The 90484-nt window shown below is 73.3% G+C and carries 74 protein-coding genes and 1 pseudogene; 21 read left to right on the top strand and 54 right to left on the bottom strand.

The features are described from left to right. Positions 1-265: 265 nt before the first annotated feature. The 3 genes from ACWCYY_RS28285 to ACWCYY_RS28275 are packed head-to-tail and all read right to left on the bottom strand — an operon-like array spanning position 266 to position 2226. The gene (locus ACWCYY_RS28285) at positions 266-1063 is read right to left on the bottom strand and encodes a DUF3710 domain-containing protein (RefSeq protein WP_449797626.1); all 798 of its coding nucleotides are present in this window, start codon (positions 1061-1063) and stop codon (positions 266-268) included. 57 nt (positions 1064-1120) lie between these two features. After that, positions 1121-1609: a dUTP diphosphatase gene (gene dut / locus ACWCYY_RS28280; protein WP_345288520.1), complete on the bottom strand. Its 489-nt coding sequence runs from the start codon at positions 1607-1609 to the stop codon at positions 1121-1123. Next, a complete protein-coding gene (locus ACWCYY_RS28275) occupies positions 1606-2226 on the bottom strand; it encodes a PaaI family thioesterase (protein WP_449797625.1) in 621 nt (206 codons plus the stop codon). The genes dut and ACWCYY_RS28275 overlap by 4 nt, the downstream gene beginning before the upstream one ends. Positions 2227-2366: 140 nt before the next feature. Here ACWCYY_RS28275 and ACWCYY_RS28270 point away from each other — a divergent pair, with 140 nt between their 5' ends. Beyond that, the gene (locus ACWCYY_RS28270; protein ID WP_345288516.1) at positions 2367-2819 is read left to right on the top strand and encodes a DUF3093 domain-containing protein; all 453 of its coding nucleotides are present in this window, start codon (positions 2367-2369) and stop codon (positions 2817-2819) included. 251 nt (positions 2820-3070) lie between these two features. Here the strand turns inward: ACWCYY_RS28270 and ACWCYY_RS28265 are convergent, their stop codons facing one another. From ACWCYY_RS28265 to ACWCYY_RS28250, 4 genes are all read right to left on the bottom strand, one after another. Then, complete coding sequence (locus ACWCYY_RS28265) at positions 3071-3370, bottom strand: DUF4193 domain-containing protein (RefSeq protein ID WP_345288514.1); 300 nt, start codon at positions 3368-3370, stop codon at positions 3071-3073. A 449-nt stretch (positions 3371-3819) separates the two neighbouring features. Further along, entirely contained in the window at positions 3820-4821 is a 1002-nt protein-coding gene (locus ACWCYY_RS28260) for an acyl-ACP desaturase (RefSeq protein WP_380149864.1), read from the bottom strand. 289 nt (positions 4822-5110) lie between these two features. Further along, complete coding sequence (locus ACWCYY_RS28255; RefSeq protein WP_449797624.1) at positions 5111-6409, bottom strand: sensor histidine kinase; 1299 nt, start codon at positions 6407-6409, stop codon at positions 5111-5113. Positions 6410-6508: 99 nt separating this feature from the next. After that, complete coding sequence (locus ACWCYY_RS28250) at positions 6509-7162, bottom strand: response regulator transcription factor (protein ID WP_345288510.1); 654 nt, start codon at positions 7160-7162, stop codon at positions 6509-6511. A 654-nt stretch (positions 7163-7816) separates the two neighbouring features. Between ACWCYY_RS28250 and ACWCYY_RS28245 the strand changes: the two genes are divergently transcribed. Then, positions 7817-8002 carry a hypothetical protein gene (locus tag ACWCYY_RS28245; RefSeq protein WP_345288508.1) on the top strand — a complete coding sequence of 62 codons (186 nt, stop codon included), beginning with the start codon at positions 7817-7819 and terminating at the stop codon, positions 8000-8002. Positions 8003-8137: 135 nt separating this feature from the next. On the opposite strand, the gene ACWCYY_RS28240 is transcribed toward ACWCYY_RS28245, so the two are convergent. Next, positions 8138-8932 (bottom strand): inositol monophosphatase family protein, encoded by a 795-nt coding sequence (locus ACWCYY_RS28240; RefSeq protein ID WP_345288506.1) that lies wholly within the window; start codon positions 8930-8932, stop codon positions 8138-8140. A gap of 72 nt (positions 8933-9004) precedes the next feature. Beyond that, positions 9005-10150, bottom strand: coding sequence for a ferrochelatase (locus ACWCYY_RS28235; RefSeq protein ID WP_449797623.1), 1146 nt, complete (start codon positions 10148-10150; stop codon positions 9005-9007). A gap of 126 nt (positions 10151-10276) precedes the next feature. Between ACWCYY_RS28235 and ACWCYY_RS28230 the strand changes: the two genes are divergently transcribed. After that, positions 10277-11515 carry an MFS transporter gene (locus tag ACWCYY_RS28230; RefSeq protein WP_380149862.1) on the top strand — a complete coding sequence of 413 codons (1239 nt, stop codon included), beginning with the start codon at positions 10277-10279 and terminating at the stop codon, positions 11513-11515. Positions 11516-11638: 123 nt separating this feature from the next. Continuing rightward, positions 11639-12943, top strand: a complete 1305-nt coding sequence (locus ACWCYY_RS28225; RefSeq protein WP_345283252.1) for a D-arabinono-1,4-lactone oxidase — start codon at positions 11639-11641, stop codon at positions 12941-12943. Between the two features lie 7 nt (positions 12944-12950). Here the strand turns inward: ACWCYY_RS28225 and ACWCYY_RS28220 are convergent, their stop codons facing one another. Beyond that, positions 12951-13739, bottom strand: coding sequence for a hypothetical protein (locus ACWCYY_RS28220; protein WP_449797622.1), 789 nt, complete (start codon positions 13737-13739; stop codon positions 12951-12953). Between the two features lie 438 nt (positions 13740-14177). Between ACWCYY_RS28220 and sepH the strand changes: the two genes are divergently transcribed. Beyond that, positions 14178-15245: a septation protein SepH gene (gene sepH / locus ACWCYY_RS28215; protein WP_345283248.1), complete on the top strand. Its 1068-nt coding sequence runs from the start codon at positions 14178-14180 to the stop codon at positions 15243-15245. 103 nt (positions 15246-15348) lie between these two features. Here sepH and ACWCYY_RS28210 read toward each other — a convergent pair whose 3' ends face one another. Further along, positions 15349-16188, bottom strand: coding sequence for a sulfurtransferase (locus ACWCYY_RS28210; RefSeq protein ID WP_449797621.1), 840 nt, complete (start codon positions 16186-16188; stop codon positions 15349-15351). A 132-nt stretch (positions 16189-16320) separates the two neighbouring features. Here ACWCYY_RS28210 and ACWCYY_RS28205 point away from each other — a divergent pair, with 132 nt between their 5' ends. Next, complete coding sequence (locus ACWCYY_RS28205) at positions 16321-17028, top strand: VOC family protein (RefSeq protein WP_449797620.1); 708 nt, start codon at positions 16321-16323, stop codon at positions 17026-17028. Positions 17029-17051: 23 nt separating this feature from the next. On the opposite strand, the gene ACWCYY_RS28200 is transcribed toward ACWCYY_RS28205, so the two are convergent. The 4 genes from ACWCYY_RS28200 to ACWCYY_RS28185 all read right to left on the bottom strand — a co-directional run bounded on the left by ACWCYY_RS28200 (position 17052) and on the right by ACWCYY_RS28185 (position 22394). Continuing rightward, the gene (locus ACWCYY_RS28200; RefSeq protein ID WP_345283242.1) at positions 17052-17717 is read right to left on the bottom strand and encodes a thymidine kinase; all 666 of its coding nucleotides are present in this window, start codon (positions 17715-17717) and stop codon (positions 17052-17054) included. A 41-nt stretch (positions 17718-17758) separates the two neighbouring features. Beyond that, a complete protein-coding gene (locus ACWCYY_RS28195) occupies positions 17759-18928 on the bottom strand; it encodes an alkaline phosphatase family protein (protein ID WP_345283240.1) in 1170 nt (389 codons plus the stop codon). Between the two features lie 9 nt (positions 18929-18937). Beyond that, complete coding sequence (locus ACWCYY_RS28190) at positions 18938-19525, bottom strand: DUF5998 family protein (RefSeq protein WP_345283238.1); 588 nt, start codon at positions 19523-19525, stop codon at positions 18938-18940. Positions 19526-19619: 94 nt separating this feature from the next. Then, positions 19620-22394: a bifunctional acetate--CoA ligase family protein/GNAT family N-acetyltransferase gene (locus ACWCYY_RS28185; protein WP_449797619.1), complete on the bottom strand. Its 2775-nt coding sequence runs from the start codon at positions 22392-22394 to the stop codon at positions 19620-19622. Positions 22395-22689: 295 nt separating this feature from the next. On the opposite strand from ACWCYY_RS28185, the gene ACWCYY_RS28180 reads away from it, so the two are divergent. Beyond that, positions 22690-22968, top strand: coding sequence for an HPr family phosphocarrier protein (locus ACWCYY_RS28180; RefSeq protein WP_380149860.1), 279 nt, complete (start codon positions 22690-22692; stop codon positions 22966-22968). Between the two features lie 64 nt (positions 22969-23032). Here the strand turns inward: ACWCYY_RS28180 and ACWCYY_RS28175 are convergent, their stop codons facing one another. Then, a complete protein-coding gene (locus tag ACWCYY_RS28175) occupies positions 23033-23953 on the bottom strand; it encodes a glutaminase (RefSeq protein WP_380149859.1) in 921 nt (306 codons plus the stop codon). 79 nt (positions 23954-24032) lie between these two features. Between ACWCYY_RS28175 and ACWCYY_RS28170 the strand changes: the two genes are divergently transcribed. From ACWCYY_RS28170 to ACWCYY_RS28160, 3 genes are all read left to right on the top strand, one after another. Further along, complete coding sequence (locus ACWCYY_RS28170) at positions 24033-24755, top strand: AzlC family ABC transporter permease (protein ID WP_449797618.1); 723 nt, start codon at positions 24033-24035, stop codon at positions 24753-24755. Further along, positions 24745-25059 carry a branched-chain amino acid transporter permease gene (locus ACWCYY_RS28165; RefSeq protein ID WP_345283234.1) on the top strand — a complete coding sequence of 105 codons (315 nt, stop codon included), beginning with the start codon at positions 24745-24747 and terminating at the stop codon, positions 25057-25059. Before ACWCYY_RS28170 ends, ACWCYY_RS28165 begins: the two co-directional genes overlap by 11 nt. Positions 25060-25151: 92 nt before the next feature. Beyond that, a complete protein-coding gene (locus ACWCYY_RS28160) occupies positions 25152-25970 on the top strand; it encodes a hypothetical protein (RefSeq protein ID WP_449797617.1) in 819 nt (272 codons plus the stop codon). Positions 25971-25974: 4 nt separating this feature from the next. Here ACWCYY_RS28160 and ACWCYY_RS28155 read toward each other — a convergent pair whose 3' ends face one another. From ACWCYY_RS28155 to ACWCYY_RS28145, 3 genes are all read right to left on the bottom strand, one after another. Beyond that, positions 25975-27168: an RtcB family protein gene (locus ACWCYY_RS28155; RefSeq protein WP_345284489.1), complete on the bottom strand. Its 1194-nt coding sequence runs from the start codon at positions 27166-27168 to the stop codon at positions 25975-25977. Between the two features lie 299 nt (positions 27169-27467). After that, on the bottom strand, positions 27468-28853 hold the full coding sequence (locus tag ACWCYY_RS28150) for a M16 family metallopeptidase (protein WP_345284487.1): 1386 nt from the start codon (positions 28851-28853) through the stop codon (positions 27468-27470). Beyond that, positions 28850-30184: a M16 family metallopeptidase gene (locus ACWCYY_RS28145; RefSeq protein ID WP_449797616.1), complete on the bottom strand. Its 1335-nt coding sequence runs from the start codon at positions 30182-30184 to the stop codon at positions 28850-28852. The genes ACWCYY_RS28150 and ACWCYY_RS28145 overlap by 4 nt, the downstream gene beginning before the upstream one ends. Positions 30185-30450: 266 nt before the next feature. On the opposite strand from ACWCYY_RS28145, the gene ACWCYY_RS28140 reads away from it, so the two are divergent. Both ACWCYY_RS28140 and ACWCYY_RS28135 read left to right on the top strand, forming a co-directional pair. Further along, entirely contained in the window at positions 30451-32904 is a 2454-nt protein-coding gene (locus ACWCYY_RS28140; RefSeq protein WP_345284483.1) for a DNA gyrase/topoisomerase IV subunit A, read from the top strand. Between the two features lie 162 nt (positions 32905-33066). Beyond that, positions 33067-33978 carry a sucrase ferredoxin gene (locus tag ACWCYY_RS28135; protein ID WP_449797615.1) on the top strand — a complete coding sequence of 304 codons (912 nt, stop codon included), beginning with the start codon at positions 33067-33069 and terminating at the stop codon, positions 33976-33978. Between the two features lie 24 nt (positions 33979-34002). On the opposite strand, the gene ACWCYY_RS28130 is transcribed toward ACWCYY_RS28135, so the two are convergent. From ACWCYY_RS28130 to ACWCYY_RS28120, 3 genes are read right to left on the bottom strand one after another with little or no spacing between them, the layout of a single operon-like run. Continuing rightward, complete coding sequence (locus ACWCYY_RS28130; protein WP_449797614.1) at positions 34003-35043, bottom strand: ABC transporter substrate-binding protein; 1041 nt, start codon at positions 35041-35043, stop codon at positions 34003-34005. A 35-nt stretch (positions 35044-35078) separates the two neighbouring features. Continuing rightward, complete coding sequence (locus ACWCYY_RS28125; protein WP_449797613.1) at positions 35079-35948, bottom strand: ABC transporter permease; 870 nt, start codon at positions 35946-35948, stop codon at positions 35079-35081. Beyond that, positions 35938-36762 (bottom strand): ABC transporter ATP-binding protein, encoded by an 825-nt coding sequence (locus ACWCYY_RS28120; RefSeq protein WP_345284476.1) that lies wholly within the window; start codon positions 36760-36762, stop codon positions 35938-35940. The genes ACWCYY_RS28125 and ACWCYY_RS28120 overlap by 11 nt, the downstream gene beginning before the upstream one ends. 225 nt (positions 36763-36987) lie before the next feature. Here ACWCYY_RS28120 and ACWCYY_RS28115 point away from each other — a divergent pair, with 225 nt between their 5' ends. Together ACWCYY_RS28115 and ACWCYY_RS28110 are read left to right on the top strand one after the other, a co-directional pair. Beyond that, positions 36988-38619, top strand: a complete 1632-nt coding sequence (locus ACWCYY_RS28115) for an ATP-binding protein (RefSeq protein ID WP_449797612.1) — start codon at positions 36988-36990, stop codon at positions 38617-38619. After that, the gene (locus ACWCYY_RS28110; RefSeq protein ID WP_449797611.1) at positions 38616-39311 is read left to right on the top strand and encodes a response regulator; all 696 of its coding nucleotides are present in this window, start codon (positions 38616-38618) and stop codon (positions 39309-39311) included. Before ACWCYY_RS28115 ends, ACWCYY_RS28110 begins: the two co-directional genes overlap by 4 nt. Here ACWCYY_RS28110 and ACWCYY_RS28105 read toward each other — a convergent pair. From ACWCYY_RS28105 to ACWCYY_RS28090, 4 genes are all read right to left on the bottom strand, one after another. Further along, a complete protein-coding gene (locus ACWCYY_RS28105; protein WP_449797610.1) occupies positions 39281-40447 on the bottom strand; it encodes a hypothetical protein in 1167 nt (388 codons plus the stop codon). The genes ACWCYY_RS28110 and ACWCYY_RS28105 overlap by 31 nt on opposite strands. A gap of 54 nt (positions 40448-40501) precedes the next feature. Continuing rightward, on the bottom strand, positions 40502-42106 hold the full coding sequence (locus tag ACWCYY_RS28100) for a solute symporter family protein (RefSeq protein WP_449797609.1): 1605 nt from the start codon (positions 42104-42106) through the stop codon (positions 40502-40504). Beyond that, entirely contained in the window at positions 42103-42453 is a 351-nt protein-coding gene (locus ACWCYY_RS28095; RefSeq protein WP_449797608.1) for a DUF485 domain-containing protein, read from the bottom strand. The genes ACWCYY_RS28100 and ACWCYY_RS28095 overlap by 4 nt, the downstream gene beginning before the upstream one ends. 180 nt (positions 42454-42633) lie before the next feature. After that, positions 42634-44745, bottom strand: coding sequence for a DNA gyrase/topoisomerase IV subunit B (locus ACWCYY_RS28090; RefSeq protein WP_449797607.1), 2112 nt, complete (start codon positions 44743-44745; stop codon positions 42634-42636). Between the two features lie 503 nt (positions 44746-45248). Between ACWCYY_RS28090 and ACWCYY_RS28085 the strand changes: the two genes are divergently transcribed. Continuing rightward, a complete protein-coding gene (locus tag ACWCYY_RS28085) occupies positions 45249-45479 on the top strand; it encodes a DUF7455 domain-containing protein (protein WP_345284470.1) in 231 nt (76 codons plus the stop codon). Between the two features lie 240 nt (positions 45480-45719). On the opposite strand, the gene ACWCYY_RS28080 is transcribed toward ACWCYY_RS28085, so the two are convergent. The 7 genes from ACWCYY_RS28080 to ACWCYY_RS28050 all read right to left on the bottom strand — a co-directional run bounded on the left by ACWCYY_RS28080 (position 45720) and on the right by ACWCYY_RS28050 (position 55517). After that, positions 45720-46580, bottom strand: coding sequence for a S1 family peptidase (locus tag ACWCYY_RS28080; protein WP_449797630.1), 861 nt, complete (start codon positions 46578-46580; stop codon positions 45720-45722). 275 nt (positions 46581-46855) lie between these two features. Further along, positions 46856-48490, bottom strand: coding sequence for an RNA polymerase sigma factor (locus tag ACWCYY_RS28075; protein WP_345284466.1), 1635 nt, complete (start codon positions 48488-48490; stop codon positions 46856-46858). A gap of 482 nt (positions 48491-48972) precedes the next feature. Continuing rightward, positions 48973-49842: a FadR/GntR family transcriptional regulator gene (locus ACWCYY_RS28070; protein WP_345284464.1), complete on the bottom strand. Its 870-nt coding sequence runs from the start codon at positions 49840-49842 to the stop codon at positions 48973-48975. Positions 49843-50096: 254 nt separating this feature from the next. After that, a complete protein-coding gene (locus ACWCYY_RS28065) occupies positions 50097-50897 on the bottom strand; it encodes a hypothetical protein (RefSeq protein ID WP_449797606.1) in 801 nt (266 codons plus the stop codon). 2 nt (positions 50898-50899) lie between these two features. Further along, positions 50900-52351 carry an ATP-binding cassette domain-containing protein gene (locus ACWCYY_RS28060; RefSeq protein ID WP_449797605.1) on the bottom strand — a complete coding sequence of 484 codons (1452 nt, stop codon included), beginning with the start codon at positions 52349-52351 and terminating at the stop codon, positions 50900-50902. 174 nt (positions 52352-52525) lie between these two features. Next, a complete protein-coding gene (locus ACWCYY_RS28055) occupies positions 52526-53275 on the bottom strand; it encodes an NUDIX hydrolase (protein ID WP_380149854.1) in 750 nt (249 codons plus the stop codon). Between the two features lie 178 nt (positions 53276-53453). Then, positions 53454-55517 carry a glycogen debranching N-terminal domain-containing protein gene (locus tag ACWCYY_RS28050; RefSeq protein WP_449797604.1) on the bottom strand — a complete coding sequence of 688 codons (2064 nt, stop codon included), beginning with the start codon at positions 55515-55517 and terminating at the stop codon, positions 53454-53456. A gap of 1338 nt (positions 55518-56855) precedes the next feature. Here ACWCYY_RS28050 and ACWCYY_RS28045 point away from each other — a divergent pair. Beyond that, positions 56856-58169, top strand: a complete 1314-nt coding sequence (locus ACWCYY_RS28045; RefSeq protein ID WP_345286515.1) for an alpha/beta fold hydrolase — start codon at positions 56856-56858, stop codon at positions 58167-58169. A 197-nt stretch (positions 58170-58366) separates the two neighbouring features. Here the strand turns inward: ACWCYY_RS28045 and ACWCYY_RS28040 are convergent, their stop codons facing one another. Further along, positions 58367-60229: a DUF4192 domain-containing protein gene (locus tag ACWCYY_RS28040; RefSeq protein ID WP_449797603.1), complete on the bottom strand. Its 1863-nt coding sequence runs from the start codon at positions 60227-60229 to the stop codon at positions 58367-58369. Between the two features lie 220 nt (positions 60230-60449). On the opposite strand from ACWCYY_RS28040, the gene ACWCYY_RS28035 reads away from it, so the two are divergent. Next, positions 60450-62687 (top strand): DEAD/DEAH box helicase, encoded by a 2238-nt coding sequence (locus ACWCYY_RS28035; RefSeq protein WP_345286478.1) that lies wholly within the window; start codon positions 60450-60452, stop codon positions 62685-62687. Between the two features lie 482 nt (positions 62688-63169). Continuing rightward, the gene (locus tag ACWCYY_RS28030; protein ID WP_345286476.1) at positions 63170-63733 is read left to right on the top strand and encodes a hypothetical protein; all 564 of its coding nucleotides are present in this window, start codon (positions 63170-63172) and stop codon (positions 63731-63733) included. Positions 63734-63869: 136 nt separating this feature from the next. On the opposite strand, the gene ACWCYY_RS28025 is transcribed toward ACWCYY_RS28030, so the two are convergent. The 16 genes from ACWCYY_RS28025 to ACWCYY_RS27950 form a co-directional block, all read right to left on the bottom strand. Next, positions 63870-64253: a hypothetical protein gene (locus ACWCYY_RS28025; protein ID WP_345286474.1), complete on the bottom strand. Its 384-nt coding sequence runs from the start codon at positions 64251-64253 to the stop codon at positions 63870-63872. 341 nt (positions 64254-64594) lie between these two features. After that, positions 64595-65278: a ribonuclease HII gene (locus ACWCYY_RS28020; protein WP_345286472.1), complete on the bottom strand. Its 684-nt coding sequence runs from the start codon at positions 65276-65278 to the stop codon at positions 64595-64597. Between the two features lie 300 nt (positions 65279-65578). Then, positions 65579-67018, bottom strand: a complete 1440-nt coding sequence (locus tag ACWCYY_RS28015) for a DUF4153 domain-containing protein (RefSeq protein WP_449797602.1) — start codon at positions 67016-67018, stop codon at positions 65579-65581. Between the two features lie 459 nt (positions 67019-67477). After that, entirely contained in the window at positions 67478-70594 is a 3117-nt protein-coding gene (locus ACWCYY_RS28010; RefSeq protein ID WP_380149850.1) for an Ig-like domain-containing protein, read from the bottom strand. 113 nt (positions 70595-70707) lie between these two features. Next, the gene (locus tag ACWCYY_RS28005; protein WP_345286466.1) at positions 70708-71607 is read right to left on the bottom strand and encodes a carbohydrate ABC transporter permease; all 900 of its coding nucleotides are present in this window, start codon (positions 71605-71607) and stop codon (positions 70708-70710) included. Beyond that, positions 71604-72602 carry a carbohydrate ABC transporter permease gene (locus ACWCYY_RS28000; protein WP_345286464.1) on the bottom strand — a complete coding sequence of 333 codons (999 nt, stop codon included), beginning with the start codon at positions 72600-72602 and terminating at the stop codon, positions 71604-71606. The genes ACWCYY_RS28005 and ACWCYY_RS28000 overlap by 4 nt, the downstream gene beginning before the upstream one ends. Before the next feature lie 179 nt (positions 72603-72781). Beyond that, entirely contained in the window at positions 72782-74140 is a 1359-nt protein-coding gene (locus tag ACWCYY_RS27995) for an ABC transporter substrate-binding protein (protein ID WP_345286461.1), read from the bottom strand. Positions 74141-74383: 243 nt separating this feature from the next. Continuing rightward, complete coding sequence (locus tag ACWCYY_RS27990) at positions 74384-75616, bottom strand: cytochrome P450 family protein (protein WP_449797601.1); 1233 nt, start codon at positions 75614-75616, stop codon at positions 74384-74386. A gap of 79 nt (positions 75617-75695) precedes the next feature. Further along, entirely contained in the window at positions 75696-76940 is a 1245-nt protein-coding gene (locus tag ACWCYY_RS27985; RefSeq protein WP_345286457.1) for a cytochrome P450, read from the bottom strand. Then, entirely contained in the window at positions 76937-77590 is a 654-nt protein-coding gene (locus ACWCYY_RS27980; RefSeq protein ID WP_345286455.1) for a GTP-binding protein, read from the bottom strand. The genes ACWCYY_RS27985 and ACWCYY_RS27980 overlap by 4 nt, the downstream gene beginning before the upstream one ends. Further along, positions 77571-77939, bottom strand: a complete 369-nt coding sequence (locus ACWCYY_RS27975) for a DUF742 domain-containing protein (RefSeq protein WP_345286453.1) — start codon at positions 77937-77939, stop codon at positions 77571-77573. The genes ACWCYY_RS27980 and ACWCYY_RS27975 overlap by 20 nt, the downstream gene beginning before the upstream one ends. Beyond that, complete coding sequence (locus ACWCYY_RS27970; protein WP_345286451.1) at positions 77936-78346, bottom strand: roadblock/LC7 domain-containing protein; 411 nt, start codon at positions 78344-78346, stop codon at positions 77936-77938. The genes ACWCYY_RS27975 and ACWCYY_RS27970 overlap by 4 nt, the downstream gene beginning before the upstream one ends. Then, a complete protein-coding gene (locus tag ACWCYY_RS27965; protein WP_449797600.1) occupies positions 78343-80046 on the bottom strand; it encodes an ATP-binding protein in 1704 nt (567 codons plus the stop codon). The genes ACWCYY_RS27970 and ACWCYY_RS27965 overlap by 4 nt, the downstream gene beginning before the upstream one ends. A gap of 205 nt (positions 80047-80251) precedes the next feature. Further along, positions 80252-80812, bottom strand: a complete 561-nt coding sequence (locus tag ACWCYY_RS27960) for a Clp protease N-terminal domain-containing protein (RefSeq protein WP_449797599.1) — start codon at positions 80810-80812, stop codon at positions 80252-80254. 3 nt (positions 80813-80815) lie between these two features. After that, positions 80816-81034 carry an RNA polymerase subunit sigma-70 gene (locus ACWCYY_RS27955; protein ID WP_345286444.1) on the bottom strand — a complete coding sequence of 73 codons (219 nt, stop codon included), beginning with the start codon at positions 81032-81034 and terminating at the stop codon, positions 80816-80818. Positions 81035-81066: 32 nt separating this feature from the next. Continuing rightward, entirely contained in the window at positions 81067-81687 is a 621-nt protein-coding gene (locus ACWCYY_RS27950) for a TetR/AcrR family transcriptional regulator (RefSeq protein WP_345286442.1), read from the bottom strand. Between the two features lie 94 nt (positions 81688-81781). Here ACWCYY_RS27950 and ACWCYY_RS27945 point away from each other — a divergent pair, with 94 nt between their 5' ends. After that, positions 81782-82675: an alpha/beta fold hydrolase gene (locus ACWCYY_RS27945; RefSeq protein WP_449797598.1), complete on the top strand. Its 894-nt coding sequence runs from the start codon at positions 81782-81784 to the stop codon at positions 82673-82675. Positions 82676-82685: 10 nt separating this feature from the next. Then, positions 82686-83504: a helix-turn-helix domain-containing protein gene (locus ACWCYY_RS27940; protein WP_345286438.1), complete on the top strand. Its 819-nt coding sequence runs from the start codon at positions 82686-82688 to the stop codon at positions 83502-83504. On the opposite strand, the gene ACWCYY_RS27935 is transcribed toward ACWCYY_RS27940, so the two are convergent. The 4 genes from ACWCYY_RS27935 to nrdR all read right to left on the bottom strand — a co-directional run bounded on the left by ACWCYY_RS27935 (position 83491) and on the right by nrdR (position 89100). Beyond that, positions 83491-83910 carry a hypothetical protein gene (locus ACWCYY_RS27935; RefSeq protein ID WP_345286436.1) on the bottom strand — a complete coding sequence of 140 codons (420 nt, stop codon included), beginning with the start codon at positions 83908-83910 and terminating at the stop codon, positions 83491-83493. The two genes, ACWCYY_RS27940 and ACWCYY_RS27935, sit on opposite strands and share 14 nt — an antisense overlap. Before the next feature lie 1047 nt (positions 83911-84957). Next, the gene (locus ACWCYY_RS27930) at positions 84958-85503 is read right to left on the bottom strand and encodes an FHA domain-containing protein (protein ID WP_449797597.1); all 546 of its coding nucleotides are present in this window, start codon (positions 85501-85503) and stop codon (positions 84958-84960) included. A 111-nt stretch (positions 85504-85614) separates the two neighbouring features. Next, the gene (locus ACWCYY_RS27925; protein ID WP_449797596.1) at positions 85615-88479 is read right to left on the bottom strand and encodes a vitamin B12-dependent ribonucleotide reductase; all 2865 of its coding nucleotides are present in this window, start codon (positions 88477-88479) and stop codon (positions 85615-85617) included. Between the two features lie 129 nt (positions 88480-88608). Continuing rightward, positions 88609-89100: a transcriptional regulator NrdR gene (nrdR, locus tag ACWCYY_RS27920; protein ID WP_380149847.1), complete on the bottom strand. Its 492-nt coding sequence runs from the start codon at positions 89098-89100 to the stop codon at positions 88609-88611. 431 nt (positions 89101-89531) lie between these two features. Here nrdR and lexA point away from each other — a divergent pair. Further along, a pseudogene (gene lexA, locus ACWCYY_RS27915) lies at positions 89532-90200 on the top strand (transcriptional repressor LexA); the annotation flags it as partial. Positions 90201-90484 lie beyond the last annotated feature (284 nt).

Raw genomic sequence — 90484 nt, 5'->3', positions numbered from 1 at the left:
ATCTGGCGTTGACTTTTGGCACGCTGTTGAGTTCTCAAGGAACGGTGGCTTCCTTCGGTCCGCCTTCCAGCGGGCCCTCCGGGCGCTTCGTTCGTTTTTCCCAGCTTATCAGACGTTTTCCGCTCCGTTTCACCGGAGTTTCATCCATCTGACCTGCTTTTGTTCGCTGCTCTCGCGGCGACTCCGGAACTGTACGGGGATCGGCGCCCCACAAGCAAATCGCCCCCGCCCGGCGGACCGGGCGGGGGGCGAAGCGCGCTGCGCGTCAGCGGACCTCGGTGATCTCCGGGCCGCGGGCGAAGGGGTCGAGCGAGGCGTCCGCGAAGCGGGAGCTGGCGCCCTCGACAACGCCCGCGCCGCCGTCGGCGACCATCTGGGCGTCCTCGGGGAGCTTGAGGACGATCGGGTCGCGGGGGGCCATGGGGGTCTCGCCGCGGACCACGACGGTCTGCTGGAAGACCTGCTCCAGGACGCCCGCCATCTCGGGCTGGACCGCGGCCTGGCCGGAGATGACGCCGCGGAGGAACCAGCGCGGGCCGTCGCAGCCGACGAAGCGGACCAGCTGGACACCCTGGGTGCCGTCCGGGAGCTGGACCGGGACCTGGGCGCGGAGGTGCCAGCCCAGCGGGCCCTCCTCCTCCTCGACCAGACCGCCCTGCTGGGTGATGCCGGTGGCGATCTCCTCGCGGACCTCGCCCCAGATGCCCTCGGACTTGGGGGCGGCGAAGGCCTGCAGCTGGATGGCGCTGTTGCCCAGGACCAGGGTGGCGGCCACGATCGCGTCGCCGGCCACCTCCACCCGGAGCTCCATGCCCTCGACGCCGGGGATCAGCAGACCGCCGAGGTCCACCCGGCCGTCCTGCGGGGTCTCGAGCTCGGAGACGTCCCAGGGGCCCTCCGGGCGCGGGGCCGGCGGCAGGCCGACCCGGTCGGCGGGGTCGATGCTGTTCTCGCTCTCGGAGTCGGCGGAACCTTCGACGTCATCGGCCGTCTCGTCGGCGCTGATGGCGTCGTCGGCGAGCTGCTCGACAGCGTCCTCGCTCTTCTGGCGACGACGGAACACGGTCACTGTCCTTCCCGGTCCAAGACCGATGCGAATACCTGCTCGACTACTGCTCGGCTACTGCGCTGGCGCGGGCATGGTAACCCTGTCGTGACCTCCGGTCGACCCGAACCCGCCTTCTCCCCGGGACGAACCGGGCAGTTCGGCCACCTCGTGGAAGAGGGCCTTCTCGACCTGCTGGATGACCAGCTGGGCGATCCGGTCCCCCCGGCGGAACTTCACGGGCTCGCGCGGGTCCAGATTGACGACGATCACCTTGATCTCACCACGGTACCCGGCGTCGACCGTCCCCGGGGCGTTCACCAGGGCAACGCCGCACCGGGCCGCGAGGCCGGAGCGCGGGTGCACGAAGGCCGCGTAACCGTCGGGCAGGGCGATCGCCATGCCGGTGGGGAGCACGGCCCGCTCGCCCGGGGCCAGCTCGGCGTCCTCGGTGGTGCGCAGGTCGGCGCCGGCGTCGCCGGGGTGCTCGTACGCGGGCAGCGGGATCTCCGGGTCCAGCCGGGTGATCAGGACGTCTACCGGCGGGCGGGCGGTGGTGCTCACGGGTTCACCTCAAAGGCTCGGGCGCGTTTGAACAGGTCCGGGTCGTCCATGGCCTTCTTGATGTCCTCGGGACGACCGTGCGTGGTGAAGTGTTCCAGCTTCACCTGGATGAAGAGTGCCTGGGCGCGGATCGCGACCGGTCCGTCAGGTCCGCCGATCCGGCCCTCGGCGGCGCTGTAGATCTTGCGGCCGTGCACACCGGTGATCCGGGCGTGGATGTGCAGCTCCGAGTCGACGGGCACCGGGCGGACGAAGTCGCACTCCAGGCGGCCGGTGACGGCGGGGGCGTTCAGCAGCCAGTTGAGGGTGCCGATGGTCTCGTCCATGGCGGTCATCAGGACGCCGCCGTGGGCCAGGCCGGGGCCGCCCTGGTGGCTGGGGCGGACGGTGAAGCGGGCGGTGACCTCCAGGCCCTCCCCGGCCACCGCGTCGAGCTGGAGGCCCTGGGGGTGCTGCGGGCCGCAGCCGAAGCAGTGGTCGTAGTGCGAGCCGAGGTGGGTGCCGGGCGCCGGTGCCTGGGGGTGACGGGGCGGCAGCACGGCCTCGGCGGGCGGGGTGGTGGGCGGGAGCGCCGGTGGGGCGGGCGCCGCGGTGGGGGTGTCGGTGGAGGCGTTCACGCCCGCGACCCTACCGGCGGGTAGCTTCCGGTGCACGGGGTGTCCGGCGCCCGCCCGCACGGACGCCCGAGGTGCCCGGGCGGGCCTCCGGCGGGGCCCCCGGAGGCCGTGGGCGGCGTTGGCGCACCCACAATGGAGGCATGTACGACGAACGCCTCACCGTCCCGCGCAGCTGGTGGCTGCTGCCCGTCGCGCTCGGCCTCACGCTGGGCCTGATCATGATCCGGTTCGACGCCGTCGCGGCCCTGGTCGCGCTGGTGATCGGCCTGGTCCTCGGCGCGGCCGCGCTGAGCAGCTACGGCTCCGCCCGGATCCGGGTGGTGCAGGGCTCGCTGGTGGCGGGGCAGGCCCGGATCCCCGCCGAGGCGCTGGGCACCGCGCACGTGCTGAACCCCGCCGAGACGGTCGCCTGGCGGACCAGCAAGGCCGATCCGCGCGCCTTCATGCTGCTGCGCAGCTACGTCCCGACGGCCCTCCGGGTCGAGGTGACCGACCCGGCCGACCCGACGCCGTACGTCTACCTGTCCACCCGCTCGCCGCAGAAGCTGGCCGACGCCCTGGCCGACGCCCGCCGGGTCGGGCGCACCAAGTAGGCCCGAGCGGCGCAGGTCCGCGCCGGGCGGCCCCGGACACGGAGGAGGGACGGCTCCGCGTGGTGTCACGCGGGACCGTCCCTGTGTTCCGGTACTGCTGCCGCTCGGCCGGACGGACCGGCCGTGCGGTGGTGCGGGCGCGACCGCCGGAGCGGCCGCTGCTGCTGCCTCCGGCCTTGCTGCCCAAGGCCGGGCGGGGTGGTGTGCCGGGCCGGCGGTGACCGTCGGACCCGGGCCGTTCCCGCTCCGGCTCAGGCGCCGCAGTCCACGCAGATGGGCTGGCCGTTCTTCTCGCCGGCCAGCTGGCTGCGGTGGTGCACCAGGAAGCAGCTCATGCAGGTGAACTCGTCCGCCTGGCGCGGCAGCACCCGGACGGAGAGCTCCTCGTTGGACAGGTCGGCGCCGGGGAGCTCCAGGCCCTCGTTGGCGTCGAACTCGTCGACGTCCACCGAGCTGCCGGACTTCTCGTTCCGGCGAGCCTTGAGCTCCTCGATGCTGTCTTCGTTGACGTCGTCGTCAGTCTTGCGTGGGGTGTCGTAGTCCGTTGCCATTGTTCGCTCTCCCCCTCTGGGTGTGTGCGGGTATCTCCAGCGCACGTAACGCATGGGGGGCCGGTCTTGTGCCCGACCCGAGGCCGAGATTTTGCCTTACTTCAAGCCCCGTTACTCAATCGACACCCTCAAACGGCCCCCTGGGGCACGTCCTGAGGGGCCGTCAGGGGTTCACGCAGAGCTGCCACCGCCGGTGCGACAGGGCACTCGGATGGTCACGCTGAGCGACGGCCACCGAGGGGACAATTCGCCAACTTACCTGCAACGCCATGGATTTGACGCTACGTCGACAATTGTCCCCGCCGAACGGGCCGTCACCCTGCGGAGCCGATTCACCCTGATCGGTGATCACCAAGAGAGATCATCCGAACGGGTCGAGGGCGTTTGTGTGAGATCCGTCACAGTCTGAACTTTTCGGGCAAATCCCGAAGAATCCTCCTGCCCCGCGACTACTTCCGAGCGGCCGCGGCGGCCCTGCGCGCGAGCAGGGCGGCCTGCCGCTCGTCGAACTTGGTGGCCTGCGCGTCCAGCCCGTCCAGGAAGGCGCCGAGCTCCTGCTGGGCCAGCAGGCCCTCCGGGCCCAGGCCCCCGATCTCCATCACCTTGAGGTGGCGCAGCACCGGCTGCAGCACGTCGTCGTGGTGGATCCGCAGGTTGTAGACGCCGCCGATGGCGATCTGGGCCGCCGCGCGCTCGAAGCCCGGGATGCCGTGGCCGGGCATCCGGAAGTTGATCACCACGTCGGCGACGGCCCGCATGGCCTGGTCCGGGGCGATCTCCAGGGCGGCCTTGAGCAGGTTCCGGTAGAAGATCATGTGCAGGTTCTCGTCGTTCGCGATCTTCGCCAGCAGCTGGTCGGCGAGGGGCTCGCCGGCGCACTTGCCGGTGTTGCGGTGCGAGATCCGGGTGGCCAGCTCCTGGAAGGCCACGTAGGCCACCGAGTGCAGCATGCTGTGCGCGTTGTCGGACTCGAAGCCCTCCGACATGTGCGACATCCGGGCCCGCTCCAGCTCCACCGGGTCGACCGCACGCGTGGCCAGCAGGTAGTCACGGATGGCTATCCCGTGCCGGCCCTCCTCGGCCGTCCAGCGGTGGACCCAGGTGCCCCAGGCGCCCTCGCGGCCGAACATGGTGGCGATCTCGTGGTGGTAGCTGGGGAGGTTGTCCTCGGTCAGCAGGTTGACCACCAGGGAGACCCGGCCGAGCGGCGTCACCTGCGACTGGTCCAGCGACCAGGCCTCGCCGCCCAGCACGCCGTCGAAGTCCCGGCCCTGGCTCCACGGCACGAACTCGTGCGGCATCCACTCCTTGGCCACCTTCAGGTGCCGGTTGAGCTCCGTCTCCACGACCTCCTCGAGCGCCATGATCAGCCGCGCGTCGGTCCAGCCGGTGGTCGCGAGCGGGGCGGCGGTGGGGGCGGCGACGGTGCGCTGCACGGGTGCGATGGTCACGGTGCTCCTCGGGCGGGCAGGGACGACGGCGGTCGCGGTCGGGCCTGGGTGGCTGCGATCCACCTTACGGCTGCGTAGGTTACGACACCGTAAGTTCTCCCGGCGGCAAAAGACAAGCCGCCCCCGCCAGGGCATATGTCGGCTGACTTGCCTGGCGGAGGCGGCTGTTGGGCGATCGTGGACGTAACGGAATGCTCCGGACACGGAGCGACGCGGAGGCACCGGGGCGGCCGGTGGGGGCGGCTGCGGGGGCACGGGGACGGCGGGGCGGCGCGGGGACGCCCGGAGGTCAGACTCCCGGGATCCGGACCCGGATGGTGAGCCCGCCCCCGGGGCGCGCGGTGGCCTCGATGGCGCCTCCGTGCGCCCGGACCACCGAGCGGACGATGGACAGGCCCAGGCCGACCCCCTTGTCGCTCCTGGTCCGGTCCGCGCCCTTGACCCGGCGGAACGGCTCGAAGATGTGCTCCAGCTCGTAGCCGGGCACCACCGGCCCGGTGTTGCTGACCGTCAGCTCTCCCCCACCGCCCGGGGCGGGGGCGCTGGTGATCTCCACCCAGCCGCCGGGGGTGTTGTAGCGGATGCCGTTCTGCAGCAGGTTGAGCGCGATCCGCTCCAGCAGCACGCCGTTCCCGCCGACCACGGCGGGGTGCAGCTGGGAGCGCACCTCCACCTCGCGGCCGGCCGCCTCCGGCTTGGTCACCTCCACCGCCCGCTGGGCCACCTCGGACAGTTCGACCGGGCGGCGCTCGGTCAGCTCGTTGTCGCTGCGGGCGAGCAGCAGCAGGCCCTCGACCAGCTGCTCGCTGCGCTCGTTGGTGGCCAGCAGGGTCTTGCCGAGCTGCTGGAGGTCGGGCGAGGCCCCCGGATCGGAGAGCTGGACCTCCAGCAGGGTCCGGTTGATCGCCAGCGGGGTCCGCAGCTCGTGCGAGGCGTTGGCGACGAACCTGCGCTGGGAGTCGAAGGCCCGGTCGAGCCGCTCCAGCATCTCGTCGAAGGTGTCGGCGAGCTCCTTGAGCTCGTCGTCCGGGCCGTCCATGTCGATCCGGCGGTGCAGGTCCGACCCGACCACCTCGCGGGCGGTGCGGGTGATCCGGTTGAGCGGCTGGAGCACCCGGCCGGCCAGTGCGTAGCCGAGGATGAAGGCGATCACGGCCAGGCAGACCATGACGGTCAGCGACTTGCGCAGCAGGGTGGTGAGCGAGTCCGCGGACTCCTGCTGCTGGTACTCCCGGATCAGCTGGTTGAACGTGCCCTCGGTGGCCACCTGGCCGTTCGGCAGGGCGACCTGCACGTTCGGCCCGAGCCTGATGTACGGCAGCGAGGCGTCGTGGAAGGCCTGCTGGACGAAGTAGTACATGAGCAGCAACAGCAGCACGCCGGCCATCAGGAACATCCCGCCGTACAGCAGGGTGAGCCGGATCCGGATGGTCGGGCGCAGCTGGAGCCAGCCGAACAGTCCGCCGCCGCTCGCCGGCTCGGCCGGCGACGGGGCCGCTGCCACGGCCGGGGGTTGGGTCGGCTGCGGCGGTGCCGGGGTGCCTCCGGGCGCGCCGGAGGACCCGCCGGGCGAGGGCGGGGTGGTCATGGCTGTCCTCTCGGGTGCGGTCCGGGGCCGGGGCGGTCCGGGGCCGGTGGTGGGTGGGGCCGGTCGGGCTGACGCGGCGTCAGGTCGGCTGGCCCGGACTCAGATCCGGTAGCCGGAACCGGGCACGGTGACGATGACGGCCGGGTCGCCGAGCTTGCGGCGCAGCGTCATCACGGTCACCCGGACCACGTTGGTGAACGGGTCGGTGTGCTCGTCCCAAGCCTTCTCCAGCAGCTGCTCGGCCGAGACCACGGCGCCGCCGGCCCGCATCAGGACCTCCAGCACGGCGAACTCCTTGGGGGCCAGCTGGATCGGCCGCTCGTCCCGCAGCACCTCGCGGCGGCCCGGGTCCAGCGAGATCCCGGCCCGCTCCAGCACCGGCGGCAGCGGGACGGTGGCCCGGCGGCCGAGCGCCCTGACCCGGGCCACCAGCTCACTGAAGGCGAAGGGCTTGGGCAGGTAGTCGTCGGCGCCGATCTCCAGGCCCTCGACCCGGTCGCTGATGTCGCCGGAGGCGGTCAGCATGATCACCCGGGTGGCGAGGCCCTGCTCGACGATGCTGCGGCAGACGTCGTCGCCGTGCACCAGAGGCAGGTCGCGGTCGAGCACCACCACGTCGTAGTCGTTGACCGCGATGCGCTGGAGCGCGGCCTCCCCGTCGTAGACCACGTCGACGGCCATGGCCTCCCGGCGCAGACCGGTGGCCACTGCTTCGGCGAGCAGCTGCTCGTCCTCCACGACGAGAACCCGCACGGTGGTTGTCCCTTCTACGGCTTGGCTGCGGCCCACCGTGGCGGTGCCCGGGCAGGCCGTGGTGCGGCCGGGCGCGGACACCGGCGCGGACACCCACCGGCCTTGCGGCGGCGGGGCCGGGCACAGCGGTCCGACGGTGGCTCCATCCTGCCTGGTCGGGCGGTAAAGCAGCGATAAGACCGACCGGCAGTCGGGGGGTGGAAGAAGGAGCGGCGTTGGGGTGCGTGCCTCGGCGGCGCCGACGAGGAAGTCCATGCGGAGCATCGGCGACCGAGGAGAAGCCGGCGAGGTGCGCACCCCAACGCCGCGACGCCGCCCCCCGACTGCCGGTCGGTCTCGGCCAGGGCACGTCAGGTCGAACGGTTCCGTGTTCGGACTGTGACGCGGGCAACTTTCCGTCCCCGTCAGGTTTCCCGGCGGTGGTGGCGGGGAGTAGAGCTGCACACCCACGATCGCGCCGAACGCCGATCGTGGTCACCACCCGCCGTGCGTTCATCCGCACCGGTCCGGGTTTCGGAGTCACATAGGGCGGCCGCAGGCCGTTGACGCACCAGCCGGGGGAGCAGGGAGCCCGGCTGGGGCGTTCCCGTTGTCGCCGTCATCCGGATCGGGGAACGCCGGACCGTGCCCGTCCGACACCGTAAGGGGGCCCGAATGGACGCCTTCACCGCCGGGATCATCCAGCGCATAAGGAACGCCGAGGAAGACCTGCACCGCGCTCTCGCCTCCGGGGACGAGTTCCTCGCCGAGGTCGAGCAGTCCGAGCTGGACGACCTCCGCCGGCTCGCCGCCGAACACGGCGTCGACCCGGTGCAGGAGCTGCACCGCTCCGCCGCCTGACCCAGCGCCACCCGCACCGCCGCGCCACCCGCACAGACCGAGCCCTGGCACCCCCCGTGTGCCAGGGCTTCGTGCTGCCCGGGCACAACGGGTACGGGGTGCGGGAGCCGGGGGCGCGCGTGCGGCTGCGGCCCGTCAGGCGCCGAGCTCGGCCAGCCGGGCGGTGAGGCGCTCGAAGGTGGCCGGCGGCGCGGCCACCGTGAGCCCGTCGCCGGCCGGTTCGCCGGGGCGGCCGCCGGAGACCCCGCCCGCTTCGGCGACGATCAGCAGCCCGGCGGCCCGGTCCCAGGCGTGCAGGCCGCGCTCGTAGAAGGCGTCCAGCCGGCCCGCCGCCAGGTCGCACAGGTCGACCGCCGCGGCGCCGCCCCGGCGGATGTCCCGGACCTCCGGGAGCAGGCCGAGCAGCACCCGGGCCTGCTCCTCCCGGACGGCCCGCACGTAGTTGAAGCCGGTGGAGACCAGGGCCTGGCCCCAGGGCGGGGCCGGGCGGCAGCGGATCGGGGCGCCGTCCAGGTGGGCGCCGCGGCCGAGCACGGCGTGGAAGAGCTCCCCCCGGGCCGGGACGGCGACCACCCCGACCACGGCCCGCCCGTCCAGCTCGGCGGCCACGCTGACGCCCCAGGAGGGCAGCCCGTACAGGTAGTTGACGGTGCCGTCGAGCGGGTCGACCACCCAGCGCACCCCGCTGGTGCCGGGCCGGTCGGCGCCCTCCTCGCCGAGGTAGCCGTCCTGCGGGCGGCGGGTGCCGATCAGCTCCAGGACGAGCTTCTCGGAGGCGAGGTCCATCTCGGTCACCACGTCCACCGGGCTGCTCTTGGTGGCGGCCACCCCGAGGTCGGCCGGGCGGCCGTCGTGGAGCAGGGCGCCGGCCTTGGTGGCGGCCTCCAGTGCCACGTCGAGGAGTTCGTCGAGCAGGGCGGGATCGGGCACGGGGTTTCCTTCCGACGGTCCGTCAGGGTGACGCGGCGTCAGGACGACGCCGCGTCAGTTCGGCTCGGCGGCTCAGCGTTCGGCGGCGGCCGGACGCGGGGCGCGCGGGTTGGGGCAGCAGGCGACGGCGCACACGTCGTGGCTGGGGCCGAGCGCCCCGAGCGCACACCGTTCGGGGCGCTCCCCGCGTTCGGCGGCCGCGCGCTCCAGCACCAGCTCGCGCACGGCGGCGGTGAAGCGCGGGTCGGCGCCGACCGTGGCGGCCCGGGTGACCGGCAGGTCCAGCTCGGCGGCCTTGGCGGTGGCCTCGGTGTCGAGGTCGTACTTGACCTCCATGTGGTCGGAGACGAAGCCGATCGGCACCATCACGGCGGCCGGGGCACCGGCCTCCTTCAGGCCCTCCAGGTGGTCGCAGATGTCCGGCTCCAGCCACGGGACGTGCGGCGCGCCGCTGCGGCTCTGGTAGACCAGCTGCCACGGACGGCCCGTCACGCCCGTGCGCTCGGCGACGGCCTCGGCGACCAGCCGGGCCACCTCCAGGTGCTGGGCCACGTACGCGCCGCCGGGCTCGCCCCGGGCCGGGTCGTCGGGGGCGCCGGAGCCGTCGGCCATCGCGTCCGGGATGGAGTGCGTGGTGAAGGCGAGGTGGGCACCGTCGCGGGCCGCGGCGGGCAGCCCCTCCAGGGCGGCGAGGGTGGCGTCCACCATCGGCTCGACGAAGCCGGGGTGGTTGTAGAAGTGGCGCAGCTTGTCCACGCCCAGCCCGGTGACGCCCTCCGCCTCCAGGGCGGCCAGCGCGTCGGCCAGGTTCTCCCGGTACTGGCGGCAGCCGGAGTAGCCGGCGTAGGCGCTGGTGGCCAGCACCAGCACCCGGCGGTGGCCGTCGGCGGCCAGCTCGCGCAGGGTGTCGGTCAGGTAGGGCGCCCAGTTCCGGTTGCCCCAGTAGACCGGCAGGTCCAGGCCGTGGTCGGCGAAGTCCTTGCGGAGGGCGGCCAGCAGCTCCCGGTTCTGCTCGTTGATCGGGCTGACCCCGCCGAACAGGAAGTAGTGCTTGCCGACCTCGGCCAGCCGCTCCTTCGGGATGCCCCGGCCGCGGGTGACGTTCTCCAGGAAGGGGACCACGTCCTCGGGGGCCTCCGGGCCGCCGAAGGAGAGCAGCAGCAGGGCGTCGTACGGGGCCGGGCCGGAGCCGGGCGTGAGGGTGCGCGAGTCGGGCATGGCACCGATCCTGCCACCAAAGGGCCCGTTCCCCGGCGCAGGTCCACAGAACGGAAATATCGGTTGCCCAGGCTCGTAAGCTGTGTATGCGATCCGTGTTCCTTACCCCACCAGCGGAGCTCCCCCGTGCTGTCCAGCTACCGCCAGATCTTCGCCGCCCCCGGCACCCTGGCCTTCTCGTTCTCCGGATTCATAGCCCGGATGCCGATCTCGATGACCGGCATCGGCATCATCACCATGCTGTCCCAGCTGCGCGGCTCCTACGGGCTGGCCAGCGCGGTCTCGGCCGCCATGGCCGTCTCGGCCGCGGTGCTCGGCCCACAGGTCTCCCGGCTGGTCGACCGCTACGGACAGCGGCGGATCACCCTGCCCGCGACGGCGGTCACGGTCGCCGCGGCGGTGGTCCTGCTGCTGCTGGCCCGGGCCGGGGCGCCCAGCTGGACGCTCTTCCTGCCCGCGATCGGGATGGGCGTGATGCCCAGCGCCGGCTCGATGGTCCGGGCCCGCTGGGCCAACCTGTACAGCTCGACCCCGCCCAAGCTGCACACCGCGTACTCCTTCGAGGCGGTGGTGGACGAGATCTGCTTCATCATCGGCCCGATCCTCTCCGTCACGCTGGCCACCAGCGTCTTCCCGGAGGCCGGCGTGCTGCTGGCCGGGGTCTTCCTGCTGGTCGGCGTGCTGCTCTTCACCGCCCAGCGGCGGACCGAGCCGCCGGTGCGCACCGAGGAGCACCGGGCCGGGCGGTCGGCGATCTTCTCCAAGGGTCTCCAGGTGCTGGTGGCCACCTTCGTGGCGACCGGCGCGGTCTTCGGTTCGGTCGAGGTGGTCACCCTGGCCTACGCCGAGGCCGAGGGGCACAAGAGCCTGACCGGCGTGGTGCTGGCGATCTACGCGCTCGGCTCCTGCCTGGCCGGGGTGGTGTTCGGGACGCTGAAGCTCACCGGATCGATGGCCACCCGCTTCCTGGTCGGGGTCGCGCTGATGGCGGCCAGCATGGTGCCGCTGGTGGTGGTCGGCTCGCTGGTGCACGGCACCGCCGGGCTGGTCGCGATCAGCGCCGCGCTGTTCGTGGCCGGCATCTCCATCTCGCCGACCCTGATCACCGCGATGGCGCTGGTCGAGCGGCTGGTGCCGGCCACCCAGCTGACCGAGGGGATGACCTGGACCACCACCGGCCTGGCCCTGGGCGTGGCACTCGGCTCCTCGGCCGGCGGCCTGGTGGTGGACGCGGCCGGCGCCTCGGCCGGGTACTGGGTGCCGGTGGCCTCCGCCGCCTTCGGCGCGCTGGTCGCCCTCGGCGGCATCCGGCGGCTGCGCGCGGGGCTGCCCGCCCCCGAGGCGCAGCAGCCCGTGGCGGTCTGAGACCGCTCCCCTCCGAATGATCGTCGGCGTGCCCCGGACCCCTGTTTTCCGGGGCGCGCGGCGACTACGCTCCCCCTACCCACCGGTACGGAGCGGGCCGAGGCCCGGAGCGGAGGCACCCCCATGCCCCAGGCCACCTGGCGGAACTGGGCCGGAAACCAGAGCGCCCGGCCGAGCCGGACGGCGACGCCGCGCTCGGTCGAGGAACTGTCGGCCCTGATCGGCCACGCCGCCGAGCAGGGCCGGACGGTGAAGGCGGTCGGCTCCGGCCACTCCTTCACCGCGATCGCCTCCGCCGGGGACGGCCTGCTGATCCACCCCGACGGCCTGTCCGCGCTGCGCGGCATCGACCGCGAGGCCGGCACCGTCACCGTCGAGTCCGGCTTCCCGCTCTGGAAGCTCAACCGGACCCTGGAGGCGGCCGGCCTCTCCCTGACCAACATGGGCGACATCGAGGTGCAGACCGTCGCCGGGGCCACCAGCACCGGCACCCACGGCACCGGCCGCGACTCCGGCTCGCTGGCCGCGCAGCTGCGGGCGGTGGAGATCGTGCTGGCCGACGGCTCGGTGCAGCAGTGCTCGGCGCAGCAGAACGCCGAGCTGTACCAGGGCGCCCGGCTGGGCCTCGGCGCGCTCGGCGTGGTCAGCGCGCTGACCTTCGCGGTGGAGCCGCTCTTCCTGCTCACCGCGCACGAGCGGCCGATGGGCTTCGAGGAGGTGCTCGGCTCCTTCGAGGAGCTGGCCGCCGTCAACGAGCACTTCGAGTTCTACTGGTTCCCGCACACCGACCGCTGCTCGGTGAAGCGGAACAACCGCAGCCAGGGCCCGGCCGCCCCGCTGCCGCGCTTCAAGGCCTGGCTGGACGACGAGTTCCTCTCCAACACCGTCTGGGAGGGCGCCTGCCGGGTCGGCCGCCGCTTCCCCGGCTCGATCCCCACCATCGCCCAGCTGGCCAGCCGCGCCTGGTCCGAGCGGACCTTCACCGACGTCGCGTACAAGGTGTACACCAGCCCGCGCACGGTGCGTTTCACCGAGATGGAGTACGCCGTCCCGCGCGCGGCGGCCACCACCGTGCTGCGCGAGCTCAAGGCGCTGGTCGAGCGCTCCGACTGGAAGGTCAGCTTCCCGGTCGAGGTGCGGGTGGCACCCGCCGACGACCTCTGGCTCTCCACCGCCAACGGCCGGGACAGCGTCTACATAGCCGTCCACCTCTACCGGGGCACCCACGAGCAGGGCTACTTCACCGAGGTGGAGAAGCTGATGACCGCTCACCAGGGCCGCCCGCACTGGGGGAAGCTGCACACCCGCGACGCCGAGTACCTGGCCTCGGTCTATCCGCACTTCGGCGACTTCACCGCGCTGCGCGACAAGGTCGACCCGGGCCGGCTGTTCGCCAACGACTACCTGCGCCGGGTGCTCGGGGACTGACGGCCGGTCAGGGCGAGGGGCTCCCGGACGGCGGCTGCGCCGCGGGCTCGCCGGAAGGGGTCGTGCCCTGCGTCGGGGTCGGCGACGGGGTCGGGCTGGGGGTCGGGCTCGGCGTCGGCGTCGGGCTCGGGCTGCCGGAGGGGGAGGAAGAGGGCGAGGAGGACGGACTTCCCGAGGGCGTCCCGCTCGGCGTCCCGGACGGAGTCCCGGACGGGCCTCCGCTCGGCGTGGCCCCCGGCTGCTGCTTCTCCTCCGACGAGGTGTCAGGAGACGGCGGGGACTTCTCGACCGTGCCCCCGAAGGAGGTGCCCTGGCCCTGCTCGCCCTTGACGGTGGCCGCCACCGGCTGACCGGTGATCAGCTCGAAGGACACGATCGGCACCATCGCCAGCGCGAACACCAGCCCCGAGACCGCCAGGTACGTCCTCCAGGTCCAGCGCCGCTTGGCCCGCACCGTGGTCGGGTCGTTCCACTCCTCGGACAGCTCGGACACCTCGGTGACCTCGGGCAGCGGATCCCGCTTCGACCCCTGGGTGCGGTCCACGACCTGACGGAGTTGCTCCCCACCGCGCCGGAACCAGTGCTGGAGGACCGCGCTCCCCGTGGTGGCACCGATCGAGACCACCGCGGCGCCCAGGATGGTGCCGTAGACGCCCAGCTCGGAGGCGAGCAGCGCGCCGACGATCGTGGCCAGCGCGCTCGCGGCCACCTGGGCCACGCTCAGGTCGATCCGCCGTCGGCCGCCCTCCCCCTCCTTCTCCTCGGTGGTGGTCGCTTCGGTGCGCTGCTGGGGCATCAACATCCCTCGGTCGGTACGGCTGTTCATCCGGAAAAGTCCCTCCATCTTGCACAAAGGAGGACACAACGGGCGAAAATCTGGTTCTTGGCCGCCGATATATGTGAAGATGATCACCGCGCACTGACCGACCGTCGGCTATTGGAGTGCCCGCCCTTGAGATTCCCCTGAATCCGGGGAGACTTGAGCGGCGAGCCGCCCCTCTGGATGCCACGAATGGAGTACTGTTCGTGGAGCCTGAGCCTCGGTCATCAGTGTCGGCTGTCCAGCGGACGGCGGCCGGGGCCCCCGGGCGCGACGTCGACCGGCGACGTGGCAAACAGGCAACCGTGCCACAACGGTGCGTCAGGGCGGAAGCCCGACACGCCGAGTAACTCTGCAAGGTTGTGGCCAGTCGTGAGTGGGCAGGCCACACTCAGTACGGGAGCAGCGACGCAGGTGACGTCGGCAGGCACCACCCGGGAGGTAACCGTGCCCGAACTGCGCGTCGTGGCCGTCAGCAACGACGGCACACGGCTGGTGCTCAAGGCTGCCGACAGCACGGAGTACACCCTCCCCATCGACGAGCGGCTGCGCGCCGCCATCCGTGGTGACCGCCCGCGCCTCGGCCAGATCGAGATCGAGGTCGAGAGCCACCTGCGCCCGCGGGACATCCAGGCGCGGATACGAGCCGGTGCCTCCGCCGAGGAGGTCGCCCAGGCCGCCGGCATCTCCGTGGACCGGGTGCGCCGCTTCGAGGGTCCGGTGCTGGCCGAGCGCGCGTTCATGGCCGAGCGCGCCCGCAAGACCGCGATCCGCCGGCACGGCGAGACCACCGGCCCGCAGCTCGGCGAGGCCGTCGCCGAGCGCCTCGCGCTGCGCGGGGCGGAGAAGGACACCGAACGCTGGGACTCCTGGCGGCGCGACGACGGCACCTGGGAGGTCATCCTCTCCTACCGGGCCGACGGCGAGGGCCGCAGCGCCGGCTGGACGTACGACCCGCCGCGCCGGCTGGTGCAGCCGAACGACGACGAGGCACGGGCGCTGATCGGCGAGAACGTGGAGCGGGAGGAGGACTCCGTCTTCCCGTTCATCCCGCGGATCGCCCGGCTGCCCCAGGACCGTCCGTCCCGCCCGATGATCGAGCGGCCCTCGGCCGACCGGATCATGGCCCGGGAGGTGCGCGAGGTCCGGGAGGTCACCGCGGCGGCGGCCACCGCCGAGGTCCGCGACCCGCTGACCAGCCTGCTGGACGTGGTGCCCTCCTTCGTGCCCGCCATCGAACCGGTGGTGGCGGCCGAGGCCGAGCCGGATGAGGTCGAGGAGGCCGCTCCGGCGGCCAGCGTCGGCGCCGGTTCGGCGTACGCGGACATCCTGATGCCGCGGGCGGTCGCGCCGCACCGCGAGCGGCTGGTCGGCACCACCGACCGGCAGGCCGAGGCGGACGGGGTCCGGCCCGGTCGGCGGGCCACGGTGCCGAGCTGGGACGAGATCGTCTTCGGTTCGCGCCGCAAGAAGCAGGACTGACCGGCCGTCAGGCCGTGAGCGCGGGAGGCGGGGCCCCGAGGGGCCCCGCCTCCGCCGCGTTCCGGGGCCGGGCCGGCACCCGGTCGCGGCAGGGTCGGCCGTCTCAGGCGCCGGTCGCGGCCGGGTTGGCCGGGTCGGCCGACCACTCGCTCCAGGAGCCCGGGTAGAGCGCGGCCCCGTGGTGGCCGGCCACCGCGAGGGCCAGCAGCTCGTGCGCGGCGGTGACGCCGGAGCCGCAGTAGACCGCCACCCCGGAGGCCTCCTCGACGCCGAGTGCGCGGAACCGCACGGCCAGCTCGCCGGCGGGCAGGAAGCGGCCGTCGGCGGCCAGGTTCTCGGTGGTCGGGGCGGAGACCGCGCCGGGGATGTGCCCGGCCCGCGGGTCCACCGGCTCGACCTCGCCGCGGTAGCGCTCCCCCGCACGGGCGTCCAACAGCAGCCCGGTGCGGGCGAGTTCGGCCGCACCGCCGGCGTCCACGGTGGGCAGCGCGCCCGGCTCGGGCTTGAAGTCCCCGCCGCCGCCGGCCGGGGCCTCCGTGGTCAGCGGGCCGCCCGCCGCCGTCCAGGCGGCCAGACCGCCGTCGAGCACCCGGACGTCCCGGTGGCCGGCCCAGCGCAGCAGCCACCAGGCCCGGGCGGCCGAGGTGGCCGGCCCGGCGTCGTAGACCACCACGGGCCGGTCGGCCCGCACCCCGGCGCGGCGCAGTGCGGCACCGAACACCTCCGGGTCGGGCAGCGGGTGCCGCCCGGCGGCACCCGGCGGGGCGGCCAACTCCCGGTCCAGGTCCACGTAGTGGGCGCCGGGCAGGTGGCCGGCCGCGTACTCCTCGGCGCCGGGCGGGCCGCCCAGGGCCCAGCGGACGTCCAGCAGGGCGGGGGCGTCGGCGCCGCCGAGGGCGGCGGCCAGCTCCTCGACGTCGATCAGGGGGGAAGGGGTGCTCATGCGCGCCATTCTTCCTCCGAAACTCCCTCCTTTGTACGGTCTTTGCGCGGCTCGCCGGGGCATGTACACCACGAGTCCGCCTTCGCGGTGGAACCATTCCCCTGCGACCGGAGCACTCCGAGGAGGACCGCCATGACCGCGGTGAAGGCACGGCTTGCCCAGGGCACGCCCTGCTGGGTGAGCCTGATGACCGGCGATCCGGAGGGCGCGCAGGAGTTCTACCGCGCCCTGCTGGGTTGGGAGTTCGAGCCGGGGCCGACCCCGTTCGGCGGCTACGTGCGCGCCACCCTGGGCGGGGCCCGGGTGGCCGGGCTGGGCGTCACGCCGCCCGGCTCGGGGCACGGGGTGGAGTGGACGACGTACTTCGCGGTGGACCAGGCCGACGACGTGGCGCAGCGGATCCGGGAGTGCGGCGGCACCGTGGCGGTCGGCCCGGTGCAGGCCGAGCGGGCCGGGCGCGTCGCCATCGCGGCGGACGTGACGGGCGCGGTGTTCGGCCTCTGGCAGGGCGAGGAGCACACCGGCTGGGAGCTGGTCGGCGTGCCGGGTGCCCCGGCCCGGGTGGAGCTGCTGACCCCGGACCGGGAGGGCGCCGGGTACTTCTACGACGCGGTCTTCGGGGCCGGCCCGGAGCGGACCTTCCGGAGCGGGGAGGAGCTGCGGGACGGGCCGCCGCGCTGGCGGGTCCACTTCGGCGTCACCGACCCGGACCTGACGGCCGACCTGGCCGAGCGGCTGGGCGGGCGGGTGCTGGTCTCCCCGCACGACACCGGGCACGACCGGGTGGCCCGGCTGGCCGATCCGCAGGGCGCGCGCTTCTCGGTGATCGCGGTCTCCTGACGCAGGCTCAGGAGAGCGGCAAATCAGGCCTGTTGGGCGCCCGCCTCGCCGAACGGCAGCACGTCGGGCGAGAGCACCGAGGCACGGGCGGTGGCGGCGGTCAGCCTGCGCCGGTGGTGGCGGCGGCAGAGCACCTCGTAGCCGACCTCGGCCTCGCTCTTGGCGATGTCACCGACCACCACCTGGGCGCCCTCGACCACCATCACCCCGCCGACCGTGCGGGCGTTGTGGGTGGCCCGGGCTCCGCACCAGCAGAGCGCCTCGACCTGGAGCACCTCGACCCGGTCGGCCAGCTCGATCAGGCGCTGCGAGCCGGGGAAGAGCCGGGTGCGGAAGTCGGTGGTGATGCCGAAGGTGAAGACGTCGATGGAGAGTTCGTCCACCACCCGGGCCAGCTGGTCGACCTGCTCGGCGGTGTAGAAGTTGGCCTCGTCGCAGATCAGGTAGTCGACCTTGCCGCCGGCCGACAGCAGGTGCACCACGTGGGCGTGGAAGTCGAAGCCGTCGGTCACCTCCTTGGCCTCGGCGCGCAGGCCGAGCCGGCTGGAGATGGTGGAGGCGCCGGCCCGGTCGTGCCGGGAGAAGATGATGCCCCGTCGGCCCCGGGCGGCGTGGTTGTGGTCGAGTTGGAGCGCGAGCGTCGACTTGCCGCAGTCCATCGTGCCCGAGAAGAACACCAGGTCAGCCATGGGTGGAACGGGGGCCTTTCGGTCGTGAGAGCTGGGGTCGGTCAGCTGCGGACTTCGAGCAGCGGCACGATCTGCTCCACCGCCGTCATCGACCCGTGCAGGCCGATCATCGAGGACTCGCCGGGCTCGCGGCGCGAGGCGATCACCGCGACGTCGTCGCGGGCGGCCGCCACCACGTCGCCGATCCGGTGGTACACCCGGTCCTCGACCACCGGGCCGAACCAGCCGGCCGCGATCGCCTGGTCCCGGGTGGCCACCCAGAACCTGTCGCCCAGCACCTCGCTCCAGACCGTGAAGACGTCGCCGGCCGCCCCGGGCACCGCGTACACGTGCCGGGCCCGGCCCTCGCCGCCGAGCAGGGCGACGCCCGCGCCCAGCTCCCAGTCCTCGTCGAAGTCGATCCGGTCCTCGGGGGCGACGTCGATCATGCCGTGGTCGGCGGTGACGTACATCGCCGAGCGCGGCGGCAGCTGCTCGGCCAGCCGCTTGGCCAGCCGGTCCACCGCGAACAGCGCCATCCGCCACTCGCCCGAGTCCACCCCGTACCGGTGGCCGGTGCCGTCCAGCTCGCTGACGTAGGTGTAGACCAGCGCGCGGTCGTGCTCGGCCAGCCACTGGGCGGCCAGGTCCATCCGCTCCTCGCCGGTGGTGCGGCCGAGGAAGGTGCCGCCGGAGAGCGCCACCTGGGTGAGCGGGGTCTGGGCGAACAGCGGCGAGGAGACCTGTGCGGTGGCCACGCCCGCCTGGTGCACCCGCTCGAAGACGGTGGGGTGCGGCTGCCACTCGCGCGGCGGCACCGGGGGCTGCCAGCGCAGCTGGTTCATCAGCTGGTCGCGCCCCGGCACGGCCACCGTGTACCCGGCCAGCCCGTGCGCGCCGGGCGGCAGGCCGGTGCCGACCGAGGCCAGCGAGGTGGCGGTGGTGGACGGGAAGCCGGAGGTGACGGAGCGTCCGCCCGCCGCGATCAGCGCGTTCAGGAACGGCGCGTAGTCCGGGTTCCGCTTGATCAGCTCGTAGCCCAGGCCGTCCACCAGGAAGACGCAGACCCGGTCGGCGGGCTCCAGGCCGAGGCCGTCGGCGAAGCCGGCCAGGCCGAAGCCGGCCGCCACCGCGGGCAGCAGGTCGGAGAGCGCGCCGGTGCCGTAGCGCGGCACGGGGGCGTCGGAGGGGTCGAGGATCTCGAAGTCGTCGTACCCGAGGTGCGTGGTCATGAAGGTGCGTCAGCCCCGGTTGATGGTGGCCTCGGACAGCGCCCGGGCGAAGACCAGCGACTGCGCGACCGTCTCCGGACCGTCCCCGGCCTCGCTGACCCGCAGCGACAGGTCGTCGGCGGTGGCCGAACCGGTGTAGCCGTGGTCGGCCTCGCAGTTCGGGTCCGAGCAGCCGGCCGGCTCCAGGTCGATCCGCTGGACGGCGCCCCAGCCGATGGTCAGCACCACCTCGCGCGGCAGCGTGCCGGGGGTGTACGTCTCGGGGTTGGCCACCATCCGGGAGAGCACCACGGAGTTGATCCGGTCGATCCGGACGCACTCGGTGGAGGTGGTGGCGTACGGCACCGGGTTGGACCCGTCGGCGTTCTGCTCGTCGGTGTGGCTGACCACGAACCGGCTCGGCGTCAGCACCAGGACGGTCACGTGGCGGCGCACCTCGTTGGAGTCGAAGGTGGTCTCCTGGTGGACCAGGTAGGAGACGATCGGCTCGGAGCCCACCGCCGACTCCACGGCCTCCGACACCAGGGCCGGGTAGTAGCCGCTGCGCTCGATCGCCGACCGCAGGTCCTGGGTGGTGGTGGTACCGGTCTTCGCCATAGCTCCATCCTGGCATGTCCCGCCGACGTGGCGGTCGGCGCTGCGCCGGACTTCCGGCCTCTTCGCGTCCGGTGTCGGACACAACCTAGGAAGGTTACAGGGTGCTCATGGCGCGCGGCCCCAGATCGCTGCGGACCGGCAGCGGCGCGATCCGCACCCGGGCCGCCAGCACGGCCAGCCCGCGCGGTGCCACCACCACCGGGTCCAGGTCCACCGAGGCCACCTCCGGGAGGTCGTCCACCAGCCGGGAGACCCGCAGCAGCAGCTCCTCCAGGGCCCCGGTGTCCACCGGCTCGGCGCCCCGCCAGCCGAACAGCAGCGGGGCCGCCCGCACCTCGCGGACCAGCGCCGAGACGTCCTGGTCGGTGGCCGGGACCAGCCGGTGTGCGACGTCGCCGAGCAGCTGGGACGGGGCGCCGGCCAGGCCGAAGGAGAGGATCGCGCCGACCGCCGGGTCGACGGTGGCGCCGATCACGGTGTCCACCCCGCGCGGCGCGAGCCGCTGCACCACCAGCCGGGCCCTGGCCGCTCCGCCCAGCAGCGCGTCCAGCTCCCGGAAGGCGCGCCGCAGTCCGGGCTCCCCGGTGAGGTCCAGGCGGACGCTGCCCAGGTCGGCGCGGTGGCGCAGGTGCTCGGCGGTGGCCTTGAGCGCGACGGGGTAGCCGAGCGCGGCGGCCGCCCGCAGGGCGCTCTCCTCGTCGGGCGCGGGCAGCGCGGGGTGGACGTCGATGCCGTAGTGGCCGAGCAGCTCGGCGGCCTGCTCGTCGGAGAGGACGATCCGCGCGCCGCCGGGCTGGGTCCGGGCCGCCACCGCCGTCCTGGTCTGCAGGGCGGCCTCCACCAGGGCGCGGGCCCGGTCCTCGGCGATCCGGTCCAGCTCGGGGACCCGGGCGGTCTGCTCGGCCTCGGCGGTGCGGCGGCGCCAGTCGGCGTAGCGGGCCGCCTGGGCCAGCGCGTGCACGGCCCGCTCGGGTGCCGGGTAGGCCGGGATCCGGGCCGCCTTGAGCCGCTCGGGCAGGTCGGTCAGCGCCAGGTGGGCGAGCAGCAGCGGCTTGCCCAACTCCCTTGCCCTTCCGGCCACTTCGATCAGGGCGTCGGCGAACTCCGGCTCCTGGGCGCCGCGTTCGGTCGGTGGGCGGTGGGTGGCGATCGGCGGGATGGTCACCGCGATCACCGCGTCCACCGCCGGGTCGGCCAGCGCGGTGTCCAGCGCGATCCGGAAGTTCTCGCCGGTGGCGCCGGTGGTCAGGTCCACCGGGGTGCCGGGGCGCAGGCCGGCGCTCAGGCAGGCGTCGTGGGTGAGCAGTCCGAGCGAGTCCGAGTTGCCCACCACAGCGACGCGGTCCCCGGCCGGGAGCGGCTGGAAGGCCAGCAGCTCCCCGGTGTCGAACAGCTCGGTGATGGTCTCCACCCGGACCACCCCGGCCTGCTGGAACAGCGCGTCCACGGTCTCGTCCCGCAGCCCGCTGGAGGCCGGCTGCACGGCGTGGCCGGGCGGCAGGCTGCCGGTGTGCCGGGCCCCCTTGACCACCACCACCGGCTTGCTCGCGGCTAGGCGCCGGGCGATCCGGGTGAACTTCCGCGGGTTGCCGAAGGACTCCAGGTAGAGCAGCACCACCTCGGTCGCCGGATCGTCCTCCCAGTACTGCAGCCAGTCGTTGCCGGAGACGTCGGCACGGTTGCCGACCGAGGCGAAGGAGGAGATCCCCAGGCCCCGGCGGTGCGCGGTCTCCAGCAGCGCCACCCCGATCGCCCCGGACTGGCAGAACAGGCCGAACGGGCCCCGGCCGGGCAGCGCCGGGGAGAGCGAGGCGTTCAACGGCCGCTCGGGATCGGTGTTCACCAGGCCGAAGGCGTTCGGCCCGATCACCCGCATCCCGGCCGCCCGGGCCTGGCGCACCAAGGCCCGCTGGCGGTCCCGCCCCTCCGGACCGGTCTCCGCGTAGCCGGCGGTGACCACCACCAGGCCCTGCACGCCGTGCGCCCCGCACTCGGCGACGGCCTGCGGCACGGCGGGCGCCGGGACGGCGATCACCGCCAGGTCCACCGGGCCGGGGATCTCCAGCACCGAGCGGTGGCTGGGCACGCCGTCGATCGGGGTGCCCGGCTCCGCGTTCCGGTTCACCGCGAACAGCTCGCCCGCGAAGCCGCCGCCGCGCAGGTTGCGCAGCAGCGAGCGGCCGACCGACTGCGGCTGGCGGGAGACCCCGATCACCGCGACCGAACGGGGCGTCAGCAGCCGCTGCACCGAACGCGCCTCGGCCCGGTGCTCGCGGGCCCGCATCACCGCCAGCGCGGAGTCGGTGGGCTCCAGGTCGAACTCCAGGTGCACCACGCCGTCGGCGAAGGACCGGCGCTGGACGTAGCCCGCGTCGGTGAAGACCTTCACCATCTTCCGGTTCTCCGGCAGCACCTCGGCCTGGAAGCGGCGGATGCCGCGCTCCTGGGCCACGGCCGCGATGTGCTCCAGCAGCGCCGAGGCCACGCCGCGGCCCTGGTGGGCGTCCTGCACCAGGAAGGCCACCTCGGCGTCCGTCCCGGTGATGGAGGGGCGGCCGTCCGGGTCGATCCGGTCGTAGCGGACGGTGGCGATGAAGCGGTCCCGCACCACGACGGCCAGGCCGACCCGGTTGACGTAGTCGTGGTGGGTGAAGCGGCGGACGTCCTTGTCGGAGAGCCGGGGGTACGGCGCGAAGAACCGGAAGTACTTCGACTGGTCCGAGACCTGTTCGTAGAACTCCACCAGCCGGTCGGCGTCGGCCTCGGTGATCGGGCGGATCCGGGCCGTGCCGCCGTCGCGCAGCAGGACGTCGGCCTCCCAGTGCTGGGGGTAGCTGTGCTCGTCGCCGTGCGGCGCACCGTCTTCCACAGCGTCAGGTTAGACGCTCCCGGCCTCCACCGAGCAGGCCTCTCACCCCGGCGGCCCGGCGGGCCCCGCCTGCGCTTCCGGCTCGGCCCGGGCCCCTCCCCCGCCCTCCCCCCGGCTCCGCGCAGCGGCCCCCTCACCCCTTCGCCCCGGCGAGCCTGCCCGGCACCGCGGGTGGTCCCGGGCAGGCTGGGACTTTGGCCACCAAAGAGTCCCGCACCGGCGCGACCTCGCCGTTTGCATGCGACACTGGTCTAGACAACCCAGCTCCACCAGCACCACCTGAAAGGCACGTCACATGGCTGAGCGCCGCGTCACCATCGGTTGGGCCGAGGGCCTGCACGCCCGTCCCGCCTCCGTCTTCGTCCGGGCGGCGACCGCCGTGGGCGTGCCCGTCACCATCGCCAAGGAGGGCGGCAACCCGGTCAACGCCGCCTCCATGCTGGCGCTGCTGGGCCTCGGCGCCCAGGGCGGCGACCCGGTCGTCCTGGCCTCCGACGCCGAGGGCGCGGACGAGGCGCTGGACCGCCTGGCGAAGCTGGTCCAGGAGGGCCTGGACGAGCTCCCCGCCGCCTGACGCACCATCCGAAGGGGCGCGCCACCGGTCAGCCGGCGGCGCGCCCCTTCCGTGCGCCCGGACCTCAGAACACCGACCACCCCGTGGCCGTGGTCAGCGCGTCCAGCGCCGCCACGCCCAGCACCGAGTTCCCCGCCTGGTCCAGCCCCGGGCTCCACACGCAGACCGCCCCGCGCCCCGGCAGCACCGCCAGGATCCCGCCGCCGACCCCGCTCTTGCCGGGCAGCCCGACCCGGAAGGCGAACTCCCCCGCCGCGTCGTACGTGCCGCAGGTGAGCAGCACCGCGTTCACCCGCTTCGCCTCGCTCCGGCTCAGCAGCCGCGACCCGTCCGCCCGCACCCCGTGCCGGGCCAGGAACCGCCCCACCAGCGCCAGGTCCCGGCAGCTCGCGGTCATCGCACAGTGCGCGTAGTAGTGCGCCAGCACGCTCTCCACCGGGTTGCGCAGGTTCCCGTAGCTGGCGATGAAGTGCGCCAGCGCCGCGTTCCGGTGCCCGTGCCGGGCCTCCGAGGCGGCCACCGCGTCGTCCACCTCGATCGCCTCGTTGCCCGACTCCGCCCGCAGGAAGTCCCGCACCGCGCCGACCGCGTCCCCGGTCAGCTCCAGCAGACGGTCCGTCACCACCAGGGCGCCGGCGTTGATGAACGGGTTGCGCGGGATGCCCTGCTCCGTCTCCAGCTGCACCAGCGAGTTGAACGGATTGCCGGACGGCTCCCGGCCGACCCGCCGCCACAGCGCGTCGCCGTCCTCCCCGCCCTCGGCGAGGGCCAGCGCCAGGGTGAACAGCTTGGAGACGCTCTGCACCGAGAACGGCGTCTCCCAGTCCCCCGCGCCGTACACCTCACCGTCCACCGTCGCGATGGCCATGCCGAACGCCGTCGGGTCGACCGCCGCCAGGGCCGGGATGTAGTCGGCCGGCCGGCCGCGCTCGGGCGCGCTCAGCGCGGTCGCCATCGCCTGGTGCAAGAGCTGCTGGTAGTCCACCCGGCCATTGTGCGAGCACGCGTCCCACCAGTCGAAATGCCGTTCGCATTCGGACGGCCGCACCGCCTACGGTGCCGGGATGACCGCCACCGCCCCGCCACCCGCACCACTGCCCGCACCGCCGCTCGTCCCGCCCCGCGCCGCCCTCCGGGACACCCTCGGCGTGGGCATCGGGATCTTCCCGCTCGGGCTGGCCTTCGGCGTGCTGCTCACCCAGAGCGGCTACGCCTGGTGGTGGGCCCCGCTCTTCTCGGTGCTGATCTACGCCGGCTCGGTGGAGTTCCTGGCCATCGGCCTGCTGCTCGCCGTCACCCCGCTCGCCTCGCTCGCCATGACGACCTTCCTGGTCAACTTCCGGCACGTCTTCTACGGGCTCTCCTTCCCGCTGCACCGCGTCCGGGGCCGGCTCGGCAAGGCCTACAGCGTCTACTCGCTGACCGACGAGGCCTACGCCCTCACCGCCACCAAGCCGGCCGAGACGCTCTCCTCGGGCTACGTGCTCGGCATCCAGGCCCTCTGCCAGGCCTACTGGGTGACGGGCGGTCTGCTCGGCGCCCTGCTCGGCTCCGCCCTCCCGGCCGGCCTGGAAGGACTGGAGTTCACCCTCACCGCCCTGATCGCGGTCCTCGCCGTCGAGGGCTACCGCGCCACCCGCGACGTCCCCGGCCCGGTCCTCGGGCTGCTCTCCGCGCTGACCGCCCTGCTGATCGCCCCCGACCAACTGCTGGCCGTCGCCCTCGGCCTCTACGTCGCCGCCCTCGCCGTCCGCCACACCCTCAGGAGCCGCCGCCGTGCCCAGTGACCGCTACCTCCTGACCGGCCTCCTGGTGATGCTCGCCGTCACCCTCGCCCTCCGCGCCGCCCCCTTCCTCCTGCTCGGCCGCCTCCGCGACTCCCCCTTCCTCACCTACCTCTCCACCGCCATGCCCGCCGGCGTGATGGTCATCCTCGCCGTCTACACCCTCCACGGCACCACCGCCGCCACCGCCCTCCCCGCCACCGCCGGCCTGACCACCACGGTCGGACTCCAACTCTGGCGGCGCAGCGCCCTGCTGAGCGTCCTGGCGGGCACGGCGGTCTACATGACGGCGCTCCAGCTCGGCTAAGCAGACAAATCGCCTTTAGCAAATCCATCCGATCGGATGGTCCGAGCCGATTTCAGGAACGACGCACATCATCGGCCTCCACGCTGGGCGGCATGAACGACTTCGACCTCGAACGCCCCGAGCACGCCTACATGTTCGGCTTCCTTCAGGCGGACGGGCACCTCCGCCTGGAAAGCCGCAACAGGGGCCGCCTCACTGTGGAGATCTCCGCGCGCGATGCCCCACTCCTTGAGGAGTTCCAGCGGCTCTGCCCCTACTACAGCTCGATCAGGTACCGCACCCGCAGCACCAACTTCGCCGCCGAACACACCTCGGTCGTCTGGACGGTCTGCGCCCGCGAGTTCCGCGAGACGCTCCAGGCGCTCGGCCTACCTCCCGGCCGGAAGTCCGACACCATAGCTCCGCCCACGGTGCCACACTCCGAACGCGACTACCTGCGCGGCTTGGTGGACGCTGATGGCTCACTGGGCCGTACCGGGAGGGACCTGCCGTTCATCGGTCTCACCACCAAGAGCGATGTGATCGCCGCTCACTTCGGGGCGTACGCCGAGCGGATCACCGGCCTCCGACGCATCATCAACCGCAACTCCCGTGACGACATCTACAACATCTGCATCACGCGAGAGGATGCCGTCGCGATCACCGACGACCTCTACTACCCGGGTTGCCTGGCCCTGCCGAGGAAGCTCGAGTCGGCACATCAGGTGACGAGTTGGATCCGGCCTGCCAGTGTGCGGAAGATCAGTCGTCGCTCCTGGACCGACGAGGAGACCGAACTCCTCCTCGCCACAGCGGACCCGGCGGAGGCCGCCGTCCTGCTGAACCGCACGGTCCAGAGCTGCCAGATGCGCCGCTGGCGCGTCCAAGGACCGAAAAAGGCCAGGGTGCGCTTCCCGCGCCCCCTGGCCTGATCCGTCAACCCTTCACGCAGATGAGCTGCTTGAGCTGAGCCACCACCTCGACGAGGTCGCGCTGCTGGTCCATCACCTTCTCGATGGACTTGTAGGCGCCCGGGATCTCGTCCACCACGCCGCTGTCCTTGCGGCACTCGACGCCCTTGGTCTGGTCTGCCAGGTCCTGCGCGGTGAACTTCTTCTTCGCCGCCGTCCGGCTCATCTTCCGACCCGCGCCGTGCGAGGCCGAGTTGAACGCCGCCGCGTTGCCGAGGCCGCGGACGATGTACGAACTGGTGCCCATCGAGCCCGGGATGATCCCGTACTCTCCGCCGCCGGCCCGGATCGCGCCCTTGCGGGTGACCAGCAGGTCGACGCCGTCGTACTGCTCCTCCGCCACGTAGTTGTGGTGGCAGCTGATCTCCGGCTCGAACGCGACCTTGGCCTTCGGGAGCTCCCGCCGGACGACGTCCTTGAACAGGGCCATCATCAGCGCACGGTTGTACTTGGCGTACTCCTGCGCCCAGAACAGGTCCGAACGGTAGGCCGCCATCTGCGGGGTGTCCGAGATGAAGACCGCCAGGTCACGGTCGACCAGTCCCTGGTTGTGCGGAAGTCCACGGGCGACGCCCATGTGATGCTCCGCCAGCTCCTTGCCGATGTTCCGCGACCCGGAGTGCAGCGTCAGCCAGATCGACCCCTCGGTATCGAACAGCAGTTCGAGGTAGTGATTTCCGCTGCCGAGCGTCCCCATCTGCTGCATGGCCCGCTCACGCCGCCACTTCACCTCCGGAGCGACCCCGTCGAAGCGCTGCCAGAAGTCGTCCCAGCCCGCCGTGGCGAAGCCGTGGAGCTTGCCCGGATCGATCGGATCCGAGTGCAGCCCACGCCCCACCGGGATGGCCTGCTCGATCTTCGAGCGCAGCCGCGACAGGTCGTCGGGCAGGTCCTTCTTCGTGAGCGAGGTCTTCACCGCGCTCATCCCGCACCCGATGTCGACGCCGACCGCCGCCGGGCAGACCGCGCCCTTCATGGCGATGACGGACCCGACCGTGGCGCCCTTCCCGAGGTGCACGTCCGGCATCACGGCGAGGCCGTGCAGCCACGGGAGGGAGCTGATGTTGCGGAGCTGCTGCATCGCGGCTCCCTCGACCGTCGAGGGGTTGGTCCACATCCGGATCGGGACGCGGATGCCGGGTACTTCGGTGTACGACATGGTGAACGACCTCCACGGGTCGGCTGGTTCAAGCGTAAGGAGAACGAACTGCCACGCGAAGCTTCCGGCGTGGCTCGGGGAAGACCGAGAGGGCTCAGAGAGCCGCACAGGGGAAGTACGGCCTCGGGGAGCCAGTTCGTCGCTCGACCCGCATGGTGACCGCCTCCTCTCCCGTGCTCGATGGCCGCCCGTGTGGCGACGGGAGCAATCTAGCCACAGCCACCGACAGCGGCACAACGAAATAAAAGACGGCCCGGCGGAGCCGAAAGGGCTCCACCGGGCCGCGTGCCGACGGTGCGTCAGCTCACCACGGTGACCTCGCCGATCCCCAACTCCCGTACCGCGTCCGCGAACGCGGAGGCGTCGCCGACCAGCACGGTGACCAGCCGGTCCGGCGGGAAGGCGGCGACGACGGCCGAGGTGGCGGCGTCGGTGCCGAGGGCGGCGAGCTGCCGGTAGACCTCGGCCTGGTAGTCGTCGGGCAGGTACTGCTCGACCTGGTCGGCCAGGGTGGCGGCCACCGATCCGGCCGTCTCGAACTTGAGCGGGGCGACCCCGACCAGGAACTGCACGGCCTCGTCGCGCTCGGCGTCGGTGAGGCCCTCGGCGGCGAGGGTGCGCAGGATGGTCCAGGTGTCGGCCAGGGCGGGGGCGGTGGAGGCGGTGTCCACCGAGCCGCTGATGGCGAGCAGGGAGCGGCCGGTGCCGGCCGCGTTGGAGCGCAGCGGCTGGGCGAAGGCCCGCACGCCGTAGGTGTAGCCCTTCTCCTCGCGCAGGACGCGGTCCAGGCGGGAGGTGAGGGTGCCGCCGAGGCAGTAGGTGCCGAGGATCTGGGCGGCCCAGTCGGCGGAGTGGCGGTCGGGGCCGATCCGGCCGATGAGCAGCTGGGTCTGGACCGATCCGGGCCGGTCGACGATGACGACCCGTCCGGTGTCGTCGGCGGTGACGGCGGCGTGCGCGCTGGGCTCGACGGCGGTGCCGGTCCACTGGCCGAGGGTGGCCTCCAGCAGGGCGGGGAGGTCGATGCCGGTGAGGTCGCCGACCACGACCGCGGTGGCGGTGGAGGGGCGGACGTGCGCGGCGTAGAAGGCGTGGACGGCGGCCCGGGTGATGTTCTTGACCGTGTCGGCGGTGCCGCTGCGCGGGCGGGAGAGGCGGTCGGCCTCCTCGAAGAGCTCGGCGTAGAGGGCCTTGGCGGCGCGGCGGGCCGGGTTGGCCTGCTCGTGCTGGATCTCGTCGAGGCGGTTGGCGACCAGGCGCTCGATCTCGTCCTCGGGGAGGGCGGGGGCGCGCAGGGCGTCGGCGACCAGGCTGAGGCCGCGCTCCAGGCGGGAGGCGGGGACTTCGAGGGAGACCCGGATGCCGGGGTGGTCGGCGTGGGCGTCCAGGGTGGCGCCGGCCCGCTCGAGCTCGCCGGCGAACTGCTCGGCGGTGAGGGTGTCGGTGCCCTCGCTGAGGGCGCGGGCGAGGATGTTGGCGATGCCGTCGAGGCCGTCGGGTTCGGCGGCCAGCGGGGCGTCCAACTGGATCTCCACGGCGACCAGTTGCTGGCCGGGGCGGTGGCAGTCCAGCACCGTGAGGCCGTTGCCGAGGACGGACCGCTCGGGGGCCGGGAAGGCCCACGGGCTCGGGTCGCCGGCGGTCGGCTTGGGGTGGAAGGTCATGGTGGGGGTGGGGTCGGTCATGCCGCCGCCTCCTCGTCCTCGGTGTCGGCAGCATCGTCGGTGGTGGTGGGCTCGTACACCAGGACGGCCCGGTTGTCGGGCCGCAGGCGGGCGGCGGCCACGGCCTTGACCTCCTCGGCGGTGACGTCGAGGACCTTGCCGAGCGCCTCGTTGAGCAGCTTGGGGTCGCCGAACAGGACCGCGTAGCGGCAGAGTTCGTCGGCGCGGCCGGCCACGGTGGTGAGGCGGTCGAGCCATTCGCGCTCGATCTGGGCCTGGGCCCGCTCGAGCTCCTCGGCGGTGGGGCCCTCGGCGGCGAAGCGGGCGAGCTCCTCGTCGACGGCGGTCTCGATCTGGGCGATGGTGGCGTCGCCGGAGGTCTTGACGTCGAGCCAGCCGAGCGAGGGGGCGCCGGCCAGGCGGAGCAGGCCGAAGCCGGCCGAGACGGCGGTGCGGTCGCGGCGGACCAGCCGGTTGTAGAGCCGGCTGGACTCGCCGGAGCCGAGGATGGTGAGCGCCAGGTCGGCGGCGTCGGCCTCGCGGGTGCCGTCGTGCGGCAGGCGGTAGGCGGCCATCAGGGCGCGGGAGGGGACGTCCTCGCGGATAAGCTCGCGGACCTCGGCGCCGATCACCCCGGGCAGGGTGCCGTCGCGCAGGGGCTGCTTGCCGTCGTGGGCGGGGATGGTGCCGAAGTACTTCTCGACCCAGGCGATGGTCTGCTCGGGGTCGAGGTCGCCGACGATGGAGAGCACCGCGTTGTTGGGCGCGTAGTAGGTGCGGAAGAACGCGCGGGCGTCCTCCAGCGTGGCGGCGTCCAGGTCGGCCATGGAGCCGATCGGGGTGTGGTGGTACGGGTGGCCGTCCGGGAAGGAGAGCGCGGTGAGCTTCTCGAAGGCGGTGCCGTAGGGCACGTTGTCGTAGCGCTGGCGGCGCTCGTTCTTGACGACGTCGCGCTGGTTCTCCATCGAGGTGTCGTCGAGGGCGGCCAGCAGGGAGCCCATCCGGTCGGCCTCCAGCCAGAGCGCGAGCTCCAGTTGGTGGGCGGGCATGGTCTCGAAGTAGTTGGTGCGCTCGAAGCTGGTGGTGCCGTTGAGCGAGCCGCCGGCGCCCTGGACCAGTTCGAAGTGGCCGTTGTTGGAGACGTTGGCGGAGCCCTGGAACATCAGGTGCTCGAAGAGGTGGGCCAGGCCGGTGCGCCCCTTCACCTCGTGGCGGGAGCCGACGTCGTACCAGAGGCAGACGGCGGTCACCGGGGTGAGGTGGTCCTCGGAGAGCACCACGCGCAGGCCGTTGGCCAGGCGGTGCTCGGTGATGGCGAGTCCTCGGGTGGAGGCGGGGGCCGGGTTGGCCATGCTGGGTCCTTCCCGTCTTCGGTCGGTCGCGGCCGGACGGCTGGTCCGGGTGGCAGGGATGCCGTTCCTCATTCTGGTGCAACGCACGGCGCGTCCGGTTGTGCCCGCGCCAACGGTGCGTTCGCCACGGGCGGACGCGGCGTCAGGGGGGAGGGGGTTGACTGGGGCTGTCAGCCTTAGGGTTCACAATGGGGGGCGCCGTACCCCGGCGCCGAGCCCGGACGTTTACCGAAGTACCGTCAGAGACGCAAGGGAGCCAAGCCGCGATGGCCCGCCGCAGTTCGCCCACCCCGCCGCCCGGAGACTACGAGGAGCGCATCCTCGACGTGGACGTGGTGGACGAGATGCAGGGCTCCTTCCTGGAGTACGCCTACTCGGTCATCTACTCCCGCGCCCTGCCCGACGCGCGCGACGGCCTGAAGCCGGTGCACCGCCGGATCCTGTACCAGGCCAACGAGATGGGCCTGCGCCCGGACCGCGCGCACGTCAAGTGCGCCCGTGTGGTGGGCGAGGTGATGGGCCGTCTGCACCCGCACGGCGACGCCTCGATCTACGACTCCGTGGTCCGGATGGCGCAGCCGTTCTCGATGCGGCTGCCGCTGATCGACGGTCACGGGAACTTCGGTTCGCTGGGGAACGACGACCCGCCGGCCGCGATGCGGTACACCGAGTCGCGGCTGACGGCCGCCTCGATGGCGATGGTGGAGTCGATCCACGAGGACACCGTCGAGTTCGGGCCGAACTACGACGGCAGCGAGCAGGAGCCGACGGTCCTGCCGTCCGCGTTCCCGAACCTGCTGGTCAACGGCGCCACCGGCATCGCGGTCGGCATGGCGACCAACATGCCGCCGCACAACCTGGCGGAGGTGGTGGCCGCCGCCCGGCACCTGATCAAGCACCCGCAGGCGGACCTCGAGACGCTGATGCGCTTCGTGCCGGGCCCGGACCTGCCGACCGGCGGGCGGATCGTCGGCCTGTCGGGCATCCGGGACGCGTACGAGTCGGGCCGCGGCACCTTCAAGATCCGGGCGACGGTCTCGATCGAGGCGGTGACGGCCCGTCGCAAGGGCATCGTGGTCACCGAGCTGCCGTTCAGCGTCGGCCCGGAGAAGGTGATCGGCAAGATCAAGGACCTGGTCGGCGCCAAGAAGCTCCAGGGCATCGCCGACGTCAAGGACCTGACGGACCGTGAGCACGGTCTGCGCCTGGTCATCGAGGTGAAGAACGGTTTCGTTCCCGAGGCGCTGCTGGAGCAGCTCTACAAGCTGACGCCGATGGAGGAGACCTTCGGCATCAACAACGTGGCGCTGGTGGACGGCCAGCCGCTGACGCTGGGCCTGAAGGAGCTGCTGGAGGTCTACGTCGACCACCGGTTCACGGTGGTCCGGCGGCGCAGCGACTTCCGCCGCCGCAAGCGCCAGGAGCGGCTGCACCTGGTCGAGGGCCTGCTGGTCGCGCTGGTGGACATCGACGAGGTCATCGCGATCATCCGCTCCAGCGATAACGCGACGCAGGCGAAGGAGCGGCTGATCGAGCGCTTCTCGCTGTCGGAGACGCAGACCGCGTACATCCTGGACACCCCGCTGCGCCGCCTCACCCGCTTCGACCGGGTGGAGCTGGAGGACGAGCAGGCCAAGCTGCTGACGGAGATCGCGGAGCTGACCGAGATCCTGGACTCGGACAGCAAGCTGCGCAGTGTGGTCTCGGGCGAACTCGCGGCGGTGGCCAAGCAGTTCGGCACCGAGCGGCGCACCGTGCTGCTGGAGGCCGGGGCGGCCCCGGCCGCCTCGCTGGCGGTGCCGCTGGAGGTCGCGGACGATCCGTGCCGGGTGCTGCTGTCGGCGACGGGCCTGCTGGCCCGGACGGCGGACGGCGAGCCGGTGGAGTTCTCCGGGACGCGCTCCAAGCAGGACGTGGTGGTGTCGGCGGTGCCGGCCACCGCGCGGGCCGACGTCGGGGCGGTGACGACGGCCGGGCGGGTGCTGCGGCTGCCGGTGATCGACCTGCCGGCGCTGCCGCCCTCGCCGTCGTTCTCGCTGGCCGGGGGTGCGGCGGTGGGCGAGTTCCTCCGCCTGGACGACGGTGAGCGGGTGATCGCGCTGACCACGCTGGACGAGTCCTCGCCGGGTCTGGCGCTGGGCACGGTGCAGGGCGTGGTGAAGCGGGTGGTGCCCGAGTGGCCCGCCAACAAGGACGAGTTCGAGGTCATCGCGCTCAAGGACGGCGACGAGGTGGTCGGTGCGGTGGAGCTGCGCACCGGCGAGGAGGACCTGGTCTTCATGACCTCCGACGCCCAGCTGCTGCGCTACCCGGCCGGCCAGGTCCGCCCGCAGGGCCGCCCGGCGGGCGGCATGGCGGGCGTCAAGCTCGCCGACGGCGCCCGGGTGCTCTCCTTCACCGCGGTGGACCCGGCGGCGGACGCGGTGGTGGTCTCGGTGGCCGCCGCCTCGGGCACGCTCTCCGGTTCTGAGCACAGCAGTTGGAAGGTCACGCCCTTCGAGCTCTACCCGCGCAAGGGGCGCGCCACCGGCGGCGTCCGGGTGCAGCGCTTCCTCCGCGGCGAGGACGGCCTGGCCTTCGCCTGGGCCGGGCCGGCCCCGGCCCGTGCCTGCACCGCCAACGGCGCTCCGGTCGACCTCCCGGAGCGCGATCCGCGCCGCGACGGCTCGGGCACCCCGGTCACCGGCACCGTCGCCGCGGTGAGCGGGCCGACGGCCTAAGGGGTCGAGGGGGCCGACGGGCCGAGCGGGCCGACGGCCTGACGCGAACGGGAGGGCGGTACCGGATCACCGGTGCCGCCCTCCCGTCGTCGCCGCCGGGATCCGACGGAACAAGTTCGTACCCACTGCGGCCGGGGGGCGGGGAAGGGTAGCCTTACCGGCGTGAGCACTTGTGCGACGCTGTCCCGCGAACTGACCGAGCCGCTGTCCGCGACGGCGGCCACCGCGACGACCTGGCTGTTGGTGGAACAGGCCGGCCCCTGGGGCGCGAAGGCCCTGACGGAGAGCCACCTGGACCCGGCGGTCGGCCGGGCGCTGGACGCGGCGGCCGCGGGCACCGGGGTCCGGGTGGCACTGATCCGGCGGCCCGGCCGGCACGCGGACCGCCTGGGGACCGCCCGGCACGAGGTGGTCCTCGCGCACACCGCTCCGGGCCGCTCCTGGGTGCGCCGCACCGGCGTGGCCGATCCGGCGGAGCTGCTCGCCCTGGACTTCGCCGCCCTGGGGGCGGGCGAGCACGGCGGCTTCGGCACCGAGCACCGCGGCGACCCGCTGGCCCTGGTGTGCACCAACGGCCGCCGGGACCGGTGCTGCGCGCTGCTCGGCCGCCCGCTGGCGGCCGAGCTGGCCGCGGCCGGGCACGCGGAGGTGTGGGAGGTGACCCACCTGGGCGGGCACCGCTTCTCCCCCACCATGCTGGTGCTCCCGTTCGGCTACGCGTACGGGCGGCTGAGCCCCACGGCCGCCAAGGAGGTGCTGGCGGCCACCGCCGTCGGCCACGTGGTGCCGGAGTTCTCGCGCGGCCGCTCGTACTGGGACCGGCCGGGCCAGGCCGCCGAGCAGGCGGTGCGGCTGCTGACCGGCGAGAGCGCCGCCGACGCCCTGACGGTGGACCAGGAGCGGGACGGCGAGGGCTGGTGGGTGACGGTCCGTCACCAGGACGGCCGGACCTGGCGGGCCGAGGTGACGGCGGGGGTGAGCGAGCCGCCCCGGGCGGAGAGCTGCGGCAAGGCCGCGGCCACGCCGTCCCGGATGGACGTCACCTCGCTGACCGCCCTGGCCGACCTCGGCTGACACCCGTCTGCCCCCGTCCGACCCTCAGCCGGCCTTGGAGACGAACTCCGTGGTGTAGGTACGGGCCAGGTCGATCGACGCCTCCTTGCCCTGGACGTCCGGGTGGAAGGCGCCGAGCACCGCGAGCACCGTCTTCGGCCCCTCCGGCGGCATCACCCCGTCGGTGGTGAACATCGGCAGGGTGGCCTTGATCGCCGCCGCGTACTGCTCGGCGCCGCCCTGGGCGTAGTCGGCGGGCATCTTGGCGGCGATCTCCTCGGGGGTGTGGGTGTTCATCCACCTGAGGGTCTTCACGAAGGCGTTCGCCAGCTTCTGCACGGTCTCCTTGTTCTGCTGGACCCAGGCGGTGTTCATGTAGAGCGAGGAGGAGGGGTAGAGGCCGCCGAGGGCGGCGCGCGAGCCCTCGGGGGTGCGCATGTCGTAGAGCACGGTGCCGATCTGCTTGGCCAGGACGTTGGCCACGGTCGGGTCGGTGGTCATCCCGGCGTCGATCGAGCCCTGCTGCATGGCGGCGACGAAGGTCTGCCCGGCGCCGACCGCGATCGGGCTGAACTCGCTGACCGCGACGCCGTTCTTGACGGCCAGGTACTTGGTGAGGAAGTCGGTGGAGGAGCCGATGCTGGTGACGCCGAGCTTCCTGCCCTTGAAGTCGGCGCCGCTGCGGATCGCCCCGGCCTGCTTGGCCGAGACCACCTCGACCTCTCCGGGCGCCTGGGAGAACTGGACCACCGACTGCACCTCCTTGCCCTTGGCCTGGAGGTCGATGGTGTGGTCGTAGAAGCCGACGGCGCCCTGCACGTCCCCGGCGAGCAGGGCGGTGGTGGCGTTCACCCCGGCGGGCTCGGTGAGGAGTTCGACGTTGACCCCGGCCTCGGCGAAGTGGCCGAGCCGCTGGGTGAGCATGGCGGGCAGGTAGATCACCTTGTCCAGCCCGCCGACCATGATCTTGACCTTGGGGCCCTCGACCACCGGACCGGAGCCGGTGCTGTGCGAGGAGGAGGCCTCGTTGGCGCAGGCGGTGAGGGTGAGCAGCAGGGCGGCGGCGAGGAGAGCGGTTCTGCGCACGGGTGGGTGCCTTTCGACGAGGAGGTGAGGGGGCGTCAGCGGCCGTCGCCGGAGTCGGCCGGCTTCCAGCGGAAGAGCCGCTTCTCGGCGAAGGTGAGCAGCCCCTCGGTGAGCAGGGCGACCACGGCGAGGATGGTCATCGCCGCGTACACCCCGGCCGCGTTGAAGGTGCCCTGGGCGGCCGCGACCAGCAGGCCGAGGCCCTTGGTGGCGCCGATGTACTCGCCGACGATGGCGCCGATCAGGGCGAAGCCGAAGGAGACGTGCAGGCTGGTGAAGATCCAGCTGGTGGCGGCCGGGATGACCACCCGGAAGGTGACCTGGCGGTTGGAGGCGCCCAGGATGCGGGCGTTGGCGATCAGGTTGCGGTCCACCTCGCGGGCGCCCTGGAAGGCGTTGAAGAAGACCGGGAAGAAGACCAGCACCACGGCGGAGGCCACCTTGGAGGCCGGGCCGAGGCCGAACCAGATCAGGAAGATCGGGGCCAGCACGATCCTGGGGATCGCGTTGAGCACCTTGATGTAGGGGCCGAACACGTCCGCCAGGAAGCGGATCCGGCCGAGCGCGATGCCCAGCAGCACGCCGCCGACCACGCCTACCACCCAGCCGGTGAGGGCCTCGTAGAGGGTGTAGCCGATCTGCTCGCCGAGCGAGCCCTGTGCGGTGCCGTGGGTGGTCCACTGCCAGATCTGGGCCCAGATCCGGGACGGCTGGGAGAAGTTGAACGGGTCGACGACCCCGGTGCGGGCGGCCAGCTCCCAGAGGCCGAGGAAGCCCGCCAGCACGGCGGCGCGGGCCCCGGCGACGCCCAGGCGGCGCTGCCGGGCGGCCCGTTCGCGGGCCTCGGTGCGGGAGCCGGCGGCGGCCGGAGCGGCGGCGGAAGGGGTGAGGGTGTCAGGCTGCACGGTCGGCTCCTCGTTCGGCACCTCGTTCACGGGTGATCCGGACCTCCTCGCCGAGGGAGGCCCAGATCTCCCGGTACAGCTCGACGAAGCGGGGTTGCAGGCGGACGGCCTCGACGGTGCGCGGCCGGGGCAGGTCCACGGTGAAGACCTCCTTGACGGTGGCGGGGCCCGCCGTCATCACCACCACCCGGTCGGCGAGCGCGATCGCCTCGTCCAGGTCGTGGGTGACGAAGACCACCGAGGAGCCGGTGCCGGCCCACAGCTCCAGCAGCTGATCGGACATCAGCGCCCTGGTCTGCACGTCCAGGGCCGAGAACGGTTCGTCCATCAGCAGCACCCGCGGGTCGTTGACCAGGGTCTGGGCCAGCGCGACGCGCTTGCGCATGCCGCCGGAGAGCTGGTGCGGGTAGCGGTCCTCGAAGGCGGCCAGGCCGACCCGGGCCAGCCAGTCCCTGGCCCGCTCCTTCGCCTCGGCGGCGGGCACGCCCCGGAACCGGGGGCCGGCCGCGACGTTGGAGAGCACCGTCCGCCAGGGGAAGACGGCGTCCTGCTGGAAGACGAACCCGACCTCGGGGTCGATCCCGGTGACCGGGCGGCCGTGCACCAGCACCTCGCCCTCGGTGGGCTCCTCGAGCCCGCTGACCAGGGTCAGCGTGGTGGACTTGCCGCAGCCGGTCGGGCCGACCACGGCGACGAACTCGCCCGGGGCGACCGCCAGGTCGAGGCTGTGGACGGCGGTGTGCAGGGAGCCGGACGGGGTCCGGAAGCGTTTGGTGGCGCCGATCAGCTCGATCGCCGGCGGGGTACTGCTCATGGGTCTCTGGCCTCCACGGGTGGGTGGTGGTGCGGTGCTCCGGGAGGCTAGGAGCGGGCGGGCCGGGGCCGGGAGGCTTGCGGGCGTTGCGCGGGTTCTGCGCACAGGGGGCTGTTCTGCTCGTTCTGCTTCCGGATACTCGGCGGACGGGGGCTGACAGGACGCGAGGACGAACGTAGGGTGCCCGTCACCTGCGCCGTCCCGGAGAGAGGAGAGGAGCCCCGGATGAGACGTCCGCACTGGCCGCGCCGGGTCTTCGCCCAACTGCTGCTCGGCCAGACCGTGGTCACCCTCGGCGTGACGGCGCTGACCGCCGGGCTGCTGCTCGCCCCGGTCAGCCACGAGCTGGACCGGGACGCGATGGCCCGGGCGCTGTCCATCGCCCAGGCCACCGCCGCCGACGAGACCATCGCCCTGGCCGCCGCCGAGCGGGACTCCGCGACCGTCCAGCGCAACGCCGAGCAGATCCGCCTGGCCACCGACGCCAGCTTCGTGGTGGTCACCGACGCGGCCGGGCTGCGGCTCTCCCACACCGATCCGGCCCGGATCGGCCAGCGGGTCTCCACCGACCCGGAGCCCGCGCTGAACGGACGGAGCGTCACCGCCATCCAGCACGGCACCCTCGGACGCACCGCCCGGGGCAAGGTGCCGCTGCGGCTGGCCGACGGCCGGATCGTCGGCGAGGTCTCGGTCGGGATCAGCGACCGGTCGATCCGCCGTCAACTGCTCGGCATGACCGACGGGATCGCCCTCTGCGCCGGCACCGGCCTGGTGGCCGGGACGGTCGCCACCCTGCTGCTGGCCCGGCGGCTCAAGCGGCGCACCCACAACATCGCGGTGGCCGACATCTCCGCCCTGCTGATCGAGCGGGAGGCGATGCTGCACGGCATCCGCGAGGGCGTGGTGGCGCTGGACGCCCGCGGCCGGATCCGGCTGGCCAACGACGAGGCCCGCCGCCTGCTGGCCCTCCCCGAGGACTGCACCGGGCGCCCGGTGGACGAGGTGCTGCCGCCCGGCCGCCCCGCCGACGTGCTGGCCGGCCGGGTCACCGGGGCGGACCTGCCCGCCGTCCGGGGTCAGCAGGTGCTGCTGATGAACCGGATGGCCACCGCCGACGGCGGTGCCGTCACCACCCTCCGCGACCGCACCGAACTGGAGTCGCTGGTCCGCGAGTTGGACCACACCCGGAGCCTCACCGAGGCCCTCCGGGCCCAGGACCACGAGCACGCCAACCGGCTGCACACCCTGCTCGGCCTGCTGGAGCTCGGTCTGCACGACCAGGCCGCCCAGTACCTCTGCGAGGAGTCCGGCACCCAGGCGGCGGTGGCCGCCCGGATCGCCGGACAGGTCCAGGACCCGCACGTGGCCGCGCTGCTCGCGGGCAAGACCGCGGTCGCCGCCGAACGGGGCACCCGGCTGACGGTCACCCCGGACAGCCACCTGCCGGACGCGGCGGCCGACGCCCGGATGCTCGCCGCCGTTCTCGGCAACCTGCTCGACAACGCGCTGGAGTCCGCGGCCCGTTCGGTGGAGGTCTCCCTCCTCGCCGACGGGCCGCGCCTGCGCCTGACCGTCTCCGACGACGGCCCGGGCGTACCGCCCGACCTGCGCGAGCGGGTCTTCGAGGAGGGCTGGACCAGCAAACGGGCCCCCGCCCACCGCCCGCGCGGCCTCGGCCTCCCCCTGGTCCGCCGTCAGGTCGAGCGCGCGGGCGGCTCGGTGACCGTCGGACGGTCCGCCTCCGGCGGAGCGGAGTTCGCCGTCGACCTACCCGAGGCCCTGCTGACCGCCCCGCCCGCGGAGCGCATCCACCCGCTCCCCTCCACCCTCCCCCACCCCGCAGGAGCCCCCCGGTGATCGACGTGCTCGTGGTGGACGACGACTTCCGGGTGGCCCAGGTGCACGCCGCGTACGTCGCCAAGGTCCCCGGGTTCCGGGTCTCCGGGCAGGCCCACAGCGCCGCCGAGGCCGCCGCCGCGCTCCGCCGCACCCCGGCCGACCTGATCCTGCTGGACCATCACCTCCCGGACCGCACCGGCCTGGAGCTGATCCGCGACCTCCAGTCCGCCGGGATCGGCTGCGACGTGATGATGGTGACCGCCGCCCGCGACGTCTCCACGGTCCAGGCCGCGATGCGGCACGGCGCACTGCAGTACCTGGTCAAGCCGTTCACCTTCGCCGGACTGCGGGAGAAGCTCACCGCCTACGCCGAGCTGCGCCAGGCCCTCACCGGCCCGGCCGCCCGGGAGACCTGCCAGGCCGAGGTGGACCGGCTGTTCGCCACCCTCCGCACCGCCGCCCCCGCCGCGACCGCCCTCCCCAAGGGCCACTCCGCCCCCACCACCGACCTGGTGCTGGCCGCCCTGCGCCGCACCCCGGGCCCGCTCTCCGCCCAGGACGTCGCCGACCGCACCGGTCTCAGCCGCTCCACCGCCCAGCGCTACCTCAAGCAGCTCGAACGCGACGGCCGCCTGCGCCTCTCCCTGCGCTACGGCGACACCGGCCGCCCCGAACACCGCTACCTGCTGGCGGCCCCGCCCGCCCGCTGAGCCCGCCCGCGGTCCGCGAACCAGCAGGTCAGCGCGGTCGTGCCGAGCAGCACCGCCATCGCCCGCAGCAGCGCCGACTCGTAGGTGGCGTCGGTGACCGCCCGCACCGCCAGGTACGCGGCCACCAGCCCGGCCGCCCCGCCGACGAGCAGCCACGGCAGCGCGGCACCGGCCCGGCCGCCCAGCCCCTGACGGAGCGCCAGCACTCCGACCAGCCCCCCGGCCAGCGCGCCGAGCAGCGGGGTGCCGAAGGCCACGCTGTAGCGGAGGGCCAGCGCGGGCACCAGGAAGTAGGCCAGCGACCAGCGCAGCACCCCCTCCAGTGCCGCGGCCGTCTCCCCGCCGTCCGCTCCCGGCCACCGGTCGACCGCCCGGGTGGCCCCGAACACCCCCACCAGAGCGAGCAGCAGCGAGGGCCACCGCGCCCCCAGGTGCCCGAGGTTGTAGAGCAGCGCGGTGTCGTAGACCACCAGCACCAGCTGCCCCAGTGCCCACAGCCCGAGCGTGAACCCCAGCAGTCCGACCGCCCCGAGCCGCCGCTCCCCACCGGTCTCCCGCCGGGCCAGCGCGGTGACCACCAGCGGGGTGACCAGGCAGGAGGCCGCCCGCACCACCAGGTCCTGCCCGGTCCACGGGTTGTGCAGGTCCCGCTCGACCACGCAGAAGACCGCCGTGTAGGAGAGTGCGGCGGCCCACACCAGCGGCCGCGAGCCGAGCAGCCGGCGGTAGAGCCCCGGGCTGAGCAGCCGCAGCACCGTGCCGTAGGCGAACAGCACGAGGGGCAGCTCCAGGAAGGCCTGCACCCGGAGCACGGTGACCGCGAACAGTCCGGGCACCGGCAGCCGTTCGGCCAGCCACTCCACCACCGGGTTCCCCACCGGCTGGGCGAACCACCCCTCGGGCAGGTACCGGGTGACGTACGAGGGGTCGCCGTCGTGCACCCGCAGCAGGTAGGCGGCGCAGAGCAGTTGGTTGAGGAGGACCAGCGCGACCACCACGGTGAGGGCCGCCGCCGGGCCCGCGGTCCGTCCGGCGCGGGCCCGCTCCCGGCCGCGTACGACGCGGGGGACGGCGCGGACCGCGAAGCCGGTGGCGAAGGCGACCGCGCCGTCGACGAGCAGGGCGGTGGGCGTCATCCGGCCGACGGTACCGGCAGGAGGTGAGGGCCCCTCAGGCGGCCCCGGCGTCGGTCAGGCGGCCCCGGCGCCGGTCAGGGCGCGGACCTCCAACTCGGCGTAGCCGTCCGGGTCGGCGGGCTCGCGGGAGGTGACGGTGCCGAGCCAGCCGGCCAGGAAACCGACCGGGATGGCGACCAGGCCCGGGTTCTCCAGCGGGAACCAGTGGAAGTCCAGGTCCGGCAGGACGGACGTCCGGGAGCCGGAGACCACCGGGGAGAAGACCACCAGCAGCACCGCCGTGGTCAGCCCCGCGGCCACCGACCAGACCGCGCCGCGGGTGGTGAAGCGCCGCCAGAAGAGGCTGTAGAGCAGCGTCGGGAGGTTGGCCGAGGCGGCCACCGCGAAGGCCAGGCCGACCAGGAAGGCCACGTTCAGCCGCTGGGCGAAGAGGCTGAGCACGATCGCCAGCGCCCCGATCAGCACCGCCGCGCCCCGGGCCACCAGCACCTCCTGACGCGCCGTCACCTCGGCTCCGCCCCGGGCCCGGCGCCAGACCCCGAGGTAGAGGTCGTGCGCGAAGGCCGCGGAGGAGGCCAGCGTCAGCCCGGCCACCACGGCCAGGATGGTGGCGAAGGCGATGGCCGAGATCAGCGCGAAGAGCAGCAGCCCACCGGTGGAGGAGGCCCCTCCGCCGAGCACCTGGGCGAGCAGCGGGACGGCCGTGTTCCCCGCCGGGTTGTCGGCGCGGACGGCGGCGCTGCCGACCAGGGCGGCGGCGCCGAGGCCGAGCACGATGGCCATCAGGTAGAAGCCGCCGATCAGGCCGATCGCCCAGACCGTGGAGCGCCGGGCGGCCCGGGCGGTGGGCACGGTGTAGAAGCGCGAGAGGATGTGCGGGAGCCCGGCCGTGCCGAGCACCAGGGCCAGGCCGAGCGAGATCAGGTCGAGCCGGCTGGCCGTGGTGGCCCCGTACTTGAGGCCGGGCCGCAGGTACGCGGAGCCGGCGCCGCTGTGCTCGGCGGCGGAGCGCATCAGCCCGGCCAGGTCTCCCCGGAAGCGGATCAGCACCAGCACGGTGAGCAGCACCGAACCGGCCACCAGCAGCACGGCCTTGACGATCTGGATCCAGGTGGTGGCCTTCATCCCGCCCACCGTGACGTAGACGATCATCAGCCCGCCGACCGCGACGATCGCCCAGGTCTTGGCCGCCCCGCTGCCGGTGCCCAGCAGCAGCGCCACCAGACTGCCAGCCCCGACCATCTGGGCGACCAGGTAGAGCAGGGAGACCACCACGCTGGCGCTGCCCACGGCGGCCCGCACCGGGCGTCGGCGCAGCCGGACCGCCAGCACGTCGGCCAGGGTGTACCTCCCGGCGTTGCGCACCAGTTCGGCGACCAGCATCAGCACGGCCAGCCAGGCCACCAGGAAGCCGACGCTGTACAGCACCCCGTCGTAGCCGTAGAGCGCGATCAGGCCGGTGACGCCGAGGAAGGAGGCGGCGGAGAGGTAGTCCCCGGAGAGCGCGAAGCCGTTCTGCAGCGGGCTGAACTCGCGGCCACCGGTGTAGAACTCCTCGGCGGCCTGGCCGCGGCGTCCGGCCCAGAGGGTGATGCCGAGGGTGACCAGCACGATCACCGCGAACAGGCCGACCGCCAAGTGGTGCCGGGTGCCGGTCATCGGAGCTGGTCCTGGGTGTCCCAGCGCAGCTCCAGGGCGGCGGCGTCCCGGCGGGTGCGGGCGTGCCGCACGTAGAGCCAGGTGAGCAGGAAGGTCGAGCCGAACTGCAGCAGGCCGAGCAGCCAGGCCACGTTCACCGGCCCGGCCAGCTGACGCGCCATCAGGCCCGGTGCCGCGGCCTGGGCCACCAGGTAGAGCAGGTACCAGCCGAGGAAGGCGCCGGTGGCCGGGAAGACGAAGCCGCGGTAGCCGCGGCGGATCTGCTGGAAGGCCTCGCTCTCCTGGACCGCGAGGTACACCTCGGCCTGCGGTCGTGCCGCCCGTTCTCGTACCTGCTGCTGTGCCACGGGCTGCTCCACGATCGGCGTCGGCGCGCGGAGGCCGAACCCGGAGGCCGGTCCTCCGGTACGCCCGGATCGTTCAAGGATGGGATGGTCCGTCCCGTCTGCGCCGGGGCTTTGCAGATACGTTCACCCAAACAGGTGAGCCCCCGTCGGCTGACGGGGGCTCACTTCGCGTGCGGGGGCTCAGGCGTCGATGCGCGAGCGGTCCAGGGTGGCCGCCGAGTCGACGATGAACTCCTTGCGCGGGGCGACGTCGTTGCCCATCAGCAGGTCGAAGATCCTCTCGGCCTGCTCCAGGTCGCCCAGGTTGATCCGGCGCAGGGTGCGGTGGCGCGGGTCCATGGTGGTCTCCGCCAGCTGGTCCGCGTCCATCTCGCCGAGGCCCTTGTACCGCTGCACCGGCTCCTTCCAGCGCTGCCCCTTGCGCTGGAACTCCAGCAGGGTGGAGCGCAGTTCGGCGTCCGAGTAGGTGTAGTGGTACTTGTCCTGGCCGCGCTTGGGGCTGGTCAGCTCGATCCGGTGCAGCGGGGGCACGGCGGCGAACACCCGGCCCTGCTCGACCATCGGCCGCATGTAGCGCTGGAACAGCGTCAGCAGCAGGCAGCGGATGTGCGAACCGTCGACGTCGGCGTCGGCCATGAAGATGACCCGGCCGTAGCGGGCCTGGTCGATGTCGAAGGTGCGGCCCGAACCGGCCCCTATCACCTGGATGATCGAGGCGCACTCGGCGTTCTTCAGCATGTCCGAGACCGAGGCCTTCTGGACGTTGAGGATCTTGCCGCGGATCGGCAGCAGCGCCTGGAACTCGGAGTTGCGGGCCAGCTTGGCGGTGCCGAGCGCGGAGTCGCCCTCGACGATGAAGAGCTCGCTGCGCTCCACGTCGTCGCTGCGGCAGTCGGCCAGCTTGGCGGGCAGCGAGGAGGTCTCCAGCGCGGTCTTCCGGCGCTGCGCCTCCTTGTGCTGACGGGCCGCCACCCGGGTGCGGGCGGCGGCCGCGACCTTCTCCAGCACGGCGCGGGCCTGGAGCTTCTCGTCCTTCTTGGTGGAGGCCAGGAAGTTCTTCAACTCCTTGGCCACCACGGCCGCGACGATCCGGTTGGCCGCCGAGGTGCCGAGCACCTCCTTGGTCTGGCCCTCGAACTGCGGCTCGGCGAGGCGGACGGTGACCACCGCGGTCAGGCCCTCGGTGGCGTCGTCCTTGGTGACGTCGTCCTCGGCGACCCGGAGCACCTTGGCCGCGCGCAGCGCCTCGTTCAGCGTCTTGGCCAGCGAACGCTCGAAGCCGGTGACGTGGGTGCCGCCCTTGGGGGTGGCGATGATGTTGACGAAGGAGCGCAGGGTGGTGTCGTAGCCGGCGCCCCAGCGCAGCGCGATGTCCACCCCGAGCTGGCGGGTGACCTCGGTCGGGGTCATGTGGCCGAGCTCGTCCAGCACCGGGACGGTCTCCTTGAAGGAACCCTCGCCCTGCAGGCGCAGCACGTCGCAGACCGGCTTGTCCGGGGCGAGGTACTCGCAGAACTCACCGATGCCGCCGTCGTAGCGGAAGGTGTCCTGCTGGACCTTCTCGCTCTCCGTCAGGCGCTCGTCACGGACCAGGATGGTCAGGCCGGGCACCAGGAACGCGGTCTGCCGGGCCCGGGCGTGCAGGGTCTCCAGCGAGAGCTTCGCGTCCTTGAGGAAGATCTGCCGGTCGGCCCAGTAGCGGATCCGGGTGCCGGTGCGGCCGCGCGGGGCCTTCCCCTTCTTGGTCATCCCGCTGCCGGCCTCGAACGGCGCGTCCGGGCTGAGCTCGGTGAAGATGCCGGGGGTGCCGCGCCGGAAGCTGATCGCGTGCACGTGCCCGCCGCGGTCCACCTCGACGTCGAGCCGGGCCGACAGCGCGTTGACCACCGAGGCGCCGACGCCGTGCAGACCGCCGGAGGCCGCGTAGGAGCCGCCGCCGAACTTGCCGCCGGCGTGCAGCTTGGTCATCACGACCTCGACGCCGGAGAGCCCGGTCTTGGGCTCCACGTCGACCGGGATGCCGCGGCCGTTGTCCTTCACCTCGACCGAGCCGTCCTCGTGCAGGACCACCTCGATCCTGTCGCAGTGCCCGCCCAGGGCCTCGTCCACCGCGTTGTCGATGATCTCCCAGAGGCAGTGCATCAGACCGCGGCTGTCGGTGGAGCCGATGTACATGCCGGGGCGCTTGCGGACCGCCTCCAGCCCCTCCAGGACGAGCAGGTGCCGAGCGGTGTAGTTGGAACCGTCGTCTCCGGCCAGCAGGGCGGACGACGCGGTCGGTTCGGCGCTCACGCGGTGTGCACTCCTCAATGACGTTCTGACTCGTCTTACTTCGGCCCGCCGTCAGGCGGCCGACCCCCACAGTGTTCCCAATGCCTGAGACACATCGGGCCCGGCCTCCGCAGCTTGTACGCGCTGCGCGAACAAGAGCCGGCCCGTTTCCGGCGGCACCGGAACGCCATCTCCACCTGCCACCACGGCTCCTGTCGGACCGTCGGCCCCGGGGCAGGCGGCGGAGCAGCCGTTATGCAGGCTACCGGTGTCGTGGACGGGGCTTATGCTCCAACCCAGCAGAGGATTATGCTACGCGGACCTCGACCCCCGACCCGTTCGGGAGTTCGAGCCGAATGGCGAGTCCTGGAAGTCGACAGGCATGAACCGCCGACGGCCTGGGCACGTCCTCATCAACAACACAGCAGAATCCTCAGAGAAGAAAAGCCACGAGCGGGAACGTTTTCGGCCTGGTTGGATGTTGACCCTGGTACGACAGCTCGTCGAGCTAGAGAAGAGGCGACGTGACTACTGTTCTGACCCCTGCGAGCCCGCTCACCGCGGCTGACCGCTGCGACCGCTGCGGCGCCCAGGCCTACCTGCGCGTCGTACTCGCGAGCGGCGGAGAGCTGCTCTTCTGCGCCCACCACGGGCGGAAGTTCGAGCCGGAGCTGAAGAAGATCGCCGTCGAGATACACGACGAGACCGGTCGCCTCACCGAGACCAGCACCAGCGCCTCCGAAGACGAGCGCTGAGCCCAGGGGCCCGCACAGGCGGGCCCGGCTGGCTCACCGGCGGAGCCGGACGGCACCCCTCCTCCCGGAGGGTGGCCGTCCGGCTCCGCTGCGTTTCCCGGGCCGGCATCGAGTGATGTCCGACACTCCGTCAGCTCCCCGGCCCCCAGCGGCGTGGGCAGCGCCGGAGCGTGCCCGGGCAAGCACGGAGCGCGGCGGCGACGGGAGCACGTGGCGGCCCTGATCCGTCCCGGGTCCGACTCAGATCCTGGAGTGCACCGCGTCCGAGACGGCCGCGACCCGGGTGTAGACCCCGGGGTAGCGCGCATCCGCGCAGCCGGTGCCCCAGGAGACCAGCCCGACCAGTCGGCCCTGCACCACCAACGGCCCGCCGCTGTCGCCCTGGCAGGCGTCCTTGCCGCCCTTCTGCTCGCCGGCGCAGACCATCACCCGGGGGTCGTAGGAGCCGTCCCTGCCGTGCCGGTAGGCGTCCCCGCAGACCTGGTCGGAGACGATCGGCACGTCCACCGAGCGCAGGGTCCGGGAGTAGCTGCCGTTGCCCTGGGTGTCACCCCAGCCGAAGACGGTGGCCCGGGTGCCCGGAGCGTACGGGTCGGCCTCGCCCTGTCCCACCAGCTCGATCACCGGGCGGTCGCCCTGGTCCTCGGCCAGCGTGAGCACCGCCACGTCGTTGAGGTTGCGGGCGAAGTCGTACGAGGGGTGCACCCAGATCTCGCGCACCTCCACCTCGCGGCCGACGCCGGTGCGGCCCAGGTCGTCCCGGCCGACGACCACCCGCAGGCCCGGGCGGTTCACCCGCTGGCCGTTGGACTCGTCGTAGAAGCAGTGCGCGGCGGTGGCCACCTTGGTCGGCGAGATCAGCGCACCGCCGCAGAACTGACCCGACCGCGCGCTCCCGAACTGCTGACGGCTCGCCAGGGCGACCATCCAGGGCACCTGTTGGGTGCTCACGTTCTGACCGCCGACGATGCGGCGCTGCGCGTTCGCCGGGCCTGCCGCGCCCAGGGCGATCAGCGGGGCCGGCAGGGAGGCGAGCAGCGCCAGGGCGACGGCCCGGCGGTGACGGCGGCGGGTCGGCGGGGTCGGGCGGGCGTCCGTGATGGGCGGCACCGAGGTCTCCAAGATCGGTCGGCGGACAGCAACCGGCACAGCGTAGTGGAGCCGTCACCCACCGTGCGGGCGCCCGCGCCGGGTGTACCCGGACGGGCGACCTGACGCTCCCTCGGCTGACGCAGCGTCGCCCTGCGGACGCCAGGACACCGGGACCCCGGGACCCCGGGACGCCGGGACCGCGCAGCGCCGGGACGGCGGAACGCCGGAAGGCCCGGAGCGGTGGTGAACCGCTCCGGGCCTTCCGGCGTGTGTCCGTCCTGGGATCAGTCCAGGTAGTCGCGCAGGACCTGCGAACGCGACGGGTGGCGCAGCTTGGACATGGTCTTGGACTCGATCTGGCGGATGCGCTCGCGCGTCACGCCGTAGACCTTGCCGATCTCGTCCAGGGTCTTCGGCTGGCCGTCGGTGAGGCCGAAGCGCATCGAGACGACGCCCGCCTCACGCTCGCTGAGCGTGTCCAGGACGGAGTGCAGCTGCTCCTGGAGGAGGGTGAAGGAGACCGCGTCGGCCGGGACGACCGCCTCGGAGTCCTCGATCAGGTCGCCGAACTCGCTGTCGCCGTCCTCGCCGAGCGGGGTGTGCAGGGAGATCGGCTCGCGGCCGTACTTCTGGACCTCGATGACCTTCTCGGGGGTCATGTCGAGTTCCTTGGCCAGCTCCTCCGGGGTGGGCTCGCGGCCCAGGTCCTGGAGCATCTGGCGCTGGACGCGGGCCAGCTTGTTGATGACCTCGACCATGTGCACCGGGATGCGGATGGTGCGGGCCTGGTCGGCCATCGCGCGGGTGATGGCCTGACGGATCCACCAGGTCGCGTAGGTCGAGAACTTGTAGCCCTTGGTGTAGTCGAACTTCTCGACCGCACGGATCAGACCGAGGTTGCCCTCCTGGATCAGGTCCAGGAAGAGCATGCCGCGGCCGGTGTAGCGCTTGGCCAGCGAGACCACCAGGCGGAGGTTGGCCTCCAGCAGGTGGTTCTTGGCCCGGCGGCCGTCCTCGGCGATGATCTCCAGCTCGCGCTTGAGCTTCGGGGCGAGCTTGTCGGCGGCCGAGAGCTTGTCCTCGGCGAACAGGCCGGCCTCGATGCGCTTGGCGAGCTCGACCTCCTGCTCGGCGTTGAGCAGCGGGACCTTGCCGATCTGCTTCAGGTAGTCCTTCACCGGGTCCGCGGTGGCACCGGCGACGGCGACCTGCTGGGCCGGGGCGTCGTCCTCGTCGTCGTCGGAGAGCACGAAGCCCTGGTCCGACTCCTCCTCGGGGGTCTCCGGGCCGGCTTCCTTGTCACCGGGCAGGGCGACGTCCTCGAGCAGCTCCTCCTCGCCGAGCAGCTCCTCCTCGCCGTCCTTGGAGGTGGACTTGGTGGCGGCGGTCTTCTTGGCCGCCGTCTTCTTGGCGGGGGCGGCGGCCTTCTTGGCCACCGCCTTCTTGGCGGGGGCGGCAACCTTCTTGGCCACGGCCGCACGCACCTCGGTGCCCTCGCCGAAGCCCTCGACGGACTCGACCACGCGGACCTCGGGCACCACCGGGGCCGGCGCGGCCGGGGTGGCGGACGGCGCGATCCGCACCGGCGGCTTGGTCGGCGCCGACGGGGTGCGGGTGGTGACCGTCTTGGCGGCGGTGCGCTTGGCGGCGCTCTTGGTCGCGGTCGCCTTGCGCTTCGCGGCGGACGGCTCCGCCGCGCTGACCATGAGGTCCACACCCTCCTCAATCAGGACCTGATTGAGGCTGCGCATGACGTTCTTCCACTTGGTGACCGGGATCTGGTCCGCCTCGAAAGCCTGACGCACGTCGTCACCGGCGATCTGCCCCTGGGCCTTGCCCCGCTCGATGAGCGCCAGCAGAGCCGCGGACTCGGCGATCTCGGGGGGGAGCGAACGGGATGTGCTGGCCGACACGAACAACCTCTCGGACGATGAGTGAACTCGACACCAGTACCGGCCGCCGAGCCGACGGGAGCGGCCACGCGGAAGGCGCGCGGACCCGGTTCCGACCGGCTCGGGCTTGGGGACTGGGGTGTGCAGGACGGCAGCGGCGCCGCAGACCAACACAGCATTCTGACACGGTGGTGGTATTCCGGAGCCGCTTCCGCTCCGTACACATCGCCGCCGCTCCTCAAGTGTTACGCATGCCCTTGGTGGCGCCCGTCACACCGGGGCCCCGGGAGGGGCCGGTGCGGGGGTGCCGGGAGGTCCCGGGACGGCCATGGCCCCCCAGTCGCAGGGGAGAGCGACTGAAGGGCCATTGGGTACCGACGGATTTCCGTGCTCGGATCGTTGTCTTCCGGATGTCCTACGCATGTCTTCCGCGTGCGGATCCGTCTTCCGTGCGGATCGCTGCCGTCCGCGCGGGCCGGTGCTCGCGCCGGGTCAGTGCTCGCGCGGGGTCAGTGCTCGCGCGGGGCCGGGACGGAGTGCTCCACCTCGGGGTGGACGGTGAGCAGGGCGCGGACGGCGGCCTCGGCGGCGGTGCCGTCGCCGGTGCCGAGGGCGTCGACCAGGCGGGCGTGCAGGCTGACCGCCGAGTCGGACGGCCGCTCGCAGGAGGTGGCCGGGCCACCGGAGACCTGGAGGGCGCAGCCGACGATGCCGGAGAGGTGCTCCAGCATGCGGTTCCCCGCCATCTGCAGGACCAGCGCGTGCAGCTCGATGTCGGCACGGCCGTAGCTGACCATGTCGCCCTGGGCCGCGGCGTGGCCCATCACCTCGGCCAGCTCGGTGAGGCGCTGCTGGACGTCCTCGCGACCGTGGCCGGCCGCGAGCCGGGCCGCCAGCGGCTCGATCGCCCAGCGCAGCTCGAAGAGCTCGCGGCGCTGCTCGTCGCGCTGCGGGCCGAAGGCGCGCCACTCGATGATGTCCGGGTCCAGCAGGTTCCAGTCGCCGACCGGGCGGACCCGGGTGCCGACGTTCGGCCGGGCGCTGACCAGGCCCTTGGCCTCCAGCACCCGCAGGGACTCGCGGACGACGGTGCGGGAGACCTCGAACCGCTGGCCGATCTCCTCCGGCACCAGCGGGCGGTCGGCGCCCAGGTCACCGGAGACGATCATCTGACCGAGCTGCTGGACCAGCTGGCCGTGCAGGCCGCGGCCCCGGCTGCTGGTGGTCTTGCGGCCGACCCGCAGGTCGACCTCGGAGCCCTCCCAGCGGGGGGCGGGCGGGGTGGGCCGTTCGGCGTAGGAGAAGCGGTCCAGCTCTCCGGGGACGACTGCGTCGGAGGGACGAGCTGCGTTCATGGTGGGGTGCGCAAGGGTACTCACAGCTCCTTTGTCGGCGATCGGCGGGCCCGCCTTGAGAATTCTCGTGAAAAGCACACGAAAGGGTGATCGCCCGTGACCGGACAATTGACTTCTTATCAGCCGTAATCCCCCAGATCGACGCGGTTGTACGGATCTTGGTGACGGGGTGTCACCGACCCTCTGAAGGGCGGTCGTTCACACTTCGGCACGGGCGCGGCGGAGTGATCGACTCGGCGCGCTCCGGCTCGGAGCACTCCGAGTCAGAGCGCGACGAGTCAGAGCGCTCGACGGCGGAGTTGGGCGAGGACCGCCGCGACCAGGAGCAGGGCGAGCGGCGCCAGCACGGCCGCGACGAAGGCACCGTCCAGGGCCGGTGCCGCCCCCAACCGCTGCGGGTCGACACCCCGGACCAGGTCCAGGCCGTACTGGAACGGGAGGAGCTCGCGGGCCTGGGCCGGCCAGCCCCGGCCGCTGCGGCGCAGCAGCAGGGCGAGCGCCGGTTCGAGCAGAGCGGGCACCGCGCACAGCACCAGCAGGCCCGCCGCCGCGCTCCGGAGCAGCGAGGTCAGCAGCAGGCCGGCCCAGCCGGCCAGCACCGTCAGGCCGGCGAAGAGCGCGAGCGGACGGAGCAGGTCGCCGAAGGCCGCTGCGGACGGGTCGGTGAGCGTGCCCACCTGTGCGCCCGGGGCGACGGCGAGCACCAGCGCCGCGTTCACGGCGACGGTGACGGCGGCGAGCAGCAGTGCCACCGGCCCGGTGACGGCCAGCTTCGCGGTGAGCAGCCCGAGCCGCCGGCCGAGGGCGACCCGGCCGGCCACCAGGCCGGGGTGGCGCACCTCGTGCCCGTAGGAGAGGGCGCCGAGGGCGCCTGCGCCGAGGGCGGCGATCGGGAGCGGCAACAGCGGGACCACGGCCGTCAGGCAGCGGACGGCGGCGGCCGCACCGAGCGGCCCGGCGGGCAGTTGGCGCGCCAGCACGGCGGCCACGGCGGCGTCGACCAGCAGGACGGCGGCCAGGATCAGCCAGGTGGAGCGGAGGCCGCGCAGGCGGCGCAGCTCGTAGGCCAGTACGCGCACGGTCACTCGCTCCGGGGCTCGGGGGCGTTCGGGTGGGGGGCGGTGGAGTTGCCGGGGTCTCCGGGGCTTCCGGGGGTCGTGGGATCGGCGGGCGTGGCGAGAGGGGTGGGAGCGGCCGGGGGCGGGGCGGTGACGAAGCCGGGGGCGGAACCGGGGAGTTCGTCGCGGAAGAGCTGACGGCCGCTCAGGGTGACGGCGCGAGGGGCCGTACCCGCCTCGGCCGGGCCCGGCGGCCGGGTGTCGCCGGGGGCCGTGGCGTACGGCTCGGCCTGGGTGGGTGCCGGGACGGGGTGCACCCCGGGAGCGATGGGGCGGCCGAGCAGGACGGCGGTCTGTTCCTCGGGCTGCTCGGTGCGTGCTGCGGACCGTGCGCCGACGCTACCGACGGCACCGACGGCCAAGGTTGCGAGGGCAGCGGACGCCGGGGCCTCGGCCTCGGTCTCAGCCGTCGGGTGGGCCGGAGCCGGGAGGTGTGACGGGACGGCGGTGCCGGGCCCGGGCCCGTCGACTGAGGGTGCGGCAGCGGGGACCGGGACGGGCTGGACGTGACCGGAACGGCCGGAGGCGGCGGGGAGCACCGGGTGCGGGACGGGCTGCTCGACCACTCGGTCGGCGAGCTCGTGGAGCAGGATGCCGTGGCGGTAGGCGAGTTCGCCGACCTCGGTCCGGGTCAGGCCGCTCACGGCGAGGCCGGTGCCGCCGTCGCGGCGGACCTGGTGGCCCTGCTCGGTCAGCAGGTCGGCCAGCCGGGCCATCTGCGGGCCGCGGACCGAGACCTCCGGGTGCAGCCGGGTGCGGCGGAACTCGGTGACCGACTGGTCGGCCACCAGGCGGCCCTGATCGAGCGTCACCACCCGGTCGGCCAGGTCGGCGGCCTCCTGAGGGGTGCGGGTGGTGACCAGGACGGTGCCTCCGGAGACGCCGAACGAGCGCAGGAAGGAGTGGAACCACTCGATGTTGCGCGGGGAGAGGCCCTCGGTCGGCCCGTCCAGCAGCAGGGTGCCGGGCGAACCGAGCAGGGCCGCGGCGAGGGCGAGGCGGCGGTGCATGCCGGGCGAGAAGGAGCGCAGACGGTGGCCGGCGACACCGGCCAGCCTGGTCTGCTCCAGGAGTTCGTCGGCCCGCGAGGCCGGCACGCCTGCGGCGGCGGCCAGCATCCGCAGGTGAGCGCGGGCCCGCATGCCCGGGTGACCGCTGCCGTGCCCGCCCTCGGGCAGCAGGACGCCGACCTCGCGCTCGGGGTGGCGGAGCCTGCGGTACGTCCGGCCGTTGAAGAGCGTGACGCCCAGGCCGCGCTCCAGCTCGACCATCAGCCGGAGCGCCGTGGTCTTGCCGGCCCCCTCGGCGCCGAGCAGGGCGGTGACCAGCCCCGGGCGGGCGTCGAAGGTGAGGTCGAGCAGGGCCGGGGGGCGACCTCGGCGGTGGACCTTGGTCAGTCCGGTGATCTGGATCATCGCTGCCTGCTCCTGTCTCGGCCGACCGGGCAGCGGAGCTCTTGCGCCCCGCTGGAGCACAGTAGGGCGAGCAGGCAGTGAAATCGGGCATTACGGACGCGGAGCGGACGGCGTGGCCGCCCACCTCACTCGATCAGGGGACAGTCGCCCCTGGGGAGTCGCGGTGGAGGCGGCTCAGGACTCCGGGCGGAGCATCGGCGGGTTGAGGACCGTGGCACCGCCGGCCTTGAAGAGCTGCGCGGGACGGCCGCCCTGACGGGTCGTCGTGCCACCGGTGGGCAACAGGAAGCCCGGGGTGCCGGTGACCTTCCGGTGGAAGTTCCGGGGGTCGAGGACCACGCCCCAGACCGCCTCGTAGACCTGGCGGAGCTCGCCGACGGTGAACTCCGGCGGGCAGAAGGCGGTGGCCAGCGAGGAGTACTCGATCTTCGAGCGGGCCCGCTCCACACCGTCGGCGAGGATCTTCCCGTGGTCGAAGGCGAGCGGCACCCCCTCCGCCGGGGTGGGGCCGAGCAGGTCGCCGACCGGCGCCCAGCGGGCACCGCTGGCGTCGCCGCCGGGGCGCGGCGTGGGCAGGTCGGGGGCCAGGGCGAGGTGGGCCACGCTGACCACCCGCATGCGGGGGTCGCGCTGTGGGTGCCCGTAGGTCGCGAGCTGCTCCAGGTGGGCCCCGACCGTGCTGGGACCCTGGCCGGGGGCGGAGAGGGCGCGCAGGCCGGTCTCCTCGGCCAGCTCGCGGGAGGCCGCCTCGGCCAGGCCCTCGTCCAGGCGGACGAAGCCACCGGGCAGTGCCCAGTAGCCCTGGAACGGTGGCTCGCCCCGGCGGACGAGCAGGGCACAGAGCGCGTGCTCCCTGACCGTCAGCACCACCAGGTCGACCGTGACAGCGAACGGGGGGAAGGCCGACGGGTCATAGCGAGACATGGCGACGATCATAGTCGTCTCTCTGACGATAAGCACAGGGCCCGGACGGGCGTCCATCAGATCCTGCTCCGTCCACGGAGCGCCCGGGCCGGAAGGCGCCGGAGGACGCTCCCGGCCGCCCCGGGGGACGGGTCCTGGACGAGGTCCGGGGCGGCGTCGGCGAGGCGCCGCCCCGGGCTCAGCGGGTGCCGAGCTGGAGCGTCGGGGAGGCCTCCTCCACGACCGCGACGCCGATCCGGCTGATCCGCACCGAGAAGGGCTCCCCGGCTACCCGCAGGCCGCCGAGCTCCAGCTCTCCCAGCGGGGCGGTGCTGGCCGGGCGGACGGTGACCCGGCCGGACGGGACGTCGGGTCGGACCCCGGCCAGGCCCGCGACCAGGTGCACGGCCGCAGCGGAAGAGAGCGCCGCCGGGCGGCAGGCGGAGGGGTGCGGCACCGGCGGGCACCCGGCGACCCGCTGCTCCCCCGCGTACATCTCGGGCAGCCGGCCCTCGAACTGGGCGGAGGCGTCGAGCAGGCCCTCCAGCAGTATCCCGGCCTCCCGCTCGAACCCGGCCTCGGTGAGGCCGACCACCGCGAGCGCCGTCTCGTGCACCCGGACCGCGCCGCTGCGGTGCCCGAGCGGGTTGAACCGGGGCGATCTGGCACTGAGCGTCCGCAGGCCCCAGCCGCAGTCGAACTCCGGGGTGACCAGGCGCTGGGCCAGCACCCTGGTCTGCTCCCGGTCGAGCAGGCCCTCGTGCCGGTCGCCCTCGGCGGCCAGACCGAGGTCCAGCAGGTGGACGAAGGAGGAGGCCACTGCGGGCAGCGGCCGGTCGGGGGCGAGCAGGGCCGCCGCCGGGCGGCCGCCCGACAGGTCGTCGATCCAGAACTGCTCGCGGAAACGCTCCCGCAGCCCGGCCGCCCAGGAGCGCCACTCGGCGGCGCCGGGACGTCCGAAGGCCTCCAGCAGTTCGGCCCCGTGCAGCGCCGCCCGGTGGGCCTGGGCCTGCACCTCGCAGCGGGCGGGCACCGGTCTGGCCGCGCGCTCCTCGGCCGACCGGCCCAGGTCGGTCACGAATCCGACCGGGCCCGGCAGGGCACCGTCGGTCTCCGGCCCACCGGGGACCCCCGCACCGCCGGCGGTTCCCCCGAACGGGAGACCGGCCGACCGACCGTCGCCTGACGCGCCGTCCGGCCCTGCCGTGGCGGGGGCGTCGGTGACGTTGCTCCGCAGCGCGGCCAGCGCCCGCTCGGCCGCGGGCAGCAGCTCGGCCACCTCCTGGCGGGGCAGGCCCCAACGCCACGCCTCCGCCAGCACGGTGACGAGGAGCAGGGTGGCCTCGGTCGCGGTGCAGGAGGGCGGCAGCTCGGGGCCGCCGTGCCGGAGCGGGCCGGGGACCACCCCGGCCTGTGGACCGGTGGTCGCCTGACGGCGGGCCAGCGCGCGGAGCGTTCCGGCCGCGAGCCGGGTGCCGAGCGGCAGGGTGAGCCGGGCCGCCCAGAGCGCGTCGGCGGCAGTCAGCCCGAACCGCCAGGGCGCCCCGGAGACGGCGTACAGGTCGGTGGGCCGGTCGGCGTCGGCGATCAGCAGCCCGCCGAGGGCGTCCAGGGAGCGCGCCACCAGCGGGGCCGTGCGGGTGTCGTCGCAGCGGACCTCGGGCTCCGACCAGGGCAGCGGCACCCCGGGGCCACGGCCCGTGGGCGGGCGCGGGCCGGTCTGGGCGGAGGTCTCCAGCGTGGTGCTGAGCTCGACCGACCAACGGGCGCCCGGCTGCACCTCCAAGTCCCAGCGGAGCACACCCGCTCCGGCCAGGACGGCGTGCGGCGAGGGACGGGCCGCCACGGAGGCGCTGTGCTGCGGACCGGCCCAGCGCAGGCCGGCCGACTGGACCTGCCCCGGCAGGTCCGCCAGGCGCTGGCCCGCGGAGATCTCGGCGAGCTGGCCGAGGTCGGTGCCGAGGGTGATCTCCAGCGGTATCCGGGCCGGCCTGCTGCCCGTGTTCCGCACCGTCACGGTCTCGACGCCGTTGGCGTGGCGGAGCCGTTCGACTGTCAGGGCCGGGTCCGGATCCGGGTCACCGGGCACCCGGACGGCGCCGACGAAGCGCGCCTCCGCGGCCGAGGTCAGCGTGCCCTGGAGCGGCAGCGGCTCCATCCCGCCGAGGCGCAGCTCCATCCGGGCGAGCGTGCGGACGCCCGAACGGTAGAAGCCGTGCAGCGCCTGGCCGCGGAGCTGACCGTCCAGGCCGGAGAGCGCCATCGCCGGGGCACTGACGCAGAGGACGGTGGCGTGCGTGGCGGGCGGCTGCGGGCGGAAGGGGCCGGATGCGCGCGGCGCCCCGACCGCCCCCGGCGCCGGGACCTGTGTCCCGCCGGGCGGCGTGTGTGACGACCCGACAGGGCCGCCTGGGTTGCCGGGGCCGCCGAGGAATCCGCCGGGGGCCGCGCCCGGGGCCCCCGGGGCGCCGGGCGGGGTGTGCGGGAGCCCGGAGGCGGGGGCACCGGGCCCCGTGCCGGGCATCGGGGCGGTCTGGTGCTCGGGGTGGGGCCGGGGCCTCGACGGGGCGTCAGCGGGCGCGCCGGAGGCGGTCGGTGGCCCCCACGGGGCGACGGCGGGAGGTGCGGTCCTCGGTGCGCCCGGGAAGGGAGCGGCAGCGGCCGGCGGAGTTGCGCCGGGGGCGCGCGGAGGCAGGTCGTGCCCCCCTGATGGCGGAGCGAAGGACGGAGCGGTCGGACCCGCACCGAACCGGTCGGCACTCGACCGCCCGTCGCCGGACGGCCCGTCACCGGACGGCCCGGCCGCCGCGGTGGCGTACGAGGGTGCCGTCGCCTCGACCCCGGCGGGAGTCGGTACCGGGACGGGAGCTGACGGTGCGGCAGACCCGACGGTGGGCGGTGCGTCCCGCAGCGGCCTCGGGTCGTTCACCTGGCTCTCCTTCTTCGACCGGGCGACGGCGGTGCTGCCGGTCGGCCGGATATGTCCTCGATCACGATCTGGTGCTGCTTGCTCGTGCCGTCGGGCGGGCGGCCCGTCGGCAGGTCGGCCGGAGCCGGGGGCGGTCGGGTGCGGCGCTCCCCCGCGCCGGACCCCGCTCCGGGCGCCCGAGCCGTGAGGTCCGGCCGGATGCCACGGCGGCGGTGCGGACGGGCACGGGGCCGGCCTGGCCACCCGGAGCGGCGCCCGTCGTCGCTCCGGCCATCGTCGCGGGGGCGGGACGCCCGGTGACGTTGCCACCCGGCGAGGATGTGCTCCGGAGGCGGCCGTCCCGGACGGCCACGACACCGACCGCACGGCGCCGGCCGGGACCGGCGGTCGCGGGCACCGCCCAGCAGATTGAACGCACCGCCCCTCCCCCAGGTCACGCCGTACCGGTCCGTGGACAGGTCTTCCCTGGTCGGCCGCTGCCCGCACGCCCCCCGGTCGTGCGGACGGTGACGGCGCCCCGCGCGGTGTCGGCGCGGCTCGCGCCGACCGGTCCGCCGCCCGGTCACTCCCTGCCCGCGTCAGGATACGGTGCGGGGGCAACGGCGGGTGCACCGGGAACACCGTGGGCGCCAGCCGCCGCACGTCTGTGACCAGCACGTACCGAGGAGTTGTATGTCCACCCGCAACAGGCTGCCCGGGACCGTCACCACCGACCACGTCTTCCAGCTCCCGCTCGACCATCAGGCGCCCGAGGGAGAGCAGATCGAGGTGTACGCCCGCGAGGTGGTCGCCTCGGGCCGCGAGCACGACGAGCTTCCCTGGCTGCTCTTCCTCCAGGGAGGGCCGGGCGGCAAGGCCAACCGCCCGATCGGCCGGGACGGCTGGGTCGACCGCGCGCTGGACGACTACCGGGTGCTGCTGCTCGACCAGCGCGGCACCGGCCGGTCCACCCCCGCCACCCGCCAGACCCTGGCTCGACGCGGCGGCCCCCGCGAGCAGGCCGACTACCTGACCCTCTTCCGGGCCGACTCGATCGTCCGGGACGCGGAGCTGATCCGCCGTCAGCTGCTCGGCGAAGCCGGCCGGTGGAGCCTGCTGGGGCAGAGCTACGGCGGCTTCTGCATCCTCACCTACCTCTCGATCGCCCCCGAGGGCCTGCGCGAGGCCTTCGTGACCGGAGGACTGGCCGGGCTGCGCAGTTCCGCCGAGGACGTCTACCGGGCGGCCTACCCCCGGACCGCCCGGAAGAACAGGGCCTACTACGCGCGCTACCCACAGGACGTTGCGGCGGTGCGGCGGATCGCCGCCCACCTGGTCGAGCGGCCGGCCGAGCTGCCGGACGGTGGGCTGCTCACCGTGCAGGCCTTCCAGGGCCTCGGGATGCTGCTGGGCAGCGGCAGCGGCGCGCACGTGCTGCACTACCTGCTGGAAGAGGCCTGGGTGGAGGGTGCGGAGGGGCCGGTGCTCTCGGACACCTTCCTGGCCGGGGTGCAGTCCCACCTCTCCTTCGCGCAGGGGCCGCTCTACGCGGTCATGCACGAGTCGATCTACGGGCAGCGTTCCGTGGACGCCGGTGGGACCGAGTGGGCGGCGGAACGGGTGCGCAAGGAGTTCCCCGAGTTCGACGCCGAGGCTGCGCTGAGTGCGGGTGAGGCCGTGTTCTTCACCGGGGAGATGATCTACCCCGCGCTGTTCGAGACCGATCCGGCGCTGCGGCCGCTGCGGGAGACCGCGCGGCTTCTCGCCGAGCGCACGGACTGGCCCGACCTCTACGACCCGTCCCGGCTGGCGGCCAATCAGGTGCCGGTGCTGGCGGCCGTCTACCACGACGACATGTACGTGGACACCGCCGACTCGCTGGCCACGGCGGACGCGGTGGCCGGGGCCCGGGTCTGGGTCACCAACGAGTGGGAGCACGACGGCCTCCGGGTGAGCGGCGGCGCGGTGCTCGACCGGCTGATCAAGATGGCGCGCGGGGAGGTCTAGCCGCCGCAGTGCGCCTCAGCTCGGCGTCCGGGGCGCCCGGCACGGCGGCCACGGAGCCGCACCGGGCGGGTTGGCCCCGGTCGTCGAGGGGTGGTCCGGCGCCGTGGGCCGCCGTACGGCCGGGCCGTGGCGCCAGTGCCCGTGCCCGGCCGGAGCGGACCGGACCCGGCCGGCCCGGCCGCTCCGCTGATGCTCCGTCATGCGGAGCGCCCCGACCGGCGGGCGCGGGCCGTCGGCTCCGGCTGGTGGTGGCCGGCCGCCCCGTCACCAGGCACCAGGGGTGGCACCGGAGCCGCACCCAGGCTCCGGCCCCCGTTCCGGCGGCCCTTGCGGCGTGCGGTGCGCGGCGGTTGACGGGGCGTCCGGCTGGCTCCGGGCGGCTCTTCCCCCGGCTCCGGTGCCGTGGCCGCACCGCCCTGCCGACCGGCGCGGCCGCGGGGACCGCCTCTGGTCCGGCCCCGGCTCCGCCCGCCGGCCGCGGGCGGGGGCGGGGGCGCTCCGGGGCCACCGCTCTTCCGGCCGCCCCCGTCCGCCGGCCCCGCGCAGTCGGCCGGGGGCGGCCGCTCACCGCGCGGCTCGGACGGATCGTCGGGGCCGGACACGCCGTGGCCGGCCCACGGCTCCGCGTCCTCCCCGGGGGACGGTGCCCTGCGGTCCGCCGGCGCGGAGGCCGCCGGACCGCCTCCGGCACGCGCCCCCGGCCCCGCTCCCGCGCTCGGCCCTGCCCCGGCCCTCGGGCCGCGCACCCCGTAGAGCCCCAGCCCGTCGCCGGCCGGGCGCTGGAGCCCGGCCAGCTGCTGCCGGGCCAGGCGCTCCCGGCGGACCCGGTCGAGCAGCTCCCCGGGATGGAGACCGCCGTTCAGCGATTCGTAGAGCAACTGGGCCAGCGTGTACGCCTGGTCGAGGTCGAGCACCCTGGCCAGCACCACCCTGGCCGTGGCGGTGTCTCCGGCCAGCCAGGACGTCCAGGCCAGCAGGGTGAGCGGCGGGGCCGCGTAGTGCTCGAACGGCGGGACGCAGCGGCGGGCGAGGTAGCGCCACAGGCGCTGGGCCGGGACCAGCTCGTCCGGCTCGGCGTACTCCGCGCCCCGGTCCCGGGCCAGCTTGTCCTGGAGGCCGACCAGCAGGCGGGCCGTCCTGGCCGGGTCGAGCTCGCGGGCTCCGGCGCCGAAGTCGGCCAGTGCCTCGGCCAGCAGCCCGGCGGTGCGCTCCAGGACCGCGAACCGGCCCCCGGGCCCCGCGAGTTCGCCGATCAGCTCGGGCCCGGCCAGCTCCAGGGCCTCCCTCTGCGCGTCATCGCCAGGCGGGCCGATCGGGGCGAGGCCGGCGGCGATCGCCTTGCGGCTGCCCCGCGGCGCCACGCCCGCGTAGGCGGCCGCCGCCGCGATGGGGCTGGGCAGCCGGATGGACCGGATCACCACGCCGGCCGGATCGCAGCAGCCCGCCTCACCGCAGAGGAAGGACCACCACCTCCCGTCCGAGACGCACAGGGACTCCTTCACCACGACCCCCACGGCGCGGAACTCCTGTGCCAGCTGCTCGGCCAGCGGCCGCAGCAGTGCCACCACCCCCGGGCCGGCCACCGGCTCCGCCGACGGCCCGTCAGGAGGGCCCGGCTCCGTCGGCCCCTCGGCTCCGGGCGGCCAGACCCGGTCGAAGCCGGGTGCACCCCGGGATAGCACCAGCGGGAGCGGCCCCGGGGCGGTCGGCGGTGCGGGGTCCGGCGGCGGTGCGGCGCCGGGCGGGTCCGCGGCGTCCCGGCAGAGGTAGAGGAGCACCTGCTCGGGCCGCCTGTCCCGCTGCTCGGAGAGCCCGACCAGCAGCCGGGCGGTGTCGGCGGCGACCGTCGGCCACGTCGCCGGGTCGGCCGGGATGTCGAGCCGGATGACGCCGCCCTGCTGGAGGGCCGGCCCCTGGAGACCGACCGCGACGATGCTGTCGTCGGGGAAGAAGCCGAGGAGGTAGGGGAGCATCTCGGCCATGTCGGCCGGGCCGCGCATCCGGAGCGGGAACTGGCCGGAGAGCGGGGCGGAGGACTGGATGACGTGTTCCTCGTTCATGTCCGGAAGCGTGCCGCGCCGAGGGTGCAGGCCCCGGCGAACCGGCCGTTCCTGTGGATAACCCCGGGGGGCCAGCAATTGCTCACTCGTTCGGGTCAGCCGTATATCGACCCAAAAGTGGTCAAACAGCACCGACTTGGATGATGTGCTGATGAACCGACCAGAGGGGCCTCGCCGCCGCTGTTCGCGGACTGTCGCTCCGAACCTGTATCCATGAGCCATGACCCAGCCGCCGCAGCACCCCGCCACCGCCACCGACCGCCCCGAGGCCCCGACGACGGACCGCGCCGCCGTCCGGGCGCGGGCCGAGGCCGTGCTCCGCGAGCTGGCCGGCCCGGCCGCCGTCCTGCGCGAGGACCAGTGGCTGGCGATCGAGGCCCTGGTGGTCGACCACCGCCGGGCCCTGGTGGTGCAGCGCACCGGCTGGGGGAAGTCGGCCGTCTACTTCATCTCCACGGCGCTGCTCCGGGCCCGGGGCGCCGGGCCGACGGTGATCGTCTCCCCGCTCCTCGCCCTGATGCGCAATCAGGTCGACTCCGCAGCCAAGGCCGGCATCCACGCCCGCACCATCAACTCGGCCAATCCGGAGGAGTGGGACGACATCCAGGCCGAGGTGGCGGCCGGTCAGGTGGACGTCCTGCTGGTCAGCCCCGAGCGGTTGAACAACCCCGACTTCCGCGATCAGGTGCTGCCCAAGCTGGCCGCCTCGACCGGCCTGCTGGTGGTCGACGAGGCGCACTGCATCTCCGACTGGGGCCACGACTTCCGCCCCGACTACCGCCGCCTCCGCACCATGCTGGCCGAGCTCTCCCCCGGCGTCCCGGTGCTGGCCACCACCGCGACCGCCAACGCCCGCGTCACCGCCGACGTCGCCGAGCAGCTCGGCACCGGCGTCGGCGGAGCCGCCCGGGGCTCCGACGGCACCGCCCTGGTGCTGCGCGGCCCGCTCGACCGCGAGAGCCTCGGCCTCGGCGTGCTCGACCTGCCCGACCCCGCCCACCGCCTCGCCTGGCTGGCCGACCACCTGGCCGAGCTCCCCGGCTCGGGCATCGTCTACACCCTCACGGTGGCCGCCGCCGACGAGGTGACCGCCTTCCTCCGCCAGCGCGGTTACCCGGTCGCGTCCTACTCCGGCCGCACCGAGGACGCCGAGCGCCGCACCGCCGAGGCCGACCTGCTGGCGAACAGGGTCAAGGCCCTGGTCGCCACCTCCGCCCTGGGCATGGGATTCGACAAGCCGGACCTCGGATTCGTGGTGCACCTCGGCTCGCCCGGCTCCCCGATCGCCTACTACCAGCAGGTCGGCCGCGCCGGGCGCGGGGTGGACCGGGCCGAGGTGCTGCTGCTGCCCGGCCGCGAGGACGAGGCGATCTGGCGCTACTTCGCCTCGCTCGGCTTCCCCGCCGAGGAGCAGGTGCGGCGCACACTGGACGCCCTGGCAGAGGCCGGGCGTCCGCTCTCCACCGCCGCCCTCGAGCCGCGGGTCGACCTCCGCCGGGCCCGGCTCGAGACCATGCTCAAGGTGCTCGACGTGGACGGCGCGGTCCGCCGGGTGCGCGGCGGTTGGACGTCCACCGGCCAGGAGTGGACGTACGACGCGGCCCGCTACGCGAAGGTCGCCGAGTCCCGCACCGCCGAGCAGCGGGCCATGCGGGAGTACGCCACCACCGGCGCCTGCCGGATGGAGTACCTGCGCCGTCAGCTGGACGACGAGCAGGCCGCCCCGTGCGGCCGGTGCGACAACTGCACCGGGGTGCGCCGCTCCCCCGAGGTGTCGGACGAGGCGATGGCCGCGGCCCGGGCCGCCCTCGGCCGACCCGGCGTCAGTTTCGAGCCGCGCCGCCTCTGGCCGACCGGCATGGAGGCGATCGGGGTGCCGCTCAAGGGCCGCATCCCGGCGGGCGAGCAGGCGGAGACCGGCCGGGCCCTCGGCCGGCTGTCGGACATCGGCTGGGGCACCCGGCTGCGGAGCCTGCTCGCCGACGACGCCCCCGACGGCCCCGTCCCGCCCGAGGTGCTGGACGCGATGGTCAGCGTGCTGGCCGACTGGGCGCGCGGCCCGGGCGGCTGGGCCGGCCCGGAGGACGCCGAGGGCGGGCGGGCGGCCCGCCCGGTCGGCGTGGTCACGATGGACTCGGCCCGCCGCCCCCGACTGGTGGCCTCGCTGGGCGCCCGGATCGCGGAGGTGGGGCGGCTGCAGCTGCTCGGCCGCGTCTCCTACGTCGACGGCCGCCCGCCGCACGGCCCGCGGAGCAACAGCGCCCAGCGCCTGCACTCGCTGGCCGGCGCCCTGGTGGTCCCCGACGAACTGCAGCAGGCGATCGCGGCCAACCCCGGTCCGGTCCTGCTGGTGGACGACCTGGTCGACTCGGGCTGGACGGTCACCGTGGCGGCCCGCCTGCTCCGCCGCGCCGGTACGGGCCCGGTCCTCCCCCTGACCCTCGCGGTCCAGGCCTGAGCACACGGAGGACCCCCACGGAGAGGACCCACGGAAGGAGCCCACCGGGACGGGTCGTCCGGAGCGAGCCGCACGGGGCCGAGCCGTACTGCCCCGACCGGCGGGACAGGGCGGTCGGACGGGAGCGGGCGGGAACGGAGGGGCGCGCGGAGCGGAAGGGGCTTGGCGAAGCCCTTGCCCGACGGCCGACCTGACGCCCCGTGACCGCGAACCTGACAGATCCGATCCTCCGTCAGCCGAATGGCAGTCAGCCCGAGGTGGAATATATCCGGCAGACCATAGGCATTCGGGCGGCGTTCGTCATTTCATCGTTGCCGCTCGGCCGTTCTGACCTGAGAATTGGGAGGTACCCAGAGCCCGGTCCGGTGGACCCGGCCTTCGGCGTACGCAGATACCCGCCTGCCCCGCGACACGCGGGCGACGGGCCGGGAAGGAGGATCGTGATCAGCGGCAGCGACCGACCCCGGTTCTCCCGGAGACGCATGCTCGACCTCGAAGGCTGGGCGGAGGCCGACGTCCCGCTGCTCCGCGACCCCCGCGAGTTCGTCTCCGAGCTGCACCAGCGTCACCTCCCGCAGCCGGGCACCACGGTGGTCGCGGTGCTGGATCCCCTGCACCAGGTCACCGCCTCCGCCTCGTTCCCCTCCCGCCTGCCCGTCCAGGACGGCTGGCAGTACCGGAACGAGATCCTCGCCCACCTCCGGATGGTCACCCCGCACGACCTCCGCCTGTCCCGGCCGAACCGGACGGCGGTCCTGCTGCGCTGCCGCGAGGGTTCACCGGGCTGGACGGAGCAGGACGGGGCGTGGATGTGGGCCCTGCGCGACGCGGCCGCGCTGCACGGGCTGCGCTGCGGCTCGTACATCGCGCTGACGCCGACCGGCTGGCAGTCGCTCGGGGACGGCCGCAACGGCCGGACCCCCAACTCGGCTTCCTGGACCGACGGCCCGGTGCACACCGTCACCGAGCTCGCGCCCCGCTCCACCCGCAGCCACCCAAGCCAGGTCGCCCCGGTCAGCCCGCTGCGCCGCACCGCGACCGGCTGACGCCGGCCCCGAACCGGCCACCCGGCCCGACAGCCGGCGCGTCCGGTCGACCACGGGGGCGCGGACAGCGAACGGCGAACGGCGGTGGCCCCGGTACCACGGGACCACCGCCGTCGACCGAACGGAAACGGACGGCTCAGACGCCGACCGGGCTCTTCGCCCCCGGGAACAGCGGGCCGACCACGGCGGCCTCGCCGCAGACCACCAGCAGCTCGCCGGCCAGCGCCTGCGCGCTGCGGGCGGCCGCGGTCAGCCGCTCCCCGTCGGCCGAGTTGGCCACCAGGACCACCACCGGACGGCCGACCGCCCGGGTCGCCGCGGCGTCGGCGTAGAAGACGTCGCCGCCTTCGGTGAGCTGCGCCCAGTAGCGCTCCTCGCCGAAGGTGAGTTCGTGCTGCTGCCAGGGGTGCGGGTCACCCACCGTCAGGACCAGGACGGTCTCCGGCCCGCGGCCCGACTCGAGCAGCCCGTCCACGGTCTCGTCGGCCCGATCGAGCGCGTCGTGCGCGGTGGCGGGCACCAACTGCACCGCGACGCCCGGCTTTCGGGACGCGGTGGCCGGCGGCGGGCCGGGTCGGGGCCCGGGCTTGGGAGCCGGACGCGGCCCAGGCAGCGGAACGGGTCGGATGGAGGCGGCGGAAGGGACACCAGCGGACTGGGCATCAGGCATACGGGGGGAAGACTCTCGCGGGAGGGGGACACCGGGGCCCGGGACACTCTCGTGGATCTCCGGCCCCACGCGCACGTGGTTTTCCGGATCCTCGGGGGAAACAGGCATGACCCGATGTCTATCAAATGGCGCCCGAACGCGCACGGGCACCCCACCAGTTGGGATCGAGTGGTCATCCGCCCGACACCGTGTCAGAAGCCCAGCGTCAGCTGCTCGTCCTGGGGCTCCGGCTCGCGCACCCGCTTGAGGTGGCTCCACCGGGGCAGTGCGTCCATGTAGGCCCAGGAGAGCCGGTGGTGACGGGTCGGTCCGTGCTCCTCCAGCGCGGCGCGGTGCACCGGTGAGGGGTAGCCCGCGTTCTCGGCGAACGCGAACTCGGGGTACTCCACGCCGAGCTCGGCCATCATCATGTCCCGCTCCACCTTGGCGAGGACCGAGGCGGCGGAGACGCAGATGCAGGACTGGTCGCCCTTGATCACGGTGCGGACCCGCCACGGGCCGCCGAGGTAGTCGTGCTTGCCGTCGAGGATCACCGCGTCCGGCGTGACCGGCAGGGCCTCCAGCGCGCGCACCGCCGCCAACCGCAGGGCGGCGGTCATGCCGAGCTCGTCGCACTCCTCGGGCGAGGCGTGGCCGAGCGCGTAGGCGGTGACCCACTCGGCGAGCACGGGGGCGAGTTCGGCCCGGCGCTTCTCGGTGAGCAGCTTGGAGTCGGTGAGCCCGGCGGGCGGCTTGCGCAGCCCGGTGACCGCCGCGCCGACGGTGACCGGCCCGGCCCAGGCGCCCCGGCCGACCTCGTCCAGCCCGACCACCACCTGGGCGCCCGCCCGTCGCAGCGAGCGTTCGACCGAGTGGCTGGGCGGGTCGTACGGCATGGCGGGTCCTTCGGTTTCGGGGCGGCTCGACGGAGACCAGCCCCGTGCACCGTCCAGCCTAGGACACTCCCGACCGCCCCCGGGACGGTCACGGAGACGGCACCGGACGTCCGACCACCGGCGCGACCACCGGCGCGACGACCGACACGACGGCACCTGGCAGACCGCCGCGGACGTGCCCCCCGGCACGCCCACGGCGGTCTGCCCGACTCGGCACCACGGCCGAACCCGACGCCCCGGCCTCACCTCACCCCGGCCCAGACCCAGACCCCCAGCCCCAGAGCCCAACCCCGCCACCCGCTACGGCAGTTGCTCACCGTCCGGGTAGCGGCTGCTGCCGCACCGCACCAGCATGTCCACCGGCCGCTCCCGCAGCACCTCCTTGGCCCGGCCCTCCGAGAGGCTGGACGCGTACCAGGGGGTGTCCCGGCCTCCGAGCGACTCGGCGATGGCCTGGAGGGCGCAGGTCCGCCGGTCCGCCGGCAGCCGGTCGAGCGCCGGGACGGCGTCGGCGGAGAGGCTGCTGAGGTAGGCGAGGTCGATGGTGCCGAGTCGCTCGAAGCGGGCGACGTTCTGCTCGGCGATCAGCGCGTCCGGCCGCACCAGGCCGAAGACGGCCACCCCGGCGACCACGCTGAACGCCACGGCCCGGGGCAGCAGCCGCGCGACCGAGGCCCCGGCCAGGACCGCGGCCAGCACCAGCAGGAAGACCACCCCGAGCCAGAGCTCCGCCGCCGTGACCGTCACCCGCAGCCGGGTCAGCCCGAAGACGTCGACGTAGCGCTGCATCCGGTAGTACGCGGAGGCGACCACGACCAGGGTGAGCACGCAGAGCAGGCCGACCAGACCCTTGGCCAGCAGCCGGTCGGAGGCGTTCTGCCGGGGCGCCCAACGCTGCGCCAGCGCCACCACGGCGAGGGCCAGCACGGTGACCCAGAGCAGCTGCCAGAACCCCTGCCGGGCGTACTCGGCCGGAACGAGCCCGGGCTTGCTCATCATGGCCTCGTAGCCGCCGAAGAAGACCACCGCCTGGATGGCGACGAAGCCGCCGAAGAGCAGGTTGAGCGCGACCATCGGCAGGGCCCACTCGGTCCGGCCGCGCTCGCGGCCGGGCCCGACCGGGAGCCGGTCGAAGCGGCGCGGTGCGGCGGCCAGGTGGGCGGCGGCCAGGGCGATCGCCGCGCCGACACCGAACAGGATGACGCGCAACGGGAGTTCGCCCAGGTCGAAGGTGGGCACCAGGTCGTCGACCAGCTCGCCCACCGCCGCGTCGGCGCTGGCGAACAGCGCACCGAAGACCAGCACCAGCAGACCCGTCACCACCACCGACCCGGCCAGCGGCAGCGCCTTGGTCCGGGCCGAAGCGGGGACCGAGCGGCCCTTCAGGCCGCGGGCCGCCCACGGCAGGGCGGTGAAGAAGTGCGGCAGCAGCCAGATCGGGCCGAGCAGCACGGACGCCCACCGGGTCCCGCCGTGCAGGGCCAGGGTGGCCGTGCCGATCGCGGCCGTGACGGCCAGGAAGCTGGGCCAGCCCGCGTCGCTCAGCACCGGCACCAGCAGCAGCGCGAAGGCCGAGAGGCCCCAGACCAGCGTCCACGGCCTGGCCCGCCGCCCGCGCGCCAGTGCGGACGATCCGGCCGCCACGGCGGCGGCCAGCGCGACCAGCAGCAGGTTCACGCCCGCGCCGTCGCTGAGCACGGTGGCCGCGACCACCCCGCTCAGCAGGACTCCGAGCAGCACCCGCCCACCGGGCGGGGCCGGCCGCTCGGGCGCGGTGCCGGTGTCCCACAGCGGCTTCGGAGCGGGCTTCGGCGGTGCCCAGACGTTCCCGGCCGGAGGCCGCTGCCCCTGCGGAGGAACCGGCCCGGAGGCCCTCGGCGGAACCGCCCCGGACGCCGCCCCGGGAACCGCCCCGGACGCCGTCGCGGAAGCCTTCGGAGGAACCGGCGCGGAGGCCGACTCCGGAGCCTTCGGAGGAACCGGCGCGGAGGTCGACTCGGAATCCTTCGGTGGAACCGGCGAACCGGGGCTGGAAGGTGTGGACATGACGCTCCCTCAGAGTTCGACGGGCACGGCGCAGCACCACTCAGGGATGCTGCGCCGTGCCCGAGACCCTTGGAGACTATCCACCTATCTGAACAGGTTCAAAACCCTGTCGGCTTCTGTCACGGAGCTGTGACGAAGCATCAAGCCCGCGCCTCAGTACGTCCCGTACAGCGAGTACGACAGCGAGGTCCGGTTGGCCGGCCCGAAGCTGCCGGGCCAGGTGCCGAACGGCACCGCCGCGCCCTGGTAGGCCCCGTCGCCGAAGCTGCCCGCGCTGTAGTGCATGTTGTTCAGCGCCGGCCCGGTGCCGTTGGTGTTGTAGACCAGCCAGTACGCCGTCCCCGCCGTCAGCGTGACGTCCACCGGCAGCGAGTTCCACGAGTCCGCCGTCAGCGTCCCGGTGCCGGTGCTGACCACCAGGTCACCCGGCACGCCGCCGGCGTCGCTGTAGACCGCCATCTGGTACTGGTTGTTGGGTGCGGCGCTGATCGACCCGACGTGCACGCTGAGCTGCTTGAGGGTCACCGGCGAGGAGCCCGTGACGATCCGGCTGCCGTTCAGGTGGTTGGCGTCGTTGTCGTCGGTCTGGACGCCGATGCCGGCGTTGCCGATGGTCAGCGGCGGCGGCGCGGCCGTGGTGAAGGAGATGGTGTACGGCGCGGCCAGCGCGTTCCCGGCCACGTCCTTCACCCCCTGCACGGTGGCGGTGTAACCGGTCGTCACCTCCAGCGGCGCGGACGGGGTGAAGACCACCCCGCTGGTCGTGGAGTCGTACGACACCGTGCCGCTCACCGCCGCACCACCGGCGGTCGGGACCACCGTGACGTCGGACTGGCCCACCGAGGAGCCGTCCAGCGGCTCGCTGAAGGCGAAGCGCAGCGCGTTCTGCCCCGGCACGTTGACGGCGCCGTTGGCCGGGGTGGTGCCGGTGACGGTCGGCTTGGTGGTGTCCTGGCCGTAGGTGGCGGTGTAGGAGCCGACGTTGCCGTCGAAGAAGGCGTAGTTGACGCCCTTGACCGTCTCCACCCGGTAGGGCACCGACACCCCGCCCTGCTTGATCCCGACCAGCGTGCCGCTGGCTGCCTGCACCGGCAGCATGGACCGCAGGCCGTTGACCCCGCCGGTGATCGAGAAGGACAGCGTGGTGCCGTTCCAGCTGATCCCGCCGAAGGCCGAACCGTTGCGCCCGTCCAGCCAGTTGAGCAGCTGGCGGCTGGAGACCACCGGCGCGCCCTTGGCCTTGGCCGCCGCCACGATCTGGTCGGCGGTCTGCGAGGGGGCGAAGTCGGTGTGGATGTTGGCGGTCAGCGCGGCGTAGTAGCCCTGCGCGCCGTAGGCCGCGTTCAGCAGGGTGTTGACGGTGCCCGGCTCGGACTGGCCGGACTCGTCGGTGAGCTGGGTGGTGGCCTGGTAGACGTCGATGAGGCTGCCGTCGGTGTCGGCGAACTTCATCGGCAGCCCGGTGCCGTTGAAGTAGCCCGGCCGGTCGTTCACGAAGGAGGCCGGGTAGTAGTAGTAGTCGTGGTCCATCCGGATGCCGTTGGCCAGCTTGGTCTTGGCCTGGGTGGCCCAGTCGTCCCACTCCACGCAGTGCGTGCGGCTGCTCGAAGGCGTCGGCAGCGCCGGGTACTTGGCCTTCCAGGCGTTCAGCTGGGTGGTGTACATCGACTGCAGGTTGGCCGTGGTGCCCCACGGGCGGCAGTCGGTGGTGATGTGCGAGCCGATCTCGAAGCCCTCGTCGGAGTAGGCCTGCGCCTGCGCCGCCGTCAGCGGGCCGCCGCTGTAGAGGTACGAGGAGGCGCGCACGCACTCCCAGTCGGCCACCTTGCAGCCGGCCGGGCTCTGCGAGATGAAGCTGTCCCAGCGGCCGGAGGTGCCGCCCACGCCGTGGTCGTCACCGGTCATCACCACGACCGCCTTGACGTCCCGGGGGAAGTACCAGAACCGCGGCAGCGGGGCCTTGGAGAGGTTCATCCGGGTCACCAGGTTGGCGAGCAGGCGCTGCTGCTCGTCGGCGATCGGGATCAGCGCCTTGTCGAGGTTGTTCCAGTTCGCCTGGCCGGTCTGGCCGAAGAACATCTCGCTGGCCTCGTAGCCGTCCACGCCGTCGCGCTGCTGGCCGGCCCAGGCGACGTTGCCCTGCCGGGTCTGCACCACCGAGCGGGCCAGGTCGAAGGTGAACGCGGCCGCCTGGCCGCTGCCGGCCGCCCGGAGCGAGACCGCCGGGTTGGCGGTGGCGCTGGAGACGTCGCTGTAGAGCGTGGCGACGGCGGTGGCGCCGTTCAGGGCGTACCGGTCGGCGGTGCCGTGGAAGCCCATGGTGTCGGCGGTCAGCCCGGCGCCGGGGGCGGCCGAGGTGTCGATCTTCAGGTAGGTGTCGGCCAGCGTGTCCGGGGTGGCGGTCAGGCCCAGCAGCGGGGCCAGCTTCTTGTCCGGCCGCATCGCGATCAGCCGGCCACCCGTGTTGGTCCAGGAGGTGAACATCGAGACCTGGGCGTCCGTCAGGGCGGTCTCGCCGAGCAGCACCAGGCTCTGCTGGGTCAGCATCAGGCTGTTCACCTGCGAGAGGTCCACGGTCTTGAAGCTGTTCAGCCCCTCGGCCTTCAGGATCTCCGCGAGGTACTTGGAGTACGGGTTGGCCGCGGTGGTGACCAGCAGCACCGGACCGCTCGCGCCCGGCCCGGCGCCCGGGGTCCAGGCCGGCGGGTTGCCGGGCGTGTAGGTCGCGTTGATGGAGAAGTCCAGGCCGGTGTTGGTGGACGGCCCGAAGCTGGACGGCCAGCTCCCGTACGGGGACGAGGAGTTGCTGTACGCGCCCTTGCCGCCGGTGGAGTAGCGCAGGTTGTTCACGGCCTGGCTGGAGCCGTTGCTGTTGTAGGCCAGCCAGTACGCGGTGTTCGGGCTCAGGTTGGCCGAAACCGGCAGCGAGTTCCAGGAGTTGGCGGTCAGCGTGCCCGCCGCGCTGTTGGCCAGCAGGGTGCCCGGCTTGCCGCCGGCGTCACCGTAGACGGCCACCTGGTACTGGTTGTTCGGCGCCGCGTCGACCGCGCCGACGTACACCGAGATGCTGCTGACCTGTCCGCCCTTGCTGCCGATCACGTAACGGGAGGCGTTCAGGTGGTTGGAGTCGCCGGAGTCGGTGGCGGTGCCCGTCGTGGTGTTGCCGAGCTTCGCCGTCGCGTCCAGGGCGGACGCGTTGGTCGGGGTGGCCAGGCTGGCCGCCGCGAGCAGGGCCACCAGTAGGCCCGAAAGTCGTTCTCTGTACCGCACGCACTGCCCCCAGGTCTGTCAACGGCGAAATGCCGCCACCCTGTGTACCTGGTGGAGCGGGCGCATGTCCGCAGAATCCACACATTCCTGCGCCATGACAGTTCGTCAGCCGGTCATCCCTTGACAGAACCGGCCAACAGGCCTCGCACGAAGTACCGTTGCAGCGCAAAGAAGACGAGCAGCGGAACGATGAGCGACAGGAAGGCGCCGGCCGTCAGCAGCTCCCAGCGGCCGCCGAAACTTCCCGACAGCTGGGCCAGCCGCACCGTCATCGGGGCCACCTCGGCGAGGCCGCCGGAGAAGGTCAGCGCGACCAGCAGGTCGTTCCAGACCCAGAGGAACTCGAAGATCGCGAAGGAGGCCAGCGCGGGGGTGCAGAGCGGCAGCACGATGGAGCGGAAGATCTTGAAGTGCGAGGCGCCGTCCACGATCGCCGCCTCCATCAGGTCCCTGGGCAGCTGGGACACGAAGTTGTGCAGCAGGAAGGTGGCCAGCGGCAGGGCGAACATGGTGTGCGCCAGCCAGACCGGGACGTAGGTGTCGCTCAGGTTCACCGCCGGGATGATGGTCACCGAGCCCAGGTGGGCGCCGCCGGAGAAGAGTTGGAGCAGCGGGATCAGCGCCATCTGCAGCGGCACCACCTGCAGCGCGAAGATCACGAAGAAGACCGTGTCGCTCCCCCGGAACCGCACCCAGGCCAGCGCGTAGGCCGCCATCGAGGCCAGTACCAGCGGGAAGACGGTGGCCGGGACGGCGATCGCCAGCGAGTTCACCAGGAAGGGCATCAGGCCGTTGCTGTTGCCGAAGCCGCCCTCGAACAGCACCGCGTGGTAGTTCCCGAAGCCGATCGACGGATCGGAGAACACCTCCCACCACCCCGTGGTCGCCACCTGCTGCTTGGGGCGCAGCGAGGTGACCAGCAGGCCGAGGGTGGGGATGGTCCAGAGCACCGTCACGGCGATCACGAAGACCGAGCCGAGCGGCCCGCCGAAGGCCTTGCGCACGGACTTCACCTGGTCTCACGCTCCTTGCGCAGCTGGACGATGTTGTAGGCCACCAGCGGCAGCACGGCCAGGAAGAGGATGACCGCCAGGGTCGAGCCGCGGCCGACGTCGAACTGGACGAAGGACTGCGAGTACATCTCGTTGGCCAGCACCTGGGTGCCGAAGTTGCCGCCGGTCATGGTGCGGACGATGTCGAAGGCCTTCAGCGTGGTGATCATCACGGTGGTGAGCACCACCACCAGGGTGGTGCGGATCATCGGCACGGTGATGTCCTTGAACAGCCGGAAGCCCTGCGCGCCGTCCAGCCGGGCCGCCTCGGTGACCTCGTCCGGGATGGCCTTGATGGCGGCCGACAGCACCACCATGGCGAAGCCGGTCTGCACCCAGACCATGACCGCCATCAGCAGGAAGTTGTTCAGCGGCTGGCTGAGGATCCAGTTCGGCGGGTCCTCCCAGCCGAGCGAGACGGCGAGCTGGCTGAGCAGGCCGATCTGCGGCTGGCCGGCCCCGCGGGACTCGTAGACGAACTTCCAGATGATGCCCGCGCCGACCAGCGAGACCGCCATCGGCAGGAAGATCAGCGACTTGTAGACCGCCTGCCAGCGCATCCGCTCCACCAGCAGGGCCAGCACCAGGCCGAGCCCGGTGGCGGTCAGCGGGGCGACCAGCAGCCAGAGCGCGGTGTTCAGCAGCACGCTGTGGATGGACTCGGTGGTGAACGCCCAGGCGTAGTTGTCGAAGCCGGTGAACCGCGAGCTGTCCGAGCTGTAGAGGCTCAGGAAGAGCGTGCGGACCAGCGGGGCGACCAGGCCGACCACCAGCAGCAGCACGGCCGGGCCGAGCATCACCGCGATCGCCAGCGGTCTGCCGAAGCGGCCGCTCGCCCGGCCGGCGGCGAAGAAGACCACCAGCAGGATGCCCAGGAAGCCGGCCACGGCGCCCAGGCTGTTGCCGAACTTGATCCCGGCGTCGGTCCACGCGGAGGCGGCCAGGCCGACGGTCATTCAGGAGTCCTTCCCTCGGCGGTCCTTGGTCGGAGCGGACTGGGAGAGTGTCGGGCGGGCGGATGAGCGGGCGGATGGGCGGGCGGCGAGACCGGCGGCGATCGGAGCCGGACGGCGGGAGCGCGCGGAGGGTGAGGGCGGCGCGGGCGGGTGGACCCGCGCCGCCCGTGGCGACGGTCCTACTGCGGCCAGGCCGCGTCGATGTCCGCCGCCACCTTCGGGATGGCCTGTCCCTCGGCGAACCAGGCGGTGAGCGCCTTCCACTCGGCGCCCGCGCCGACGGCGGCGGGCATCAGGTCGGAGGCGTCGAACCGGAAGGTCGCCGCGGGGTCGGTCAGCGCGGCGGCCGAGAGCTGGTCGATCGGGTCGGTGTAGAGGCTCTTGTCCACGCCCTGGTTGGCGGAGACCCAGCCCTTGGAGACCTTGACCCGGCTGCTGGCCCACTCGCTGGTGGAGAGGTAGTTCTGCACCGCCTGCACCTCCGGGCGGTTGCTGAAGGCGGCCAGGAACTCGCCGCCGCCCTCCACCGGGCTCGCCACCGCCGGGTTCACCGCCGGGAAGCGGAAGGCGAAGACGTCGCCGTCCGGGCCGACCGCGGTGCCCTTGGGCCACTGGGCGGCGTAGAAGGACGCCTGCTGGAGCATGGCGCACTTGTTGGTGAGGATCGGCGCCCCGGCGTCCTGGAAGGTGGTGGTGGCGATCGACTTCACGTCGCCGATGCCGCCGTTGACCCAGGCCGGGTTCTGCATCCAGCCGGCCACCGTCTGCATCGCGGCGGTGATCTTCGGGTCGCTGAACTTCACCTGGTGGCCGACCCACTGGTCGTAGACCTCGCCGCCGTGGGTGCCGAGCACGACCTCCTCCAGCCAGTCGGTGGCCGGCCAGCCGGTCGCGGTGCCGGAGCCGATGCCGCCGCACCAGGGCTTGGCGCCGTTGCCGGCCGCCGCGATCTTGTCGCTCAGCGCCGTCAACTCGGCCCAGCTCTTCGGCACTTCGTAGCCGGCCTGCTTGAAGTACTTGGGCGAGTACCAGACCAGCGACTTCATGTTGGCGCTCATCGGGGCCGCGTAGAAGGTGCCGTTGACCGAGCCGTAGGTCTTCCAGACCGGGCTCCACTTGGCCTGGTTGGCCTCGGTCTCGGCCGGTGGCTTCACGACCTTTCCGGTCTTCACCATCTGCGCCAGCAGCCCGGGCTGCGGGATGATCGCGAAGTCCGGGGCGTTGCCGCCGGTCACGCGCACCTGGAGCTGGGACTCGAAGTCGCTGGAGCCCTCGTAGGCGATCTTGATGCCCGTACAAGAACTGAACTCGGCCCAGGACTTCTCCAGCGAGTCCGACTCCGGGCTGAGGATCGAGGCGTACATGGTGACCTTGGTGCCCGAGTGACCGGCGTAGGCCTGGTACTTGGCGCAGTCACCGGTCAGCGGGGCGGCCGATCCGCCACCACCGCCGCCCGAGGAGGAGGAGTTGGAGCAGGCGGCCGTGAGCGCGAGCAGCAGGGCGGCCGGAACGGCCAACTGCCGGGGGCGGAGCGTCATCGGCGGCCTCCGGTCGCGGTCAGGGTGGTGGTCAACGAAGTCCTCCTAGCCAGGGCATGACATGCCAGCGGTGGGACGAACAACACTGCGCTGTACCGGAATCCGTGCGCCCGGGGGTCGGGCTGGCTCGAAGACGTTAACCCAACCGTCATCCCGCGCCAAGGTGTGCGTTCGACCTTCATCGGCCGGTGCCGCAGTCGTGACCCGGCCGTGTCACCCGGCCGGGTCAGGACCGACGCCCGGTCAGAGCACGACCGGCAGCTCCCGCAGGGAGTTGACCACCATCGACGGGCTCGGCCGCAGCTCCGCGTCGTCCACCGCCAGCCGGAGCCCGGGGAAGCGCGCGAAGAGCGCGGGCAGCGCGATGCCCGCCTCCAGGCGCGCCAGCGACGCCCCGGGGCAGACGTGCGGGCCGTGGCCGAAGGAGAGGATCCGGGACGGCTCCCGGGTCACGTCGAAGACCTCGGCGGTGACGCCGTGCTGCGCCGGGTCCCGCCCGATCGCGTTGTACGAGACCAGCACCGCCTCGCCGGCCGGTATCACCACGTCCCCGTACGCCACCTCCTCGGTGGTGAAGCGGAACAGGAAGTTGGAGGTGGGCGGGGTCCAGCGCAGCGACTCCTCGACCACCGCGGCCCACTCGACCTCACCCTTGCGGACCAGCTCCAGCTGGTCCGGGTGGGTGAGCAGGGCCCGGACGGCGTTGGTGATCAGGTTGACGGTGGTCTCGTGCCCGGCCGCGATGATCACCCGGAGGGTGGCGGCCGCCTCCGCGTCGGTGAGCGCCCCGCCCTCCACGTCGGCGGCCAGCAGGGCGGTCGTCAGGTCGTCCCCCGGGGCCGAACGCCGCTTCGCCACCAGGTCGTTCACGAAGGCGTTCAGCGCGGCGATGATCGCGGGCACCTCGGCCGGGTCCTTCACGCTGCTGAAGAAGCGCTCGTACAGCTCCCGGATCCGGACGTGGTCCTCGACCGGGACGCCCAGCAGGGTGCCGATCACCGTCATCGGCAGCGGGAAGGCGAAGACCGTCTTCAGGTCCACCTCGGGCCCGAGCTCCGCGACCCGGTCCAGCAGTTCGGCGGTCATCCGCTCGATGCCCGGCCGCATCGCCTCCACCCGGCGCGGGGTGAAGGCCTGCGCCACGATCGAGCGCAGCCGCCGGTGCTCGGCCCCGTCCGTGGTGACCATGCTCGGCCCCGGCACCGCCAGCCCGATCAGCGGCCAGGTCTTCGGCACCTCGCCGCGCTGGTACGCGGCCCAGTGCTGCGCGTTCTTCACCAGCCGGTCGTCGGTCAGCAGGGCCCGGGCGGCCTCGTGCGAGGTGACGGCCCAGCCGCGCACCCCGCCCATCAGCTCGACCGGCACCACCGGGCCGGCGGCGCGCAGCAGCGCGCCCTCGGCGGCGTTGTCGGTGGCCAGCGGGTCCATCGGGACCGGGAGGACGGCGGTGGTCGCGGCGGTCGGGGCGGTGGTCATGCTTCCTCCGGTGGTTCGGGGAACGGGGGACGACGGGGACGGGTGGAGGGAGCGGGGCGGAGCGGGATCTGACGCGGGCTCAGCCCGCGTAGCCCGGGGTGAAGGCCACCGGCAGCGCGACCAGCGCGCGGACCCAGGCGGACGGACGCCAGACCAGCGCCGACTCGGTGACCGCCAGCCGCAGGTCGGGCAGCCGGTCGAGCAGCACCTCGATCGCTGTGGTGGCGATCACCTCGGCGGTCTCCTGGGCGGGGAAGGGGCAGCTGTGCGGCCCGTAGGAGTAGCTCAGGTAGGCGCGGTTGCCCTCGGCCGCGGCGCCGTCGGCCTGCCGCACCGAGGGGTCGGTGTTGGCCCCGGCGATGCCGAGCAGCAGCATGTCCCCGGCGGTGATCCGCTGGCCGCCGAGCTGGGTGTCCCGGGTGGCCCAGCGCCCGGCGAAGATCTGCGTCGGGGTGTCCTCCCAGAGCGCCTCGGAGAGCGCCTGGCCGATCGACCGCCGGCCGCCGGAGAGCGAGGCGGCGAAGCGCTCGTCGGTGAGCATCAGCCGCAGCGCGTTGGAGATCCAGTAGGCGGAGGGCTGGTGACCGGCGATCAGGATCACCCGCATGTCGCGCATGACCTCCTCGTCGGTCAGCCCGGCCTCGTGGGCGACCAGCCGGGAGGTGATGTCCGGGCCCGGCTGCTCGCGCTTGCGCAGCACCAGCTTGAGCATCACGTCGAGCAGCCGCTGCGCACCCGCCTGGGCCTCGGCCCCGCCGTCCAGCATCGCGACCAGCCCGGCGATCAGCACCGGGGCCTCGTCCTCGTCCAGCCCGAACAGCCGGCAGAGCACCAGCAGCGGCAGCCGGTGCGCGTAGTCGGCGACCAGCTCGGCCTCGCCCTTCCCGGCGAAGCCGTCGATCAGCCGGTCCGCGACCTCCTCGCAGTACTGCTTGAGCTCGTACTGGTCCACCGCCGCCAGCGCGTCGGTGATCGCGGCCTTGCGGCGCTGGTGCTCGGCACCCTCCGCGTACAGGATCGAGGGGACGGGCGCCATCATCGGCTTCAGCGGCCAGTCCGCCGGGATGTGCGGCCACTGGTTCCACCGGCTGGAGTCCCGGCCGTAGACCTTGGGCTGACTGGTCATCAGCTGGAGCTCGCGGTAGCCGATCACCAGCCAGGCCGGCACCCCGCCGGCCAGCTCGACCGGGGCCACCGGGCCGTGCTTCTCGCGCAGTTCCTGGTAGACCCCGCGCGGGTCGGTCTGGAACCGCGGGCCGTACAGCGGGGCGGCTTCGGTGTGGGCCGGGCAGCCCGGTGGCGGGGTCGGCGCGGGCTCGGTCACGGGGTCTCCTCGTACGCTCTGGGGGCCGGCTGCCGCGCGTGCGCCTGCTCGGCCAACTGCTGGATGTGGCGGACCAGTCCGATCAGCACCTGCTTGCCGGACTCCCGGTCGCGGGCGTCGCAGTCCACCAGCGGGACGTGCTCGGGCAGGTCGAGGGCGGCCCGGACCTCGGCCAGGCCGTGGCCGGGCGGGCCGAAGTTGTTGCGGGCCACGATGAACGGGGTGCCGTGCTGCTCCAGCCGGTCGATCGCGTACCAGGACTCCTCCAGGCGGCGGGTGTCGACCAGCACCACCGCGCCGAGCGCGCCGCTGAACAGCCGGTCCCAGAGGAACCAGAACCGCTCCTGGCCGGGCGCGCCGAACAGGTAGAGCACGTTGCGCTCGTCCAGGGTGATCCGGCCGAAGTCGAAGGCCACCGTGGTGGAGCGCTTGGAGCCGACCAGCGTGAGGTCGTCCACGCCCTCGCCGGCCCGGGTCATGGTCTCCTCGGTGTTCAGCGGACGGATCTCGCTCACCGAACCGACCAGGGTGGTCTTGCCGACGCCGAAGCCACCGACCACCACGATCTTCAGCCCGCTGGCGGCGGTGGAGCGCAGCGGGGCGACCGCCCGACCGCGCAGCAGGGCCCGGTCAGAGCCGTTGGAGTCCATTCAGCACCTGCTTCAACGTGTCGAGGTCGGGCAGCCGCGCCTTGCTGGGCGCGAACCGGGGGTGGCGGGCGGTGATCCGGCCGCCCTCCAGCAGGTCGCCGAGCAGGATCTTCACCACGCTGACCGGCAGGGCGAGTTCGGCCGCCAGCTCGACCACCGCGGTCGGCGAGGCGGCCAGCTCCAGGATCCGGGCCAGCTCGGACTGCATGCCCGGCACCGGGTCCTGCTCCGCGACGATCAGCGTCACCAGGTCGAAGGCGTCCTGGGACGGACGGCTGCGGCCCCCGGTCACGGTGTAGAGCCGGTCCGGCGAGTCGTCCGGCCCGGGGACGGCCCTCGCGGCGCTCATGCCGAGGAGGTCGCGCGGGCCGGGGAGGTCAGGTAGGTGCCGATCTGCTCGACCAGGCCGTGCATGTTGTGGCCGACCACGCCGACGTCGGCGCTCTCCTCGGTGACCACCGCCAGGTGGGCGCCCTCGCCCGCCGCGACGATGCACAGGATGCCGCCGTGGAACTCGGTCATCGACTGCCGCACCCCTCCGGTGCGGTCGCCGAACTCGATCGAGGCGCCGTGCGCCAGGCTCTGCATGCCGGAGGCTATCGCCGCCAGCTGGTCGGCCTGATCGACCGTCAGGCCCGCGCTGTGGCAGAGCTTGAGGCCGTCGGCAGAGAGCACCAGGGCGTGCCGGGCGCCGGGGGTGGAGGCCAGCAGGTTCTCCAACAGCCAGTCGAGGTCGCGGTCGGTGCTGCTGCTCATCGGGGGTCGTCCTTCGGGGAGGCGTCGTCGGAGGTGGCCGCTGTGGTGGCGGCCTCCGTCTCCCGGGCCGGTGTGGCGGCCGGACCGGGGGCGGTCTCAGGGGCGGTCTCGGGGTCGGCCGCCTCGGCGGCCTGCAGGGCCCGGCGGAAGGCGCCGAACCGGGAGGCCGCCACCGCCGCGTCGGCGCGCGGCGCGGGCACCACGGCGGGCGCGGAGGCGGGCGTGGGCCCGGCCTCGGACGTCGGCGAGCCGGTGGCGGCCCGGGCCGTGCTCAGGGTCTGGCCCCGGCGGCGCTGCGGCAGGCCGTGCTCGGTGGTCGCGGTGACCACCGGCTGGGCCGCCGGGCGCTCGTGCACGGGAGTCGGCTCGACGGCCGGGACGACCTGGACGGGCGGCTGGGAGCGCTCGGGCGCCGGGTGGGTGATCAGCTGCTCGGGGATCAGCACCACCACGCCGGTGCCGCCCCGGGCGGACGGCCGGAAGGAGACCTGGAGCCCGTGCTTGCGGGCCAGCACGCCGACCACCGCGAGGCCCAGCCGGGTGCCGGAGGAGAGCGCGGCGAGGTCCAGCGGCTCGACGGAGACGGCCTGTTCGGCCCGGCGCAGCCAGCTCTCGCCGAGGCCGAGGCCGCCGTCCTCGACGGTGATCACCAGGCCGGAGTGCACCTCCTCCACGTAGACGTGCACCTCGGCGGGCGGGGCGGAGAAGTTGGCCGCGTTGTCCAGGATCTCGGCCAGCGCGTGCATCACGCCCTCGGCCGCGAAGCCGGCCACCGCCGCCGTGCTGGCCGAGTGCAGCCGGACCCGCTGGTACCCGCCGATCCGGCCGAGCGCGCCGCGCAGGATCGACTCCACCCCGATCGGCCTGGTCCACCGGCGGCCGGTCCTCGCTCCGGTGAGCACCGCGATCGAGTCGGCCATCCGCCCGGCCTGGGCGGTGGAGTGATCGAGCGTCAGCAGGTCGCCGAGCACGTCCTCGCCGTGCCGGTGCTGCATCTCGCGCAGCTCCGCGTGCATGCTGGTGGCCAGCGCCTGGACCCGTCCGGCGGCGGTCGCGCAGACCGCCAGCGCGGCGGCCCGCTGCCGCTCGCCGCGGCCCACCTCGGTGGCCACGGTGCGCAGCAGCGCGGCGTGCGGGATCCCGGCGTGGCCGGCCAGCACCGTCTCCACCGAGCTGCCGGAGCGCAGCCGGCGGAGCACCCCGGGCAGCACCTCACCGGTCAGCCGGTCGAGCGCGGTGCGCTCCTCGTGCGCCATCCGGGCCAGCCCGTGCAGCTCGTGGGCCTCGGCCCGGCTCTCGTGCAGCGCCTCGTTGGCGGCGTGCAGGTCGCCGCGCAGGGCGTCGGCCTCGGCCTGGGCGGTGGCCAGCGCGGCGCGCAGCTGGGCGGCCGCGGCGTGGGTGGCGCCGAGCTCGGCGTGCAGGGCCGCGGCCCGGCCGGTCGCCTCGGTGAGCTCGTACCGGGTGGCGTCCAGGTCGGCCTCGGCGCGCTGCCGCCGGTCGAGCTGACGGCAGCTCAGCGCGAGCAGCGCGAACCAGAGCAGCAGGGCCCCGGCCACCGTGGCGGACACGGCGGCCCGGTGGCCGGAGGGGGCGGACGCGATCGCGGCGGCGCCTGCGGCGGCACCGGTCAGCAGGCCGACCGCGGCCCACCTGGCCGTGCCGCTGCGACCGCCGGTGGCACGGCGGGGCTGAGCTCTCATCAGACTGATCCTCGGGGGCGGACGGCTGCTGCTGGGCGGTCGACCAGCGCACCGCACCCGTCACGCTCCGGGTGGTTGATCAGTACACGCGGTCAGCAGATCATATCCATTCACCACTTGTACTCAAGACGGCATCTGACGCACCGTCCGTCTTTCGGACACCGTCCGTCACGTTCGGCGGACGGTGTCCGAACGACCCGTGGAATCAAGCCGTACGGGACTCCAACTCCCGGCGCAGCAGCGCCAGGTCGATCCCCCGGTCGGTGATCACCCGGGCCCCGAGGCCGCCGCCCTCGCGGAGCAGGCCGAGCAGCAGGTGACGCACCGCGATCTCCCGGTCCTTCAACCGCAGCGCCTCCCGCAGCGACAGCTCCAGCACCTTCTTGGCCCGCGGGGTGAACGGGCTGCGGTCGACCACCGCGCTGCGCAGCCAGCCGCGCCGCTTCGGCTCCGCCTGCCCGCCGTCCAGCGCCCCCGCGCCGAACTCGGCCTCCACGGCGGCCCGGACGGCGTCCAGGTCCACCCCGATCGAGGCCAGCGCCTCGGCGTCCCCGTCCGGGCCGCCGACCAGCCGGACCACCTCGGCCCGCGCCGTGGCGTGGTCCAGCCCCAGCTCCACCAGCAGCGCGGCCGCCGGGTCGGACGGATCTGCCAGCATCCCGAGCAGCAGGTGCTCGGTGCCGGTGTACGCGTGGCCCAGCTCCTCCGCCTCGGCCCGGGCCCGCACCACCACCTGGCGGGCCGCCACCGTGAACCGTTCGAACATCCCTCAGCCTCCGTCCCGCTTGGCGTGCTTCTTGTGGACGGCCTGCCGGCTGACGCCGAGACAGACCGCGATCTCCTGCCAGGACCACCCCTGGCTCCGCGCGTTCCCGACCTGGAGGTCCTCCAGCCGGTCCGCCAGGTCCCGCAGGGCCCGCACCGCGCGCAGGCCGACCGCCGGGTCACGACTGCCCGCGGCTGCCGCGAGCTGCTTGGTGTCGCTCATGACGTCAACTTTGGTTGACACTCCGGCGTCTGTCAACCCTGGTTGACAAAGACACCCGCCCGCGCGGCCACCAGTGCGGCCTCGGCCGCCCGGTCGGCGTCCCGCCCGTCCAGCGGCTCGCCGGTCAGGAACAGGCAGTGGTAGAGCGGCGCGGTGGCCGCCCGGACCACCGCCACCGGGTCGGTGCCGTCCGGGAGTTCGCCCCGGACCACGGCCCGCGAGACCAGCGCGGCCGCCTGGCGGTGGCGGGCGGCGAAGAAGGCGTGCAGCGCGGCGGCGCCACGCTCCGAGCGGAGGGCGGCGGCGATCAGCGCCCTGGGCGTGGCCCCGGCCTCCGGATCGGCGAACACCCGCTGGACCTCACCGGCGAGCAGCCGCAGGTCGCGCCCCACCGAGCCGGCATCGGGGACGGGCCACTCCCGCTCGGCGGAACTCTCCAACGCCTGGGCGACCAGCCCGTCCACCCCGCCCCACCGGCGGTAGAGGGTCGCCTTGTGGACGCCGGCGCGGATGGCGACCGCCTCGGCCGTCAGCTGGTCGTAGGGCTTCTCGGTCACCTCCGCCAGGGTCGCGGCGACCACATCGGCCAGGACGCGGGCGCTCCGGCCGCCGGGGCGCTTCTCGGCGGGCTTCGGCTCAGGCTCGTCGGACAAAGTCGACTCCAGTCGCATTAAGGCTTGCCAGCTCTCGGCCGAGCTGGCAAGCTCAGGTTAACGCGACGCCCGTCGCCTTAACGAGAGGCACTCTTTGACCGCCACCACCTTCACCACGACCGCCACCGCCGAGATCCATGTCGACGGCCCGGCCGGCCGCCTCGCCGTCCTCGACCACGGCGGCACCGGCCCCGACGTCCTCCTCCTGCACGGCGCCACCCGCACCGCCCTCGACTGGGAGCCGCTGCGCCCGCACCTCCCGGGCCTGCGCCTGGCCGCCCCCGACCTGCGCGGCCACGGCCGCTCCGACGGCGACGGCGACCACGGCTGGCCCGCCCTGCTCGCTGACCTGGACGCCGTGATCGCCGCCCTCGGCCTGCACACCCCCTGGCTGGTCGGCCACTCGCTCGGCGGCATGCTCGCCGTCCGCTACGCGGCCACCCGCCCCGGCGCCGTCCGGGGCATCGTCGACCTGGACGGCTTCGGCCCCGGCGTGCCGTCCCTCTACCCCGGCCTCACCACCGCCGAGGTGACCGAGCGCCGGGCCGAGCAGCTCGCCCTCTTCACCGCCCTGCCCGCCGAACCCCTCACCGCCGAGGAGTGCGCGGCCCGCGCCCGGGCCCGCGCCGCCCTGCTCGGCACCGACCCCGGCGCCGAGGAGGCCACCGCCCTGCGGGCCCGGACCGCCGACGGCGGCGCCCGCCCCGCCCCCGCCGAGCTCCCCGCCCTGATGGCTCCCCTGGACGGCTGGGACATGTTCGCCGAGGCCCGCGCGCTGACCTGCCCGGCCCTCTTCGTCCGCGGCGCGGTGCCACCCTCCGTCGACCACCTGCCGCCCCGGCTGGCCGAGTTGACCACCGCCCTGGTCGCCGGGATCGACCGCGAGCTCGCCACCCTCCCGCACACCGCCGACGTGGCGGCCGGCCACCTGCTCCACCTGGAACGCCCCGTCGAGACGGCCCGGCTGATCAGGGAGTTCATCGGGTAGGTTGCCCGGCATGACTGGTACCGCGACCACCGACACGGGAACGGCCACCGGGGCGGGGGCCCTGCTGCGCGGCTGGCGCGAGCGGCGCGGCCTGAGCCAGCTCCAACTCGCCCTGGGCGCCGACTCCTCCGCCCGGCACATCAGCTTCATCGAGACCGGCCGCTCCCGGCCCGGCCAGGAGCTGCTGCTCCGGCTCGCCGAGCACCTGGACGTCCCGGTCCGCGAGCGCAACTCCCTGTTGCTGGCCGCCGGTTACGCCCCGCACTACACGGAGACCCCGCTGGACGACCCCGCCCTGGACGCCCTCCGCGAGGGCATGGAGCGCCTGCTGGCCGCCCACGAGCCCTACCCCGCACTGATCGTGGACGGCGGCTACCGGGTGCTGGCCGCCAACCGCGGCATCGGGCTGCTGCTCGACGGGGTCGACCCGGAGCTGCTCACCGAACCGCTGAACGCCATGCGGCTCACCCTGCACCCGCGCGGCATCGCCCCGCGCATCCGCAACCTGCGCCAGTGGCGCGCCCACCTGCTGGAGCAGATGGAGCGTCAGATCGCCCTGGTCCGCTCCGAGACGGTGCGCGCCCTCTTCGAGGAGGTCCGCGCCTACCCGCTGCCCGACACCGTCGACGAGCCGCAGGACGCCCACGAGGTCTTCCCCTTCGCCCTGCCGCTGCGGATCGAGCACGGCGGCCGGGTGCTGTCCTTCCTCTCCACCATCGCCACCTTCAACACCCCCACCGACGTGACGGTCTCCGAGCTGGCCATGGAGACCTTCCTCCCGGCCGACCCGGAGACCGCCGCCCACCTGCACTCCCTCATGCCGAGGTAGCCCGCAGCGCCCTCCACTGCAGCACCGCGAAGCCGGCCACCGTGGCCGCCTGCACCGGGATCCACACCATTCCGGCGGTGGTCGGCTCCAGCCAGAGCTCCATCGCCACCACGCTCAGCACCGGCCAGACCAGGTTCGCGTCGATCACCGCCTTCACGCCCAGCGGCGCGGGCCGCCGCTGCCCGGCCAGCACCGCGACCAACGCCGCGTACCCGAGCAGGAACACCCCGATCTCCCGGAGCACCCCCTCCGAGACCCCCAGCAACTCCCCCAGCGGACCGGCGAACGCCACGTACGCCAGCCCGTTCCCACCCGTCACCACCGCGTCCAGCCCCAACACCTGCCGCAGCCAACGCTGCGGAGCACCGACCGAACGGACCACACCGGCAACCGAGTTCACAGCCATGCCGAACCCACCCTCTCGGGACACGATCTCCTTGGAGCCCCTCCCGGGAGATCCCCGGGCGGCTGACACCAACTCTGCCGCCCGGGCCGACACGGGTCGATTACGTCCGAGGTAATGCCGCTGCTCTGCGGCGCTCGGCCGTCCTGATCCGGTGGCAGTTGGCGCAGACCGACTCGCACTTGGCGATCTCCCGCTCGATCTCCGCCCAGTCCCGCCGATCGGCAATGAGCTGCGAAACCGTCGCTACCTTGAGCCCCCGCACGTGGTCCCAGTCCAGCCCACGTGCCCACCCACGCCAGCCGCAGTCAGTGCAACCGAGGGTGAGCTTCAGTCCATCGTTGCGGTCCTGGTGGTCCATCACCCGTCGCCAGGAGGGTGGCAGCCGATCCGCACTCCGGTTCCGAGAAGGCCGTTGCCGTAGCGTCCGGGCCCGGTGGCAACGGGCGCAGCGGACCTCGCACTTCGCCAGCTCCTCGACCAGCCGCGCCCGCGCGACGCACAACTGCACCAGCCGTGACACCGTCCCGATCTTGTCTCCGGCCTCACGATGGTCCGGATCGAGGGCCCGAACATCCTGGTAGCCGCAGTCGACGCAGCCGGTTCGCTTCCATTCGTCCACCACCGCCTGCAACCTCGCTCGGGAACGCCGCAGGTCGTGCCCGGCGCCAAGGCGTTCGCGACGGTCCCGGCTGCGCTGCCGTGCGGCTGCTTTCTCCTCCGGGGAGCAGGACCGCTGTCGGCGGGGCCGCCCTCCGGCCGCAGCCTCCTGTGCTCTCCGCCGCACCGCCTGCCTGCACTCCCCCTGCAGTCCACTCGGCTTACTCGCATTGCGCGGGAAGTCCGTGGCAGGCTGCCAGTCCTGGCAGGCCGGGCACCAGATGGGCGTCGTCGGCGTGATGTGCTCACCGTGAGGCCGCCGTGGCCCCCGCTGTTTGCGACGTTCTGACTCCATGGCACCAGGGGACCAGACGGGGGTGACAGGAAGCATCCAGAGGCGGGCCAGGGCGACCGCGGAGCGTTGACGCTTCCCCAGCCCGTGGCCTCCGATCAGGCCACGGTGAGCCGGAAGGCCAGCCGTCCGAACCGCACGCTGTCCCCGGCCCGGACCACCACCGCGCCGGCCACCCGGCGCTCGTTCACGAAGGTCCCGTTGCTGGAGCCGAGGTCGTGCAGCACCCACTCGTAGCCCTCCAGCCGCAGCTCCGCGTGGTGCCGGGACACGGTGGCGTCGCCCAGCCGCAGGCCGGAGCCGGAGATCCGGCCGATCCGCAGCACCGTCACCCCGGGCCCGGGCAGCCCCAGGCCCGGCAACTCCTCCGCCCGCCAGCTCCGCCGCAGCCCGACCCGCAGCGCCGAGGCCCGTGCCACGGTGCGCAGCAGGAACCGGGAGACCGGATCATGGGCGTCCAAGTCGCCCACCACGTCGTCGAGTTCGGCCTTGGTCCGGGCGGTGAGCACCAGCTCCATCCGCCGGATGAAGGTGTCGTGGGAGAGCCGCCCCACGCCCACCCCTTCGCGCAGCACCTCCAGCGCACGGTCCCGCTCCGCTTCGGACGGCCGTACCAGCGCGGTGCGGAACTCGAGTGACGCCATGTCAGCGATTCTCCGCGCCGCCCACCGGCCCTGTCCAGCACCGGTCGGCACGACGGAGGCGGGCCCCGACCACCAGGTGGTCGGGGCCCGCCTCGACGGTCCGGCTCGGGGTCAGCTGCAGCCGCTGGTGGAGCCGCAGCCCTCGCAGAGGTAGCAGCTGCCGGCGCGGCGCATCTTGGTGCCGCAGGAGAAGCAGAGCGGCGCGTCGGCGTTGAGGCCGAGCTGGATCTCCATCAGTTCGGTGGAGTTGTGCGCCTGCTTCGGGGCGGCGGCGGCCGGGGCGGCCGGGGCCGCCTGGATGACCACCGGGGCGGGGGCCGGGACGGACTGGGCCAGGCCCTCGACGTCCACGTCCTCCGAGTCGATCGGCTCGTAGGAGCCGGTCTCCAGGTGCCGGGTGCGCTCCTCGACGGAGTGGATGCCCAGCGCGGAGCGGGTCTCGAAGGGCAGGAAGTCCAGCGCCAGGCGGCGGAAGATGTAGTCGACGATCGACTGGGCCATCCGCACGTCCGGGTCGTCGGTCAGACCGGCCGGCTCGAAGCGCATGTTGGTGAACTTCGCGACGTAGGTCTCCAGCGGGACCCCGTACTGCATGCCGACCGACACCGCGATCGAGAAGGCGTCCATCATGCCCGCGAGGGTCGAGCCCTGCTTGGACATCTTCAGGAAGACCTCGCCCAGACCGTCGTCCGGGTAGGAGTTGGCGGTCATGTAGCCCTCGGCGCCGCCCACCGTGAAGGAGGTGGTGATGCCGGGACGGCCCTTCGGGAGGCGCTTGCGGACCGGACGGTACTCGACCACCGGGGCCGGGACCGGGGCAGCCGCAGTCTGCTCCTCCTCCTTGGACTTCTTCGCCGAGAGCGGCTGGCCGACCTTGGAGTTTTCGCGGTAGATCGCGAGCGCCTTGACGCCCAGCTTCCAGGCCTCGAAGTAGATCTCCTCGACCTCTTCGACGGTCGCGACGGACGGCATGTTGACGGTCTTGGAGATGGCGCCGGAGATCCACGGCTGGATCGCCGCCATCATCCGCACGTGGCCCATCGCGGAGATGACCCGCTCGCCCATCGCGCAGTCGAAGACCTCGTAGTCGGCCGGCTTCAGGCCGGGCGCGTCCACCACGTTGCCGTGCTCGGCGATGTGGGCGACGACCGCCTCGATCTGCTCCTGCTGGTAGCCGAGGCGCTTGAGGGCGCGCGGCACGGTGTTGTTCACGATCTGCATCGAGCCGCCGCCGACCAGCTTCTTGAACTTCACCAGCGCCAGGTCCGGCTCCACGCCGGTGGTGTCGCAGTCCATCATCAGGCCGATGGTGCCGGTCGGGGCCAGCACGGAGGCCTGCGCGTTACGGAAACCGTTCTGCGCGCCGAGGCGGAGCACGTCGGCCCAGGTCTCGGTGGCGGCGGCCCAGACGGGGGCGTCCAGGTCGTCGTAGGAGCGCGCGGCGGCGTTGGCCTCGGCGTGCTGCCGCATGACCTGCTGGTGCGGGGCCGCGTTGCGGGCGTAGCCGTCGTACGGGCCGACCACGCCGGCCAGCTCGGCGCCGCGGCGGTAGGCGGTGCCGGTCATCAGCGAGGTGATGGATCCGGCCAGCGCGCGGCCGCCCTCGGAGTCGTAGGCGTGGCCGGTGGCCATCAGCAGGGCGCCGAGGTTGGCGTAGCCGATGCCCAGCTGGCGGTAGGCGCGGGTGGTCTCGCCGATCTTCTCGGTCGGGAAGTCGGCGAAGCAGATGGAGATGTCCATCGCGGTGATGACCAGCTCGACCACCTTGGCGAAGGTGGTGGCGTCGAAGGAGTCGTCGTCGCGCAGGAACTTCATCAGGTTGAGCGAGGCGAGGTTGCAGCTGGAGTTGTCCAGGTGCATGTACTCGGAGCAGGGGTTGGACGCGTTGATCCGGCCCGACTCCGGGCAGGTGTGCCAGTGGTTGATCGTGGAGTCGTACTGGATGCCCGGGTCGGCGCAGGCCCAGGCCGCCTCGGCCATCTTGCGGAAGAGCTTCTTGGCGTCGACGGTCTCGATGACCTCGCCGGTCATCCGGGCCCGCAGGCCGAACTCGGTGCCGTTCTCGACCGCGGTCATGAACTCGTCGGAGACCCGGACGGAGTTGTTGGCGTTCTGGTACTGGACGGACGTGATGTCGTCGCCGCCCAGGTCCATGTCGAAGCCCGCGTCGCGCAGCGCGCGGATCTTCTCCTCCTCCTTCACCTTGGTCTCGATGAAGGCCTCGACGTCCGGGTGGTCCACGTCCAGGACGACCATCTTGGCCGCCCGGCGGGTGGCGCCACCGGACTTGATGGTGCCGGCCGAGGCGTCGGCGCCGCGCATGAAGGAGACCGGGCCGGAGGCGTTGCCGCCGGAGGAGAGCAGCTCCTTGGAGGAGCGGATGCGGGAGAGGTTCAGGCCGGCGCCGGAGCCGCCCTTGAAGATCATGCCCTCTTCCTTGTACCAGTCGAGGATCGACTCCATGGAGTCGTCGACGGCCAGGATGAAGCAGGCCGAGACCTGCTGGGGCTGCTTGGTGCCGACGTTGAACCAGACCGGCGAGTTGAAGCTGAAGACCTGGTGGAGCAGCGCGTGGGTGAGCTCGTGCTCGAACACCTCGGCGTCCTCGACCGTGGCGAAGTAACCGTTCTTCTCGCCGGCGGCGCGGTAGGTGAGCACCACGCGGTCGATGATCTGCTTGAGGCTCCACTCGCGCTGCGGGCTGCCCACCGCGCCGCGGAAGTACTTCGAGGTCACGATGTTGACCGCGTTCACCGACCAGAAGTCGGGGAACTCGACGCCGCGCTGCTCGAAGTTGACCGACCCGTCACGCCAGTTGGTCATGACGACGTCGCGGCGCTCCCAGGTGACCTGGTCGTAGGGGTGCACGCCCGGAGTGGTGTAGATGCGTTCGATCCGCAGGCCGCCCTTGGGAGCCTTGCCGGCCCCCTTGGCAGCCTTCGACCCGCGTGCGGACCCGCTCGTGGTGTCGGTCACTTCTCGCTTCTCCTCTAGGGCAAATCCCCCAATGTCCCATTATCAGATGGGTCTGGGGGTGGACGGCAGTGTTCAGCGCACCGTTTTCGGGCACGCCTGACACCCGGGCCGACTGGCTAGGTCAGTAGGTCAGGGCGCGGTGGAGAGGACGGCGACGTCACCCTCCACGGGAAGAGGCTGCTCGGCGCGGAGCTCCGCGATGGCGGCCTCGAAGTCTTCGAGATCGTTGAAGGCCCGGTACACCGACGCGAAGCGCAGGTAAGCGACCAGGTCGAGTTCCTTGAGTGGGCCGAGTATGGCAAGCCCCACGTCGTGGGTCGAGAGTTCGGCGCTCCCGGATGCCCGGACGCACTCCTCGACCCGCTGCCCGAGCTGGGCCAGCGCGTCCTCCGTGACCGGACGACCCTGACAGGCCTTGCGGACACCGGTGATCACCTTCGACCGGGAGAACGGCTCGGTCACCCCGCTGCGCTTGACCACCATCAGCGTGGCGGTCTCGACGGTGGTGAAACGGCGGCCGCAGTCGGGACACTGGCGGCGACGGCGGATGGAACTCCCGTCGTCACTGGCTCTGCTGTCCACGACCCGGCTGTCCGGATGCCGACAGAAGGGGCAGTGCATCGGGAACTCCCTCGACGGCGACAGCGGACTGGACCAGCCTACACCGACCACAAGGGGTGGGCTCGACCGCGAACCTATGCCCTAGATGTTGTGGTCGCATCCCGACGCGCCGCTGTGTTCTAGACTTATCGAGTCGAACACTTAAGCGATGTACACCCAAGGCCTTGATCGAGTCAGCCCGACTCGAATAAATTCACTCGAACGTGTGTTTGGCGCAACCTTTCGATCGGTGCCCCTGTTGAGCTGGGAAAGAGGGCCAGCAGTCGGAAGGGACCGCCGTGAACACTCTCGAAGCCAAGACCTCCATCCCGGTGCAGGAGCGTTCCGCGCGCACCGCCGACCAGGAGAGCGTGGACCACACCATGAGCCGGAGCCAGCCGATCGAGCACTCCGCCGCCCAGGACGACGTCCTCGGCCAGCCCGCCCCGACCCGCGCGATGCCGGGCCGCCCGCCGGGCATCCGCACCGACGAGGCCGGGCTGACGGAGCGCCAGCGCCGGGTCATCGAGGTCATCCGGGACTCGGTCCAGCGGCGCGGCTACCCGCCGTCCATGCGGGAGATCGGCCAGGCCGTGGGGCTCTCCTCCACCTCCTCGGTCGCCCACCAGCTGATGGCCCTGGAGCGCAAGGGCTTCCTGCGACGTGACCCGCACCGGCCCCGCGCCTACGAGGTCCGCGGCGTCGAGGTCGCCCGGCCGAACACCGCCGAGGCGGCGGGCCGGCCCTCCACCTCCTACGTCCCGCTGGTCGGCCGGATCGCCGCCGGCGGTCCGATCCTGGCCGAGCAGACGGTCGAGGACGTCTTCCCGCTGCCCCGTCAACTGGTCGGCGAGGGCGAGCTGTTCGCGCTCACCGTGCGGGGCGACTCGATGATCGAGGCCGCGATCTGCGACGGTGACTGGGTCACGGTGCGGCGGCAGCCGGTCGCCGAGAACGGGGACATCGTCGCGGCGATGATCGACGGCGAGGCCACCGTCAAGCGCCTCAAGCGCGAGGACGGCAAGATCTGGCTGATGCCCCACAACCCGGCCTACGAGCCCATCCCGGGCGACAACGCCACCATCCTCGGCAAGGTCGTCGCGGTCCTCCGCCGCCTCTGAGCTGCGCAGGCTGACGGACCGGGGCCACCGGGGGAAAGTGGTCACACCAGGGGCGCGGGACTCTGCTCATGTGCGGCTCCGCCGCGCGGGCGCGCAGAGGACCGGCAGCACCACCAAGCGGTAGTGGTTACACCAGGGGCGCGGGGAACTGCGCGCGGTGGAAAGGCAGCACCTGCAACTGGCCGACGGTGGGTCAGTTGCAGGTGAGTCGCCTTCCGCCTCGCGCCGTTCCTCGCGCCCCTGGCGTAGCCACGTACAGCCTCGCGCCCGGGCGGCGGAGCCGG

The organism is Kitasatospora sp. NPDC001664 (genome assembly GCF_053596675.1).
This window is presented reverse-complemented; position numbering and strand designations above follow the sequence as displayed.

What these genes read in the sequence shown, in the direction of transcription:
- ACWCYY_RS28270 (WP_345288516.1), top strand. Translation starts at nt 2,367, where the DNA reads ATGTACGACGAACGCCTCACCGTCCCGCGCAGCTGGTGGCTGCTGCCC.
- ACWCYY_RS28265 (WP_345288514.1), bottom strand. Translation starts at nt 3,370, where the DNA reads ATGGCAACGGACTACGACACCCCACGCAAGACTGACGACGACGTCAAC.
- ACWCYY_RS28255 (WP_449797624.1), bottom strand. Translation starts at nt 6,409, where the DNA reads ATGACCACCCCGCCCTCGCCCGGCGGGTCCTCCGGCGCGCCCGGAGGC.
- ACWCYY_RS28245 (WP_345288508.1), top strand. Translation starts at nt 7,817, where the DNA reads ATGGACGCCTTCACCGCCGGGATCATCCAGCGCATAAGGAACGCCGAG.
- ACWCYY_RS28235 (WP_449797623.1), bottom strand. Translation starts at nt 10,150, where the DNA reads ATGCCCGACTCGCGCACCCTCACGCCCGGCTCCGGCCCGGCCCCGTAC.
- ACWCYY_RS28225 (WP_345283252.1), top strand. Translation starts at nt 11,639, where the DNA reads ATGCCCCAGGCCACCTGGCGGAACTGGGCCGGAAACCAGAGCGCCCGG.
- ACWCYY_RS28220 (WP_449797622.1), bottom strand. Translation starts at nt 13,739, where the DNA reads ATGCCCCAGCAGCGCACCGAAGCGACCACCACCGAGGAGAAGGAGGGG.
- ACWCYY_RS28210 (WP_449797621.1), bottom strand. Translation starts at nt 16,188, where the DNA reads ATGAGCACCCCTTCCCCCCTGATCGACGTCGAGGAGCTGGCCGCCGCC.
- ACWCYY_RS28205 (WP_449797620.1), top strand. Translation starts at nt 16,321, where the DNA reads ATGACCGCGGTGAAGGCACGGCTTGCCCAGGGCACGCCCTGCTGGGTG.
- ACWCYY_RS28200 (WP_345283242.1), bottom strand. Translation starts at nt 17,717, where the DNA reads ATGGCTGACCTGGTGTTCTTCTCGGGCACGATGGACTGCGGCAAGTCG.
- ACWCYY_RS28195 (WP_345283240.1), bottom strand. Translation starts at nt 18,928, where the DNA reads ATGACCACGCACCTCGGGTACGACGACTTCGAGATCCTCGACCCCTCC.
- ACWCYY_RS28190 (WP_345283238.1), bottom strand. Translation starts at nt 19,525, where the DNA reads ATGGCGAAGACCGGTACCACCACCACCCAGGACCTGCGGTCGGCGATC.
- ACWCYY_RS28180 (WP_380149860.1), top strand. Translation starts at nt 22,690, where the DNA reads ATGGCTGAGCGCCGCGTCACCATCGGTTGGGCCGAGGGCCTGCACGCC.
- ACWCYY_RS28170 (WP_449797618.1), top strand. Translation starts at nt 24,033, where the DNA reads ATGACCGCCACCGCCCCGCCACCCGCACCACTGCCCGCACCGCCGCTC.
- ACWCYY_RS28160 (WP_449797617.1), top strand. Translation starts at nt 25,152, where the DNA reads ATGAACGACTTCGACCTCGAACGCCCCGAGCACGCCTACATGTTCGGC.
- ACWCYY_RS28155 (WP_345284489.1), bottom strand. Translation starts at nt 27,168, where the DNA reads ATGTCGTACACCGAAGTACCCGGCATCCGCGTCCCGATCCGGATGTGG.
- ACWCYY_RS28150 (WP_345284487.1), bottom strand. Translation starts at nt 28,853, where the DNA reads ATGACCGACCCCACCCCCACCATGACCTTCCACCCCAAGCCGACCGCC.
- ACWCYY_RS28145 (WP_449797616.1), bottom strand. Translation starts at nt 30,184, where the DNA reads ATGGCCAACCCGGCCCCCGCCTCCACCCGAGGACTCGCCATCACCGAG.
- ACWCYY_RS28140 (WP_345284483.1), top strand. Translation starts at nt 30,451, where the DNA reads ATGGCCCGCCGCAGTTCGCCCACCCCGCCGCCCGGAGACTACGAGGAG.
- ACWCYY_RS28120 (WP_345284476.1), bottom strand. Translation starts at nt 36,762, where the DNA reads ATGAGCAGTACCCCGCCGGCGATCGAGCTGATCGGCGCCACCAAACGC.
- ACWCYY_RS28115 (WP_449797612.1), top strand. Translation starts at nt 36,988, where the DNA reads ATGAGACGTCCGCACTGGCCGCGCCGGGTCTTCGCCCAACTGCTGCTC.
- ACWCYY_RS28105 (WP_449797610.1), bottom strand. Translation starts at nt 40,447, where the DNA reads ATGACGCCCACCGCCCTGCTCGTCGACGGCGCGGTCGCCTTCGCCACC.
- ACWCYY_RS28100 (WP_449797609.1), bottom strand. Translation starts at nt 42,106, where the DNA reads ATGACCGGCACCCGGCACCACTTGGCGGTCGGCCTGTTCGCGGTGATC.
- ACWCYY_RS28060 (WP_449797605.1), bottom strand. Translation starts at nt 52,351, where the DNA reads ATGATCCAGATCACCGGACTGACCAAGGTCCACCGCCGAGGTCGCCCC.
- ACWCYY_RS28055 (WP_380149854.1), bottom strand. Translation starts at nt 53,275, where the DNA reads ATGTCTCGCTATGACCCGTCGGCCTTCCCCCCGTTCGCTGTCACGGTC.
- ACWCYY_RS28050 (WP_449797604.1), bottom strand. Translation starts at nt 55,517, where the DNA reads ATGGCGCTCTCCGGCCTGGACGGTCAGCTCCGCGGCCAGGCGCTGCAC.
- ACWCYY_RS28045 (WP_345286515.1), top strand. Translation starts at nt 56,856, where the DNA reads ATGTCCACCCGCAACAGGCTGCCCGGGACCGTCACCACCGACCACGTC.
- ACWCYY_RS28040 (WP_449797603.1), bottom strand. Translation starts at nt 60,229, where the DNA reads ATGAACGAGGAACACGTCATCCAGTCCTCCGCCCCGCTCTCCGGCCAG.
- ACWCYY_RS28035 (WP_345286478.1), top strand. Translation starts at nt 60,450, where the DNA reads ATGACCCAGCCGCCGCAGCACCCCGCCACCGCCACCGACCGCCCCGAG.
- ACWCYY_RS28030 (WP_345286476.1), top strand. Translation starts at nt 63,170, where the DNA reads ATGCTCGACCTCGAAGGCTGGGCGGAGGCCGACGTCCCGCTGCTCCGC.
- ACWCYY_RS28020 (WP_345286472.1), bottom strand. Translation starts at nt 65,278, where the DNA reads ATGCCGTACGACCCGCCCAGCCACTCGGTCGAACGCTCGCTGCGACGG.
- ACWCYY_RS28000 (WP_345286464.1), bottom strand. Translation starts at nt 72,602, where the DNA reads ATGACCGTCGGCCTGGCCGCCTCCGCGTGGACCGACGCCGGGATCAAG.
- ACWCYY_RS27995 (WP_345286461.1), bottom strand. Translation starts at nt 74,140, where the DNA reads ATGACGCTCCGCCCCCGGCAGTTGGCCGTTCCGGCCGCCCTGCTGCTC.
- ACWCYY_RS27990 (WP_449797601.1), bottom strand. Translation starts at nt 75,616, where the DNA reads ATGACCACCGCCCCGACCGCCGCGACCACCGCCGTCCTCCCGGTCCCG.
- ACWCYY_RS27980 (WP_345286455.1), bottom strand. Translation starts at nt 77,590, where the DNA reads ATGGACTCCAACGGCTCTGACCGGGCCCTGCTGCGCGGTCGGGCGGTC.
- ACWCYY_RS27975 (WP_345286453.1), bottom strand. Translation starts at nt 77,939, where the DNA reads ATGAGCGCCGCGAGGGCCGTCCCCGGGCCGGACGACTCGCCGGACCGG.
- ACWCYY_RS27970 (WP_345286451.1), bottom strand. Translation starts at nt 78,346, where the DNA reads ATGAGCAGCAGCACCGACCGCGACCTCGACTGGCTGTTGGAGAACCTG.
- ACWCYY_RS27965 (WP_449797600.1), bottom strand. Translation starts at nt 80,046, where the DNA reads ATGAGAGCTCAGCCCCGCCGTGCCACCGGCGGTCGCAGCGGCACGGCC.
- ACWCYY_RS27960 (WP_449797599.1), bottom strand. Translation starts at nt 80,812, where the DNA reads ATGTTCGAACGGTTCACGGTGGCGGCCCGCCAGGTGGTGGTGCGGGCC.
- ACWCYY_RS27955 (WP_345286444.1), bottom strand. Translation starts at nt 81,034, where the DNA reads ATGAGCGACACCAAGCAGCTCGCGGCAGCCGCGGGCAGTCGTGACCCG.
- ACWCYY_RS27940 (WP_345286438.1), top strand. Translation starts at nt 82,686, where the DNA reads ATGACTGGTACCGCGACCACCGACACGGGAACGGCCACCGGGGCGGGG.
- ACWCYY_RS27935 (WP_345286436.1), bottom strand. Translation starts at nt 83,910, where the DNA reads ATGGCTGTGAACTCGGTTGCCGGTGTGGTCCGTTCGGTCGGTGCTCCG.
- ACWCYY_RS27930 (WP_449797597.1), bottom strand. Translation starts at nt 85,503, where the DNA reads ATGGCGTCACTCGAGTTCCGCACCGCGCTGGTACGGCCGTCCGAAGCG.
- nrdR (WP_380149847.1), bottom strand. Translation starts at nt 89,100, where the DNA reads ATGCACTGCCCCTTCTGTCGGCATCCGGACAGCCGGGTCGTGGACAGC.